Origin of the sequence: Nocardioides sp., from assembly GCF_050246775.1 — a bacterium.
Taxonomy (GTDB): domain Bacteria; phylum Actinomycetota; class Actinomycetes; order Propionibacteriales; family Nocardioidaceae; genus Nocardioides.
This window is the reverse complement of sequence record NZ_JBFWVK010000004.1, coordinates 283,284-367,620: the sequence shown is the minus strand read 5'-3', so window position 1 is coordinate 367,620 and position 84,337 is coordinate 283,284. Positions and strand designations below refer to the sequence as shown.

74 protein-coding genes (1 of these 74 running past the window's edge) are annotated in these 84,337 nt (G+C 68.5%); 39 read left to right on the top strand and 35 right to left on the bottom strand.

Features of this window, described 5'->3' with window-relative positions:
- The 9 genes from AB7I40_RS18595 to AB7I40_RS18555 all read right to left on the bottom strand — a co-directional run.
- The coding region (locus AB7I40_RS18595) for a pilus assembly protein (protein ID WP_428348120.1) at positions 1-305 on the bottom strand (305 nt) is incomplete at its 3' end.
- Between the two features lie 73 nt (positions 306-378).
- Complete coding sequence (locus AB7I40_RS18590; RefSeq protein ID WP_428344630.1) at positions 379-567, bottom strand: hypothetical protein; 189 nt, start codon at positions 565-567, stop codon at positions 379-381.
- Positions 568-600: 33 nt separating this feature from the next.
- Positions 601-1,506 carry a type II secretion system F family protein gene (locus AB7I40_RS18585; protein WP_428344629.1) on the bottom strand — a complete coding sequence of 302 codons (906 nt, stop codon included), beginning with the start codon at positions 1,504-1,506 and terminating at the stop codon, positions 601-603.
- A complete protein-coding gene (locus AB7I40_RS18580; protein ID WP_428344628.1) occupies positions 1,503-2,357 on the bottom strand; it encodes a type II secretion system F family protein in 855 nt (284 codons plus the stop codon). The genes AB7I40_RS18585 and AB7I40_RS18580 overlap by 4 nt, the downstream gene beginning before the upstream one ends.
- Positions 2,354-3,826, bottom strand: coding sequence for a CpaF family protein (locus AB7I40_RS18575; RefSeq protein WP_428344627.1), 1,473 nt, complete (start codon positions 3,824-3,826; stop codon positions 2,354-2,356). The genes AB7I40_RS18580 and AB7I40_RS18575 overlap by 4 nt, the downstream gene beginning before the upstream one ends.
- Positions 3,823-4,590 (bottom strand): hypothetical protein, encoded by a 768-nt coding sequence (locus tag AB7I40_RS18570; RefSeq protein ID WP_428344626.1) that lies wholly within the window; start codon positions 4,588-4,590, stop codon positions 3,823-3,825. The genes AB7I40_RS18575 and AB7I40_RS18570 overlap by 4 nt, the downstream gene beginning before the upstream one ends.
- Positions 4,590-5,264 (bottom strand): SAF domain-containing protein, encoded by a 675-nt coding sequence (locus AB7I40_RS18565; protein WP_428344625.1) that lies wholly within the window; start codon positions 5,262-5,264, stop codon positions 4,590-4,592. Before AB7I40_RS18565 ends, AB7I40_RS18570 begins: the two co-directional genes overlap by 1 nt.
- Positions 5,265-5,287: 23 nt before the next feature.
- A complete protein-coding gene (locus AB7I40_RS18560; protein WP_428344624.1) occupies positions 5,288-6,247 on the bottom strand; it encodes a hypothetical protein in 960 nt (319 codons plus the stop codon).
- Complete coding sequence (locus tag AB7I40_RS18555) at positions 6,232-6,831, bottom strand: hypothetical protein (protein WP_428344623.1); 600 nt, start codon at positions 6,829-6,831, stop codon at positions 6,232-6,234. The genes AB7I40_RS18560 and AB7I40_RS18555 overlap by 16 nt, the downstream gene beginning before the upstream one ends.
- 340 nt (positions 6,832-7,171) lie before the next feature.
- Here AB7I40_RS18555 and mobF point away from each other — a divergent pair, with 340 nt between their 5' ends.
- The 4 genes from mobF to AB7I40_RS18535 all read left to right on the top strand — a co-directional run bounded on the left by mobF (position 7,172) and on the right by AB7I40_RS18535 (position 15,057).
- On the top strand, positions 7,172-10,729 hold the full coding sequence (mobF, locus tag AB7I40_RS18550; RefSeq protein WP_428344622.1) for a MobF family relaxase: 3,558 nt from the start codon (positions 7,172-7,174) through the stop codon (positions 10,727-10,729).
- Between the two features lie 112 nt (positions 10,730-10,841).
- Positions 10,842-11,153, top strand: a complete 312-nt coding sequence (locus tag AB7I40_RS18545) for a hypothetical protein (protein ID WP_428344621.1) — start codon at positions 10,842-10,844, stop codon at positions 11,151-11,153.
- Positions 11,154-11,284: 131 nt separating this feature from the next.
- On the top strand, positions 11,285-14,695 hold the full coding sequence (locus AB7I40_RS18540; protein WP_428344620.1) for a helicase-related protein: 3,411 nt from the start codon (positions 11,285-11,287) through the stop codon (positions 14,693-14,695).
- The gene (locus AB7I40_RS18535) at positions 14,695-15,057 is read left to right on the top strand and encodes a hypothetical protein (RefSeq protein ID WP_428344619.1); all 363 of its coding nucleotides are present in this window, start codon (positions 14,695-14,697) and stop codon (positions 15,055-15,057) included. The genes AB7I40_RS18540 and AB7I40_RS18535 overlap by 1 nt, the downstream gene beginning before the upstream one ends.
- Here the strand turns inward: AB7I40_RS18535 and AB7I40_RS18530 are convergent.
- Positions 15,045-16,283, bottom strand: coding sequence for a hypothetical protein (locus AB7I40_RS18530; protein ID WP_428348119.1), 1,239 nt, complete (start codon positions 16,281-16,283; stop codon positions 15,045-15,047). The two genes, AB7I40_RS18535 and AB7I40_RS18530, sit on opposite strands and share 13 nt — an antisense overlap.
- A gap of 192 nt (positions 16,284-16,475) precedes the next feature.
- Between AB7I40_RS18530 and AB7I40_RS18525 the strand changes: the two genes are divergently transcribed.
- The 4 genes from AB7I40_RS18525 to AB7I40_RS18510 all read left to right on the top strand — a co-directional run bounded on the left by AB7I40_RS18525 (position 16,476) and on the right by AB7I40_RS18510 (position 26,365).
- On the top strand, positions 16,476-19,235 hold the full coding sequence (locus tag AB7I40_RS18525; RefSeq protein WP_428344617.1) for a DUF1156 domain-containing protein: 2,760 nt from the start codon (positions 16,476-16,478) through the stop codon (positions 19,233-19,235).
- 1 nt (position 19,236) lies between these two features.
- Complete coding sequence (locus AB7I40_RS18520) at positions 19,237-22,602, top strand: DUF499 domain-containing protein (protein WP_428344616.1); 3,366 nt, start codon at positions 19,237-19,239, stop codon at positions 22,600-22,602.
- A gap of 72 nt (positions 22,603-22,674) precedes the next feature.
- Complete coding sequence (locus tag AB7I40_RS18515) at positions 22,675-25,512, top strand: TrlF family AAA-like ATPase (protein ID WP_428344615.1); 2,838 nt, start codon at positions 22,675-22,677, stop codon at positions 25,510-25,512.
- Positions 25,513-25,522: 10 nt separating this feature from the next.
- A complete protein-coding gene (locus tag AB7I40_RS18510; protein WP_428348118.1) occupies positions 25,523-26,365 on the top strand; it encodes a nuclease-related domain-containing protein in 843 nt (280 codons plus the stop codon).
- A 33-nt stretch (positions 26,366-26,398) separates the two neighbouring features.
- On the opposite strand, the gene AB7I40_RS18505 is transcribed toward AB7I40_RS18510, so the two are convergent.
- The 7 genes from AB7I40_RS18505 to AB7I40_RS18475 form a co-directional block, all read right to left on the bottom strand.
- On the bottom strand, positions 26,399-26,797 hold the full coding sequence (locus tag AB7I40_RS18505) for an ASCH domain-containing protein (protein ID WP_428348117.1): 399 nt from the start codon (positions 26,795-26,797) through the stop codon (positions 26,399-26,401).
- A 152-nt stretch (positions 26,798-26,949) separates the two neighbouring features.
- Positions 26,950-29,064, bottom strand: coding sequence for a GNAT family N-acetyltransferase (locus AB7I40_RS18500; RefSeq protein WP_428344612.1), 2,115 nt, complete (start codon positions 29,062-29,064; stop codon positions 26,950-26,952).
- 214 nt (positions 29,065-29,278) lie between these two features.
- Positions 29,279-30,289 carry a DUF4192 domain-containing protein gene (locus tag AB7I40_RS18495; protein WP_428344611.1) on the bottom strand — a complete coding sequence of 337 codons (1,011 nt, stop codon included), beginning with the start codon at positions 30,287-30,289 and terminating at the stop codon, positions 29,279-29,281.
- A gap of 40 nt (positions 30,290-30,329) precedes the next feature.
- Positions 30,330-30,992, bottom strand: coding sequence for a hypothetical protein (locus tag AB7I40_RS18490; protein ID WP_428344610.1), 663 nt, complete (start codon positions 30,990-30,992; stop codon positions 30,330-30,332).
- The gene (locus tag AB7I40_RS18485) at positions 30,985-31,317 is read right to left on the bottom strand and encodes an excisionase family DNA-binding protein (protein WP_428344609.1); all 333 of its coding nucleotides are present in this window, start codon (positions 31,315-31,317) and stop codon (positions 30,985-30,987) included. Before AB7I40_RS18485 ends, AB7I40_RS18490 begins: the two co-directional genes overlap by 8 nt.
- A 451-nt stretch (positions 31,318-31,768) precedes the next feature.
- Entirely contained in the window at positions 31,769-32,770 is a 1,002-nt protein-coding gene (locus AB7I40_RS18480) for an NAD(P)-dependent alcohol dehydrogenase (RefSeq protein WP_428344608.1), read from the bottom strand.
- A 41-nt stretch (positions 32,771-32,811) separates the two neighbouring features.
- Positions 32,812-33,456, bottom strand: coding sequence for a DJ-1/PfpI family protein (locus AB7I40_RS18475; protein WP_428344607.1), 645 nt, complete (start codon positions 33,454-33,456; stop codon positions 32,812-32,814).
- A gap of 124 nt (positions 33,457-33,580) precedes the next feature.
- Here AB7I40_RS18475 and AB7I40_RS18470 point away from each other — a divergent pair, with 124 nt between their 5' ends.
- The 6 genes from AB7I40_RS18470 (at position 33,581) to AB7I40_RS18445 (ending at position 43,090) form a co-directional block, all read left to right on the top strand.
- Entirely contained in the window at positions 33,581-36,319 is a 2,739-nt protein-coding gene (locus tag AB7I40_RS18470) for an AAA family ATPase (protein WP_428344606.1), read from the top strand.
- A 45-nt stretch (positions 36,320-36,364) separates the two neighbouring features.
- Entirely contained in the window at positions 36,365-37,786 is a 1,422-nt protein-coding gene (locus tag AB7I40_RS18465; RefSeq protein ID WP_428344605.1) for an alpha/beta fold hydrolase, read from the top strand.
- A 197-nt stretch (positions 37,787-37,983) separates the two neighbouring features.
- Positions 37,984-39,396, top strand: coding sequence for an MFS transporter (locus tag AB7I40_RS18460; protein ID WP_428344604.1), 1,413 nt, complete (start codon positions 37,984-37,986; stop codon positions 39,394-39,396).
- A 123-nt stretch (positions 39,397-39,519) separates the two neighbouring features.
- Positions 39,520-40,959 carry an MFS transporter gene (locus tag AB7I40_RS18455; RefSeq protein WP_428344603.1) on the top strand — a complete coding sequence of 480 codons (1,440 nt, stop codon included), beginning with the start codon at positions 39,520-39,522 and terminating at the stop codon, positions 40,957-40,959.
- A 678-nt stretch (positions 40,960-41,637) separates the two neighbouring features.
- Entirely contained in the window at positions 41,638-42,360 is a 723-nt protein-coding gene (locus tag AB7I40_RS18450) for a helix-turn-helix domain-containing protein (RefSeq protein ID WP_428344602.1), read from the top strand.
- A 391-nt stretch (positions 42,361-42,751) separates the two neighbouring features.
- On the top strand, positions 42,752-43,090 hold the full coding sequence (locus AB7I40_RS18445; protein WP_428344601.1) for a hypothetical protein: 339 nt from the start codon (positions 42,752-42,754) through the stop codon (positions 43,088-43,090).
- 384 nt (positions 43,091-43,474) lie between these two features.
- Here the strand turns inward: AB7I40_RS18445 and AB7I40_RS18440 are convergent, their stop codons facing one another.
- From AB7I40_RS18440 to AB7I40_RS18420, 5 genes are all read right to left on the bottom strand, one after another.
- A complete protein-coding gene (locus AB7I40_RS18440; RefSeq protein WP_428344600.1) occupies positions 43,475-44,074 on the bottom strand; it encodes a cysteine hydrolase family protein in 600 nt (199 codons plus the stop codon).
- 175 nt (positions 44,075-44,249) lie between these two features.
- The gene (locus tag AB7I40_RS18435) at positions 44,250-44,837 is read right to left on the bottom strand and encodes a DUF4865 family protein (protein WP_428344599.1); all 588 of its coding nucleotides are present in this window, start codon (positions 44,835-44,837) and stop codon (positions 44,250-44,252) included.
- Between the two features lie 26 nt (positions 44,838-44,863).
- The gene (locus tag AB7I40_RS18430) at positions 44,864-45,277 is read right to left on the bottom strand and encodes a VOC family protein (protein ID WP_428348116.1); all 414 of its coding nucleotides are present in this window, start codon (positions 45,275-45,277) and stop codon (positions 44,864-44,866) included.
- Positions 45,278-45,338: 61 nt separating this feature from the next.
- Complete coding sequence (locus AB7I40_RS18425) at positions 45,339-46,568, bottom strand: alpha/beta fold hydrolase (RefSeq protein ID WP_428344597.1); 1,230 nt, start codon at positions 46,566-46,568, stop codon at positions 45,339-45,341.
- Positions 46,565-46,975 (bottom strand): YciI family protein, encoded by a 411-nt coding sequence (locus AB7I40_RS18420; RefSeq protein ID WP_428344596.1) that lies wholly within the window; start codon positions 46,973-46,975, stop codon positions 46,565-46,567. The genes AB7I40_RS18425 and AB7I40_RS18420 overlap by 4 nt, the downstream gene beginning before the upstream one ends.
- A 73-nt stretch (positions 46,976-47,048) precedes the next feature.
- Here AB7I40_RS18420 and AB7I40_RS18415 point away from each other — a divergent pair, with 73 nt between their 5' ends.
- Positions 47,049-47,939, top strand: a complete 891-nt coding sequence (locus AB7I40_RS18415; RefSeq protein WP_428344595.1) for a LysR family transcriptional regulator — start codon at positions 47,049-47,051, stop codon at positions 47,937-47,939.
- A gap of 23 nt (positions 47,940-47,962) precedes the next feature.
- Here AB7I40_RS18415 and AB7I40_RS18410 read toward each other — a convergent pair whose 3' ends face one another.
- The 5 genes from AB7I40_RS18410 to AB7I40_RS18390 form a co-directional block, all read right to left on the bottom strand.
- Entirely contained in the window at positions 47,963-49,168 is a 1,206-nt protein-coding gene (locus AB7I40_RS18410) for a CPBP family glutamic-type intramembrane protease (RefSeq protein ID WP_428344594.1), read from the bottom strand.
- Positions 49,165-49,689, bottom strand: coding sequence for a hypothetical protein (locus tag AB7I40_RS18405; RefSeq protein WP_428344593.1), 525 nt, complete (start codon positions 49,687-49,689; stop codon positions 49,165-49,167). The genes AB7I40_RS18410 and AB7I40_RS18405 overlap by 4 nt, the downstream gene beginning before the upstream one ends.
- 13 nt (positions 49,690-49,702) lie before the next feature.
- The gene (locus AB7I40_RS18400; RefSeq protein ID WP_428344592.1) at positions 49,703-49,843 is read right to left on the bottom strand and encodes a hypothetical protein; all 141 of its coding nucleotides are present in this window, start codon (positions 49,841-49,843) and stop codon (positions 49,703-49,705) included.
- 143 nt (positions 49,844-49,986) lie between these two features.
- Positions 49,987-51,609, bottom strand: coding sequence for a histidine kinase (locus tag AB7I40_RS18395; RefSeq protein WP_428344591.1), 1,623 nt, complete (start codon positions 51,607-51,609; stop codon positions 49,987-49,989).
- Positions 51,606-52,274, bottom strand: a complete 669-nt coding sequence (locus AB7I40_RS18390) for a response regulator (RefSeq protein WP_428344590.1) — start codon at positions 52,272-52,274, stop codon at positions 51,606-51,608. Before AB7I40_RS18390 ends, AB7I40_RS18395 begins: the two co-directional genes overlap by 4 nt.
- Positions 52,275-52,610: 336 nt before the next feature.
- On the opposite strand from AB7I40_RS18390, the gene AB7I40_RS18385 reads away from it, so the two are divergent.
- The 5 genes from AB7I40_RS18385 (at position 52,611) to AB7I40_RS18365 (ending at position 57,903) form a co-directional block, all read left to right on the top strand.
- Positions 52,611-53,093 carry a hypothetical protein gene (locus AB7I40_RS18385; protein ID WP_428348115.1) on the top strand — a complete coding sequence of 161 codons (483 nt, stop codon included), beginning with the start codon at positions 52,611-52,613 and terminating at the stop codon, positions 53,091-53,093.
- 158 nt (positions 53,094-53,251) lie between these two features.
- The gene (acnA, locus tag AB7I40_RS18380; RefSeq protein WP_428344588.1) at positions 53,252-55,939 is read left to right on the top strand and encodes an aconitate hydratase AcnA; all 2,688 of its coding nucleotides are present in this window, start codon (positions 53,252-53,254) and stop codon (positions 55,937-55,939) included.
- A 188-nt stretch (positions 55,940-56,127) separates the two neighbouring features.
- Positions 56,128-56,709 carry a TerD family protein gene (locus tag AB7I40_RS18375; protein ID WP_428344587.1) on the top strand — a complete coding sequence of 194 codons (582 nt, stop codon included), beginning with the start codon at positions 56,128-56,130 and terminating at the stop codon, positions 56,707-56,709.
- The gene (locus AB7I40_RS18370; protein ID WP_428344586.1) at positions 56,709-57,389 is read left to right on the top strand and encodes a TerD family protein; all 681 of its coding nucleotides are present in this window, start codon (positions 56,709-56,711) and stop codon (positions 57,387-57,389) included. The genes AB7I40_RS18375 and AB7I40_RS18370 overlap by 1 nt, the downstream gene beginning before the upstream one ends.
- Before the next feature lie 124 nt (positions 57,390-57,513).
- Positions 57,514-57,903 (top strand): hypothetical protein, encoded by a 390-nt coding sequence (locus AB7I40_RS18365; protein WP_428344585.1) that lies wholly within the window; start codon positions 57,514-57,516, stop codon positions 57,901-57,903.
- 3 nt (positions 57,904-57,906) lie between these two features.
- On the opposite strand, the gene AB7I40_RS18360 is transcribed toward AB7I40_RS18365, so the two are convergent.
- Positions 57,907-58,944 (bottom strand): S66 family peptidase, encoded by a 1,038-nt coding sequence (locus AB7I40_RS18360; RefSeq protein ID WP_428344584.1) that lies wholly within the window; start codon positions 58,942-58,944, stop codon positions 57,907-57,909.
- A gap of 62 nt (positions 58,945-59,006) precedes the next feature.
- Between AB7I40_RS18360 and AB7I40_RS18355 the strand changes: the two genes are divergently transcribed.
- From AB7I40_RS18355 to AB7I40_RS18345, 3 genes are read left to right on the top strand one after another with little or no spacing between them, the layout of a single operon-like run.
- Positions 59,007-59,306, top strand: a complete 300-nt coding sequence (locus AB7I40_RS18355; RefSeq protein WP_428344583.1) for a thiamine-binding protein — start codon at positions 59,007-59,009, stop codon at positions 59,304-59,306.
- Complete coding sequence (locus AB7I40_RS18350) at positions 59,303-59,914, top strand: DUF3105 domain-containing protein (protein ID WP_428344582.1); 612 nt, start codon at positions 59,303-59,305, stop codon at positions 59,912-59,914. Before AB7I40_RS18355 ends, AB7I40_RS18350 begins: the two co-directional genes overlap by 4 nt.
- A 54-nt stretch (positions 59,915-59,968) precedes the next feature.
- Positions 59,969-60,772: an alpha/beta hydrolase gene (locus AB7I40_RS18345; RefSeq protein WP_428344581.1), complete on the top strand. Its 804-nt coding sequence runs from the start codon at positions 59,969-59,971 to the stop codon at positions 60,770-60,772.
- 4 nt (positions 60,773-60,776) lie between these two features.
- Here the strand turns inward: AB7I40_RS18345 and AB7I40_RS18340 are convergent, their stop codons facing one another.
- From AB7I40_RS18340 to AB7I40_RS18330, 3 genes are read right to left on the bottom strand one after another with little or no spacing between them, the layout of a single operon-like run.
- The gene (locus AB7I40_RS18340) at positions 60,777-61,787 is read right to left on the bottom strand and encodes a 1-aminocyclopropane-1-carboxylate deaminase (RefSeq protein ID WP_428344580.1); all 1,011 of its coding nucleotides are present in this window, start codon (positions 61,785-61,787) and stop codon (positions 60,777-60,779) included.
- An 18-nt stretch (positions 61,788-61,805) separates the two neighbouring features.
- A complete protein-coding gene (locus AB7I40_RS18335) occupies positions 61,806-62,501 on the bottom strand; it encodes a GntR family transcriptional regulator (RefSeq protein WP_428344579.1) in 696 nt (231 codons plus the stop codon).
- 52 nt (positions 62,502-62,553) lie between these two features.
- Positions 62,554-63,363 carry a GNAT family N-acetyltransferase gene (locus AB7I40_RS18330; RefSeq protein ID WP_428344578.1) on the bottom strand — a complete coding sequence of 270 codons (810 nt, stop codon included), beginning with the start codon at positions 63,361-63,363 and terminating at the stop codon, positions 62,554-62,556.
- A gap of 38 nt (positions 63,364-63,401) precedes the next feature.
- Between AB7I40_RS18330 and AB7I40_RS18325 the strand changes: the two genes are divergently transcribed.
- The 3 genes from AB7I40_RS18325 to AB7I40_RS18315 all read left to right on the top strand — a co-directional run bounded on the left by AB7I40_RS18325 (position 63,402) and on the right by AB7I40_RS18315 (position 65,489).
- Positions 63,402-63,806, top strand: a complete 405-nt coding sequence (locus tag AB7I40_RS18325; RefSeq protein WP_428344577.1) for a secondary thiamine-phosphate synthase enzyme YjbQ — start codon at positions 63,402-63,404, stop codon at positions 63,804-63,806.
- Positions 63,807-63,873: 67 nt separating this feature from the next.
- The gene (locus AB7I40_RS18320) at positions 63,874-64,242 is read left to right on the top strand and encodes a hypothetical protein (protein WP_428344576.1); all 369 of its coding nucleotides are present in this window, start codon (positions 63,874-63,876) and stop codon (positions 64,240-64,242) included.
- A 41-nt stretch (positions 64,243-64,283) separates the two neighbouring features.
- Positions 64,284-65,489, top strand: a complete 1,206-nt coding sequence (locus AB7I40_RS18315) for an NAD(P)/FAD-dependent oxidoreductase (RefSeq protein WP_428344575.1) — start codon at positions 64,284-64,286, stop codon at positions 65,487-65,489.
- An 86-nt stretch (positions 65,490-65,575) separates the two neighbouring features.
- Here the strand turns inward: AB7I40_RS18315 and AB7I40_RS18310 are convergent, their stop codons facing one another.
- Complete coding sequence (locus AB7I40_RS18310) at positions 65,576-67,708, bottom strand: prolyl oligopeptidase family serine peptidase (RefSeq protein WP_428344574.1); 2,133 nt, start codon at positions 67,706-67,708, stop codon at positions 65,576-65,578.
- Positions 67,709-67,744: 36 nt separating this feature from the next.
- Between AB7I40_RS18310 and AB7I40_RS18305 the strand changes: the two genes are divergently transcribed.
- The 9 genes from AB7I40_RS18305 to AB7I40_RS18265 are packed head-to-tail and all read left to right on the top strand — an operon-like array spanning position 67,745 to position 78,145.
- Positions 67,745-69,574 (top strand): ABC transporter substrate-binding protein, encoded by a 1,830-nt coding sequence (locus AB7I40_RS18305; protein WP_428344573.1) that lies wholly within the window; start codon positions 67,745-67,747, stop codon positions 69,572-69,574.
- Complete coding sequence (locus AB7I40_RS18300) at positions 69,571-70,605, top strand: ABC transporter permease (protein WP_428344572.1); 1,035 nt, start codon at positions 69,571-69,573, stop codon at positions 70,603-70,605. The genes AB7I40_RS18305 and AB7I40_RS18300 overlap by 4 nt, the downstream gene beginning before the upstream one ends.
- Positions 70,602-71,522 (top strand): ABC transporter permease, encoded by a 921-nt coding sequence (locus AB7I40_RS18295; RefSeq protein ID WP_428344571.1) that lies wholly within the window; start codon positions 70,602-70,604, stop codon positions 71,520-71,522. Before AB7I40_RS18300 ends, AB7I40_RS18295 begins: the two co-directional genes overlap by 4 nt.
- Entirely contained in the window at positions 71,522-72,490 is a 969-nt protein-coding gene (locus AB7I40_RS18290) for an ABC transporter ATP-binding protein (RefSeq protein ID WP_428344570.1), read from the top strand. Before AB7I40_RS18295 ends, AB7I40_RS18290 begins: the two co-directional genes overlap by 1 nt.
- Positions 72,487-73,509, top strand: coding sequence for an ABC transporter ATP-binding protein (locus AB7I40_RS18285; RefSeq protein ID WP_428344569.1), 1,023 nt, complete (start codon positions 72,487-72,489; stop codon positions 73,507-73,509). Before AB7I40_RS18290 ends, AB7I40_RS18285 begins: the two co-directional genes overlap by 4 nt.
- Positions 73,506-74,606, top strand: coding sequence for an aromatic ring-hydroxylating oxygenase subunit alpha (locus tag AB7I40_RS18280; protein WP_428344568.1), 1,101 nt, complete (start codon positions 73,506-73,508; stop codon positions 74,604-74,606). The genes AB7I40_RS18285 and AB7I40_RS18280 overlap by 4 nt, the downstream gene beginning before the upstream one ends.
- Positions 74,603-75,769: an N-methyl-L-tryptophan oxidase gene (solA, locus tag AB7I40_RS18275; protein ID WP_428344567.1), complete on the top strand. Its 1,167-nt coding sequence runs from the start codon at positions 74,603-74,605 to the stop codon at positions 75,767-75,769. Before AB7I40_RS18280 ends, solA begins: the two co-directional genes overlap by 4 nt.
- Positions 75,770-75,828: 59 nt before the next feature.
- Complete coding sequence (locus AB7I40_RS18270) at positions 75,829-76,818, top strand: phosphatase PAP2 family protein (RefSeq protein WP_428344566.1); 990 nt, start codon at positions 75,829-75,831, stop codon at positions 76,816-76,818.
- A gap of 22 nt (positions 76,819-76,840) precedes the next feature.
- Positions 76,841-78,145 (top strand): serine/threonine-protein kinase, encoded by a 1,305-nt coding sequence (locus tag AB7I40_RS18265; protein WP_428344565.1) that lies wholly within the window; start codon positions 76,841-76,843, stop codon positions 78,143-78,145.
- Positions 78,146-78,161: 16 nt separating this feature from the next.
- Here AB7I40_RS18265 and AB7I40_RS18260 read toward each other — a convergent pair whose 3' ends face one another.
- A complete protein-coding gene (locus AB7I40_RS18260) occupies positions 78,162-80,072 on the bottom strand; it encodes a CocE/NonD family hydrolase (RefSeq protein ID WP_428344564.1) in 1,911 nt (636 codons plus the stop codon).
- Positions 80,073-80,098: 26 nt separating this feature from the next.
- On the opposite strand from AB7I40_RS18260, the gene AB7I40_RS18255 reads away from it, so the two are divergent.
- On the top strand, positions 80,099-81,001 hold the full coding sequence (locus AB7I40_RS18255) for a phosphotriesterase family protein (RefSeq protein WP_428344563.1): 903 nt from the start codon (positions 80,099-80,101) through the stop codon (positions 80,999-81,001).
- Here AB7I40_RS18255 and AB7I40_RS18250 read toward each other — a convergent pair.
- The gene (locus AB7I40_RS18250; protein ID WP_428344562.1) at positions 80,988-82,070 is read right to left on the bottom strand and encodes a P1 family peptidase; all 1,083 of its coding nucleotides are present in this window, start codon (positions 82,068-82,070) and stop codon (positions 80,988-80,990) included. The genes AB7I40_RS18255 and AB7I40_RS18250 overlap by 14 nt on opposite strands.
- A complete protein-coding gene (locus AB7I40_RS18245; RefSeq protein WP_428344561.1) occupies positions 82,067-83,398 on the bottom strand; it encodes a M20/M25/M40 family metallo-hydrolase in 1,332 nt (443 codons plus the stop codon). The genes AB7I40_RS18250 and AB7I40_RS18245 overlap by 4 nt, the downstream gene beginning before the upstream one ends.
- 42 nt (positions 83,399-83,440) lie before the next feature.
- Here AB7I40_RS18245 and AB7I40_RS18240 point away from each other — a divergent pair, with 42 nt between their 5' ends.
- From AB7I40_RS18240 to AB7I40_RS18230, 3 genes are all read left to right on the top strand, one after another.
- A complete protein-coding gene (locus tag AB7I40_RS18240; RefSeq protein WP_428344560.1) occupies positions 83,441-83,869 on the top strand; it encodes an NUDIX domain-containing protein in 429 nt (142 codons plus the stop codon).
- 9 nt (positions 83,870-83,878) lie between these two features.
- Positions 83,879-84,097 carry a hypothetical protein gene (locus AB7I40_RS18235; protein WP_428344559.1) on the top strand — a complete coding sequence of 73 codons (219 nt, stop codon included), beginning with the start codon at positions 83,879-83,881 and terminating at the stop codon, positions 84,095-84,097.
- Between the two features lie 146 nt (positions 84,098-84,243).
- On the top strand, positions 84,244-84,337 hold the 5' portion of the coding sequence (locus tag AB7I40_RS18230; protein ID WP_428344558.1) for an alkaline phosphatase family protein. Its footprint extends 1,631 nt past the window's final position; the window shows 94 of its 1,725 coding nt (coding positions 1-94); it begins with the start codon at positions 84,244-84,246; the stop codon falls past the right edge of the window.

The window sequence follows — 84,337 nt, the reverse complement described above, 5'->3', positions numbered from 1 at the left end:
GGTGTCGTCAGCCTTTCCACGGGCACGGTCGCCTCCTGCCGGACCACGGGCGACCAGCCCGGGATCACGCTCAGCGAGTGCCCTCGGACGACGACCGTCGCCGTGGTCGCGGTGCGGTCGGCCGAGGCGGTGGCTCCGGTCAGTACGTCGTCGCCGCCGGCGTCCTCGACGAATGCGTTGGCTGCCTGGAGGCCGGCTGCCTCGCTGCCCTGCTCGCCACCGGCGGCACGGGCACCCTCCTGCGCGGCCGCGATCGCGACCGTTCGGGCGTGGTAGAAGAGCGCCGCCTGCATCCCGACAAACATCACGGCGAAGAGTGCGGGCAGGAGGATGAGGAGCTCGATCGTTGCCGAGCCCCGGTCGTCCCGCTGCCGGCGGCTACTTGATCTTGCCGGCCTGGGTCTCGACATACACCTTCACCGCGGCGACCACGATTCCGACGATGGCGATGACCGCGACTGCCCAGAGCACGTGCTCGGTGGTCACCGAGCCCCGCTCATCTTGGCGGTGCAGCCGCGATTCCAGTCCGTAGGTGAGCGCCAGGAGCGCTCCGATGAGTCTGTCCATTGTTGGTGTCCTTCCAGGGTTCCTCTCACGTGATCAGGTGTTGCCGAACATCCGCAGCAAGGACGGCGCGACGAGCAGCGCCATGAAGATGACGCCGAGCAGTGAGCCGGGGATGGTCATGCGTTCGCCGACGGCGTTGGCCTCGGTGATCTCGTCGTTGAGCATCGCCGTACGCATCGCGGCGGATCGGGCGCGCAGGGTCGTGTAGACGGAGGCGCCTTCCTCGCCAGAGAGCCGCATGATGTCGGCGAAGTCGTCGAGTTCGGGTAGGCCCAGCTCATCGGCCAAGGTGTGCAGCGCGTCCCACGGCGGGAGCCCGGACCAGCGAGACCGGGTCAGCTCTTCGGAGAGCCGGGTGAAGACCCACGAGTCGCCGACCTCGGCTGCCAGTTCCATCGCCTGTCGTACGCCGGCGCCGTTGTGGCGTTCCAGGGCGACGAGGTCGATGTACGCCCCGAGCGCACGGCTGAACTCGAGGCGCGCCTTACGGGCGTCGTCGATGGCGTTGTAGTTCGGCAGGAAGAACATCACGGCCGCCAGCCCGAGGGACGCCACCGCGGGGATCGCGACGGGGAACCCCAGTCCGAGGATGCCGAAGAACCACGCCAGCAGCGGCGGGATCACCAGACCGAGCAGTGCGAAGTTCAGCTTGTCGCCGTAGAACCGCGCCAACGGGATACGCAGGATCGCCAGCTCGCGGGTCGGCGTCTTCGCCCAGACCGCGGGAGGGAGCGCCTTCATCGCCCACACGCCGAGGCGCTCCTTGCCCGTCGAGGCTGAGGCGTTGACGGACGCGTTGGCTCGCCCACGGGCGGGTGTCAGCCGACTCAGCGCCTCGGCCAGGTCCGGCTCTGCGGGCATCAGCCGCGCCACGAGGAGCACGACGCCGAGTGCCAGCAGCGATCCAGCCGCAAGCGCGAGTTGGAGTCCGGTGGTCATGCGGCACCGCCTCGGGCGTCGAGAAAGCGGGGCAGGTCGCGCCCGATCGCCATCCGCTTCATCCAGATGAGCGTCGCGACGTACGCCGTCAGCAGCGCGACGAGGATGACCTGGCCAAGCGGGCTCCTGTACGGCGCGACGTACGTGCCCGACAGGGACAGGAACACGAGCACGCCGGCGCTGATCAGAGTGACCCAGCGCGCCGTGGCGCGCGGCTTGGCTCGGTCGGCTTCGACCTGGCGCCGAGCACGTACGTCGGCCGCGACCGACTCGGCGAGCCCTTCGAGCACGCTAGACAGCCCGGCGCCGCGACGCCGGGAGCCGAGGATCAGGTTGGCAGCGATCAGGTCCCCGGTGGAGTCGTCGAGTTCGTCGGCGAAGGCTCGCAGTGCGTCCTCGGTGACCCAACGGGCACGCAGCCGCGCGACCAGCCGGGTGACCTCTGGTGCGATCGGAGCAGGGGTGGAGCGCAGCGTGGCGACCAGCGCTTGCTCCAGCCCGACGCCGACCGTCAGGACGCCTGCGAGTGAGCGGGTCCATTCCTCCATCGCTTCGAGTCGCTGGATGCGCGAGGCTGCAGATCCCGAGGACAGCAGCATCGGCAGCCCCACCGCGGCGACCGGGACGATGACGATCGCGAGCGCCCACCCGGTGACCAGCCAAGCGATCACGCCGAGGCCGAGTCCGCCGAGCAGGAGCAGCCGGGAGGTCCGGTCGAACTTGGCGAGCCGGCGTACCTTCCGATTCACGGGACGCTTCTCTCGCACGGCAGCCGGGCGCAGACCCACGATGACGCCGATGATCCCTGCCACCATGAGAGCGCCAGCGAGCGCCGGGACGAGCGCGATCACGACCGCACCTCCTGCTGCATCACGTAGCCCGGCAGGTCGAAGCCGTACGCCGTGAGCACGCGATACTCGTCGGGCAGCACCGTCGGGACGGCGTTGCCGTCGAGGTCGGGAGCGAAGACGTGGGTCGTCGCGTAGCCAGTCTCGCGCTCGCCCGGGTCGAGGGCGATGATCTCGGCGACGCGGCGGTGGCGGTGTGAGACGCCGTTGCTGGTCGTGGTGCGCAGGTCGAGCTGGACGATCAGGTCGATGGTCGCCGCGAGCTTGCTGGTGGCCAGCTCGTGAGTGACGTGCGGGCCGGCCTCCATCGCGCACGTCACGAGCTTGCGGACAGCAGCGATGGCGTCCGAGGCGTGGGTGGTGGAGATGGACCCGGTGCCGGACTCCATCGCCTTGATCATCGCCCAGATCTCCTTGCCGCGGACCTCGCCGACGATTTGGCGGGAGAGGTTGAAGCGGAAGGAGTCGACGAGGGCGTCGTCGAGGGTGAACTCGCCGGCCATCCGTCCATCCGGGCCGCGCTCGCCGGACCCGGGGCGGGCCTCCCAGGGGTGGACGATCTTGTGCCGGTTCAGTTCGTGGAGGTGGAGCTCGTATTCGGTCTCGAAGGTGCCGATCGCCTCCATCGGATCGATCTCGGCACACAACGCGCGTACTAGGGTGGTCTTGCCGGCGCCCTGGGCGCCGGCCACCACGATGCTCTTGCGTGCCCGGACCGCGGCCCGCAGGAACGACGCCGCCACGGGCGAGAGCATCTGCCGGTCGACCAGGTCGTCGAGGGTGACGTGCATCAGCCGGTGCCTCCGGATCACGACCGACGGGCGAGGTGTCACCCAGGCGGCAGCAGCGAGCCGGGAGCCGCCGTCGAGTCGCAGGTGCAGCCGCGGCTGTGCCTCGGAGAAGCCACGCGCGTTCACCTCTGACCGGGACGCGAGGAAGACCAGGAAGTCGATCAACTCTTCGTCGGAGTCTGCAACCGGCGGACCGTCCACGAGCGAGCCGTCGATGAGTTCGAGCATCACATGGTCGTAGCCGGCGATGATGATGTTCTCGACGTCGTCGTTGTCGACCAGAGGTTGGAGCCGACCGAGCCGGAAGAGCGAGTCGAAGGCGGCACGGGCGAGTGCGTTCTGCTGGGGGAGCGACCACGCAGCGTCGCCGGTGTTCACCCGGTCGGCCATCGTCGCCTCGATCAGGTCGAGCACGATCGAGCGCCCGAGCTCCTCCTGGGCTGCCTTGTCGAGCCGGGTCCTGTCCGCTGCGATCGCCTGGCTCAGCTGCTCGGACGCCTGCGCCCGCAGGGCGGCGACCAGAGACCAGTCGACCCCGACCACGGGCGAGTCACCGACTGCCTGGAGCGGACTCACCAACCGCGGCGGCGAACTCGCCCGTGGTGTCGCGGTCGGCAGAGGCTGGGCGAACAGTGGCAGGGCCGTCAGGTCGCTCCCGTCGTTCACGCTCTCGCTGGTCACGGGCGAGCTCCTTCCAGCAGGTCGCTGCGGCGCCGCGAGACGGTCGAGTGGATCGCCGCGATCGCGGCCTGGAGCCCACGGGCGAGTGGCCCGGTCTCGAACCGCTTCGGTAGGTGTGCCCCGCGCGAGAACACCGCGGCAGACTCCGGGTCGTCGGGGAGCGTGGCGACCACGGGCGAGTTGAGCGCCTGAGATACCTCCCTGGCGCTGTACGGCTCGCCCTCGCCGACGACAAGCACTCCGGACTGCTGCCAGTCGAACGTGCCCCGTTGGATGGAGTCCGCCCACGAGCGGACCGCCGAGATGGCCGGCAGGGTCGTGCGGGTCACGATGAGGGTGAGGTCGGCGTTGGCGAGCAGAGGCTCGGGGGAGCCGACCAGTCCCAGCCTCCCGGCGTCGACGATCACGTCCTGCCCGGTCGACTCCAGGTCCGCGAGCTCCTCGTACAACGGCTGCCAGAGATCTCGGAGCGCGGGCGCCTGGGTATGCGATCGTGTGCCCGCAACGTAGGACACCTCGCTGCCCTCGATGCGCTGGGACACCTCGGCGAGCCCGTCGTGGATGCTGCTCGACGTCAGTGCCAGCTCGATCAGCCCGCCGACGTACTCCCGCGTGCCTCGGAAGTAGCCGGCCAGAAGCCCGGATCCGCCCGTGGGGTCGGCCTCGACGAGCAGGACCGGGCGCGGCCACGTCAGCGCCAGCCCGAGCGCTGTGGTGGTGACCCCGGGCGAGCCGGAGGCGGAGGTGAATGCGACGACAGCCATCAGCGCTCCCGGGAGTCGAGAACGAGGGAGATGTTGCCGGTGGCAGCACGCGCAGCGAGTACAGCGGCGTCCGCATGCGGCACCAGCAGATCGACGATCAACTGCCCGGTCTCGGGGGAGGTGTGTACGCCGGCCACGGTCGCCTCGGAGAACTGAGGCACGCCCGTGGGCATCGCCTCGCCCTGAGCAGGCGTGACCACGACGCGCACGCGGTCGCCCGTGGTGAGGTCCATCCCGGGCGCCTGCGCCGGTGTCAGGGCGACACCGACGATCGAGTCGGCGCCGCTCGGCACGACGGTCGAGGTGAACGAGTCCGGCGTGAGCATCGCGCCGGCCGCGACGTCGTACGCCGCCCGCTGCCCGACTACCGCGTCGAGCTGGCTCCCCGCCACAGGCCTGAGCGCAGGGTCCGCGCTCACTCGCACCCGGGCGAGATCGTCCGCCTCGATGACCGAGCCGCGCTCGATCGTCTGCCGCGCCACGAGGACCTCTTGCGTGTTTGTGGTCGCCATCCACGCCCAGGCGGCGAGGAGGCCGCCAAGGCAGATCGCGACGAGCGCGGCAGCGAGCAGGGCGGGTCGCCGCCGGAGCTTCGGCGGCGGCACGAGCGGACTCGCGGCGGGACTCGACTCCTGGTCGAGCTTCCTGTCGTCTCGGGTGGCTGTCTTGCTCATCTGGTTGCCTTCCTCAAGCGCCGCTATTGCACGAGCACCTGCGCTTCCCCTACTGCGATCTGGGCCTCCCGGACGAGTCCGTTGAGGCGGATGGTCCCGGTCTGCCCGGCGCCCTCCCACTCGATGACCCAGTCCGACGTCGCGGTGACGGTGAACCGGTCCTCGGGCTCGGAGGCGCTGGACGTCGTGTAGACGTGGCCGCAGTCCGGAGACTTGGCGTTGCCGAACGCCGCCTTGTACGGCGTGCCGGCGCTCGTGCAGGTGACGGTGGTGCCGTCACCCATGTCCCAGGTGATCTGGTGGACCCGAGCAGTCGCCGTGACGGTGATCCCGCCCGCGGAGGCCGAGGCGGTGTTCGGACCCCAGGTGTGCGAGTCGGGATCGGCCGCCCACATCCAGACCGGCATCCCGACCAGGCCGATGCTGCCGTCCTCGGCGCGCGGAGCGATGCCGATGTTGATCGCCGTGAGCTCCATGTCCTCGACCGCCAACTGCGCCACCTCCCTCGGCGTCGGACCTGACCCGGAGTTCGGTGGAGGATCGGCCGACCAGATGTGGATAAGCAGCTCTGACTGCGGCTGGTAGCACTGGTAGACGGCTCCGTCGCCCGGTTCGTGGCCCTGCCACGCAGGATCGTCGGCTGCCGGCTGTGGATCGAGCAGCTGGATGTAGCAGTGGTAGCTGTTCGACCAGTAGCCGTACTCGCTCGTGCACGGGACCGGGCCCGGCGGAGGATCGGTGATCCCCTGCGAGGTGCCGTCCCAGTAGCAAGCCTGGCCGCTGCCGGTGTCCTTCGGCCCGTCGTCGCCGGGGTCTCCGGGTTCGCCGGGCGTGCCGGGCACCTCGACCCAGATCAGACAGAGCCCGGTAGCCGGGTCGGTTCTGGAACACACGGTGTCGGCGTACGCCGGAGACGCCATGAAGGCGACCAGCCCGCTTGCGAGGGCTGCAATCGTGACCGCCAGGGTCAGGAGCCGGCGCACGGCTCTTTCTCCAGATCCCGGCCGCCGGACACCCGCCAGCCATCGGTCGGTGCTGCATCCCACTGCTGGTTCGTGACGGTGAACCGCGTCCAACCCACGTTCTTGCGCTCCGGAGTCACAACCGAGTTGCCACTGGCATCGAGGATGTCGACCCCACTCACGTCCCAGCAGACGTCGACGATGGCGGTGACCGGTTGGTCGAGGCTGACTGACTCCACCGTCAACTCGACGATCGTGGTGTCGCCCACCTGGTGAAGGCCTCCCTGTCGCTGGATCTTCAGCAGGTTCTTCTGGGCTACGAGCTCGGAACTGGAGGCCACCGCGTCGAGCTTGCGTGCCGGCTGCTTGGAGTCCTGACGCACGAGGTCGATCGTGGCGAAGTACGTCCGCAGAAGCGCCGACGCCGCCTCGGAGGCGGTCTCACTCTCGGAAGGCGGCGTGGTGGTGCTGGTGGACGGGGCCGGCGAACTCGGGGAAGCACTCGGGCTCGCCGACGGTTCACCGCCGTCATCGGCACACGCCGTCATCCCGGCCAGCAGCAGTGCCGCGGTCGCTACAAGCGTTGCTCCTCGTGCGTACGTCATATCCGAGTCTCCTTGCCCGCCACGGGGGTGGTGGTGAGCGCGGACGACGCCTTGCCGACGGACCGGCGAGGTCGCCGTGTTCCGCATCCTACGGCACAACTTGGACTCCCAACGTTGCTGCCATTCACACCTACGTACCTCCTTCGTCTCCTGCGGCCGAGAGGACCGCCTCGATCCGCAGGTGCTCGCCGCTTCCCACCACCGCGGGCGAGTACCCCTTTGAGCCTTCACACATCTGGCACCGTGAGGTGGGTTCCGTAGCCCGGCCTGTGGACAAACCGGCCGGTTCTCGGGGTTGTGGAACGACTTGAGCACCTTCACGCCGAGGAGGTGCGCAGGCGTGACCGTGTCCATGCGCAAGATGTCGGCAGGCCGGGGCTACGAATACCTGCTCCGCAGCGTCGTCTCCGGCGACGGCAACCGCAGCCTTTCCACGCCGCTCACGCGCTACTACGTTGAAGCAGGTACGCCGCCCGGCGTCTGGATGGGCTCGGGCGTACGCCAACTCGGCGGCGGAGCCATCGAGGAAGGCGCCACCGTCTTGGAGCCGCAGCTCGTGCTCCTCATCGGGCAGGGCCGCGACCCGGTCACCGGCGAGCAGCTCGGGTCGGCGTTCCAGAAGTTCACCACTCACCAGGAACGCGTCGACGAACGAGCCGCCAGCCTCAACCCGCACCTGAGCGACGAGGAGCGGGCTCAGCTCGTCGACGAGATCGAGGGCGAGGAGCTGGCGAAGGGCGCGCACACCGCGACCGCCGGCTTCGACTACACCTTCAGCGTCCCGAAGTCCGTCTCGGTCCTGTGGGGAGTCGCCGACGCGGGAACCCAGGCCCTGATCGTCGACGCCCACCACCAGGCGGTGCGCGAGGTGATCGCACTGCTGGAGCGCGAGGTCGGCGTCACCCGCGCCGGCGCCAACGCCCGAGACGGCGCCTCGGCACACCACGAGGTGTACGGCGTCGCGGCCACCGCCTACGACCACTGGGACTCCCGCGCCGAAGACCCGCAACTGCACACTCACGTCGTCGTCTCCAACAAGGTTCGCACCCAGTTGGATGGCCGCTGGCGCTCCCTTGACAGCCGACCCATGTTCGCCTCGGTCGTCGCTCTGTCGGAGCACTACAACGCCGTTCTCGCCGACATCCTGCGCCGCTCGTTCGGGCTGGAGTGGGAGATGCGCAACCGCGGCGAGAAGCGCAACCCGGCCTTCGAGATCGTCGGCGTCAGCGACGAGCTGGTTGGGGAGTTCTCCAACCGCGCCCGCGCCATCGAGATCGAGACCGCCCGCATGATCGAGGACTACCTCCACGACCACGGACGAGACCCCGACGCCGCCACAGTGATCAAGATGCGCGCCACCGCCACCCTGCGGACCCGACCTGAGAAGCAAGTCCACTCGCTCGCCGACCTCACCACGAATTGGCGCACCCGAGCGAGCCGAATCCTCGGCAGCGACGCGACGACATGGGCCCGCCGACTACTCGCGCGTGGTGCCCGCGGCGACTCCCTGCAACTCGTCCGTGGTCTCCTGCGCGCCGACGACGTCACGCCCGCCCAGGTCACCGAAGCCGCTCAAGCCACCATCGGGGCCGTCAGCCAGAAGCGCTCGACGTGGAAGCACTGGAACCTCTGGGCCGAGGCATCCCGCCAGACGATGGAGTGGCGATTCGCCAACGCGAACGAGCGCGAGACTGCGGTCGGGACGATCGTCGAGGAGGCCAAGCGCCTCTCGATCGCACTCACGCCACCAGAGCTCGCCTACAGCCCAGGCGTCTTCCGACGTAGCGACGGCACCAGCCGCTTCCGCCCGAAGCACTCGGTCGTTTTCACGTCGGAGCAGATCCTCGCCGCCGAGGACCGGCTACTCGCCCGTGGCGAGGACCGCAGCTCGCCCGTGGTCGAACTGGAAGTGATCGAGGCTGCCGCGGAGCACGAGTACGACGGCCACCGACTCAGCGACGAACAGGTCGCCACCCTGACCGCGATCGCGGCGTCCGGGCGACAGGTCGACCTCCTCATCGGCCCAGCCGGCTCCGGCAAGACCACCACCATGAGCGGTCTCCACAAGGCCTGGACGAGCGTCCACGGAAAGGACAGCGTCGTCGGCCTCGCCCCGTCCGCTGCGGCGGCCGATGTACTTGCCCAGGACCTCGGCATCGCCTGCGATAACACCGCCAAGTGGCTCACCGAGCACGACCTCGGACGAGCCGAGTTCCGCAAGGGCCAACTCGTCATCATCGACGAAGCCACCCTCGCCGGCACGCTCACCCTGGACCGCCTCGCCGGCCTCGCGGCCGACGCCGGAGCCAAGGTCTTACTGGTCGGGGACTGGGCACAGCTTCAGTCCGTCGACGCTGGCGGAGCCTTCCCGCTGCTCGCCGAAGCCCGCGACGACACCCCCGAGCTGGCCGAGGTCCACCGCTTCGAGAACGACTGGGAGAAACTCGCCTCCGTCGACCTCCGCCTCGGGAACGCGAAAGTCATCAGCACCTACTTCCGCAACGACCGCATCAAGGACGGCACCCACGCCGCCATGGTCGACGCCGCCTACCTCGCCTGGCGCGCCGACCTCCGAAGCGGCCGTAGCAGCGTCCTCGTCACCGAGTCGACCGAAGCGATGGTCGCCCTTAACGAACGCGCCCGCGCCGAGCGAGTCGTCGACGGTGAAACCGAACCCAGCCGCGAGGTGGGGCTCCACGACAGCACTCGGGCGTCGGTCGGCGACCTCATCATCACGAGGCGCAACCACCGCGGCATCCGTGCGCTGCGAGGCGGCTGGGTCAAGAACGGCGACCGCTGGCGCGTCAGGGGAGTCAACGCCGACGGCTCCGTCGAGGCTGAGCGCCTCGGCATGAGGCTCGGCGCCACCGTCGTGCTCCCAGCGGATTACGTCGCCGAGCACGTCGACCTCGGCTACGCCATCACCGCCCACCGCGCCCAGGGCATCACCGTTGACACCGCCCACGTCGTCGTCACCGGCTCGACCACTCGCGAGAACCTCTACGTCTCCATGACGAGAGGCCGCCAGTTCAACATCGCGTACGTCGCCCTCGACAACCCCGACGACTCCCACGCCGCACCGATCCCGGAGGAGGTCACCGCCAAGACGGTCCTGTACGGCGTCCTCCAGCACTCCGGTGTGGAACTGTCCGCCCACCAGGCGGTTGTGGAGGAGCAGGGGCGCTGGTCGGCGTTCGACCAGATCGTTGCCGAGTACCTCACCATCGCCGCTGTTGCCCAGCGCGACCGCTGGATCACCGAACTCACCTCGGCCGGGCTGGCAGAGGAGCAGATCGACGAGGTTGTCGCCTCCGACTCCTTCGGCCCGCTCGCCGCCGAACTCCGGCGCGCCGAGTCGAGTGGACACGACATCTCCGTGCTGCTGCCCAAGATCGTCGGTCAGCGCGACCTGGGCGACGCCGAAGACATCGGCGCCGTCCTCATCAGTCGATTGCGGCACGTGGCCTCCGGACGGTGGGGGAGAGCGCGGCATGCTCCGAACCTCATCGGCGGCCTCGTCCCGGTCGCCGACGGACCGATGCGAGATGACATGCGCAGGGCACTGGAGGAGCGGGCCGAGCTGCTGGAGTCCCGAGCGACCGCCCTCGCCGAGGCAGCCGTCGATCGGGAGTCGACGTGGCTCCGCAAGCTTGGCCCTACACCCGACGACGTGCACGAGCGCGAGCTGTGGATGCAGCAGGTCCGAGTCGTGGCCGCTTACCGCGACCTCTGGCGAATCGACAGCGACACCCCGGTTGGCCCACCCGGCGGCAGCGACCGCCAACGCATCGACGAGGCAAGATCCCGGAAGGCGGCCCGCCGGGCAGCCGACATCGCCGCGAAGGACCGCGATCGAGGACCGCGAGGTCTAGCCGCGCAGCGTCCCTCTCTCGGGTGAGCGATTCACAGACCGACTTGGCGCACGGTTATCCCCAACGCGCAGATGGTGGCCAGCGGAGTGTCGGAACGTGGGCGTAGAGGTGGCGTGAGCCGACCCGAAGGAGATCATCATGCTCACCGCCTGCATTCGCCTCGCCGCAGCCATCCACGGCTACTGCGCCTTCTACATGCCCACCAACCGTGCCGTCTGGTGGCTCCGGTCGCCGCGTGGCCTCAAGTGGGCGATACCCGTCGCGCTCGTCGCGACCCTGTCCTACCTGTCCGCCATGAGCGTCTGCATGGCGATCATCGAGCGCGGCGGCCCCGGCTACCTCAACGTGCTGGTGATGTTGTTCGCGTGGAACGCGATCAAGTTCACCGTGGCCGGCGTTCTGACGCCGTTCCGCTGGCTCGGCAGCCTTCGACGGCCTGCTGCCACTTGACCGATCCTCGCCAGACTTCCCCTCGTGAGGGCCTGTCGCCTGCCAAGATTGGAGCGTGGGCGAGGGCACTTGCCCGATTTGTCGGACCGCTCCCGTAACGTTGGCCGACTGCCGATCAGGAGGTCATAAGAGTGCAGTTGGAGGAACTCAAGCCCGGGTTGAGGGTGGACGGGCTCATCCCCGCCGAGGTCATCACGGTCATCGCCACCCAGTGGCACGGCACCGACGCGCTGGAGCTGACCTACAAGAACACCAAGGGTGCGCTCGGGCAGCAGGTCGTGTACCGCAAGGACGAGGGCACCCTCTCCGTTGCGCAAACCGGAAGTCGCGCCTTCGACGCCGAGGCATCCGCCTTCAAGCTGGTGGCCGAGGCCCAGCGCATCACCCTGGCCGGCCTGTTCGATCCAATGCTTGCGGTTGCCACGAGCGACGTTCAGCCGCTCCCGCATCAGATCCGCGCTGTCTACGGCGAACTCCTCCCAAGGACCCCGCTCCGGTTCCTGCTGGCCGATGACCCCGGCGCGGGCAAAACGATCATGGCCGGCCTCTACATCAAGGAGTTGCTGCTGCGCGACGACGTGAAGCAGTGCCTCATCGTCGCCCCCGGTGGACTGGTGGAGCAGTGGCAGGACGAGTTGTTCTTCAAGTTCGGGCTGCGGTTCGACCTGCTGACCAACCAGTTGATCGACGCCAACATCAACCTCAACGTCTTCGAGACCAACCCATTGTTGATCGCGCGGATGGATCAGCTCTCTCGCAACGAGCACCTTCAGGCCCAGCTCAAAGAGACTGAGTGGGATCTGATCATCGTCGATGAGGCGCACCGCATGGGCGCGCACTACTTCGGCGGCAAGCTGGAGAAGACCAAGCGGTTCCTGCTCGGTGAGCTGCTCGGCCAGGTCACGCGTCACCTGCTGCTGATGACCGCGACCCCACACTCGGGCAAGGAGGAGGACTTCCAGCTCTTCCTCACCCTGCTCGACCGCGACCGCTTCGAGGGCAAGCAGAAGAAGAGCGTGGACGTCAGCGGGATCATGCGCCGCATGGTCAAGGAAGACCTCCTGACCTTCGAGGGCAAGAAGCTCTTCCCCGAGCGCATCGCCGAGACCGTCCCGTATGAGCTGACCGCGTTGGAGCAAGACCTCTACGAGGACGTCACCCATTACGTCCGCGAGGGGATGAACCGCGCCGAGAAGCTCGGCGGCAAGCGCAAGAACACCGTTGGCTTCGCCCTCACCGTCCTCCAGCGGAGGCTCGCGTCCTCGCCGGAGGCGATCTACAAGAGTCTCGTCCGACGCTCTGAGCGTCTGGAACGCAAGAAGACCGAGATCCTCAACGGCACCTACCGCGAGACCGAGCCCACCGTCGACCTGTCCGAGTTCGATGAGGACGAGTACAACGCCGAGGAACTGGAACAGCTCGAAGAGGACGTCATGGACGCGGCCACTGCCGCACAGACCGTCGAGGAGCTCAACGCCGAACTCATCGAGCTGGCCGCGCTCATCGAGACCGCGAAGAAGGTCCGCGAGGCCGGCACCGACCGGAAGTGGACCGAACTCTCGACTATCCTCCAGGACAACGCCCTTACCACCGACGGCAACGGCTGGCCGCGCAAGTTCATCATCTTCACCGAGCACCGCGACACGCTCGACTACCTCCAGGGGAAGATCGGCTCCCTGCTCGGACGCCCCGATGCGGTCAAGGCCATCCACGGCGGCGTACGTCGTGGTGAGCGCCGGTTGATCACCGAGGAGTTCACCAAGAACCGCGACGTCCAGATCCTGCTGGCCACGGACGCCGCCGGTGAGGGCCTGAACCTCCAGGCCGCGCACCTGATGGTCAACTACGACCTGCCGTGGAACCCCAACCGCATCGAGCAGCGATTCGGCCGCATCCACCGCATCGGCCAGGAGGAGGTCTGCCGACTGTGGAACCTCGTCGCGGCCAACACCCGCGAGGGTGAGGTCTTCACCCGACTGCTGGAGAAGCTGGAGCAGATGCGCCAGACCTACGGCGGCAAGGTCTTCGACGTCCTCGGTGAAGCGTTCACCGAGACGCCTCTGCGCAACCTCCTTCTGGAGGCAATTCAGTACGGCGAGCGCCACGACGTGCGAGCCAAGATGCACGAGGTCATCGACGCATCGGTCGGCGACGGCCTCAAGGACCTGCTCGATGAGCGCGCTCTGGCCTCCGAGCACCTGGCCGAGGCCGACCTCCACGCACTCCGGGCAGCGATGGACGAGGCCCGCGCCCGCAGGCTCCAGCCGCACTACATCGAGTTGGCGTTCAAGGCCGCGTTCACCAAGCTCGGCGGCCGCATCGTCAAGCGCGAGCAGGGCCGCTACGAGATCGCCAACGTCCCCCAACAGGTCCGGGCAGCGGGCAAGGGGCCGATCGCCACCAAGTACGACCGGGTGACCTTCGAGCTGGGCAAGGTGCACGCGGAGGAACTGTCCCGCGCCGACCTCCTCGCGCCGGGACACCCGCTCCACGACGCGGTCATGGATGAGGCCGTCCGTCAGTACGGCGGAGCGCTCAACAGGGGCACCGTCCTCGTCTCATCGACGCTCGACGAGCCCCAGTTGCTCGTCGGGGTGATCGAGGAGGTCGCCGACGCCAGCGGCGAATCCGTCGCCCGCCGCTTCGGCTACGCCTACGTCGACTCCTACGGCACCGTCAGCCCCGCCGGTCCCGCGCCCTACCTGGACTGCGTCGCCGCCCCGGAGAACGCGATCACCGAGGCCGCTCGGAAACTGCCGTGGCTGGCCGATGCGGAGGACAAGGCCACGAGCTGGATCATCGCCAACCAGCTGCCCGAGTACCTCGCCGAGGTCAAGCCCCGCCGCCTCTCAGAGCTGAGCAAGGCCCGCGATCTGGTCACCAAGCGACTGGAAGGCGAACGAGACCGCCTCCTGCTCGACGCAGCCATCGCCAGTGAGAAGGAGCAGGCCGGCGACAAGCCCAAGGAATCCTCAGAGAGCCTGAACCGCAAGGCCGTCGAACTCGACGTCCGCCTCCGCAAGCGCCTGGAGCTTCTCGATCAGCAGAGCCTCATGTCGACCAAGCCACCCCGCATCGTGACCGCCGCACTCGTGCTCCCGATCGGGATGATCGAAGGCGACCTGCCCGCCAACGCGCCCATGCACGCCAAGGAGACCAAGGAGGTTGAGCGCCGAGGCGTCGACCTGGTCATGGCGCGCGAACGCGAACTGGGCCGCAAGCCCGTCGAGCAGGCGTTCAACAACAAGGGCTTCGACATCCTCTCCACAGACGCGGCCGGCGACACCTACCGGATCGAGGTCAAAGCCCGCATTGAAGGCGCGACCGACTTCTTCGTCACCCACAACGAGGTGATGACCGGCAAGAACGCCGTCCCGCGCTACCGCCTGGCGCTCGTCAAGGTCGATCCCCGCGGAGCGCAGTACGACGAGGTCCGCTACCTCGACGACCCCTTCGCCACCACCGACCTCGGCGACTTCGACGCCACCGGCATCCGTGGCGACTGGGCGAAGCAGTGGGTCAAGGGGAAGCAGCCGTTCTGATGACCGTTCCTGACTTTGAGCTTGTGACGAGCGAGAAGGGCTCATGGGTCCACGGCTGGATCGACGGTGTCGAGGTGACTCGGGCCAGTTTCAAGGAGTGCAGCGACCCATTTCGGCGTGAGCTTGTCCAGGTGGACACCCCACCGGAGTATCAGCGCAAGGGCTACGCATTGTCGCTGCTTAGCTACCTGGCGAGTGTTGAGCCTAGAGGCCCACTCATCGACAGTCCGGTCGGCATGAACTCCGACGAGGGCATCGCGACGGTCGAGGCTGCACGACGGAGCGGCATCGCGATCCATGAGTTCGGTTGCTATCGCGACGGACTTGGCTGCACGTGCCCCTTGAAGGCTCAGATGTCCTGATCGAGGTCGATGCGCCTCGTCGAGTGTGCCGCGATCACTGCGATGCGGCCATCCTGAAGGTTGGCAGTCACGAAGTCGCGGACATCCTGGGCGGAGATGCCGCTGCTGCCCACCCAACCCTTCTTGACCAGTTCTGCGAACTGATCATTGCTGAGCCAGCGGCGGAGGTTGTCGTGGGTAACTGCCTCGCCGCCACGAGGCCCCTTGAGCTGGCCGTCGTCGTGGAGCCGCTTCAGGAGATCGGAGGGCACGTAGAGGCCGCGCGTGAGATCGGCCTCTCGAAGTGGCGCGACGACTGGGTAGGCGAATTTGGTGAAGGTGGAACCGCGTCCGAGTCTGTACGCGATTGGGTCCGCCCCGTTGGCTAACGCCCCTCCGAAGACGTCGAATGAAACCATGCGCTTCAACTGGTCCGGAAGCCGGGCGTCGATGCCAGCGATGCGGAGGCGTCCGTCAGCTTCCATTCGCTTGTACTGCACCAGCACGAAGGAGTCGTAGTCGTGGCTGTAGTAGATGAGGTCGACGCCGGTCGCGGACTCGATGCCGGTGGCGTTTACGTTCATGACGTCGAGGGTGTGCTGTCCATCCGTGAACCGAACGATGTCCTCGCGCTGCGGCTGGGCATCCATCCCTGGAAAGTTCCTCAGGTCGTTGTCGATGAGGCTCGCCTCTGATGGGGCGAGCCGTAGCTCGGCCAGCGGGCTCTCGTCCGGCAGCGGTGCTGTACGCAGTGGTGCGAGATCCATGTCGCTGAACATCAACGCGGTCCCGACTGCGTTGGTGTGGTCTTGACGCAGCTCACCGTCGAGGCGTGGCAGCATCCACTCGGGCCGTCCGTCATCCGACGGCCACTCGCCCGCGCCGCTCCGTGACTGGATGGCGGACCGGAGAGCATTCGACGCTGCGGGCGGCAGTGAGCCTCCGCGCCGTTGTGAGACGACCTGCTGCACGGCCTCGGCCGCGCGTCCGAGCTCGGCCGTGAGTTCGGTTAGCCGGATCGGGGTTCCGAGTTCTCGTACCGCGCTGAGGACCCAGGTCGCGTCGAGGTTGGTTCGCGCGCTTCCAGACTTGATGAGCCCGAGGTGCGAGATGACGAACTCGCCCCCGAAGGTTTGGGTGACGACGACCGCGACACGACCCAGTCCGGGGCTGTCAACTCCACGGTCTACGGCGAAACTGATGGCCTCACGTCCACGGGCGAGCTGCTCCTCCAGTTCCTCCGCCATGAGCACGACGACGTGCAGGCGATGGGCAGCGGCGGACATACCGTGCATTGTCCCATTGGGTGAGACCAGCGGGGGGTGGCACGTGTCCGGTTCCTGCCGATTCTGTCGTACGTCACCGATAGGTTTGGACCATGCAAGTCGCGGCGCTCCGGCGCCGCTTGGTCTTGCCCAGGGACGGGCAGAGGGGTCGATGTGGTTCAGAAGCGCAAGCTGATCGAGGTGGCACTGCCGCTGGAGGCGATCAACGCCGAGTCAGGTCGGGAGAAGTCCATCCGGCAAGGACACCCCTCAACGCTGCACCTTTGGTGGTCCCGAAAGCCCTTGGCGACCGCTCGCGCTGTCCTCTTCGCCCAGCTCGTAGACGACCCAAGCAGCCATCCCGACCTGTTTCCGACGGAGGAGGCGCAGCGTGCTGAGCGAGAACGGCTGCACGATCTCATCGCGCGCTTGGTGGTGTGGGAGAACATCCGTGATGAAGCGCTGCTTGCCGAGGCGCGCCACGAGATCGTGAAGTCCACAGGGGGTGTCCTCCCTGCGGTCCTCGATCCGTTCGCAGGTGGAGGGGCAATCCCACTTGAGGCGCAGCGCTTGGGGTTGGAATCGCATTCTTCTGACTTGAACCCCGTGGCAGTGCTGATCAACAAGGCTCTCATCGAGTTGCCCCCTCGGTTCGGCGGCAACAAGCCTGTGTATCCGGGTTTGGCGGACTCTGAGATTCGCGTCTGGAGAGGCGCCGAAGGGCTGGCCGCTGATGTCCGGGCCTACGGGAAGTGGATGCGTGACGAGGCGGAGCGGCGCATCGGCCATCTCTACCCGGATGCACAACTTCAAGACGGCACCAAAGCAAAGGTGATTGCCTGGATTTGGGCGCGTACGGTCGCCTGCCCCAACCCTGCTTGCGGTATCGAGACTCCGCTGTCCAGCAAGTGGTGGCTAGGGAAGAAGAAGGGCAAAGAGGCCTTTGTCATCCCGACGGTAGTCGGGGATCCGAAGCATCCTTCGGGCAAACGAGTGCGGTATGAGATCGGTCATGGTTCCGCCGGGCCCGCAGTGGACGGCACGATGCCCGGCCGCCAAGGTGCGATCTGTGTCTCGTGCGATACGGCAATCAGCAAGGACTACATCAAGGCTGAAGGCGTTGCTGGTCGGATGGGGAGTGCGCTGACCGCGATCGCCGCCGAGGGTTCGCGCCAGCGGATCTACCTGGCGCCGACCGACACTGATACGGCTACGGCTGATGTTCCGCGCCCTGACGATGTACCAGAGCAGTTGATCGGTAACGACCCCCGGGCCCTGTGGACCCCGCTCTACGGATTTACGAAGTTCGCTGATCTGTTCACAAACCGTCAGCTCACGATGCTCACGACAATTAGCGATCTTGTTGGTGAAGCACGCGAGCGCGTCGCCGCTGACAGTGGAGACCAACTGTACGCGGACGCGATCGCCACCTACCTCGCACTGATCGTCAGTCGTCTGACCGACTATCAGTCGGCGATTACGACATGGGCGAACAACCCTCAGATGGAGATCCTTCGGAATACTTTCGCCCGTCAAGCGATACCGCTGTCGTGGGATTTCGGTGAGGGGAACCCGTTTGCCGACAGTTCGGGCAGCCTCAACAAGATGATTGCGGCGGTATCGGCCGCACTTGAGCGCGTGCCTGCGACCGGCGTCGGCCGATCAAGCCAAGTCGACGCCACCGTGGCGATCGCAGTCAATGACGTTGTAAGTACCGATCCGCCGTACTACGACAACATTGGATACGCCGACCTATCGGACTTCTTCTATGTGTGGCTCCGGCGCATGCTTCGAGGAATATATCCTGACTTGTTTGCCACGTTGCTCGTGCCGAAGGCCGAGGAACTTTTCGCTAGCCCCTACCGCCATGACGGCAAGACGGGAGCGAAGAAGTTCTTTGAGGACGGCTTTAGGAAGGTCTTTGCGCGCGGGCGCGAACACGCTAACTCCGATGTCCCGATCACGGTCTATTACGCCTTCAAGCAGAGTGAGTCCGATGAAGGAGGTGAGGCATCGACCGGCTGGGAGACCTTGCTGGAAGGAATGATCCGCGCGGGGTGGGAGATCACTTCGACATGGCCCGTTCGGAGTGAGCGGAGCGGCAGGATGATCAGTGTCGGGACGAATGCGCTCGCCTCGTCGATCGTTCTATCTCTCCGACCCCGGCCGGAGGGAGGGGCAACCACCGACCGTCGAGGCTTCATCGCCGCGCTTGAAGCTGAGCTTCCTGACGCCCTCCGCAAGCTTCAGCAGGGTCAGATCGCCCCAGTCGACCTTCCGCAGGCGGCCATCGGGCCCGGAATGGCTGTCTTTAGCAGGTACAGCGCCGTCCTAGAGCCAGATGGCAAGAAGATGACAGTCCGTGCAGCGCTTAGCAGAATTAACGAGATCCTTGACCAAGTGCTGAACGAACAAGAGGGTGACTTCGACTCAACCTCTCGTTTCGCCATCGCTTGGTATCGCCAGCATGGTTACGGAGTGGGCAAGTTCGGCGACGCTGACAACCTCGCGCGAGCGAGGAACACGAGTGTCGATCTCATGGACCGCGACGGCATCCTGGTGAGCCGTGCCGGCAGTGTTCAGTTGACGAAGCCTGCTGACCTCGCCTGGGACTATGACCCTGTCGCTGACTTGCACACCAGCAACTGGGAGGCGCTGCACCACCTGATCAAGGTGCTGGAGCGAGACGGCATCGCACCTGCGGGCGACTTCCTCCACGCCGCGTTGAGCCGCCCAGACGGTGCGGTCGACGCAGACCTCGTGAAGGAGTTGGCGCACCTTCTCTTCCGCATTGCGGAGGGCAACGGATGGACGAAGGACGCGCTCTCCTTCAACAATCTGGTGACGAGCTGGCCCGAGATTCTTGAGGTCGCCCGTTCCGCGAGGAAGCCCACACAGACACAGGGCGCGTTCGACTTCGACGAGGACGACTGACATGGCTTTGAGCAACCGCGACCGCGTCGGGAAGATGTTCGAGATCATCGCCCCGGCGCTCGACGACTACATCTCCGAGGTCATTGGCGCTGTCGATCCTGCGGTGGGCGCGAAGTGGGTGCAGCTCGTCGCCGCGAAGGACGGTCATGCGGGCAAGGTCTACGACCCGCTCGATCCGCAGGTTCAGCTCCGCATCCTGACTGAGACGTCGATTACGACCAATGTGAAGCCGCGGTGGTATCCGTTCTCGGACACGCTTGGTCGGGCTGGTGAGGCGTTCGCGACCGAACTGCGGACCGCGCGGAACACGTGGGCTCACAACGGGTCTTTCACCGACGACGACGCCTACCGTGCGCTCGACACCGCCGAGCGACTCATGCGACTCCTCGCCAAGCCCAGCGAGGCTGACCTGGTCAAGGAGGTGCGGCTCAACCTCCGCCGTGTCACCGCTGACCGTGACGACAAGAAGGTCTTGAAGGCTGCGGTAGACAACCCCGAGGCCATCGGCGGACTCAAGCCGTGGCGCGAGGTGCTCCAGCCCCATGACGACGTCGCGACGGGCAACTTCCATGCCTCTGAGTTCGCGGCCGACCTCTACAAGGTCGCGACCGGCGGTGAGGCTGACTCCGACTATGCCGACCCGGTCGAGTTCTTCAAGCGGACCTACCTCACCGAAGGGTTGAGCGACCTCATCGGCCGCGCGGTGCGTCGGCTGTCCGGCGATGACAACGCTTCGCCGGTCATCAACCTGCAGACGAACTTCGGTGGCGGCAAGACGCACTCGATGCTGTCCCTGTGGCACATCGCCGCTGGTCTTCCGGTGGGGGAGTACCCGCAGGCGACCCAGGAGCTTCTGCTCGCCAGCGGCTACACGGGCGACAAGGTCAACCGAGTAGCCATCGTCGGCAACCACTTCAGCCCGTCGGGCGTGGTGAAGAACGACGGGACCCAGGTCAACACGATCTGGGGCGAGCTTGCGTGGCAGCTCGGGGGGAAGGATGCGTACGACCTGATCGCGCAGTCCGACGCTGACCGCACGCACCCAGGCGAGAAGCTCCACGAACTCCTCAGCAAGTACGCACCCGCTGTGATCTTGATCGACGAGTGGGTCGCCTACGCCCGCTCGCTTGTCGGCCGTGACGACCTCGCGGGCGGCACCTTCGATGACCAGTTCACCTTCGCCCAGTCACTGACCGAGGCAACGAAGGGCACCTCCGGCGTCCTGCTCGCCATCTCGATCCCGGCCTCGGAGTCGGGCGACAGCGGCGACAAGATCGTCGCCGGCAACGCTGAGGAAGTCGGCGGAGCCAACGGCCTCGAAGCGCTCAAGCGACTCCAGAACGTCGTGCGCCGTGTCGCCGACCAGTGGCGTCCGGCCTCGTCCGACGAGGCGTATCACATCGTCAAGCAGCGCCTCTTCAAGGACGCCGACGCCGCGGCACTCGCGTCCATCGGTGCGACCGCGCGCGCCTACGTGGAGATGTACCGCAAGTACACCGACGACTTCCCCCGCGAGGCACGCGACGCGGCATACGAGGACCGGATCAAGCGGACCTATCCGATCCACCCGGAGATGTTCGACACCCTCTACGAGGAATGGTCCTCGCTGGAGCGGTTCCAGCGCACCCGTGGCGTGCTGCGCCTGATGAGCACGGTCATCCACGCGCTGTGGACCGGCGAGGATGCCTCGCCGCTGATCATGCCCGGCTCGATTCCCCTCGCCACGGCGAACGTGAATGCCGAGCTGACGCAGTACCTCCAGGACTCGTGGAAGACGATCATCGACGCCGACGTCGACGGTCCGAACTCGGAGCCTGGTCGTATCGACAAGGAGAAGCCGCTCTTCGGGCAGCGAGCGCTCACCAAGCGCCTGGCCCGCACAGTGTTCTTCGGCGCGGCGCCGACGATCGCGCCGGGCTCGACGCACAAGGGCATCGGCACCCAGCGGGTCTTCCTCGGCACCGCCGTTCCCGGGGACGTCCCGGGCAACTTCCACGCCGCGCTGACCCAGCTCGGTGACCGGGCGACGTACTTCTACTCCGGGTCGGGCAAATACTGGTACGACCTCCAACCCAACATCACCCGCACCGCCAAGGACCAGGCCGAGCGCCTCCACAAGGAGGACGTGTGGGCCGAGATCGTCCGCCGACTCCAAGGCCAGGGCCGCACGCGCGGCGACTTCGCCGGTGTCCACGTTTGCCCCGAGTCCAACGCCGACATCCCCGACACCGACGAGGCCCGACTGGTAATCCTTCACCCGAAGGTCGCGCACAAGGGCAAGACCGAGTCTGCGGCCAAGGCGTTCGCGCAGAAGGCCACCGAGCAGCGAGGTAGCGCCAACCGCACCCACCGCAACACGGTTGTCTACCTCGCTGCCGACGAGGCCCGGCTCGAAGAGCTCAACGCTGCGACCCGTGACTACCTCGGGTGGAAGCACGTCCTGGACAACGAGGCCGACCTCGACCTCACCCAAAACCAGAAGAACCAGGCCGCGCAGCGCCGCGACCAGGCCGACCAGACGGTCACTGCCCGGCTGTTGCAGACCTTCACCTGGGCGCTAGTACCGACCCAGCCCGATCCGAGTTCGCCGTTCCTGATCCGCGAGACCAAAGTCGAGGGCCAGTCCGAGTCGCTCGCCGAGCGGGTCTCGCGTCGGCTCGGCAACGACGGCGACCTCTCCACCCGGCAGGCCGCCGCCACCATCCGGCTGGCGATCAGCAAGGTGCCGCAGATCTGGAAGGACGGCCACGTCTCCCTCGGTGCGCTGTGGGGTCTGTACTCGCAGTACCCGTACATGCCGCGGCTGCGGGACCGCAAGGTCCTCAACGAGGGCATCGTCGACATGCCGATGATCTGGCAGACCGACGCCTTCGCGCTCGCCACCGGCTACGACGAGTCCACCGGCCGCTACATCGGGCTCTGGGCGCCGACGACCGATGGCAAGTCACTCCCGCCAGCCACCACCGACACGCTCCTGCTCGTGAAGCCCGAGGTCGCGTCCAAGCAGATCGAGGAAGAGGCGGCTCCCAAGGCGAGTGCTGAGGAGCAACTCACCGCACTGGTCGTGCAGCACGGTGGCCCGAAGGAGCACGACCCGAACGCCCCGAAGGTCGACATCGTTTTCTCGAAGCCGAAGACCCGCTTCTACGGCGTGAAGACCCTCAACTCCGACAAGATCGCGATGGACTTCAAGAACATCGCCGACGAGGTCATCGCCAACCTCCGCGCCGACGACGGCACCGAGCTGACCGTCCGGATCGAGATCGAAGCCACGAACCAGACGGGCTTCGGTGACGGCAAAGTCCGCACCGTCTCGGAGAACGCCAGGACCCTCAAGTTCGACCAGTCGGGCTTCGAGGAGAGCTGAGTCCATGTATCCCGATACTCCCGTCGCGACACACAACGCGCCTGGCTCTACCTCGTCAGATTGGCGGGTGTGATGGCGAACCGGTTCCCTCGCGGTTCCGAGTGGCGCAAGTGGGATCTGCATGTCCATGCACCTGGCACCAAGCTCAACAATGCCTACACCTCGAAGGAGGGCGAACCTGATCTGCAGCAGTTCTGCCAGGTCGTCCACGATTCAGACGTCGCCGCAGTGGCCGTGACCGACTATTTCTCGCTCGACGGCTACTTCGCCGCGAAGGCGAAGTACGACGAGTTGTACCCGGGCGACCCGAAGCTCTGGCTCCCGAACTTGGAGTTGCGGCTTCCCGTCTCCGTGAACAGGCAGGAGCAGAACGTCAATCTGCACCTCATCTTCCGGCCGACGTTGACCAAGGACGAGGCTAATAAGTTCATGGGCCATCTGAAGACCGAAGGCACAACAGGTACGACGCGCAACAGAGTGACCTGCAAGGACCTGTCCTCGAAACAGGACTACGAGAGTGCGACAGTCTCCATCGAGAGCATCGAGCACGCGATCAAGGAGACGTTCGGCGAGCACGCAATTCATCGCAGCGAGCGTTCGCAACACCTGCTGGTTGTGGCCTCCGCCAAAGGTGACGGCATCCGGGCGGGCGGTACGAGTGGCCGTCAGCGCAAGAATCTGCTCAGCGACGAGATCGACAAGTACTCTGACGGGTTCTACGCAAACGCCACGGGCGGCTCTCGCGAGTACTTCCTCGACACCACCCGTCTTGAAGGCGATGACCCGGTCGCGCCGAAGCCGGTCTATGACGGCTGCGACGCTCACAACTTCGACGATCTGCGGAAAGGCTTGGGCAAGCACGTTGCCGACGGCGACGCGCACCGAAACATCACCTGGATCAAGGCCGACCCTACCTATGCAGGACTCCTTCAGACGCTGATCGAACCCGCCGAGAGGGTTGCCATCCAGGCGGCGGAGCCCGACCAGAAGGAGCCTTACAAGGTCATCAACAAGGTGACCTTCAGTGGGGCAAGGGACTTCCCGCCTGAGGTTCTCCTCAATCGGAATCTCAACTCGATCATCGGCAGTCGATCGTCGGGCAAGTCAGCGCTCCTTGCGTTCATCGCCCATGCGGTCGACCCCGCCGAGACGGTCCGCATCCAGGCAGAGACAGCAGGGTTGCGCGACGAGAGCGACGCCGGGCCAGCAGCCGGCTTCACTTGGAGTGACGTTGCTGGTGTCGCCTGCGAGGTTGAGTGGGCGTCCGGTGGGAGCACCTCCGGCAAGGTCATCTACATCCCACAGAACTCGCTATACACACTCAGCGAGCAGCCCGACGAGATCACGAAGAAGATCGCCCCCGCACTCTTCCGCACGTACCCGACGGTCAAGACCGCCTACGACAGCGCCAAGAGCAAGGTCGACGCTGCCAACATCGAGATCAAGGCTTCGGTCGACGAATGGTTCAGCCTCGACGAACGCATCGCCGAGCGGACCAAGGAGATTCAGGACCTCGGCGACAAGACGGCAATCATCGCTGAGCGAGACCGGCTCCAACTTGAAGTTGACGCCATCAAGACGGCCGCGAAGCTGACCGACGAAGAGGTCGCCAAGTACCAGGAGATCGCGGGTGACCTCGATGCCAAGCAGGCGCGGCTCAGGGAGATCTCCGTTGAGTTGGACCAGTTGTCGTCGTACGTCACGCTTTCTGATGGCGCGACGGCTCCCGCGATCATCCCTCAGACCGTCCAGGCGACCGTGACTGTTCGACCGTCTTCGGTGGAGGTTCCCGACGCGACCGCGACGCGAGTGGAGACTCTCAAGGGTGAGGCGGTCAACGACCTTGTTGCGAAGATCGAAACTGCGCTCGTTGAGTCCGTTCGCGTGCTCGAAGACGAGAAGGCGGTGCTCGAAGGGCAGATCCAGTGGGTCAAGACCCACAACGCCGAACTCATCGCGAAGCACGAGGCCAACGAGGAGTTGTCGAGCGTCGTCGCGGACCACAAGAAGCAGGTCGCCAACCTCGACGAGATCGCCCGGCGGGAGAAGTCGCGGGACAAGCTGATTGCTGACCAGAAGGCAGCCGTAGGGAAGGTCGAGAAGGGGATTAAGGACCGTGACGCGGCGTGGGTGACCCTCGAAGCGAACTTCAACGCTGAAGAGCGCGTCCTCACCGACCTCACGTTCGGGATCGAGGCAGCCGTGACGGCTGAGGCGGTCACCCACGCCTCCAACGGCTTCAGCCAGCGAAGTGTGAGTGATTACGTCAAGAACAAGGGTGACGAGGTCTCCTACCAAGACGCGCAAGCAGACCCGGCGAAGTTCTTGAAGGCTCTCCGTGAGGAGAAAGTGAAGCTGAACAAGGGCTTCGAGCAAAGCGCGGTCGCCGCCGACGTTCTGACGATCTCCAAGGAGATTCGGTTCTCAGCGGAGCTCGACACCGACAGAATCGGCGGATTCTCCCGTTCCTCGATGACACCGGGCAAGCAGGCTCTGTTCGCACTCACGCTCATTCTCAACGAGTCCCAGGAGCCTTGGCCCCTCCTCATCGACCAGCCTGAGGACGACCTCGACAGCCGGTCGATCTACGAGACGATCGTGCCCTACCTGATGAAGCGCAAGAAGGAGCGCCAGATCATCATGGTGAGCCACAACGCAAACCTCGTGATCGGTGCCGACTCGGAGCTGGTCATTGTCGCCAACAGGCACGGTGTCGACCGCAAGAACGATGGTGGGCGCACCTTCGAGTACTTCACTGGCTCGCTTGAGCACTCCCAGCCGCTCAACCCAGCGAGCCCGACCACCTTGGGACGATTCGGGATCCGCGAGCACGCTTGCGAGATCCTCGACGGAGGTGAGGAGGCGTTCCAGAAGCGGCAGGAGAAGTACAAGATCCGCGCGGCTGGCTGAGCCTCGGCTATTGGGTGACGACCTGGCAGACGACAAGCGGATGAAGCTCCGCTACGCCGGCGTGTGCCGACTCTGCGGCGTAGCCCTACCGGCACGGGAGGAAGCGGTCTACGAGCGGATCACCAAGACCGTCCGATGCGTCGAGTGCCCGGCTGAGGCTGCGGAAGTCCTCGTCGAGTCGGAAACTCAGCCTTCGCCAGTCGGGGACGTAAGCGGTGACAGTGGTGTCGCGGGTTCGTCGGCGCGGCGAGAGTATGAGCGGCGCAAGGCCAAGGACGAGGAGCGTCTCCGTCGGAAGTGGGGCAAGCTCGGAGGCATCGCCGTCGCGCTGTCCGACGAGAAGCAGAGCACGAAGGCGTGGGGCACCGGCGCGGTCGGGGAGGAGCGCCTGGGTGCACGGCTCGACTCCCTCGCCTCGGTGTCGATCGCGGTCCTGCACGACCGACGCATCCCCGGCTCGAAGGCCAACATCGACCACATCGCCATCACGGCCTCAGGTGTCTGGGTGATCGACGCCAAGCGATACAAGGGTCGCCCCGAGTTGAAGATCGAGGGCGGCATTCTCCGGCCCCGCGTCGAGAAAGTTCTCGTCGGCCGCCGCGACTGCACCAAGTTGGTCGACGGCGTGCTGAAGCAGATCGACCTCGTCCGTGAGGTCGTCGGCGACATCCCTGTCACGGGTGCACTCTGCTTCGTCGAAGCTGACTGGCCGCTCATCGGCAGTGCCTTCACGACCAGGGGCGTCCATGCGCTTTGGCCGAAACGGCTCGCGAAGCTGCTTGTTGAGGCTGAAGGACCAGTCGACGTACCCGTGACGCGGGAGGCGTTGGCGTCCCACTTCAGACCCGCCTGAACGGCCAGCGGAGAACGGCGAGGAGAACGCGCTTCAGCCCAACGCTGTGGCCTGTATTTGGTGGCTGACGTCGCGTGGCAGGTAGCGCCAGCTCTGTGGCGGTTGAACGCCGATGGACCGGATCACGCTGAGCGGAACGGGCTGTGTGGCTTCAACGACCTCGTCCAGCTCCAGGGCGTACGCGGCCTCGGCGCCGTGGAAATAGGCATCGAAAGTCGTTTGGTCGATCGCAGCGGCGTCCCCGATGGCTTGCCAAATGTCCTCGGGGCTGCCCTCCTGTACCCGCATGAGCTGGGCCCATCCGACGACAGCACGGGTGGGTGTTGAGGAGTAGAGCAGGACCAGGGAGCCGTCAGGTAGTGAGGGCCGGGTGCGCCGGAGTTCGACTGTCTTGGTCCCGTCCAGAATCGCCTCGGCGTATCGTGGCTTCACGGAGATGAGTAGGACGCGTTCGTCGCTGACATCTACTTCCTCTGGGAACGCGAGCTGAGGGGTGGCGGGTTCTCGGTCCCTGGCGCTCCGCTTCGAGGGCCGCACGCTCGATTCGATCGCCTTGACTGCGACATCGGCGATGTGGGGAAGTCTCACGAACGGAAGCCCTCCTCATAGAGACGTGCGAACTGCTGGCCGTCAATCTGGACGGGCGACTGAATCGTCAACTTAGCAGTGTGCCCCGTGAGCTCTCGCACCCGCCCGAGCGCGATCGGACGTACGAAGAGTTCGGTGTCGGCGAAGCGAAGAGCGTTCACTCGGCCCCGCTTGTCGGCGCTGGCGCGTACCTGTGTGAGGCTCCAAACGCCGAGGTGAGCAAACGCTCTGTGGAGTGCCTCGGGTGAGCCGACGATGCTCTCCACGAGGCGGGAACATGCGACCAGTTCCTGGTCCCTCGTGCTGGAGTACCAGAGGATGCGCCCAGGACCATCCAGGCGGTTGCGACCGCTCCGGTAGTAGACGTGCTCGCGCGACAGGCCGAGGCCAGCATCCCGAGAAACCAGGGTCGGCATATGGCCCAGCAGGTCGTCAGCAAACACTCCACGGATGGGCACGATGAAGGTGGGCAGGTCGGCGTCCGTGACCTTCGCGGGCCACCAAACCCGCTCGTACTCGGCAGCCTCAGCGCGCAACGGCGTCGTGTCGGCCCAACTGGTTGAAGGGTCGGTAGCCCCCGCGGTCTTTGCCGTGTTCTGCACATCCGACCAAGCGGCGACGACCCTAAGGGCGGTTGCCCGGAGCTGGCCGCTCGCACCAGCACTCTTGAATCCGTCTCGGCGAAGCACATCGGCGACGTCCTTGGACGCATGGTCGTCCCGCATCAGGATCGTGTCCAGGTTATCGCTGGCAGCGAGACGTCGTAGTGAGAGGACGATCTGACGCGTGATGGTCGGTAGGAGATCACTCTTGTTGACGCGCAGGAGGGGCACCTCCAGGGTGCGGCCAGTCTTGCGGGTCGCCCAGATGGCCAAGATCTCTCCGGTGGGGGTCAGCATCGCCTGTCGCGCGGTCCCGTCGGCCATGGATACCTCCGCCGCAATCTCTTTGATGAGCTTCCCGAAATCCGTCTTGCGCTCGCCTCCGTCGTTGTCGAGAAGGTGAACCAGTCGGTGCGCATGCCACGCGGCTGCGTCGCCCTTGGTCACCTGGTAGTCGGTCTGTTGCAGTTGAACCGGGAGGTAGTTGGCAGCGTCGGCTCGCTGCTCGATGTGGCCGGGGAGCTCGACGGGGTCGATGACGACGACATTGTGATCCTCGAAGGCAGGAGGCCCGAGATAGGTGACTGCATTTCCGTCGCGAGTGACAAACACTTCCGCCCCACCAGCGATCGACTCCGCAAGGAGTTGAGCATCGTCCGGGAGGCTCTCGTCCTTGGTAAGTGCAGCCTCGGGAATCGCTGCGATTAGGGCGTCCCGGATGGCCTTGACCTTCGACCTGTCACCGTTCAGGACCGTCATGGTGTTCACGGCAGCCGCCTGTAGCAGGAGGCCACGCTCCCGATCGTCTGGCGTGTTGTTGAGCTCGGTAGTGAGAGAGAACGGCCGTGCCAGACGGATCTGCTGGCTACCCGCCAACACGGCGACGCTCGCGGAGAATCGTTGCCGTCGGGCTGTGGACGTTCCGTAGAGGTCGCAGAAGACATTGCTATCCACCGAAACCAGGACCTGGTCGGGGTCATCGGCTGGAAGTGAGAAGAGATGCGTCGTCTCGTTGGGGCTCCACCATTCGGTGAGCAGACTGCCCTTCTTGCTCCGTCCGACAAGCTGTCGCACGGGCTCGAACCCCAGGGACGGCCAAACCTTGCTGGCCTCCCAGTCGTCCCTGCACCTGAGTCGCAGCCCAAGGCGATCGGCACATCTCTCCCGCACGAGCGCGATCAGGGCGTGAGCGACCCCCTTACCTTGGTGCTCATCGGCAACGCAGAGATGGACGATCCGCGCGTACCGATCCGCTCGCGCGGTGGGGTCGTAGAGGCAGTAGCCAGCCAGCGGCGGAGCCTTGGGATCAGACGCGATGTCTAGCGCAACGACGATGTGCGCGCGTCGCGCGGAGTCCTTGTATCCCGCGAAGGGCAGGTGACCCAAGGTGTTCCGATGCTTGTCGCCGAGGGCAATCACGTCCTCGACCCGCGATGCAGGAACGTCCTCGATCCCGACTACACGCAGCGCTCCAGAATCGCTGGTGGCAGAGAGATCGGTTGCACTCACACCTCAAGTGTGACCGAGCAGGCCGTCAGCCGGAGGGAACTCCGCTGTCCTCGTCGCTCGCAAGCTCGACGATCCTGGCAATTTCGGATCGAATGAAGTCCACACGAGACACGTCATGTTCGCATTCGGGGATTCTGCTCACAACTCGCTTGAGACGTTGCTCCAGCATCCTGAAGGACTGTCGGCGGCGGTAGATGTTGTTCATCGGGTTCACTCAGATTCCGTGTGCGGGCCGGACGGGGCCGACCTGTCCGCTCTGCCGGAAGGGGGCGAAGTCGGAAGCCCGGTCGATGCCTCGCCGCTCGGCGGGCAGAGAATTGGCTGCCTCCCACTCGCGCGGGTGCATCCCGCCCTGAACAGCGGCGGCGACGAGGTTGGCCAAGGCGTACGGCCTGTCGCGGGGCACTTGATCGAGGGCGCACCACGCCATCGCGCCGTGGCCGCTGAGCCAGCTCCCGAAGGCGAGAAGCGATGCCGGGGCAGCGCGTACCTCGTCGGGAGCTCTTCGGGTCATGTCGGTCCAGAGCGCGACGTGCGACGCTGCGTTGCCTCGGGCCATGTCGAGCCAGAGTCGGTCTCGGATCGGGATGGATTCGACGGCGACGAGGAGTCTCGCCGCATCGGCGTCGGAGAGTTTGACCCGGTCGCGGTGGAAGCGCTGGACGCGACTGTTCGCCCAGCGGCCCTCAAGCTTCGCCGTGTTCTCGCGCCCCGATGCCCGAGCCTCGGGCAGCAGCCTCGCCACCGGCTCCCGGTCGCCGACCAGCGACTCCGCGAGGGAAGTGCGACTGGCGGCCGGCTGGGTGCGCCCGCCCAGGACGGTCATGGCGGCGACACGCTCCCGAGCGGCGTCGGTCTGGAGGCCCATGTCGCCGGTGACAAGGTCGGCCCACCGGGTCTTGTCAGCCCACAACAGCAGGTGGGTGTCGATCCCGATGGTGTCGAGGCGCTCGGCGAACTCGCGGCCGACCAGATCGGCTTGCTGGCGGTCGGCGGTGAAGCACACGATGCCAACGGCCGCGCCGGGCTGGGCGTAACGGGTGAGGCCCTCGCGAATGGACCGCCAGACCAGCTCTTGCTCTCTGGGAGTGGTCGGGATGTCGACGCGGGCGACGGGGAGGTCCGAGCGCATCGGCACGAAGACGAGGGATTCTTGGGGCCTGAAGCGGAGCATGTGCGGGATGACCGCCACGAGCTCGTCGGGGGAGTGGATGGAGAGTGTCATACCTCTCAGGTGTGCGCCCCGAGCCGCTACACCACGGGGGTTACGCCCCTCGGTGCTGAGTGCATAGCCCGAGTCGGCGACCGTCCTCGTCATCCAAGTGCGACTCGCATCGCACGCATGCGACGCCGCGGAACAGCACGGCGGGCTGGTCGGAGTCTGCGGGCAGGGGAGTGGAGTCGTAGAGGTCGGCGAATCGTGTTGTCAGGTGGGGGTGGCGCCGGCCCAGCATGCGATGCACGTCTGCTGGGGTGCGTGGCGGGTTCTTCGCGACGTCCGCAAGCAGACCCACGCCGCCGCGGTACGCGAACTCGCTGAACCGGATCGCCATGAAGTAGTCCGGGTTGACTGCGCTCATCTCGTGCCCGGCCAGGTCCTCGAAGGCGAAGTCGTCCACATCGGTGGTGATCAGATAGCGAGCTCCGGCGCGGATCGCGTCGGCCGCGACCTGACGATCCTCTACCGAGGTCGTCACCAGACCCTTGGTGCTCTTCGCTGACGGCGACAGTTCCATGGCCAAGATGTCGGTACGCAGCGTTGAGACTCGCGTCGAGGTGCCCCGGGTATGCCGGTCGGCCTCGGCTTCGACATGGGGTGACCAAACAGCGCGTAGTTCGTCGACCCGGGCACCGGCGATGACCAGCGTTCGAGTGACGGGGGAGGCGAGGGTGTTCGCGTCCAGGAACAGGACAGCGGACTCACTCACCGAACAGCTCGGCCTCGATGTCGGCGGCGCTGGCTTCGGCCATCCGCCGCATCAGCTCGTGGCTGTAACGCTCGAACTCGGCCAGAGGAATGCGGTGATGGGTGCCGACCTTCGTTGCCTTCAGGTCGCCGTCGGCGATCCGGCGCAGCACGGTCGTCCGCGACATGCCCAGCCGCTTGGCTACCTCAGCGGGGGACAGCAGCTCCACCCGTGCGGAGACATCGACGACCTCGCCGCGCGCCTTGGCCGACTCCAGGAACGCGCGAAGCGTCGCCCAGTCGTCGTCGGACAGATGCGCCGGGTTGATCGTCAGCGACTCACTCATAGACACCACTCTACCTCGCCGATGGTCACTTGCAACAGGATAAGTGACCATCACTGCGTTGACCTGTGGACGTTTGCGAGCGACTGCGCCGGTGCCATGGTTGGGCGCGGTTTGGGCGCGCTTTGATTCGCAAAGCCCCTCAATGGCTCGCTGTCGCCAGCAGGGGCCGAAACCGGCATCGTTGCAGGTCAGCGGCTACTTTCAGCCATCCGCCGCAGTCGAGCGCAAAGGTGCGCAGTCCCGCGTAACGTCACCTGTGTCTTCCCGATGACGCATCATGTCGAATGCGTCGCACTGCTGGAGAAGCGCCGCTGACCTGCGAAACGCAGCTCAGCGAGCCACACGTAGGTCATCCACGACACGCGATACCCGACCCTGGCTGCGAAGGCGACCCACACCCGAGTGCGCATCGGCCGGTCCGGGCGCTCGACCCCAGCACACGCAGGTGCCGTCACATCGTGATGGCGACCTTCCCGCGGATGGCCCCGTCCTCAAGGCGCCGCACCGCGTAGGCCGCACGCTCGAGCGGGTAGCAGCGGTCCAAGGCGGGAGTCAGCTGGCCGGACTCGACGAGCCGGGCGAGCCGCTCGTAGTCGGTGGAGCGTTCACGGGCCAGCAGCAGGACGAGGCGTTGGCCGATGAAGGGGGAGAGAAGCGCTCCGCCGACCTGTCGACGCATCCCCGTGATGACGCCGCTGCTCTCACCGCCGACGAAGACCGCCGTCCCCCGCGGCGTCAGGGCACGACGAAGCCGGCTGACGGGCGGGTTGCCGGCAATGTCGAGGATCAGGTCGTAGCGGCGTGTGCCGTCGGCCCAGTCATCGCGGCTGTAGTCGATGACGTGGTGGGCGCCGAGAGCGGCGACGTGGTCGAGCTTGGCGCTGCTGCACACGCCGGTCACCTCAGCGCCCAAGCTGGCGGCCAGCTGCACCGCGTAGCTGCCGACGCCGCCCGAGGCACCGGTGATCAGCACGGACTGGCCGGGCTGGACCTTGCCTGCGTCGGTGAGAGCCTGAAGGGCGGTGCCCGCCGAGATCGGGATGACGGAGGCCTCCGCGAAGGACACGTTCGCCGGTTTGTGCGCCAACCGGTTCTCGCCGGTCACCGCGAACTCCGCGAAGGACCCGGGCGCGACTCCGTAGACCTCGTCGCCGGGGGAGAAGCGTGTCACCTTCGCACCGACCTCCACGACGGTCCCCGCGAGGTCGCGGCCGGGCACGGGGTTCTTCGGTCGGCGGATGCCGGAGGCGAGGCGTACGGCGTACGGCTTGCCGGTCATCAGGTGCTCGGTGCCACGGTCCAGCCCGGCGGCGTGCACGCGGATCAGCACCTTGTCATCCTGGACGCCGGGGCGAGGCACCCGCGCGAGTCGCAGCACCTCGGAGTTGCCGTAGCGGGTCTGGGTGATGCCCCGCATCGTGTCGGTCGACGTGGCGGTGGCTTCGTGATTCATGGGGAGTGTCCTTCTTGTGGGGAGTGTGACGGGGTGTGGGATCAGATCGGGGGCATGGGGTCGTACTGGATGTAGCGACGGGCCTCGCGGGCGCGCTCGACGTCGGTGAGCCGCGCCACGAGGTGCAGGGCCATGTCGATGCCGGCGCTGACGCCGGCGCTGGTGATGACGTCACCGTCGTCGACGAAGCGTGCTGCGACGTCGGTGATGATCGTGGGGTCGAGCTCGGAGAGCAGGTTCAGGGACGCCCAGTGGGTGGTGGCCCGACGGCCCGTCAGCAGGCCGGCGGCCGCGTAGACCAGGCTCCCGGTGCAGACCGAGGTCATCAGCGGCACCGAGTCCCGGAGGCTGCGGACCCATCCGAGGTGGTCGGGGTCCAGGAGCATGGGCCTGGTGCCGGGCCCGCCCGGGTGGATGAGTACGTCGAGTGGCGGAGCGTCGTCGAACGAGTGGTGCGCTCCCAGCACGAGGGACTTCGCACCGACGACGGGCTGCCCGTCCGCCGACAGGCAGAAGGCGTCCCAGCCGTCCACGGGACGGGTCTGGGTCCAGTGGGAGAGGACCTCCCACGGGCCTACGGCGTCCAGCTCCTCCACTCCGTCGAAGACGAGGATCCCGATCTGCCGACGCCGCGGCACCCGCGTGGGCCTGCCGTGGGCGGGGTCAGTGGGGGATGGGGGGTGCATGGGGGGCCTCCTCGTGGTCGATCGTCAGGTGGGGCGCGATCACGCCCGACGTGACCGATCCTGCGGGCTGGACCGGTGGGGTCGCCCCGGTCAAAATGCCGGGTTGCACGGAATACTCGGGCTCGTGAGCGTGGTTGTTCGGCACGTGCTGGTCGGCCGGGGCCCCGAGCGGGCGGTCCTGGCGGCGCTGGTCGACGGTGCCCGCCACGGGACGGCCGGAACCGTCGTCGTACGAGGCGAGCCGGGCGTCGGCAAGTCAGCGTTGCTCGACGCGATGGTCGCCGACGGTGACGAAGCCACCGTGCTGCGCACCCAGGGCCTCGAGGTCGAGGCGCCGCTCGCCTTCGCGGCACTGCACCGCCTGCTGAGGCCACTGGCCCGGTTGCGCGAGCAGCTTCCGCCGCCCCAGGCGCGTGCCCTCCGGGTGGCGCTCGGTGAGGAAGACGGCCCCTCGGTCGAGCCCTTCCTGGTGGGGGTGGCCGCGTTGTCGCTGCTGACGGCTGCGGCTGAGGAGAGCCTCGTGCTGTGCGTCGTCGACGACGCACACTGGTTGGACCCGGCCAGCGCGGAAGCGCTGTTGTTCTGTGCGCGGCGGCTCGGGGCGGACCGGGTGGCAATGGTGTTCGCGGCGCGCGACGATGCGGCGGCGGTCTTCGAGGCGCCCGGACTGGCCGAGCTGGTCCTCACTGGTCTCGACGCCGAGGAATCCCGCGCCCTCTTGACCGCCAGGCTGGGCGCTGACCCGCCAGACGTCGTTGCCCAACGGCTCATCGCGGAGACGGGCGGCAACCCGCTGGCCCTCCTCGAGCTGCCCGGAGAGCTCACGGCAGCCCAGCTCGAGGGCTCGGCCGCCCTCCCTGCGACGCTCCACCTCACCGCCCGGGTCGAGCAGGCCCTGCTGGACCGCAGCCGCCGACTGCCGGCTTCGGTGCAGCGCCTGCTGCTGCTCGCGGCCGCCGACGACACCGGCCAGCCCGACGTGCTGCGTCGTGCGGGCATGCACTGGGGACTGGGCGATGGCGCGCTGGAGCGCGCGATCGACTCCGGACTGCTGGTGGATGCGGGCGGCTCGGTCACCGTGCGGCACCCCCTGGTCCGCTCGGCGATCTACCAGGCCGCGGCCGGGGCGGACCGCCGGGCAGCTCACCGGGCGTTGGCCGCGGCGTTGGCCGGATCAGGGCACCAGGACCGCGAGGTCTGGCACCGCGCCTGCGCCGCCGAGGGACCGAACCCCGACCTGGTCGACGCTCTCGAGGTCGTGGGTGACCGCTCCCAACGACGCGGTGGCCACGTCGCGGCTCTGGCCGCCTACGAGCGGGCGGCGGAGCTGTCCACCGACGCCGTACGACGCGCCCACCTGAGCTTCGCGGCGGCGCGCAGCGCGTGGGCCTGCGGGCAGGCGGCGCGCGCACAGGAGCTGCTGCGGGCCTCCCGGGAAGGCACGGAAGACCCCCTCCTGCTGTGTGACGTGGCACGGTTGCGCGGGCACATCGAGGTGAACATCGGCTCGGCCCCGGAGGCGCACCGCACGTTCGTGGACGCAGCGCACGCGGTCCTCCCGGCCGACCCGGTCCGCGCCCTCGACATCGGTGTCGCCGCGGCCGTGATGCGCACCTTCGGCGCCGACAGTGGCACGCCGCTACACACCGATGAGCTCCTGACGGCCACGACCGCGGACTCGTCTGCGCGGACACGGTGCCTGCGCCAGATGCTGGTGGCGATGACCCTGGTCGCGGACGCGGAATGGGGAGCCGCAGCGGATGCGCTCGACGTCGCCCTCGAGATCGGTGAGGACGTCGACGACCGCGATGTTCTGTGGAACCTCGGCAACGCCGCCCTCCAACTCGGTGCCGACGGCCCTCAGCAGCGCTTCTACTCCTATGCCCTGGCGAGGGCGCGCGAGGCGGGCGCCGCGACCGCGGTGACGTACTGCCTACAGCGGCTGTGCTTCGGTCACTGGACGACGGGCGACCACGTCAGCCTGCGCGTCAGTGCCGAAGAAGCCATGGCGCTGGGGCTGAGCATCGGGCAACCAGCCGTGACCGCGCTTCCGGTGGCCTGGCTGCTGCTGCTGGCGGCCGTGCAGGGGCACGACGACTACGACGAGCTCCGGATGCGGCTGGAGGACCTCGTGGCGACCCATCCGCTCGGGATCATGACCGACCCGGTGCACGACCTGAGGAGGTGGGCCACGGGCATCCGGTCGGCGAGCACCGGAGACACGTCCGGCGCCTTCCACCAGCTCGGTCACCTGCGCCTCCCCGTCCTCCAGCGCCTGTCTGCCATTGAGCGGATCGAGGCCGCCGTCCGTGCCGGCGAGGTCGTGACAGCACAGGCCTGGACCGAGGACCTCGCGTCGTTCGCCGAGGCCACGCGGCGGCCGTGGGCGCTCTGCGCCGTAGCGTTCGGCAGGGCGCTGACGACCGATGCCGATCCCGAGATGCTGTTCCAGCGGGCGCTGTCGGACGGTGCCGTCGGCGGACGTCCCCACGACGTGGCGCGCGTCGAGCTGGCCTACGGCGAGTGGCTCCGCCGCAGCCAACGGCGCGTGGACGCCCGGCTGCACCTGCGCCGAGCCCTCGAGACCTTCCAAGACGTGCGGGCCGAGTCGCTGGCGCTGCGCGCGGAGTCGGAGCTGCGGGCCTCGGGCGAGACCGCACGCAAGCGTGACCCCTCGACCTTGCTGCAGCTCACGCCGACCGAGCTCAAGATCGCCCAGCTCGTGAGCTCGGGCATGTCCAACAAGGAGGTGGCCGCGCAGTGCTGGATCTCCCCGCGCACGGTGGCCTTCCACCTGCGCAACGTCTTCGCCAAGGCCGGGGTCACCTCCCGGGGCGAGCTGGCCCGGCTCGACCTCGGCTGATCCGCTCGCTGCCCCGACCGACGACATCCAGGCCATCTGACCGGGGTGACCATCCCTCCGAACGACGACGCTCGAGCGCAGTGCGACGCCCACCACTGCGAGAGCGAGAAGTCCATGAGCATCGACGTCCACCACCACGTCCGACCGACCGGCCACAGCGTCCGGGGGAGAACCCCCACCGGGGTCGTCCTCGGCTCTCTGACCGCCGGCGCTACCGCTACCGCCCTGCTGATCCTGGTGGTTCTCCCGGGCGCCACCGAAGGCGTGACTACCGGAGCAGCGCTCCTGGGTTTCGCCCTCGGCTGGGCGATGCTGCACGTCCTCGCCGGACGACGGGGTCAGCCCCAGCGCTGGGCCGCCGTCCCCGCCGTGGCGATGGCGTCCACCGGTGCTGCGCTGGTGGCCAGCGCACCGTCGGAGCACACGATGGCGACGCTCACGTGGGTGTGGCCGCCCCTCGCGCTGGCCGTGAGCGTCTCGACGTACGTCCGGATGCGACGCACCCTGAAGGGGGCAGGCCGCTGGGCGGTGACGACCGTGCTGGTGTTGCTCGCCGCTGCCTCGGTGGGAGCCGGCATCAGGAACCTCACCACCGACTCCTTCGCCAGCACCTATCCGGCGCCGGGCGAGATCCACTCCGTGGGCGACCACGACCTCCAGATCGACTGCCGCGGCCAGGGCCACCCGACCGTCGTGCTCGTCAGCGGCCTCGGTGAGTTCTCCGCGTCGTGGGCGCGCATCGCCGACGGCGTCGCCCCCACCACCCGTGTCTGCGCGTACGACCGAGCGGGTCAGGGATGGAGCGACGACGTCGAGCACCCGCAGGACGGCATCGCGGCCGCCGCGGACCTCCACGCACTGCTGGCGGCAGCGGGAGAGACCGGCCCGTTCGTGCTCGCGGGCCATTCAATTGGCGGCCCCTACGCCATGACGTACGCCGACCTGTACGCCCACGAGGTGGCGGGCATGGTGCTGATCGACAGCACCAGCCCCCACCAGTTCGACGCGATCCCGGGCTACCCCATCCAGTTCGCGATGATGCGGCGCGCGTACGGCGTCATGCCCACGCTGGCACGGCTCGGGCTTGGGGCAGCGCTGGCCGGTTCGCGCCTTCCCACCGAGGATGCGGCCCAGGTCGACGCCATGTCGGCAACTCCCCGCGCAGGCCGCAACGCCCGTGACGAGCTCTCGATGCTCCCCGTGGTTTTCCGCCAGGCCCAGGCGCTCACCACTCTCGGAGACCGGCCCCTCGTCGTGCTGACCAGTGCCGAGAACGCCCGTGACACCGACGGCTGGACCGCGGCCCAGTCGGCCATGGCAGAGCTGTCCCGCAACGCCGTCCACGGCGAGGCTTCGGCCAGCCACGCCGGCATGCTCGAGGATCCGCTGGGCGCGGCCGCCTCGGTGCAGGCCATCGCGTCCGTCGTCCGTGCGGTCCGCTCCGGGGCGCCCCTCACGACGCCCTGAAATCGCGACGACCGGGTGGAACCCGGCCATTCGGCCGGTTCGACCGAGGCGGTGCAGCAGCAGCGTGAAGACATCAGCCAACAACGGCAATCCAGGCGGTGAGGACGATGAACAGGATCTCGACGATCTCGGACACGACGCAGGCGGCGCACGTCGACGCGCACCTGCCCCGACTGGCCGCGTGAGGAGTGGGATCCATGAACACGACAGCCACAGCTCGCTCAGCTCAGTCGGTGGCCGCCAAGGCACGGCGCGATCGGATCGCGCTCGGCCTGCTGGTGTCCGCGCAGTTCCTCGTCATGCTGGACACCTCGATCGTGAACGTCGCGCTGCCCTCGATCCAGACCGAGCTCGGCTTCGGTCCGGCGGCCGTGACCTGGGTCGTGAATGCCTACGTCCTGGCCTTTGCGGGGCTGCTGCTGCTGTCGGGCCGGGCCGCAGACCTGTTCGGTCGCCGCCGCGTCTTCGTCGTCGGGGCGTCCCTCTTCACAGTCGGAACCCTCCTCGCGACAGTGGCGGTGACCAAGGAGCTGTTGATCCTGGGCCGCGTCGTCCAAGGGATCGGTGCCGCCGGCCTGAGTCCGGCGGCCATGTCCCTGCTGCTGGTCACGTTCCCCGCCGCGCAACGCGCGCGGGCGATGGGAGCGTGGGGTGCCGCCTCGACACTGGGTGGAGCCACCGGCGTCGTGAGCGGGGGAGTGCTCGCCGGCACCGCGGGTTGGCGGGCCGTGTTCCTGGTGACCGTTCCGGTGTCCCTGGCTGCCATCGCCCTGGCCCGGCGAGTGCTGGTGGAGGATGCGCCGGGTGTCCGACGTACCGTCGACTGGGCGGGCGCCGTCGCTGTGACGGGGGCGGTGATCACCCTCGTGCACGGTGCTGTCGACGCCGTCGACCACGCCTGGACCTCCCCGCGGGTCCTCGGACTGTTCGCCGTCTCGATGGTCCTGATGGCGGCCTTCGTCGTCATCGAGCGACGGGCCGTGGACCCGCTGCTCCCGCTCGAGCTCTTCGGGTCCCGGCTGCTGCGCAGGGGCACGGCTGTTGCGTTGCTCGGGGGAGCGACCCGGGGGTCGACCTTCGTCCTGGTGGCGCTGTACTTCCAGCAGGTCCTGGCTATGTCTCCGGAGCAGGCGGGCTTCGCCATGGTCCCTACGTCCCTGACGGGTTTCGCCGTCTCGTTGGCCGTGCTGCCACGAGTGTTGCGCGCGATCGGGCCGGTGCACAGCATGGTCCTGGGGCTCGTCGTCCTCGCCGCAGGGCACCTCTGGCTGGCGAACGCGCCAACCGGATCCGCGTACGCCGTCGCTGTCCTCCCGGCCCTGCTCCTGGTCGCGACGGGCGTCGCCCTCAGCTTCACCCCCACGACGATGGTCCTCGCCTCGGCGGTGCCCGCCAGTCACACCGGTCTGGCGTCCGGGCTCGCCGGCGCCTCGATGCAGGTGGGTGGCGCGCTCGGGACGGCCGCCTTCATCGTCATCGGCATCTCCTGGGGTCGTCCGGGTGGGGGAGCCCTCGACGCCGCGGGCTTCTCCGCAGCATTCACCGCGGCCGCAGTCGTCGCGCTGCTCACCGCTGCACTGGGAGCGACGCTCGCGCGGCGTCGCTCCTGACCCCTCAACCCCGGACATGTGACCGGGGCGACCAGGTCGCATCTCTTGCAGTCTCGACCTCACCGGACCAGCACCACCCCATCCGCACCGCTCAGCACTCACCACTCACCACCGGAGGCACTCATGCACGGACACCACGGCCCCGCCGTCGAGGCGGACGCCCACACCGACACACGACCCTGGGGACCGATGATCGTCGCGCTCGTCGCGCAGGTCCTCGTCGTCATCGACATCTCCGTCGTCAACACGGCGATGCCGACCATCGGCCACGAGTTGGGGCTTGCCAGCAGCGACCTGCAGTGGGTCGTCACCGCGTATCTCCTCCTCTCCGGCGGCTGCCTGCTGCTCGGGGGGAGGATCGCGGATCTGATCTCGCGTCGTACGGTGTTCCTCACCGGCCTGACGTTGTTCACCACGGCCTCGTTGTTCACTGGTTTCGCCAGCGGCGCGGCCGAGCTCGTCGCCGGCCGCGCGGCCCAGGGAGGTGCGGCAGCCCTCATGACACCGGCGGCCCTGTCGATCATCAGCACCACCTACACGGGCACGCAGAAGGCGCGGGGCCTTGCGCTCTGGGGAGCCATCGGTGGCCTGGGCATCGCGGTCGGAGTCGCCCTGGGCGGCGTCCTCACCACGTGGGCCAGCTGGGAGGCGATCTTCTGGATCAACGTGCCGATCGGCGCGCTCGCCATCGCCGCCACCTTCCACCTCGTCGCGAAGGACCCGAAGAGTCCTGCCGGCCTGGCCGAGTTCGACGTCCCCGGAGCCCTGGTGGGCGTCGGCTCGCTGGCCACCTTGACGTTCACCCTGGCCCGCGTGGAGTCCCAGGGTTGGGCCTCGGGCCAGACCGCTGCAGGCCTGGGCGTCGCTGGGATCCTGATGCTCGCGTTCGTGTTCATCGAGGGCCGCGCCGCGCAGCCGCTGGTGCACCCGCACACCTGGAGGATCTCGACCCTGGTGTCGAGTACGACCGTGATGCTCGGCATCACCGGCCTGCTCATGGCGGTGGTGTTCCTGACGTCGATCTTCGGGCAGACGGCCCTCGGCTACTCCGCCCTGGAGTCGGGACTCGCGTTTCTCCCGCTCGCGGTGACCCTCGTCGTCGGCACCCACCTCGCCGCCCACGCCAGTGCGCACCTCCCGGTGCGGACCATCGCCGCCATCGGGCTGGGCATCGTCTCCGGCGGAGGCCTGCTGCTGTCCCGTGCCGACTCGATGTCCTCCTACGTCGGCGGAATCCTGCCCGGGCTGTGCCTCGTCGGGCTGGGTGCGGGCCTCGTATTCGCCGCCGTGGCGGGCACCGCGATGAACGGCATCCCGGCCGAGCACGCCGGCATGGCGTCGGGGTTCCTGATGACCGGGCATGAGGTCGGAGCAGCACTGGGCGTGGCCGTCCTGTCCGCGGTCGCCGGTACGGCGGGCAACCTCACCGCCGCCTCCGGAGTGGTCGAGGCCTACTCCCGCGGCTCGCTGGCCATCACCGCGATCGCTGTGGTCTTCGCCGCAGTGGCCGCCGTGTGGATGCCTACCGGGAAGGCCGACGCTGCCCACATGCACCTGCACTGAGTGCTCATGGCCGAAGGACAAGAGAACGTCCCCAGACAAACGCGGTTGTCTGGGGACGTTTCCTGGCCTGCGCCGAGCGTGGCTCAGATGTCGTAGGTCAGCTCGAGATGGCTCCCCGCAGTCCGGGTAGCCCGGTGCTGCGCGCGGGCAGGCAGCACGCGGACCGCGGCCGAGAGCGTCGATCGACCGGACCGCCCCAGGCCGCTGGGATGGCGCCAGGCGCTCGGTGGCCGCCCCGTAGTCCGGCACCACCGGCTTGCGGTTGATGTAGTAGCGCTCGGTCACGTCGTGGAGGTGCGGCCCAGCTGATTCTTGGCAGCCTCGGCGTTGTACACCGCGTCGATCTCGGTCGCCACCGTTCGGCGGAAGCAGTGCGGAGTCACGTCCTGCAGCACGGAGAGCCATAGTCATCGAGCAGGCGGATGTGGCGCAGCCGGCCTCGGATGTTGGTGGGTTAGTGCCAGAGTGGCGTCGCGGGTGACGAAGACCGCGTCGGTTCATGGTGCGTCTGGGCGACCTTGCGCCGGCGCAGCAGTGCCGCGGCCCAGTCCCACGGCACGGCGTCCCGATCGCGCGCATCGCTGCTAGCCCGGCACAAGGACCTCTCAGTCGGGTCCGCCAGAGCCTTTCGTGAAATCTACCGTTTCCGGTATGGTTGTCGAAAGGAGGAGGGGCCGGATGGAGATCGACGTCAGGGAGGCAGCGCGCCGTCTCGGTGTCAACGACTCCCGGGTCCGGCAACTGCTCCGTGCGGGCGTCCTGCGCGGCCGCCGTCTGGGCAACTTCTGGCTCATCCGGGCCGAGGACGTAGCGCGTCTCCAACGCAATGGTCGCCGCCCGGGCCGACCGCTGGCGCCCAAGCGGGCCTGGGCGGCCCTCGACCTCCTCGATGGCGGACGCGCGGCGTGGCTGTCGGATTCCGCGCGCTCGCAGGTGCGCCGCTATCTCGCCGACCTGATCGCTCCGGGCCCGGACGACTGGAGGGCGGCTCTGCGAGGACGCAGTCTTGTGCTCGACGTCGTAGCCCATCCGGCAGCCATTGATCGCCTGCGCCGCGTCGACGGCGTCCTCTCAGGCGAACCGAGCGCAGCGGTCGGCCGCGGGTTCGACCTCATCGTGCTTTCGGAGCCGATCGCAGAGTTCTACATCGCCGAGGACGTGTGGCCTGATCTGTCCCGCTCCCTCGCGCTGCGCGAGGGAGCGGAGTCGAATCTCAGGGTCCGTCTTCCGAACGAGGTCTGGCCGTTCGCCGACGCGGGCCCCTCGGGACAAGGCGGGGTTGGCGACGCCGTGCTGGCGGCAGACCTGCTTGAGGCAGCAGAGCCTCGTGCCGTCGCTGCGGGTGTCGCGCGTCTGGGTGAACTGCTGGCCGGTTGGCAACGCGAACGGTCCCGCGGATGACCCTGGTGATCGAACTGCCGGTCTTGCCGCCACCGGTCGACCAGTTGTGGCACACCCTCCTCGACCTGGGTGACCAGTTGCATGTGCCTTGGGCTCTCATCGGCGGGCAGATGGTGCTGCTACATGCGATCGAGCACGGACAGATCCCGCCGCAGGTCAGTCAGGACGGCGACGTGATCGCGGATATTCGCGCTGTCCCGAGTGCTTTGACTCAGGTCGTGTCCGGCCTGGAACGACTGGGATTCGCGTTGCAGTCGATCAGCGCCAATGGACTTGCGCACCGCTACACCCGGACCGCCGAACCCCGGCCCGTCGTCATCGACGTACTTGCGCCCGAAGGGCTGGGGGAGCGGGCCGACCTCACCACCACCCCGCCGGGCGAACCGTCGAGGTGCCCGGCGGCACTCAGGCGCTCAGCCGGACCGAGAAGATCACCGTCGTGCACGAAGGGCGCAGTGGCAGGATCCCCAGGCCCACGCTGCTGGCTGCGATCGTCGGCAAGGCGGCAGCGACAGCGCTGCCCGGCCCGGACCGTCACTACCGAGACCTCGCGCTGCTCTGCGCACTCGTCGGGGACCCGTTCGAGTTCGTCGAGCAGATGACCCCCAAGGACCGGCAACGACTGCGTCTGGCAGACAAGCTCCTCGACTACTCACACCCAGCCTGGGCTCTCCTGCCTTCCGCGATCAGGAGTGAAGGTCAGATCGCCTACGGGATCCTCCACGGCTGAGCCGCCGCTCTCGTGAGGACGTGCCGGAGGACTTCGTGATCGCCCGCAACGCCGAAATCGAGTCGACGCTGCCGCCCCTCCTCCGGATCCCGCTCGGGGTCGGCATCATCCTCAAGGCGAAGGAAACCTGGCCGCGCACCGGAGCGCAAGTCCCTGGCGGACCTCGTCTCCTCGCTGACCACGGGCAGACTGACAGCGTCCGGCCCAGCGTCGTGGCTGATGCGATCGCCGAATGCCACGTCCGGTTCCCGACCGATCCTGTCGTCTTCTGCGACACCCAGAACCTCGCCCAGGAGTGGACCTACCCTTCCTCGCCGCCGCTCGCGCCCGAGGCGAGACCTGAGACTGTGGGCGGTTGTTGCACGTCGCACCAACACGTCAGCGTTAGTGCCTCAGGTCGCTCCCGACAGCGGCGAGGAGCAGATCGGTCGAAGTCACGGTCGCGAACTCGGTGTGGAGGTTCACCGCGGTGGCGTGAACAAGTTCGTCGGCGGTCATGACCGTGCCATCGGGGCCGCCCCTGTCGAAGGTGTGAGTGGCGTCAAGGGCGAACCACACCTGGTAGCCGAGGTTGCCCCCGATGCGCGCCGTGGTCTCACAGCAGTGATTCGTGGTGATGCCCGCGATCACGATCCCCGCGATTTCGTGGGCCTGTAGCCACGCGTGCAGGTCAGGGGTCCCGTGGAAGCTGGAATTGACGTTCTTGCTCACCACGAGCGCCGGCTCGGCCCTGAGGTACGACTTCAGTGCATTCCCTGGCTGGCTGGGGTGTAAGGGGCTGTCGTGATCGTCGGAGTCGTGACGGACATACACAATCGGGAGCCCTGCTCGTGCGAAGCCTTCGATGAGGGCCGCGATGTTGCTGTCTGCCTGAGGGTTGTTGCGTGGCCCCCATCGCGGGTCCTCGAAGCCCATCTGAACGTCAACGACCACCAACGCAACGAGCGGGCCGAGACCTGAGAGTCTGGCGTCCGATTCGTCCATATCTGTCCTTCACCTGCGCTCGTGATCCATGACGACTATGACGGTAGCGCTGCTGAACTGCCCGCGCTCACGTCCGACCGGTCGCGGGACCGGCACCTCGACGTGGACCGGGGCATCATCTGCCATCATCCGGACCTTGACGATCGGTGGATGGGGCTGGCCCACAGCTCGGCGCTCACCACGCCCTCCCGGAGGGGAGGCTCCGCCGGTGGGGTTGGGAAAGGTGCAGGACCGTGTAGCGGTCCCCGGGCGCGGTCGCGGGAGGCTGCGTGTTCCACAGGGTGAACCGCACCAGTTGCCACGTGGACGGGTCGATGCCAGCGACGATGCCGTTGACGTCCGTTTCTTGCGCAGCGTCCACCGTCTCGTGGACGATCCGGTCGATGAGGTCGGGAAGCGCGTTGGCCGGGTCGACAGGGTCGACCTCGCGTGTGGCCGCGACGGGTGGCTCACCGGGTGCGGGTCCATCGATGTGGGCCACCGTCTGCCACGTCCGGACTGCCGGACGCCCGAAGTCGGTGCGGATGCCGTCGAAGCCGGCCCCGAAGAGGAAGTGGTTCATGCCGGTGTCGCCCGCCCACATGTAGAAGGGCGCGTACTGGTTGACCGGCGAACCGTGCTGACCGCGCTCGCGTATGAGGTAGGCCTTGGCTCCGAGGTCGGTGAAGTGGTCGGTCCGTGACCCGCGGGTCCCGACACGTCGCCGGATGATGCCCATGTCGTAGTCCGCGGGCAAGGTGATCTCGTACTGCATGAGCTGCATGAGCGGTCCTGTTCATAGTGGTTTGGTCATGAGTGCGGCGACTTCTTCCCCCAGCCGGTGACGGCACAGAACACATTGCCCTCCGGGTCTGCGTACACCCGCCAGCGCCCCCCGGGGTCGTGCCACCGTGCCTCTGCCCCGAGCCGAGCGAGCCGATCCAGATCCGCCGGGCCATCCAGGACCACGTCGAGGTGGACACGGCCGCCGGAAGGAGCGAGCTCCTCGGCGGGGCTCACCCACACGTGCAGTACGTCGCGACGGCCGAGCAGCACCGCCTCGCTCTCGCCGAGCGTCCCCTGCTCGATCGCGCGTGCGTCGGACGGGTCGATCGGGAGGTCCAGCAGTTCCGACCAGAACCGCGCGAGCTCGCTCGGTCGTCGGCTGTGGATCGTGATCGCGTCGAGATGTGGCACGGATACCTCCTGGGATTTGATGGGCATGACTGAAGTGGGCGGAGTCTGGCGACCGACCCCGAACAGAGATCGTGCGAGCGGCGGTGACCTACTGCGTTGTGGCAGGGTCTCGCGGCAGGAACTCGTCGAGAGCCTTCACGACCAGGGATGGTTGCTCGAGGGTCGGCATGTGCGGGGTTCCAGGCATCTCCGCGTAGCGGGCGCCGGGGATGTCGCTCGCGATTCGGGACATGACCTCCGGCGTGGTGGACACGTCCCGCTCGCCGGCCAGCACGAGGGTGGGGGCGCCGAATCCGGTGAACCTCCCCTCGACGTCGAGGGTCTGGAACGCCCGCCAGGCCGCGGCTGAGTGCTCGGGGTCGCCGCGCAGCACGCAACCTCGGGCGTAACGCACTCCCCAGGCGTTGACGGCCAGTGCATCGGAGGTGAACCACCGTGCGAGCGAGGGCGCCACCTGAGCGGTCATGCCGTCCTGCTCGATCGATCGAGCCCGGCCCTCGAAGGTCTCGAAGGCCACATTGGTCGTGGCCATGAGCGTCATGGAGGCGACGCGTTCGGGCGCGAGCGTCGCCGCGGTCTGCACGATGCCGCCACCATAGGAGAGGCCGACGACGTGCGCGCGATCGAGGTCGAGGGCGTCCATGACGTCGAACAGATCGGTGGCGAGGTCCTTCATGGACGACGGCAGCGGCGCCTCGGTGGCCGAGCCGTGTCCGCGCACGTCGTACGCGAAGACTCTGCGTCCGACCGCCAGCCGGTCGATGACCGGCTCCCACATCCGCCAGTCCAGGCCCAGGGCGTGCACCAGTACGACTGGAGGCCCGGTGATGCCGGCGTGGGCCACGGTGGTGCCGTGGTCGCCGAGGAGCACACGATGCAGGAAGGACGGGTCCGTGCTACCTGTCTGGCTGAGGACCCGGTCGATCACGGTGAGCGCGTTGAGAGCTCGCGGGAGCCCGGCGTAGACCGAGACATGCAGGGGGATGCCCCGCAACTCGGTGGCAGTGATGCCGTGACTCAACGCCGCGGCGGCGTGGGCGGCGAGCTGCCGTTCGCTGTCGCCGAGAGCGACCAGAACAGCGACGGTGGCGAGCTCACGCTGTCCCATCGTCAGCTCCGAGCCCGACAGCGGACCTGCGAACGGCCCGTTCACCAGCCAGTCGTACATCTGGGGCGATGCCGCTCGGACACCACTCAGTGCTTCATCGGGTCGGCGCGCCATCAGCCGGGCGAAATGCGCCGCTCCGCGGGTCTCGGGGACCGCGGCACGTTCCGTTCGAACGTCCTGGTCCCGATCGTGGAGCTCGATGTGGTTCATATGGTTGTTTCCTTCTGGAGAGCCAGGTGTCCTGACTGGGGTGTGTCTGCGGTCGGGAGGTGGGGTTGAGCCCGGACGGGCGCGGTGCTGTCGCGGAGCGGCAGGGCGAACGGGCCGCGGGTCGGCAGGAAGGCGTGGACGTCGTACGTCGCCAGGCCGTCGCGGGTGAACGGGTCCGCCGCGATCAGTGCCCAGATGGCGTCACGGTCCGCCGCGCGCGCGATGATCACGCCGCCGGTGCGCGGGGCCCTGGGGCCGGAGGCGAGGAACTCGCCGGCTGCGAAGTGCTCGTCGAGGAACCGCCGGTGCGCCGGCATCATGGCGTCGATGGCGGACAGGGGAGCGGTGTAGGTGACGACGAGAACGAAGACCAGACCGTCGTTGAGGTCGTGCTGGATGGATGTCATGTCCGCCAAGTCTGGGCCCGCAGCAGTCATCGAGTCCAAGACTTGTTGAGGCTGACAGTCATACACTGTACTTATGGTTGACAGCAGGCAGTTGCGGTACTTCGCTGCGGTCGCGCACCGCTTGAACTTCACACGCGCCGCGGAGGACCTCCTCATCGCGCAGCCGGCGTTGAGCCAGGCGATCCGGCAGCTCGAACGAGAACTCGGCGTGATGTTGTTCGAGCGCAACACCCGGGGGGCCGTCCTGACGCCTCCGGGCGAGGTCCTGCTCCGCGGCGCCCAACGCACGCTGCGGGAGCTGGAGGTCACAGTCGACGACGTTCGCAGCTTTGCCGGGCAGGTCACCGGGCGGGTCCGTCTCGGTGCCTGGCAGTCCATGGAGGTGCGGCTCCCGGACCTGCTCGCCGCCTTTCGTCACGAGTATCCGGCGGTCGACGTGGCGGTGAACGAACTGGTTTCCGACGCGATGCTGGACGCCGTCCGGGCCGGCACGCTGGACGCAGCCATGGTGGTGCAGCGCGAGCACGTCCCGATGACAGGCCTGGCCAGCCAGCCGTTCATCACCGAGCCCTACGACCTCGCGGTCGCCGAGTCACACGCACTCGCGCAGCGCACGGAAGTCCGCCTCGACGAACTCGCCGAGGAGCCGTTCGTCCTGCACCGGCCGGGATCAGCGGTCCGCGACCAGATCCTGAACGCGTGTGCAGACGCGGGATTCCGACCGCGTATCGCCCTCGAGACGGGCGAGATGAGCGCCGCGAGGGCCTTCGTGGCCGCCGGTCTGGGCATCACCGTGCTGCCGCGATCATCGCTGGCGAGCGCCGGTCCAGCGGTCCGCATCGTGTCCTTGCGGCCAACGATCCACCGCACCTCGATCCTGGTGTGGCCCCAGAAGGGCCCGCGCTCTGCGGCCGCACGGTCCTTCCTGGAGTTCGCACGAGAGAACGACGAACTCTTGCACTGAGGCCGCACACGCGCTCGCGGTGGTCATTCGACATCACGCTCAGCGGACGTGAGGAAGAGACGCCCACGGGTGCGGACCGCGAGGGCGATCGCGGCCAGCGCGGTGGTCGCGGCGGCGACCCAGATCATGGAGTGTTCGGACCCGACCACACCGAGGTAGGAGTAGCTGGCGTCGAAGGATGCGTGGAACAGCGCGGCGACCACGACGCTTCCGTTTGCGGCATTGACCAGGCCGGAGATCAGCACGCTGGTGGCGACCACCAGGAGCAGGAACGGCGTTACCGGCAGTCCTTGGTCGCCGGCGTCGGGGGTGGCCAGCAACGGCAGGTGCCACCCGGCCCAGATCACGCCGAGGACCAGGGCCGCCTGCCAGGGCTTCATCCGGTGCTGCAGCCGTGGCTGGAGGGCCCCGCGCCAGCCAGCCTCCTCGGTGAGCAGGAACAGCCCGGTGCCGTAGGCGAGGTAGAGCAGCGCGCCGGGCAGGCCCAGCACCTCGCCGACCGGGACGTCGCGCCCCAGGGCGGTCGTCACGGCGCCGGCGAGGACGGCCACGAGCACGGGTGCCAGCAGTGCCGTGGCCCACGTCCAGCCGGGGACCCGGACGCGAGTGATCCGCCGACCCAGGTCGGTCACGGCGCGACGTCCCCCGGTGACGGCCAGGGCGGCCACCAGCAGCGGCAGCATGGTCCAGAGCGCGAGGCCTTGGGGGAGGTGCCAGCCGATCACGCCGTGGTCCTCGGCGATCCGGCTGAACCACCAGGCCCACGGTCCGGCGAACAACGCCAGGGTCACCAGGACGATGGCGCTCGTGCCTGCGTGGGGTCGGTGTCCCGTCGCACGCATGGCACCCCGGTCGGCGGCGACCAGGACCGCATCGAACAACTGGTCGGCGACCTCGGCCTTGTCGAGGTACCACGCACCGGCGGCCCTCGCGATGTCGGCGGTGCGCTGGTCATTGCCGAGCGCGACGGTCCGCAGACCGGCGGGCAGTCCGCGGAGCTGCTCGAGGTGGCTCTCGGACGTGGCCGGTCCAAGGTCCAGGACGACCACGTCGGTGTCGCGGCCGACCACGGAGGAGGTGGTCGCCGGGCGCGGGCCTGCGGCGTACGACTCCACCACCACGGTGCCGCCACCGGACGTCAGCAGGTGCCGCAGGCTGGTCCGCACCCGTTCGTCGTCGGCGACGACGGCGACCCTGATCGGACGGGTGGAGGTGTCCAGCGACGTCACGCGGCACCTGGCTCGGCCATCGCGGCGGACGGGGACCGGTGCGCCGAAACCTGGACGGCGGTCACCACGAGCCGGACGGTCACCATGGTCAGCGCCATCAGGACGAAAGCGGCGGTCCACGCGTCGGCGCCGGTGATCTGGTGGCGCATCGAGAACTCGCCGATCGTGCGGGCGCCGGAGTGCGTGGCCCACTGGGCGAACAGCATGCGTCCTGCGATGGTGGCGATCCAGACGGCTGCGAACGCCGTTCCAGCGCTGATGACGAGGTGGCCGTGACGGCGGTGCATCCGGGTCAGCAAGGCGGCCAGCGTGCCGAGCACGAGTCCCGTCGCGGTGCCGATCAGTTCGAGACCGAGGTCGTGGCCGGCCGTCGGCAGGTCCCGGAGGAACCACGCGCCGGCGGCGGCCACGACTGCGAGCGGGACGAGGAACGTGGAACGCGTGACGCGGTGGGTGCCGAGGTTGCGGGTCAGTACCCAGCCGAGGAGGGCCAGGTTGAGGATCCATTGGGCGGTGGACATGGTGGTCTGCCTTTCAGAACTTGGCGACGCGGTTGATGAGAGCGGTGACGAGCGAGCGGGCGGTGCGGCAGGAGCGGGCCCGACGCCGCTGCTCGGCGTCGGCGACCCGACGCCTGATCTCGGCTCGCGCGACGATGAGGTTGAGGTCGTTCATGTCGTCTTCCTTGCTTCCAGGTGCTCCGGGCCGGGGCACAACAGAAGCGTCGCGTCAGCGCGGGGTCCGTCGCTTCGGCACAGTTGCCGGACCGGCCTCGGTGCTGTGGCCGGGCCCGACCTCGGCGGAATGACGTAGCGGGGTCAGCGGCGGAGCGGAACGGTGACGGTGACCGTGCTGCCGCGTCCCGGGGCTGAGTCGATGCAGCAGGTGGCGCCGATGGCGTCCGCGCGCTCCCGCATCGTGCGCAGGCCGAGGTGCCCGGGCCGATCCAGCCGCGGGTCGAAACCGCCGCCGTCGTCGCTCACTCGCAGTTCGAGGGTGACCTCGCGTCGCTCGAGGTGTACATCGACCCGTTCGGCCGCGGCGTGCTTCACGGTGTTGTGCAGCGCCTCCAGAGCGATCCGGTACAGGTGCTCCTCGACCGTCGGATCGAGCCGGATCCAGTCGTCCGGTCCGTGCACCTCGACGACGAGCTGCTCGCGGGCGGCCACCGCGGCGGCCTGCTTGGTGAGGGCCGCGACCAAGCCCTCCGCTTCGAGCGCCCCCGGCCGGAGCTCGAAGATCAGCGCGCGCATCTCGGCCAGTGCGGCCCGGGTGAGACCGTGCAACTGCTCGATCTCGATCGCGACGGGATGGTCCGCGGCCAGGCCGGCGGTCTCGAGGTGCCGTTGGGCGGTGCGGGCGTGCAGGGTCATCGAGAAGAGTGCCTGACTCACCGAGTCGTGCAGCTCGCGGGCGAGCCGGTGCCGCTCCTCGAGTGCGGCGGTCTGCTCGGCGGCGCGGTAGAGCGTGCTGTTGCGGACGGCGACGGCGGCCTGGTCGGCGAGCGCAGCGAGGTAGCCACGGTCATCGTCGCCAAGGTTCTGCCCGGCGGCGAGGTAGACCGCGACCTCCCCGACCACGACGCCGGAGGCCACCAGGGGGAACAGCACCATGTCCTCCCAGGGCGCGTCTTGGACCAGCAACCGATGCACCGGTGCGAGCGACTGGTCCGCCAGGGCGTCGGTGCGGAACCCTCTTCTGATGGTGCCGTCATATTCGGATAGGTCGATCGGGCGCATCCCGCGGATCCGCCACACCTCCTCGAGCGCTTCGGCGAACCCGGCGCCGAGCACGTCGTCGGCGTAGGCGGTGGCCGGGCGGCTCCAGTCCTCCTCCCAGCACACGATGCTGCACGCGACTGCGTCGCTGGTGCTGTGCACGGCCTCGACGACTTGCGAGACCGTGGTGGACAGCGGCTGGTCCACGCTCATTCCGGCGGCGACCTGGGAGAACATCGCGATCCGCGCCTCGAGGCGCTGGAACGACAGCACCCGGTCGGTGGCGTCGGTGACGATGTCGACGACCCCGACGACCCGGCCGTCACCGAACAGCGGCGCGAACACCACGTCCCAGTACGTCTCGGTGCCGGGGATCGCGATTCGGTGGGCGGCCTGACGGATCACCCGTCCGGAGAGCGCGGTGTCGACCAGCAGCTGCACGGCGTCCTCGTTGCCGGGGATGAGCTCGTTGAGGTGCCTCCCGGGGGCGGTGTACTCCGCCGGCACGCCCAAGTAATGCTCGTAGAAGGCCGTCCAGGTCTTGTTGCAGCGCTGCAGGCGCATGTCGGTGTCGAAGACTGCCACCCCCATCGGCACCCGGTCGAAGAACAGCTCGAGGAGCTGGGTGTCGAGTGGCGAGCTGCTCGGCGCCACGTCGTCGATCAGCGGTTGCGTCGGCATCGAGGTGCTCCGCAGGAAGTCGCGGACCGGGTCGGAGCTCATCGCGTCGGGGGCTCGGGTTCGTCGACGAGTCCCTCGCGGACCGCCCACATCGCAGCCTGGGTGCGGCTGGTCAGGCCGAGCTTGGCGAGGATGTTGGACACGTGCGTACGCGCCGTACGCTCGCTGACGCCCAACTCCCGGGCGATCTGGCGGTTCGTGGCGCCGGAGGCGATCGCCGCGATGACCTCGCGCTCGCGTGGAGTGAGTGGCGCCTGGGCCTGCTTGGGGGCACGCAGCGACGCGGTCAGCGTACGGGCGGCGGCCGGGTCGAGGTGTACGTCGCCGGCGATCGCGGCCCGGATCGCGGCGGCGACGTCGGGGGCGTCGGCATCTTTGAGCAGGTAGCCCGCAGCGCCCGCCTCCAGGGCAGCGCGGATCTGCTCCTCCTCGATGAAGCTCGTCACCGCGACCACCTCGGTTTCCGGCCAACGCCGCTTCACCTCGGCAGTGGTCGCGATCCCGTCCATCCGCGGCATCTTCAGATCCATCAAGATGATGTCGGGCAACTCGCCGGCACGGTCCAGCACGGCGATCTCGTCCAGGGCCGCCCGGCCGTCCGAAGCCTGGCCGACCACTCGCATGCCAGGCTCGATTCCCAGGTAGGCGGCCAGCCCGGTCCGCACCACGCGGTGATCGTCGACCAGGAACACGCGGATCTCGTCCACTCTCAGCCCTTCCGGCTCGCCGTGTGCGGGGTCATCTTCCTCGCCCACTCCGCAGGCGCGCAAGCACTGCCGAACCGGGACGGTGCTGCGGCGGGCGGCCGGTCAGCGGCCCGCCGGGTGTGACGGTGGTCTGCGCACTTTGCATCGCCGGGGGTCACCGGCAGATACCGGCGCATCGAGAGTCTCCGACCGCAGACCCGCAGTTCAGCGGCTAGGTTTCTCTCATGGACGCAGTTGTCGGCGGATTTTCGTGCTCACGCTCAGTGGCGCCGGCGTCTTCGCGATGACGTATCACGTGGAGTGCGTCGCCCTGCTCGAGCGGGGGTAGCGGGGGTCATGGTGGACTGGGAGAAGCGCGACCCGATGGACGACACGGCCCCGCTGGCCGGAGTCGTGCCGCCTGGGCCGCCCCCTGTGCTCGGGCCGCCCGTGCCGGCCCCCGTGACGCAGCCGCTGCCGGTGCAGCCGGGGCCCGTCCTGGTGCACATCGGGGAGATCCAGGTCTCGGCCGACACCGTCTACACGCCCAGTGGCGTGTTCCCGGTCGCGGGCACCACCTGGTATGCCCAGGACCAGTGGACGATGACCCAGAAGATCCCGACCTGGGCGATCGTGTGCGCCGTGGTCGGGTTCTGCGTCCTGACGGTGTTCAGCCTGCTGTTCCTGCTCGCCAAGGAGAGCGTCGTGACCGGCGCGGTCGCCGTGACCGTCACGAACGGCACCCAGAGCCACACCACCTACCTGCCGGTCGGGCACCAGCTGCACGCGGTCGACGTGCACAACCGGGTCAACTACGCGCGAGGGCTGGCCGCGCGCTGACATGCCCCTCGGCAGGCTTTCCCGGAGCCTTGATGTCGTGTATCTTGATATCAAGAGACTTAGAACGACACCAAGTAAGGCAAGCCTCACTTTTCGCTGTCCACCACACATGGGCAAGATGGACGTGAGCGCCCACCACGAAGTCAAGGAGATGGCTGATGCCGAGTCAGGACAGCTTCGGTGCCAAGAGCACCCTGGATGTGGACGGAAAGTCCTACGAGATCTTCCGGCTGGACGCAGTCACCGGTGAGGGGTTGGACGTCGCCTCACTGCCGTTCTCCCTGAAGGTCCTGCTGGAGAACCTGTTGCGCACCGAGGACGGGGCGGACATCACCGCCGACGACATCCGTGCGATCGCGGGTTGGGACGCCGATGCGGACCCCAGCAAGGAGATCCAGTTCACCCCCGCCCGCGTGATCATGCAGGACTTCACCGGGGTCCCGTGCGTGGTCGACCTCGCCACGATGCGCGAGGCCATGGCCGACCTCGGTGGCGACCCCACCAAGATCAACCCGCTCGCGCCCGCCGAGATGGTGATCGACCACTCCGTGATCGCCGACGTGTTCGGCACCCCTGAGGCCTTCGAGAAGAACGTCGAGATCGAGTACGAGCGCAACCGGGAGCGCTACCAGTTCCTGCGCTGGGGCCAGGGCGCCTTCGACGACTTCAAGGTGGTGCCGCCGGGCACCGGCATCGTCCACCAGGTCAACATCGAGCACCTCGCCCGCACCATCTTCACGCGGGTCTCGACGAGCTCGACCGGTGAAGAGGTGCTCCAGGCCTATCCCGACACCTGTGTGGGCACCGACTCCCACACCACCATGGTCAACGGCATCGGGGTCGTCGGCTGGGGCGTGGGCGGCATCGAGGCAGAGGCAGCGATGCTGGGCCAGCCCGTGTCGATGCTCATCCCGCGGGTCGTGGGTTTCAAGCTCAACGGCGACCTCCCCGAGGGTGCCACCGCCACCGACCTGGTGCTCACCATCACCGAGATGCTGCGCAAGCACGGCGTCGTGGGCAAGTTCGTGGAGTTCTACGGACCGGGCGTCACCGTGCTGCCCCTGGCCAACCGGGCCACCATCGGCAACATGAGCCCCGAGTTCGGCTCCACGATCGCGGTGTTCCCGATCGACGAGGAGACCACGAAGTACCTCCGCCTCACCGGTCGCAGCGAGGAGCAGCTGGCGCTGGTCGAGACCTACGCCAAGGAGCAGGGCCTCTGGCACGACCCGGACGCCGAGCCGCGCTACTCCGAGAAGCTCGAACTGGATCTGTCGACCGTCGTACCGTCCCTGGCCGGACCCAAGCGTCCGCAGGACCGGGTCGCCCTCTCCGATGCGGCGGCTGCGTTCGCCGGGGAGCTGCCCACCTACACCTCGAACCCCACGGCGAAGGTCCCGGTCACCCTGGCCGACGGCACCTCGTTCGAGCTGGAGAACGGCGCCGTGACGATCGCGGCCATCACCTCCTGCACGAACACCTCCAACCCGTCGGTGATGATCGGCGCCGGCCTCCTGGCCAAGAAGGCCGTGGAGAAGGGGCTCTCGCGCAAGCCGTGGGTCAAGACGACCCTGGCTCCCGGCTCGAAGGTGGTCTCGGACTACTACGAGAAGTCGGGCCTGACGCCCTACCTCGACAAGTTGGGCTTCAACCTGGTCGGCTACGGCTGCACCACATGCATCGGCAACTCCGGCCCCCTGATCCCCGAGGTCTCGGCTGCGGTGCAGGACAACGACCTCGCCGCGGTGTCGGTGCTCTCGGGCAACCGCAACTTCGAGGGTCGGATCAACCCCGACGTGAAGATGAACTACCTGGCCTCGCCGCCGCTGGTGGTCGCCTACGCACTGGCCGGCTCCATGACCGTCGACCTGTTCAAGGACCCGCTGGGCCAGGACACCGACGGCAACGACGTCTACATGCGCGACATCTGGCCCAGCGCCGCCGAGGTGGAGGACGTGATCGCCCAGGCGATCAACTCCGACATGTTCGACGACAGCTACGAGGACGTCTTCGCAGGCGACGCGACCTGGCAGTCACTGCCCACCCCGGAGGGCAAGACCTTCGACTGGGACCCCCAGTCGACCTACGTCCGCAAGCCGCCGTACTTCGACGGCATGCCCGACACACCGGAGCCGGTGGCCGACATCGCCGGCGCGCGGGTGCTGCTCAAGCTGGGCGACTCGGTGACCACCGACCACATCAGCCCGGCCGGCGCCATCAAGAAGGACTCCCCGGCGGGCAAGTACCTCGCCGAGCACGGCGTCGGGCAGCGGGACTTCAACTCCTACGGCTCGCGCCGTGGCAACCACGAGGTCATGATCCGGGGCACCTTCGCCAACATCCGGCTGCGCAACCAGCTCGCCCCCGGCACCGAGGGCGGCTTCACCCGTGACCTGGCCGGCGACGGCTCGGTGACCACGGTCTACGAGGCCTCGGAGAAGTACATCGCCGCCGGCACCCCGCTGGTCGTCCTGTCGGGCAAGGAGTACGGCTCCGGCTCGTCGCGTGACTGGGCCGCCAAGGGCACCGCGCTGCTCGGTGTCAAGGCAGTGATCGCGGAGTCCTACGAGCGCATCCACCGCTCCAACCTCATCGGGATGGGTGTGCTGCCGCTGCAGTACCCCGCCGGAGAGAACGCGGAGTCCCTCGGACTGACCGGTGAGGAGACGTTCTCCATCACCGGGGTCACCGCGCTCAACGACGGCACCACGCCCCGGACGGTGAAGGTCAAGGCCGACGACATCGAGTTCGACGCCGTCGTACGCATCGACACCCCCGGTGAGGCGAACTACTACCGCAACGGCGGGATCATGCAGTACGTCCTGCGCAACCTGCGCAAGGCCTGACGCGCGGGGGGTTTCCCCGGTCGGCCGGGGAAACTCGCGGTTGTCAGCCGTTGCGCCCACTGACAACCGAGAGAACAGCCTGACCGGTGTGACCGTTGTGGCGCCTGGGACCGGGTGTGTGACCGACTGCTAGCCTCACCACGCTGCTGCCACACGGGTGGCGGCGTATGCGGACGGGGGAGTTCCTCATGGCCATCAGCCTGAGCAAGGGCGGCAATGTGTCGCTGACCAAGGAAGCCGGCAGCGCGGGACTCAGCGCCGTGACAGTGGGACTCGGCTGGGATGCCCGGACCACGGACGGCGCAGCCTTCGACCTCGACGCGAGCGCGATCGGCGCGAAGGCCGACGGCAAGGCCTACTCCGACAAGCACTTCGTGTTCTTCAGCAACCTGACCAGCCCCGAGGGAGCGATCGCGCACACCGGCGACAACCTCACCGGACAGGGTGACGGCGACGACGAGAAGATCAAGGTCGACCTCGCCGCGCTGCCCGCCGAGGTGGACAAGGTCGCGTTCTCGGTGTCCATCTACGAGGCCGACCAGCGCGGACAGTCGTTCGGCCAGGTGCGCAACGCGTTCATCCGGGTGGTCAACCAGGCCGACAACACCGAGCTCGCCCGCTACGACCTCACCGAGGATGCCTCCACCGAGACCGCCATGGTCTTCGGTGAGCTCTACCGCCATGGGGGCGACTGGAAGTTCCGCGCCGTGGGCCAGGGCTACGCCTCCGGCCTGTTCGGCATCGCCAGCGACTACGGGATCAACGTCTGATGGCCATCGACTACACGAAACGTACGCCGGCCGCCACCCCGACGCCCCCCGCCGCGAGCCCGGTCTCCTTGAGCAAGGTCACCTTGACCAAGTCGGCGCCGTCGGTGTCGCTGAGCAAGCAGGGCTCGGCCGGCGGGACCCTGCGGGTCAACCTGAACTGGAACGCTCGTCCCGAGGGTGCGGGCGGCGGTTTCCTGAAGCGCAAGAGCGGGGGGATCGACCTCGACCTCGCCTGCCTCTACGAATACCACGACGGCTCCAAGGGCGTCGTCCAGGCGCTCGGCAACTCGTTCCGCGATCGCCACACCTACGGCCCGGACCCGATCTGCTGGCTCGACGGTGACGATCGCAGCGGCACCAACAGCGGTGGCGAGAACCTGTTCGTCAACCTGGCGAATGTCGCGGGGATCAAGCGCATCCTGGTGTTCGCCTTCATCTACGAGGGCGTCGCGAACTGGGCGGCCGCCGATGGGGTCGTCACCCTCTACCCGGCCTCCGGTCCCGAGATCGAGGTCCGGCTCGACGAGCACAACCCGCGCTCGCCCATGTGCGGCATCGCGATGCTCGAGAACGTCGGGGGAGAGCTGACCGTGCGCCGCGAGATCACCTACGTCAAGGGACACCCCGACCTCGACAAGGCGTTCGGCTGGGGACTGCGGTGGGCTGCCGGCCGGAAGTGAGCGGTACGGCGCCTCAGCGACCGCCCGTGTGAAACTCATGTGACAAGCATGTGAAATCGCCCCGGGCAGGCGAAGGTCGCGCCCAGGCTGGAGGGACCACCACCCACCCGGGAGTCCTCGCGCCATGGTCCACCGTCCGTCTCGCCGAGCCGTCAGCCTACGACGCCTCCTGGCCCTCGCCCTGCTGCAGACCGCTCTGTTCACGATGATCCCGGCCTTGGCCTGGGGTGGTGCGCTGCTGCTGAGCGATCGGATCTTGCTGCCGTCCGCAGCCCCGCAACCGCCGGCGGCCCCCGGTGTTGCGCCCGCTGCCGCGCCGGAGCCCCGACAGCGCGCACTCGCCCGGCTGTCGCGCACCTGGGAGTGCTCGGCGAGCGGGCTGCCGCCAGGAGTGATCCCCGCGCATGCCCTGGTCCGGGTTGCCGGGAACCTCGAGGTGACCACGTTCGACATCGGCTGGGCGATCCACCTGGGCGAGCGACCGGGCCGGCTGCTGGCCGTGTGTGCCCGCTGAGGCTCAGTAGCGCACGCTGACGCTGCCCACACTCGGGTCGATCCGGCATTCCCCTCCGTTGGGCACCACCAGTTGCGGGTCGGTGTGCCCCAGGTCCACGTCGAAGACCAGGGGAATGTCCGGGTTGTACTCCGTGAAGGCTGCCAGCACCGCCTCCCGCTGCGCGGTGACGTAGTCGGCCCGCTGCGCCGGACTGTTCGGGGACTCGAACGACCAGGCCTTCGCCCGGCCCATCAGCAACCCGGCGAACCTACCCAGCATCCCCCGCTCACCCATGCACATCAGCAGCCGTGCAACGTACCCCGCACTCGGCAGCTCCTCGGACGTCTCCAGGTACAGCACACACCCGTCGTACGCCGAGTCGTCCGGCAGGTGGGTGCCGACGCGCAGGTTGATGTCGACGATCTCCAGGCAGCCGCCCCAGAGTCGGCCTTCGACGACTCCGGAGCGCTGGCCGTGCCACTGCCAGCCGGTGCCGGGGGACATCTCAGGCTCGATGGCGAGACTGGCCGGGTCGGCCCAGTCGAGGTGGACATCGGTGTAGCTCGCTGCGGGCCGCAGGTCGTACCAACCCTGGGTGAACAGGGCCGCCTGGAACGACTCGGCGCTGTGCGGATTCATCGAACCGTGCCGTCCGAGCAGGGTCATCACGGTGCCGCCGTAGTAGGACACGTGGCCCAGGCTGAACAGGTAGAGGTGGAGGTTGGAGTTGTCGCTGAGCCCGAAGAACGGCTTGGGGTTGGCCCGGATCACGTCAGCGTCGAGGTGGGGCAGGATCCTGACCTGGTCGTCACCGCCGATGCTGGTCAGGATGGCCTTCACCTCAGGATCCGCGAACGCCGCGTTGACGTCACGGGCGCGTTCGGCCGGCGAGGACCACACCCGGGTGCTCGGGTACTCGACCGGCACCAGGCCGTAGACCGTCTCGAGGCGGCGCAGGCCGAGCTCGTACGGCGCCGGGAACGTGGCAGGAAGTGCTGCGCCGGGAGAGAGGATCGCGACCCTGTCACCAGGCACCGGCTTGTCGGGGTAGGTCACCATCCTCAGCACTGTAGAACCCGTGAGGAGCCGTGACGAACCGGTTGCCCAGTAGCGTTGCCAGCATGATCGTCGCCTTCAGCCTCTCCCCGATGTCCACCGACGACACCGGGTCGGTGACCGAGGCGGTCGCCGCCGCGGTCCGGGTGGTGCGTGAGTCCGGACTGCCACACGAGACCAATGCGATGTTCACCAACCTGGAGGGGGACTGGGACGAGGTCATGGCCGTGGTCAAACGTGCGGTGGACGTGGTCGCGGAGGTGTCGCCGCGGGTGGGGCTCGTGCTCAAGGCCGACATCCGGCCGGGCTTCGACGGTCAGCTCACTGCGAAGGTTGAGCGCATCGAGCGGGCCCTGGAGTCATGAACGGGGACCTGTTCGAGTTCGGACCGAGTCCCGAGCAGCGTCGCCGTACCGCCCAGATCGTCTTCGCCGTGCTCACCGCCATGACGGTCGTCGGACTCACCGTGGCTGTGCCGCTCGCGGTCGAGCAGGATCGCGACGACGCGCACGTGGCCGGCGCCGCCACCTTGGATGAGGTCAAGGTGTTCAGCAACATCCCGCGCTACCACACCGAAGGCAAGGTCGACTACGGCCAGGTCCCGCCGGTGGGTGGGCCGCACAACCCCGTGTGGCTGGCCTGCGGGTCGTTCGACGCTCCCGTGCCCGATGAGAACGCGGTGCACGATCTCGAGCACGGCACCGTATGGATCACCTACCGACCGGGCCTCTCGCCCCTCCAGGTCGATGCCCTCACCAGGATGCTGCCCGACGACGGCATCATCAGTCCCTACGAGGGGCTGCCCGCACCGGTCGTCGTCACCGTCTGGGGCCGCCAGCTCGCGCTCACCGGCGCTGACGACCCGCGGCTGCCGCTGTTCCTGGAGGAGTTCGGCGGAGGACAGACGGCGCCTGAGCCGTTGGCGACCTGCGGTGGTGGCCTGAGCGAGGACGACCTCACTCTCGCCGTCTGACGAGTGGTACCTGAGGCGGATGTCCCCGGCCCGGCGGGGAGCGAGAATGGGCCCATGATCAGTCGACGTGGGGTGTTGGCCGGGGGTGCAGGGATCATCGGACTCGGGGTCGTCGGCGCGGCTGGCTGGGAGCTCGCGCCGTACCGCGTGAAGGAGAGCCTCGGGCTCACGCCGGACCCCTTCATCCCGGACGCCCCCGAGGGACAGGTGCGGCTCGAGACCGTGAGCTCGGCAGCGATGGGCGCGGACGTCGACCTGTTCACCGCCGTGCCGGAGGGGTACGGCGACGGGGCCGGCCTGCCGGTGGTGGTGATCCTGCACGGGTCCAGCGCCAGCGCGGCCGAGTTCCGGGACTTCGGCTTCGGTCACTTCCTGACGGCGGCCGTGCAGGCAGGAGCGGCGCCGTTCGTGCTGGCCGGCACCGACGACGGCCCCGCCGGATGGGTGCCGGACGGCAGTGGAGCCGATCCCCAGGCGATGCTCACCGAGGAGATGCCCCGGTGGCTGGGCGAGCGCGGCTTCGACGCCGACCGTCGGGTCCTGTGGGGCTGGTCGCGCGGCGGGTACGGCGTACTCCGGCTCGCCGAGGCTCAGCCGGACTTCGCTCGGGCAGCCGCCCTGTTCTCCCCGGCGGTGGTCGACCCCGACCCGGTGTTCGACGACCTCGGGGCCCTGGCGAGGCTGCCCCTGGGGATCTGGTGCGGTGACGACGACCCGTTCGTCGACGGGGTCCGCCAACTCGTCGACGGCCTCGACGTCCCGCCCGACGTCCTCACCTACGCTCCCGGCGCCCACACCCGGGCGTTCTGGAACGACCACACGCTCGACGCCTTCGCCTGGATGGCGGCCCTGCTCTGACCCGTCAGCTCGCGAACACTCCGGCGTAGGCGTTCAGGGCCGGCTGTCCGCCGAGGTGGGCATAGAGCACGGTCGAGTCCGGGCCGATGGTGCCGTCGGAGACCAGGTCGATCAGCCCGGCCATCGACTTGCCCTCGTACACGGGGTCGATGATCATCCCCTCCAGCTCTCCGGACAGTCGGATGGCCTCGATCGTCGACTGCACGGGGATGCCGTACTCCTCACCGGCCCAGCCTTCGAGCACCACGATCTCGTCGTCGCGAAGCTCCCGCCCCAGCCCGATCAGGTCGGCGGTGTGCCGGGCGATCCGGGCCACCTGCGCCCGGGTCTTGTCCAGGGTGGCCGAGGCGTCGATACCGATCACGCGACGTGGCCGGTCCTGGCCGGCGAAGCCGGCGATCATCCCGGCGTGGGTCGAGCCGGTCACGGTGCACACGATGATCGTGTCGAAGAAGACGCCGAGGTCCTCCTCCTGCCGTTGGACCTCGTAGGCCCAGTTGGCGAAGCCGAGGCCGCCGTACTTGTGCTCCGAGGCCCCGGCAGGGATCGCGTAGGGCTTGCCACCGGCAGCCTCCACCTCGGCCAGGGCGTCCTCCCAGGACCGCCGGATGCCGATGTCGAACCCGGCGGGGTCGAGCCTCACGTCGGCACCCATGATCCGCGACAGCAGGATGTTGCCGACCGTCTCGTTGCCCGGGTCGTCCCAGTCCACCCACTTCTCCTGGACCAGACGACACTTGAGCCCGAGCTTCGCGGCGACGGCGGCCACCTGTCGGGTGTGGTTGGACTGGTAGCCACCGATCGAGACCAGCGTGTCAGCGCCCTGGGCCAAGGCATCGGGGACGATGTACTCCAGCTTGCGGGTCTTGTTGCCGCCGTAGGCCAGGCCGGAGTTGCAGTCCTCGCGCTTCGCCCAGATGTCGGCGCCGCCCAGGTGGGCGGTCAGGCGGTCGAGGCGGTGGACGGGGCTGGGTCCGAAGGTGAGTGGATAGCGCTCGAAGTCGTCGATGGACATGGTTCTCCCTGCTCGTGGTCAGCCGGCCCGGGTGAGTCCGTGGCCGCTTGAGATGTGATGGTCTGCCCGGTCGAGGTCGGCCAGGGTCGTCCAGGTGGTCAGGGCTGCGGTTGCAGCGCGCTCGACGTCGTTGACGGCGCACGCCTCGATCATCTCGTCGTGCAGCGCCACCGAGTCGCGGCCCGCCTCTGATGAGAACCGCAGTCGTTCGACCCGGCGCAGGAGGGGGGAGTACTGCTCGAGGATGTCGCTGATGGCCGTGTTGCCGGCCGCGTCCACGCACACCTGGTGCAACCGGTCGTCCGCGGCCAGGGCGGCGGTGGCGTCACCGGCGTCAAGCGCCGTTGCGAAGGCGAGGTTGGCATCACGCATGGCTGCGAGGGCGGCGTCGTCGAGCGACGGTACGGCGAGGCGGACGGCGAGCTCGTGCATCGCGGCCACGACCGGCTGGGCGGCGTGGACGGCGGCGTCGTCCAGCGGGGCGACGACGGTCGAGTGGCCTGGCCGCGTGCGCACCAGCCCGGATCGCTGCAGACGCATGAGGGCCTCGCGGATGGGTGTGCGACTCACGCCGAGCCAGGTCTCCAGCTCGCCCTCGCGCAACTGCTCACCCGGCTCCAGGATGCCGTCCACGATCGCGTCGCGCAGCTCGGCGTACACCCGGTCGCGCAGCAGGGTGCGCGCGGCGACACGAGAACGGTCCGGCACGGGCATATGCAATATATTGGAGCGTGCGGATGACAGAAGTCAATGTCCTGTCCGCGGCTCAGGGAGTTGGAGGAGCGGTTCGCTGACGCTGGGCCAGCTGCGTCTGCTCCTCGGAGTCAGTGAAGCCGACCGAGCGGTAGACCCGGATGGCCAGGTAGTCCGGGTCGGCGACCATCACCAGCGTCCTGGACGCGAGCTCGTCGAAGCCGAAGCGGCTCACGGCGTGCACCAGACTGCCCGCCAGCCCGCGGCCCCGGAAGTCGGGGTGGGTCTCGACCGACTGGAAGCGGGCCAGTCCCGGGCTCGCGGCGTACAGGCCCATGCCGGAGACCATGCGACCCTCGAGGAAGGCGCCCCACCAGGCGCCGTGGCCCGCCTCAGCCCGGGCCCGCTCGCTCGCGGCCTTGCGGGTCGCGAACACCAGATACCCACCCGGTTCGTGGTCGTCGTTGCAGGCCGCCGCGAGGTCGACGCGCTGAGCCCAGTCGTCGTCGGAGGAGAGCCGACGGTACGTCGCCTCGCGGTTGGGGCGGGGAGGCTCGTGGACGGTGGAGGCCGTCATCACGGTGCCCAGGTCCAGCTCCAGGCCCGCTGCGACCAACGGTGCGACGGCCGCGCGCTGGTCCTCGGTGCCGTCGACCCCGAAGGCTCGATGGTGTGAGTCGGGGAAGGTGGCGTCGTACTCCTCGATCAGGTCCTGGACCGCATCGGGGTGTGGCGGGCGTGCGAGCAGCACGAAGTTGCCCCAGTAGAAGTCCGGATTGGCCCGAGTGCGGACGACCACGTGGTCCCCACGGTCCTCGATCTCGGAGCCGGCAAGTTCCAGCAGGGCCAGGTCGGTGCGAAAACCCAGGGAGCGTACGTCCATGAGCACCGAACCTAGTGGCCGGTGGCACGATCGGTCACATGGATTTCGAGACGAGGACCTACCGCACCGGCGACCGCGAAGCGGTGCTCGACCTGACCCGCGACTGCGCGGACTTCGTGGCGCGCCGAGGGGACGGTCTGTTCCATGTCTTCGTGCCGCATGCGACCGCGGGCATCGCGATCCTGGAGACCGGCGCAGGCAGTGACCACGACCTGCTCGCCGCCCTGCGTGATCTGCTGCCCGCCGATGACCGATGGCAGCACCGCCACGGCAGCCCCGGACACGGCCGGTCCCACGTGATGCCGGCCCTGATCCCGCCGTACGCCACGGTCCCGGTGCGCGAGGGACGGCTGACCCTCGGCACGTGGCAGAGCATCTGCCTGGTGGATCTCAACGTGGACAACGCGGTCCGTGAGGTCCAGTTCGCTCTGCTCTCGGGCTGAGCGTCGCCGGTAGGCACCACTCAACGAGTGGTCGAACAGGTGTTCGAATACGATGTAGTCTAGGGGGATGGTCGCCTACGCCCCACCCGGATGGCCCGCCCAGGTCAGGCCGCCCGATGCTCCCGACTGGGAGCGCACGGCGAGCAGCTGGCTCCTGGACATCTGTCCGCCGGACTTCCGGGGCTACCGCACGCTGCGCCACCACCCGGTGGTGCTGGCGAGATTCGCCGCGCTGCACATCGAGGCCTGCCAGCTCGCCGCGCGTCGCGGGCTGAGTGAGGCTCGCTCCGAGCTGCGCGACGTCGCCGACGGCGACACTGTCGAGGCGGCGGTCCAGACCTGGCACACCGAGTCCGCGCGGCTGATCGCCATCCGACGCGCCGTCGGACTGGTCGAGGAGGCCCTGCGCGGCGGGCGCTTCCGGGCACGCCTCTGACTCCCTTCGACCGGTCGAACGGGGGTCGTACAGTCGGGAGCATGAGCACTGAACGCATCGTCGTCATCGGCGGGGGACTGGCCGCCGCCACCGCCGTCGCCGAACTCCGCAACAACGGCTTCGCCGGCTCGATCACCCTCCTGACCGCGGAGCAGCACCTGCCCTACGAGCGGCCGCCGCTCTCCAAAGCCGTCCTGCTCGGCGACAAGGAGCCGGAGTCGGCCATCGTCCACGACCGCGCCTGGTACGACGAGCACCAGGTCGACGTGCGACTCGGCGCGAGGGTCGAGTCGATCAACCGCGACGCGCACCAGGTGCTCACCGGTGCGGAGTCGTTCACCTACGACCGCCTGCTGATCGCCACCGGAGCGCGCGTGCGCACCTTCGCCCTCGCCGACGACAGTGGTGCCCCCGTGAGCTATCTGCGGACCATCGACGATGCGGTGGAGTTGCGATCGCACTTCCGGCCGGGCCTGCGCCTGGGTGTGGTCGGCGGCGGCTGGATCGGGCTCGAAGTGGCCTCGGCAGCCCGCAACTCCGGCGCGGAGGTCACCGTCATCGAGATGGCCGACCTGCCGCTGCTGGGCGTGCTCGGCCCCGAGGTGGCAGCAGTCTTCGCGGACCTGCACCGCGAGCATGGCGTCACGCTGCTCACCGGTGCCGAGATCAGCGCCATCACCGCCGACGGCGAGGAGGTTCGCGTGACCCTGGCTGACGGCGAGCACACCTTCGATCGCCTGATGGTCGGCGTCGGGGTCCAGCCGGACACCGACCTGGCCCAGGCGGCCGGCCTGGAGATCGACAACGGCATCCGCACCGATGACCACCTGCGCACCAGTGACCCGCTGATCTTCGCCGCCGGCGACGTCGCCAACGCCGACCACCCGGTGCTGGGGCGACCCCTGCGCGTCGAACACTGGGACACCGCGATCCAGCACGGCAAGGTGGCTGCCGCCAACCTGGCAGGTGGTGACGTCGCGGCCAGCGCCCTGCCGTACTTCTTCACCGACCAGTACGACTTCGGCATGGAGTACGTCGGCAACACCGCCAACGGGTACGACCGGGTCATCCTGCGCGGAGACGTGGCGGGCAGGAACTTCACCGCGTGGTGGTTGCAGGGCTCCGAGGTGGTCGCCGGCATGCACGCCAACGACTGGGACGCGATCGACGACGTACGCCGCATCGTGGGCAGCACGGTCGACCCCGACCGGCTCGCCGACGAGAAGGTCGCGCTCTCCGACGTCTGAGCACGTGTACATCTGCGACAGGTCGGCGTGAGTCACGTGTACATCTGCGACAGGTCGGCGTGAGTCAGGTGTACATCTGCGACAGGTCAGCGCAGGTGGTCGAGGATCCAGGCATGCACCTCGGCCTCGTAGTCCAGGTGCCCGAAACGTCCGGACGGCCCCACATGGGAGCCGGCGCCGAGCTCACAGCGGAAGGCACACCGCGGCGACCACGCGGGGTCACTGGCCCGCAACGCCGCCACCCACTTCGCCGGTTCCTGCACCATGACGCGAGGGTCGTGCACCGCGCCGGTGACGAGCAGGTCCGGGCGTGACCCTGCCGGCGGGAGGTTGTCGTAGGGGGAGTAGGCCAGCATCCAGTCGAAGTCGGCCCGGCGCCGCGGATCACCCCACTCGTCCCACTCGTTGACCGTCAGCGGGATCGTGGCGTCGAACATCGTGGTCACCACGTCGACGAACGGCACCTCGGCCACGATCGCCTTCCAGCGATCCGGGCGCTGGCTGAACGCGACACCCTGGAGGAGACCGCCAGCACTGAGTCCCCGCCCCACGATCCGGTCCCCATCGACCAGGCCTGCCGCGGCCAGCCCGTCGGCGACGGCGGCGAAGTCGGTGAAGGTGTTCTGCTTGGCACCCAGGCGCCCGTCGAGCCACCAACGCCGCCCTCCCTCACCGCCGCCCCGGACGTGGGCGTGGACGAACACGACCCCCCGGTCGAGCAGGCACGGCAGCGAGGGGTCCCAGTCCGGCTCGAAGGTGTACTCGTAGGCGCCGTAGCCGTAGAGCAGGGCCGGCGCCGAGCCGTCCAGGGCCGTGTCCTGGTGGCGGATGACGGTGGCGGGGACCAGCGTCCCGTCCGGAGAGGGGAAGTGCCGGGTCTCGCAGACGTAGTCCGTGGACAGGTGCCCCGGAGCCTCCTCCCGGTGCTGCTCAACAGGGGTGCCGGAGACCAGGTCGACGTCGCTCCACACCCGGGGCTCCACGTAGGACTGGTCACACACCGTCACCGCGGTGGCGTCGTACCAGGTGTTGCGGGCCAACCGGACGGCGCCGGTGGGGAACCGGCTGACGAGGTCGCGGCCGGAGCCACCGAGGTCGTCCAGGGGCAGGATCCGCAGCGTGTGCACGCCGCCGGTGCGCAGGCTCAGGACGGCGTACCCGTCGAAGGCGTCCGCACGTTCGAGCCGCTCGGCCGGGTCCTCGGCACGGACCTCGCTCCAGTGTGAGGCGTCCTGGTCGCCGGTCGGCACAGCGGTCTGCATCAGCCGGAACTCCACGGCGTCGTCGTTCGTGACCAGCAACAGCGGGCCGGAGCGCACGTGCTCCGCGCGGTAGACGACCCCCGGGCGACGTCCGCCGATCGAGACCGGGGCGGACAGGGGTGCGCGCGCGTCGAGGTACCAGCTCTCGCCGGTGTCGCGGCTCTCGCTCAGCAGCACGATGGCCTCGCCGCTGCGGGTCAGGCGCACGTTGAGGTCGAAGCGCTCGTCGGGCTCCTCGAGCACCATGACGTCGTCGCCGACCGGCGTGCCGAGGCGGTGTCGCCAGATCTCGCAGGGCCGGTAGGCCTGGTCGTGAACGGTGTAGAAGAAGTACGCCGAGTCCGCACTCCAGGCGCCGCCGTAGTAGCTGCGCGGGATCGACTCGGGCAGGTCCACACCCGTGGTCAGGTCGCGGAACCTCAGCTCGAACACCTCGTCCCCGGCGCGGTCCACGGAGTAGGCCAGCAGGTTCTCGTCGGGGCTGACCAAGGTGAGGCCGAGATCCAGGTAGCCGCTGTCGTCCGCGAGGCTGCCCACGTCGAGAAGCACCTCCTCAGCACTGCTGTTTTCGTTGTGATCTGAGCCTGCGCCTTCGAAAACTGCTGTCGGGGCTTCTAAATCGTTACGTATTTCCCGGGACAACCGGGCGTAGTCACTTCCGGTGGGGTGGCTTGTGTAGTAGTAAAAACGGTGACGGGCCCATCTGGCCGACCGGGCGGTGGCTGGCACCCGCAATTTGCTTTCGGACCGCAGTGTCGAAACGAGGGATTCCAGATGCGCGCAGGACGACTCATACCAGGCACGCTCCGCGGCAAGGTGCGCCAGCAGTTCGGGCGTCTCCTCCCGCATCCAGAACCACGGGTCGTCGCGGACGACCCCGTGCTGGGTGTGCGTGTGGGGCGATCGCGGTGCGAGCGGCGGGCCGGAAGGACGACTGGCGGGGGGAGTGGACGTCACGGCGGTCAAGGTACTCCCACCAGGCTCGCAGCGGCAGTGGCTCTGTTCGCGACCGTGCTGATCCCGGGCCTGGCGCTGCAGCCGGCCGCCCAGGCAACCGCACCCGCGGACGGTGACGTGACCTTCACCGTCGCCCTGCTCAACAGCCCCGACTCGCTCAACCCGTTCCTCGGGTTCGAGGCCGAGTCCTACGAGATGTGGGCGCTGACCTACGACTACATGATCACCTACTCGATGCAGGACATCTCCCCGCAGCCCGGGTTGGCCACGAAGTGGACGACCTCGGACGACGGGCTGACCTGGACCTTCGACATCCGCTCCGGGGTGAGCTTCTCCGACGGCGAGCCGCTCACGGCCAAGGACATCGCCTACACCTACAACCGGGTGATGAGCGGGAGCGCGGAGGGTTACACCTGGGGCTCCTATCTCAAGGGCGTGACCGAGGTCAGCGCCCCGGACGACACCCACGTGGTGCTGACCCTGAAGAGGCCCAACGCGGTGCTCCCGCTGTTGCCGATCCCGATCATCCCCGAGCACGTGTGGAAGAACATCAGTGAGAAGGCCGTCAAGGCCTACGCGGCGGAGCCCAAGAACGGCGAGCCCGTGGTCGGGTCCGGCCCCTTCCGGATGGTGGAGGGCACGGCCGGCGGCTCGACGTTCAAGTTCGAGGCCAACCCCGACTACTGGGGCGGGACGCCGCACATCGACCACCTGGTCTTCCGGGTGTTCCAGAGCGAGGACCCCGCGGTCCAGGCGCTGATCAAGGGTGAGGTCGACTTCGTCGAGGGCATCTCGGCGGTGCAGGTCAAGGCACTCCAGGGCAGGGACGGCATCACCGCCATCAACGGCGACTCACCCGGCTTCGACCAGATCGCCTTCAACACCGGCTCGGTGGACACCAAGACCGGCAAGCCGATCGGCGACCCGAACCCGGCCGTGCTGGACCCCAAGTTCCGCCATGCCCTCGGCTACACGCTCGATCTCGACCAGCTGATCAGCAAGGTCTACCAGGGCGCCGGCCAGGCCGGCACCACGGTCATCCCGCCGGCCTACAGCGACTGGCGCTGGGACCCGCCCTCCGACGTGGCGTTCAGCTACGACCCCGACAAGGCCGGCCAGCTCCTCGATGAGGCGGGCTACAAGATGGGAGCCGACGGGTTCCGGACCATGCCCGACGGGAGCCCGATCGGCACGATCCGGCTGGCGGCCCGCAGCGAGTCGCCGACGTCACTGGACACGATGGACTTCGTGAAGGAGTGGTTCGGCGACGTCGGCATCAAGGCCAAGGTCGAGAACTTCGAGTCGAGCAAGCTGAGCGGGGTCATCCTCGACGGGGACTACGACATCTTCCAGTGGGGGTGGTACGTCGAACCCGACCCCGACTCGATCCTCAGCTACTTCACCACCGGCCAGCACGGCGGGCTGTCGGACTCCTGGTACACCAATCCCGAGTACGACACGCTCTATGAGCAGCAGCACGTCGAGATGGACCACGACAAGCGCGTGGACATCGTGAAGCAGATGCAGGAGATCCTCTACGAGGACTCGCCCTACCTGGTCACCGCCTACAACACCATCGGTGAGGCCGTGCGCAGCGACCGGTTCGCCTGCCTGCAGCCGCAGCCGGACCCGGGCGGGATCTGGCTCATCCAGTACGGCATCCACAACTACCTCAGCGTGCGTCCCGCAGCCGATGCGGGCGACTGCGACAACGTCGAGAGCTCCTCCCAGGCCACCGACGCTGCGGATGACAAGGGGATCAGCAGCGGCTTCCTCATCGGCGCCGGGGTCGTGGCCGTCCTCGCGGTCGTCGGTGGAGGCATCGTGATGATGCGGCGACGCTCGAGCGTGGGCGACCGCGAATGACCCTGCAGGCAGCCACGGAGGCCGCCGCCGCACCCAAGTCCAGATCGAAGGGGTACGGCGGCTACCTGCTGCGCAAGCTCGGAGGTGCGCTGGGCAGCTTGGTCTTCATGTTGATCGTCAACTTCTTCCTGTTCCGGATCCTGCCCGGTGACCCGGCGAAGACGTTGGGTCGCGGGCGGCTCACGACGCCCGAACAGGTCGAGGCGTTCAACAAGACCTACGGGTTGGAGCAGCCACTGCCGCAGCAGTTCCTGACGTTCCTGCACAACACGTTCACCGGCAAGCTGGGCATCTCCATCACCTACCCCGGCCACGAGGTGTCCCAGCTGATCGCCGACCGGATGTGGCCGACCCTGCTGCTGGTGGGCACCTCGACGATCCTGGCGGCGGTCATCGGCGTGTGGCTCGGCGTGCGGGGGGCCTGGAACCGGGGGAGCACGTTCGACAAGACCTCCACCGGCTTCTCGCTCACCCTTTACGCCATGCCCGAGTGGTGGTTGGGCATGCTGCTGATCGTGGCGCTGGCCGTGGGGATCGGGCCGATGCCGGGGCTGTTCCCCACCGGGGGCCTGCACTCCACGGATGTGGATCCCAGCTCGCTGAAGGGGGTGCTGGACACGGCCTGGCACCTGACCCTGCCGGTGCTCACCCTGACCCTGGCCTACCTGGCCGAATACGCGCTGATCATGCGCAGCTCCCTGCTCGACGAGCTCGGTGAGGACTACCTGATGACGGCACGGGCCAAGGGACTGCGCGACATCTCGGTGCGCAACCGGCACGCCGTTCGCAACGCCCTGCTGCCGACCACGACCGTGGCGGCGCTCAGCCTCGGCTTCGTGGTGTCGGGGGCGGTCACGATCGAGACCGTCTTCTCGATCCCGGGCCTCGGGCTGCTGGGTGTCGAGGCCCTCAAGGGTCCGGACTTCTGGCTGCTGCAGGGCACCTTCCTGGTGGCCTCGATCGGTGTCATCGTGGCCAACCTCGGGGCCAACCTGCTCTACGGCTGGCTCGATCCGCGGGTGCGCACATGAGTGCCGGGGAGCTGGACCGCACCCGGACGGTGACGCCGGGCCAGCTGGCTCGTCAGCGGCGCCGGGAGTCCTGGGCGCGCGGCTGGCGACTGTTCCGGGCCAATCGGTCCGGACTGGTGGGGCTGGTCGTCCTCGGGATCTTCGTGCTGCTCGCGCTCTTCGCCCCGTTGCTGGCCAGTGCCGACGGGCTCGAGGTCACCAAGGCCACCGGCGGGGTGCTGGAGCCGCCGTCCTCGCAGTACTGGCTCGGCACCGACGACAACGGCCGCTCGGTGCTGACCCTGCTCATCTGGGGTTCGCGGATCTCGTTGTTCGTGGGCCTGTCCGCCACGCTGATCTCGATGGTGATCGGGACCCTGATCGGGCTGACCTCCGGGTTCTTCAGCGGCTGGGCCGGAGCGCTGCTGTTCCGCCTGACCGAGTGGTTCCTGATCATCCCGTTCCTGCCGCTGGCGATCGTGCTGGCCAGTGTGCTGGGGCCCTCGCTGTGGAACATCTCGTTCGTCATCGGAGTCACCTCCTGGCCGGGCACGGCACTGCTGATCCGCAGCCAGACGCTGTCCATCCGCGAGCGCGCCTACCTCGAACGAGCCAAGGTCCTGGGGGCCGGGCGCTGGCACCAGATCCGCAAGCACATCCTGCCCAACGTGATGCCGATGATCTTCGCGAACACCACGCTGACCGTGGCGATCGCCATCCTGTCGGAGACCACGCTCAGCTTCCTCGGCCTCGGCGACCCGAGCCGCATCTCGTGGGGCACGATGCTCGACGACGCCTACACCGTCGGAGCCATCACCACCGGCTCCTGGTGGTTCCTCATCCCGCCAGGGGTGTGCGTGGTCCTCGTGGTGCTGGCGTTCACGATGATCGGCCAAGCCCTCGAAGAGGTCCTCAACCCGCGGCTGAAGGGGCGATGATGACCGAGCTCCTACGCCTGGACGACCTGTCGGTCACCTACGCGACCGAGGGCGGTGCGGTGCCCGCCGTCCGCGAGATCGACCTGGTGGTCGACCGCGGCGAGATCGTCGGGCTCGCCGGTGAGTCCGGCTGTGGCAAGTCGACGCTGGCCAGCACGATCCTGCGGCTCCAGCCCGCCTCGGCGACCGTCACCGGTCAGGTGCTGTTCGAGGGCAACGACGTACAGACGATGCGGTGGGGCGACCTGCGGGCACTGCGGTGGGCAGGGGCCTCCATCGTGTTCCAAGGGGCGCTGCACTCGCTCAACCCGGTGCAGCGCATCGGTGCGCAGATCGCAGAACCGATCCGGGTGCACAGCTCGGAGGTCTCCGAGCGCCAGATCGAGACCCGGGTGGGCGACCTGCTGGAACAGGTGGGCCTGCCTGCGGCACGCGCGAAGGCCTACCCGCACCAGCTCTCCGGTGGGATGCGCCAGCGCGTGATGATCGCGATGGCGCTGGCCTGCGAACCGCGGCTGGTGATCGCCGACGAGCCGACCACGGCCCTGGACGTCATGGTCCAGGCCCAGGTGCTCGGCGTCCTGTCCGATCTCGTGCACGACCTCGGGGTCGGGATGCTCCTGATCAGTCACGACCTGTCGGTGCTTGCCGACCTGTGCGACCGGATCGTGGTGATGTACGGCGGCCGCGTGGTGGAGCAGGGGCCCTCGAAGCACGTGTTCGCCGCCGCCCTGCACCCCTACGCGGCGGCCCTGTCGGCGTCGTTCCCCCGGGTGGGTGACCCGGCTGCCCGCTACGCCCCCTCCGGCTTGGCCGGTGACCCTCCAGATCCGGCCAGGCTGCCGCCAGGGTGTGCCTTCGCTCCGCGATGTTCGCGGGTCAAGGACGAGTGCACCACGGCCGTGCCGGAGCTGCGCAGCTTTCCCGACTACCGCGAGGCCGCCTGCATCCGGGTGGGACGACCATGACCCGCACATCGGGGGTGCTCGAGACCAAGGGGCTGGCCGTCCAGTTCACCACCCGCTCCGGCCAGGTGGCACGAGCCCTGGACGGCGCCGACCTGAGGGTCGGTGCCGGCGAGGTGGTCGCTCTGGTGGGGGAGTCGGGGTCGGGCAAGACCACCCTGGCCCGCACGCTGATGGGGCTCGAACGCCCCACCAGTGGCGAGGTCTGGTACGGCGGGGAACCGCTGGACTACTCCGGGGCCGGGCTCAAGGCCTTCCGCCGTCGGGTGCAGATGGTGCTCCAGGACCCTGCTGGCGCGCTCAACCCACGCCACACCGTCTACGAGTCGGTGGCCGAGGGCCTGCGGCTGCACGGGGTCAGCGGCTCGGAGACCGAGCTTGTGGCGGCAGCCCTGTCGTCGGCCGGTCTCAGGCCTCCCGAGGCCCTGTTCCTGCGCTATCCCCACGAGCTCTCCGGCGGTCAGCGCCAACGGGTGCTGATCGCGGGCGCGCTCGCCCTCGAACCCGACCTGCTCATCGCCGACGAGCCCGTCTCCAGCCTGGACGCCTCGATCCGCGGCGAGATCCTGGCCCTGCTGCTGCGCCTGCGCCAGGAGTTGGGCCTGGGTGTCCTGGTGGTGACCCACGACCTCGGCCTGGCCTGGAACATCGCCGACCGGATCGCGGTGATGTACCTGGGCCGGATCGTCGAGGCCGGACCCACCGAGCAGGTGCTGATGGACCCGCGCCACCCTTACACGCAGGCCCTGCTCTCGGTGGTCCCCGAGATCGAACGGCTCACGCCGGTGGTCCTGCACGGTGAGATCCCCGACCCGACCAAGATCCCGTCAGGCTGTCGTTTCCACCCCCGCTGCCCGGCCCTGGCCGACGGCTCGGCCGCAGCCGACGGGGTGGCGGACGCCTGCCTCAACGTCGGTCTGGAGATCCTTCCGGCCGACCCGCACGGACACCATGTCGCCTGCCACCTCGCCGCCCTCCGGATGCCGGGGGCGAGCGCCATTCCACGGACGGGGTCACTGTGAGCGACCTGCAGGCGGCCCTGCCGCGGGAGATGTACGTCGACGACGCGGCCTGGGAGCGGGAGCGCGACCGGGTCCTGATGCACGAGTGGACCTGCGTGGGCAGGCGCGACGACCTCGGGCTGAACGCGCCCGGCCGCGTGGCGGTCGTCGAGGTGCTCGGGGAGTCGGTGATCCTGACCAGCGACGAGTCCGGGCTGCTGCACGCGGCGTACAACGTCTGCCGCCACCGCGGGTCCCAGCTGTTCCCGACCGAGCCGGGCGCGGCGCCGTACTGCGGGCCTGCCGGTGCCCTGCGCTGTCCCTATCACTCGTGGACCTACTCCCTGGCCGGCAAGTTGCTCAAGGCGCCCCACACCGGCGGCGTGGACCCGGACGCGTTCTCCCTGCACCCGGTGGGCGCCGACACCTGGGCGGGCTTCGTGTTCGTCCACCTGAGCCCGGCGTCGGCCGGGCCGCTTGCCGACGCGGTGGCCAGGCCGGCCGTCACGCTGGCCAACTACGCGATGGGGGACCTGGTCACCGGGCAGGTGCTCACCTATGACGTGGCGGCCAACTACAAGGTGATCGCGGAGAACTACAACGAGTGCTACCACTGCGGCCCCGTGCACCCGGAGCTCGTGCGCCTGGTGCCCGCATTCGGCGGCGGTGGCACCGGCATCGACTGGGAGGGCGGCGTCCCGCACCGCGAGGGGGCGTGGACGTTCACCATGTCGGGCACCACGTCGCGGGCACCACTGCCCGGCCTCGACGAGACCGAGCGCACCCGCCACAAGGGCGAGCTGCTCTATCCCAACCTCATGCTGTCGGCGGCAGCCGACCACGTCGCGGCCTTCGTCCTGGAGCCCCGCGGGGTGGCGAGCACCCGCATCCACTGTCTGCTGCTCTTCGCCGCCGACGAGGTGGCCGCCGCCGACTTCGACCCCTCGGACGCAGGGGACTTCTGGGACCTGGTCAACAAGCAGGACTGGGCGATCTGCGAGTCGGTCCAACGGGGGATGAGCTCGCGTGCCTACACCCATGGATGGTTCGCACCCATGGAGGACGACAGTGCCGACATCCGGCGCTGGCTGCTGCCGCGACTCGAGGAGCGCTCGTGACCCAGGACTTCGACGTCATCGTGATCGGGCTGGGCGCCCTGGGCAGTGCCACCGCCTGGGAGCTGGCCGGCCGCGGCAAGCGGGTGCTCGGCCTCGAGCGGTTCGAGCTGGGCCACAGCAACGGTGCCAGCCACGACACCAGCCGGATCCTGCGGCACAGCTATCACACTCCCGCCTACGTGCGTCTGACCCAGCAGGCCTACGACGACTGGGCGCGACTCGAGGCGGCCAGCAGGCAGGACCTGGTCACCGTCGTGGGCGGCCTCGACCTGTTCCCCCGGGACGCGGCGATCCCGATGATCGACTACACCACCAGTCTCGATGACGTGGGCATCGACTACGAGGTGCTCGACGCGGCTGCGATCGGCAGGCGCTGGCCCCAGTTCGCCCTCGACTCCGACACCGTCGGTCTCTTCCAGGGGCGCAGTGCGATCGTGCCGGCCGCCCGCGGGACCAGGGCCATGCAGGACCTGGCACGAGGGCACGGCGCGACCCTGCTGGAGCGCCACCAGGTCACCGCGCTGGAGTCCCTTGGCGACACAGGGGTGCGCGTCTCCTGCGCGACCGACTCCTGGGTCGTGCCCCAGGTAGTGGTCTGCGCCGATGCCTGGACCAACCAGGTGCTGGCCGGCGTGGGCGTGCAGCTGCCCCTCGAGGTGACGCTGGAGCAGGCGACGTACTTCCGACCGGTCTCCCCCGAGCGGTTCGCCCCGGCAGTCCTACCGCTGTGGATCTGGATGGACGACCCGTCGTTCTACGGCTTCCCGACCTATGGGGAGGACACCATCAAGGCGGCCCAGGACTGCGGTGGGCCGGTGGTCGACCCTGACCGGCGTACCGCTGAGGTGGACGCCGACCGGCTGGCGCTCCTTGCCGGGCACGTCAACGCGATGCTCCCAGGTTCCGGCGACCCGGTCCGCTCGCTGCGCTGCCAGTACACCCTCACCCCGGACCGCGACTTCGTGCTCGACACGGTGCCCGGCTTCGAGGGCTCCCTGTTCGTCGGCCTCGGTGCCGGGCACGGCTTCAAGTTCGCGCCGACCTTCGGCCGGCTGTTGGCTGATCTGGTGCTCACGGGGGAGGCCGGAGCCGACGTCTCCGCGTTCGGGATGGACCGGCCCGGGCTGACCGATCCCGACTACGACGCGCACTGGCTGGTCTGAGCGGCGCGGCCACCCTCGAATCTGCGCAGGTGGGGTGGGGGAGATATCTTCTCGGTGACATGAGTGACATGAGCAACGTGGACGCCGCCGCGACCACTGCCGACGGCGAGAACAGCCGCTGGCTGATCCGCCTGTGGCTCCTGGCGGTCACCTTCCTCCTGGTGGCGCTGGCGGTGTCCGATCAGGTGGGGGTGCCGCTCAGGGACCCCGCCGGGGTCGTGTTCCGCAACCGGGTGGCGATCTCGGTGCTGCTCTTCGCTGGCCTGTGCCTGGTCGACTGGCTGGTGCGCCGGCGCACCCGCACCGGCCGCGAGATCGCCCTGGCCCTGGGTGGCCTCCTGGCCTACCACGTGGTCTACGCCGCCTACCGCAACCTGAAGAGCTGGACCGCGTTCAGGACCGATCGCGACGACTTCCTGGCACGGGTGGACGACCGGCTGTTCTTCGGCCACGACCCCGCCGCACTCCTGCACGACCTGCTGCACACCTTCATCGGCGAGCAGGTCGTGGCGCAGGGGTTGGCCTACCTCTACGAGTCCTTCGCCAGCCTGGTCGCCGTCGCCGTGGTCGCCTCGGTGGTGTTCGCGCCGCGCGTGCGTGACGGCTTCGTGTTCATCGCCTCGGCCATGTGGCTGTGGGTGCTGGGCATCTGCTCCTACTACCTGATCCCGTCCCTCGGCCCGTTCGCCACCGCGCCGGCGCAGTTCGCACTGCTGCCGCACACCATCATCACCGCCAAGCAGGACACCCTGCTCGCGGACCGGGCCGCGCTGCTGGCCGATCCGGGCGCGGCGGACGGCTTCGCGGCCATCTCGGCCTTCGCCAGCCTGCACGTTGCCTTCACCTTCCTGATCCTCATGACCGTGCGTCGGCACGGCCGCCGTTGGGCGACGGCTCTGATGTCGGTGGTCTTCGCGGGCACCGTGCTGGCCACCATCTACTTCGGGTGGCACTTCGTGATCGACGACGTCGTGGGCATCGTGCTGGCCCTGGCAGCGCTGAAGCTCGGTGAGAAGACGATCCATCCGCGCACTCTGCGGATCGATTGATCCGGGCGGGCGAGGGGCACCGGTGATCGCAGGCAGGTACGACCTCCAGCACGAGATCGGTCGCGGTGGCATGGGCGTGGTCTGGCTCGCCCGCGACGAGCTCCTGGGCCGGTCAGTGGCCATCAAGAGGATCGCCACGGGTGCGGCCAGCGACCCCTCCACCCGACGCGCCCAGCGGGAGGCCCGTCTCGCCGCCACCCTCAACCATCCCCATGTGGTCTCGGTCCTGGACCTGGTGATCGAGGGTGACGAGCAGTGGCTGGTCATGGAGTACGTCGACGGGGTCACCCTGACCGAGCTGGTGCGCCGACACGGACCGCTGAGCCCCGACGGTGCGGCGGCGATCTTCGCCCGGGTCGCCGATGCCTTGGCCGCAGCCCACGCGCAGCAGATCGTGCACCGGGACGTGAAGCCCTCCAACATCCTGGTCGGTGCCGACGGACTGGTGAAGCTCAGTGACTTCGGCATCGCCCGCTCGACCGGTGACGAGTCCCTGACACAGACCGGGATGCTGATCGGCTCGCCGGCGTACCTCGCGCCCGAGGTGGCCACGGGATCGGTCGCGACCGCGGCCAGCGACGTCTGGTCGCTCGGGGCCGCGCTGTACCTGGCCCTGACAGGTTCCCCTGCCTACGAGTCCGACGGACACGTGCTGGCCACCCTGCACCGGATCGTCAACGACCCGCCCCCACGCCCACCGCAGGCCGGGTGGCTGGCTCCGCTGCTCGAAGGCGCGATGACGGTCGATCCGACGGCCCGCTGGCCGATGTCACGGGTCCGCGAGTTCCTGGCGACCGGGCCGGCCGGTGCGCTCCCCGAGACGACCCAAGAACTCCCCGCGCCTGTTGAACCGCCCCGGCGTCGCACGCCTCTGCTGGCCCTGGCGGGCACCCTCGCGGTGCTCCTGGCCGCGCTGGGGGTGTGGGCACTGGTGGGCGACGGAGATGGCAGCGACCCCGGGGTGAACAGCCCCTCGGGCTCCTCGTCGTCCTCGACCTCCGCCACGCCGGGCGCCCGGGCCACCGCCGCGGGCATGCAGGACTTCGTGAGGACGTACGTGGCCACGGCGACCACCGACCAGCAGGCCTCGTGGCAGATGCTGACGCCCTCGTTCCAGGACGAGAGCGGCAACTTCGGGCAGTACCAGAAGGGCTGGCGGAGCCGACCGGTCGCCGAGGTCAGCAACATCGTCGCCGATCCGGAGACCCTCACCGTGCGCTACGACGTCACCTACCGCGACGCCCAGGGCAACAAGCTCTTCGACGACAGCCCGACGCTCCAACTGGTGCTGCGCGACGGCACCTACCTGATCGACGGCGAAGTGTGACGCCTCGGCCTCCGGCTCACCGGGCGATGGTCTCGGTCCAGCTGCGCCGGCTGATCTCCGTGCCGTCCCGGGTGGCGAGCACCTCGATCGACACCTCGTAGCCGTCCACGGTGATGGCCAGGTCCATCACTGACCGCACCTGCAGCACCACGCCGGGCCAGGTCAGGTCGAAGGTCGTGTCCGCGTGCAGCCCCTGCTCGTGCGAGCGGCGCTCCACCCACACCGATCCCTGGTAGTCCTCGCGGGCGGTCCCGCCATAGGGCGTGTCGTAGGCCGACACCGATCCGGTGCGGGCGGTGGTCCGACGCGAGAGCACGTCGTGACGGATCTCCCACACGGCACCCTCGGGATTCTCCGACGAGGCCGCCGCTCCGGCTCCGAAACTCGGCGCAGGGAAGTCGCCGTGCAGCATCGGAAGCTCCAGCCTGGCCTCGTGAACGGTCAGGTTGACCGGTGCCGGCGGGGCGATCGTGTTCGGCCAGTCCGATCCGGCGACGCTCACGCGCAGCACCTGACCGGCGTCGTAGGCGTAGGCGCACGCGTCCAGGTCGAGGTCCACGTCGTAGACGGTGCCAGGGGTCAACGGCTGCGCCGCCGCGTGGACGTCGTCGCGGAAGGCCAGGTCGACCGTGCCGCGGCTGACCAGCGCCGAGGTGCCGTCCGCGTAGACATCCGAGAGCTTCACCGACAGCGAGGCCACCGGTGCGTCCACGCTCACCTTCAGGTGGGCGCGTGGGTGCCCGACGAACGCGCCCACCGGCGGCACCAGGTCCCAGGTCAGGGAGCGCGCCTCGTCCAGGCGCTGATCCCCCGACTGCCCCCACGGCAGGTGGCCCGCACAGTCGATCCAGGCCGCGGTGCCGACATCGGGCTCGACGTCCAGCGAGCGAGGCCCGGCCAGGTCGAGGGCGAGCGCGCCGGTGGGAGGCATCGAGGGCAGGCGCACCCAGTAGCCCTCATGCATCTCCAGGTCCGGCTCGGGCCGGGTGGAGGTGCGCACGAACACGTCGCACCCGTCCTCGTGCTCGCCGACGCCCCGCAACCAGTGGTCGAACCAGGCGGCCATCTCGGCGTCGAAGTCGATCCGCGGACCCGGCATCGCAGTGGACGGGTCCGCGTGGGCCCACGGACCGGCCAGGAGCCGGTGCGCGACGCCGTTCGCGGCCAGCTGCTCGATGGTCCGGAAGCTGTTGTTGCGATAGCCGTCCGCCCAGCCGGCCACCAGCAGGACGGGGATCTGGATCCGTTCGTAGCCGGCGCCTCCGGGTCCTTGACGCACCGACCCCGATCGCCAGTAGGCCGAGTCCCGGTTCTCGCGCAGCCAGGTCAGCACCCACGGTTCGAAGCTGTCGAGCCGGCGCTGCCACTCGGTGTCCCAGCCCTCGCCCCAGACAGCCGGCACCGGGGGCAGCACGCACATCGGCGTCATGTAGTGGTTGTAGTCGACCAGGTCGACCAGCTTCAGTGCCGCGCCCCTCCAGTGCACGTCGTCGGTCCAGCGGTCGTCACTGGAGTAGATCGCACAGACGGCCTTGAGGGCGGGGGGCTGTTCGCACGCGATCTGCAGTGAGTTGAAGCCTGAGTACGACGTCCCCCACATGCCCACCTGGCCGTCGCACCAGGGCTGGTCGGCCAGCCAGGAGATCACCTCGACGAGGTCACGTTGCTCCTCGGGCGGGTACTCGTCGGTCGCGTCGCCGGACGAGGAACCCGTGCCGCGCACGTCCAGCCGGCACACGGCGTACCCATAGGTGTCACGCAGGACCTCGTAGCCCTCGGCGTACGACGACGTCAGGTCGTCCTTGCGGTAGGGCAGGGCCTCCAGGAGGCACGGCTGGGGCTCGCTCGTGTCCGGGAGGTAGAGGGTGGCGGCGAGCTCCACCCCATCCGACATCGCGATCCTGGTCTCAACGGTGCTGCCACTCATGAGGGAAGTGTTGCAGTATTCGACCTGTGGCGAGTGTGATGACGGTCCTGGGTCCGATCGATGCTGGTGATCTCGGGGTGACGCTGCCGCACGAGCATGTGTTCCTCGACCTGACGCGGGAGTATCGGGGGGACGGCCTGCTCAACGATCCGGCGCTGGCCGCCCACGAGCTGACGCTGTACGCCGAGGCCGGCGGCCGGAGTGTCGTGGACGTCACCAGCGTGGGCCTCCGGCGCGATCCCGCGGCACTGCGCAGCATGGCCACCCGCACCGGCCTCAACATCGTGATGGGGTGCGGTTTCTACCGGCGCGCCTACTTCCCGCCGGAGGTCGACGAGTGGTCCACCGATGCCGTGGCCGACCGGATCGTGCGCGACATCGAGGAGGGCGTGGACGGGGTGCGGGCCGGGATCATCGGCGAGATCGGCTGCGACCGGGTGATGACGGCGCTCGAGGAGCGCTCCTTCCGGGCCGCAGCCCGAGCCCACCACCGCACCGGGTTGACCATCACCACCCACGCGGCCCGCTGGCCGGTCGGGCTGCCCCAGCTCGACCTGCTCATGGAGGAGGGCGTCGACCCTCGCCGGGTCGTCGTCGGGCACTGCGACATGGTGCCGGACCACGACTACCACCTGGCCCTGGCCAGGCGGGGTGCCTTCGTGCAGTTCGACACCGTGCAGGGGGAGAGCGAGTACGACACCCGCTGTCGCCTGGACTGGATCAAGAGCATGGCCGACGAGGGGTTCCTGGACCGCCTGTTGCTCAGCCAGGACGTCTGCCTGCGCTCCAACTACGCAACGTTCGGGGGGCCTGGCTATGCCTACGTGGTCACCACGTTCGCCGACCGGCTGCGCGCCGAAGGCTTCGAGGACTCCGACCTCGAGCAGCTCCTGGTCACGAACCCGCGTCGGATGCTCACCGGGGACTAGCGGGGCGGCCGTACTTCGCCAGGGCGGCCAGCAACAGGCCGTGCTCGAGTGCGTACGCCGTGGTGCCGCCCCGTCCGGTCATGGTGTCGGCAGCGAGGATCGAGTTGAGGATCGCCTCCTCGGTGGCCTCGATGACGGCATCGAACAGCGGTGTCATCGCGGAGTTGCTCATCGTCTGCACGCTGGCCACGTCAGGGGCGTGTGCTACGAGCAGGCCCATGCCCCGGTTGGCCGTCGAGAAGGCCAGGAACAGGTCACCGCTGCTGTTCTCCCCGACGCCACCCATCCGGGCGATCCCGAGGGAGGATCGCTGTGCCAGGCGACGGCACTGCAAGGGCAGCAGTGGGGCATCGGTGGCGACGATCCCGATGATGGAGCCGGCCCCAGGGGCGGCCCGGGGCGCGGGTCCGACCCCTGGGATGACGTCGGTGCCGATCTCGAGACCGACCGGGACCCCGTTGACGCTGAACCGCTCCCGACGTCCGTAGTTGGCCTGCACCAGCACTCCGACCGTCCACCGACCCACCGTGCGTGAGGAGGTGCCGATCCCTGCCTTGAACTCGTGGCAGGTCATCCCGGTGCCGCCACCGACGGCGCCCTCCTCGACGCGGCCACCTCGGGCCGAGGTGTAGGCGGCCCGGGCGTGCTCGCCCGTGACGTGGAAGCCGTCGACGTCGTTGAGCTCACCGTCCCAGGTCTCCGCGACCACCGGCAGCGCCCAGGTCTCGACGCCGGGCGAGATCTCGGCGAGCTCCAGGGCCACCAGGGCATCGCGCACGACGCCGACGCTGTGGGTGTTGGTCAGGCCGATGGGGGAGTGCAGCAGGCCCGCTTCCTCGAGCCACGGCAGGCCGGTCATCTCGCCGTTGCCGTTGAGGCGGTGGTGGGCCGCATAGACCGGGTCGGCGGCCACGTGGTCGGCCGGCACCACCACCGTGACCCCGGTCCGGATGTCGTCGCCCTCGACCAGGGTGGTGTGGCCGACCCGCACCCCGGCCACGTCGGTGATGGCGTTGTGCTCCCCGGTGGGCAGAGTGCCGATCGTGATCCCGAGCTCTCGTGCCCTCATCGGAGGATCCTTCGTGCCAGGTCGAGGTGGAACCGCACCGACAGCAGCAGGTCATCGATGTGCACCCGCTCGTTGGCGTTGTGGAAACCCGCCGCGATGACGTCGCTCGGCGTACTCAGGAAGGGTGAGAAGCCGTACGCCGCGGTGCCGGCGGCGGCGCGCAGGTAGACCGAGTCGGTGAAGCCGGTCCCGAGGCTGGGCAGCACCTCGGCGTCGACCTGCTCGGCTTCGAGGAAGGCGGAGATGGCGTCGAGGATCGGTCCCTGCGCCGGTGAGGAGCTTCCGGCGATGAGGTGTTCGGGCCAGGTGAGCTCGTAGTCGATGCCCTCGCCGAGGCGCTCGCGCACCGCGCGCTCGACGTCGGCCTCGGTGGTGCCCGGCAGCAGTCGGCAGTCGAGCTCGACCCAGGCCCGGCTCGGCATCACGTTGCGCTTGCTGGAGCCGCCGACCATGGTCGGCGCCATCGTGATGCCGACGAGCGCGGGCAGGTAGTGACGCAGTTCGGGGTGGAGGCTTCCGGCCTGGTCGAGGGCCGCCTGGAGATCGTCGCCAGGGCCGCCGATCAGGACGGTCAGCATGTGGTCGACGAGCTCGGATCGCTGCGGCTTCGGCATGCCCTTGCCGATGCGTCGCAGCACCTCGCCGAGCAGCGGGACGGCGTTGTTGCCGACGCTCGGGGTGGATCCGTGCCCGGCCTCACCGGTGGCGGTCACCCGGGCCGGGTAGGTGCCCTTCTCACCCACGCCCACGCTGATCATCGATCGGCCGTCGACGAGATCGAGCTTCTCGCCGCCGCCCTCGTTGATGCTGAGGTCAGGGCGGATGTCGGGGCGCACCTCGAGCAGCCAGCGCATGCCGACGTCGGCCATCCCGTCCTCCTCGTCGGCCACGGCGAGGAACCAGAGGTCACCCTCGGGCTGCCAACCCGAACGCGCCAGCTCCTTGAGGGCGACCGCGCGGGCGGCGACCTCGTTCTTCATGTCGATGGCACCGCGACCGTGCAACCAGCCACCGTCGTCGATGACGGCACCGAAGGGCGGGTGCGTCCAGTCACGGGCGTCGACCGGAACCACGTCGGTGTGCCCGACGAAGGCCAGGCTCGGGGCGTCTCCCGTGCCGGGGATCCGGGCCACGAGATTGGCCCGGTGGGGTTCACGGGCCACCAGTTCGCAGTCGATCCCGGCGTCCTCGAGGTAGTCGCGCAGATGAACGGCCACGGAGGTCTCGTCGCCCCGGTGCTCGCTGCCGCGACCGCCGTCGGCATTGGAGGTGTCCAGTCGGATCAGGTCCTGGGTGAGCTCGACGACTTCGCGGTGCAGTCCATCCATGGGGCGACGCTATCGCTTCCAGCGTCGGGCTACGGTCGAGCCATGGGTAACTTCGCCGGTGTCATCCTCGTCGACGCACGCGGTCGCCTGCTGCTGCAGGAACGCGATGAGCACCCGGCGATCGATCCGGACAGGTGGGGGCTGGTCGGCGGCCATGTCGACCCGGGGGAGGACTTCGAGCCGGCCGCCTATCGCGAGCTGGCCGAGGAGACCGAGATCGTCGCCCCACCAGGATCCTTGGAGTTCTGGAAGGAGTTCCCGGTCTGGCACGAGGTCTACGCGAGCCTGGACCGGATGGCGGTGTACGCGGCCGCCACTGATGTCCCCCAGGACCAGGTGGTCTGCCACGAGGGCCGCCAGATCGTGTTCGTCGCGCCGGACGTGGCGCGGGGCCTCGACCTGACCACGGCGGCGGCGGCGATCGTCCCGGAGTTCCTCGACTCCGAGCTGTACCGGCGGCTGGCGCATTAGGGTCATCTCGTGCCCGCCCACGGCTTCGACTACGAGATCGCCCCGAGTGGTGAGGTCGTCATCACCCACCATGGACGCCGGGCCACCACCCTGCGCGGGGAGCGGGCGGCCGAGTTCCTCGCCGAGGTCGAGGACGACCCCCAGGGCGTGATGGCGCGTTGGACCGGCAACTACAAGCGCGGCAACGAACGCACGGCCCGGCAACATCCGCGCAACCAGGGTCGCTGAGCAGCGCCGAGCGCCGTACTGGGGGGCCTTGACCGGCCGACCGGTGCTCGCTACGTTGCGCACGAGACGCAACAGCGTTGCGCGATGCGGAACGGTCGGGTTCGCGCGATCTCTCGGTGCTGTGCCACAACGAGGTGGAGGTTCACATGCCCAGGAATCTGTCAACACGTCTGCGGTGGCTCGTGGCCGCCGCCGTGATCCCGCTCGGAGTCAGCGCGGCCCTGCTGCCGGCGCAGGGTT

What these genes read in the sequence shown, in the direction of transcription:
- AB7I40_RS18590 (WP_428344630.1), bottom strand. Translation starts at nt 567, where the DNA reads ATGGACAGACTCATCGGAGCGCTCCTGGCGCTCACCTACGGACTGGAA.
- AB7I40_RS18585 (WP_428344629.1), bottom strand. Translation starts at nt 1,506, where the DNA reads ATGACCACCGGACTCCAACTCGCGCTTGCGGCTGGATCGCTGCTGGCA.
- AB7I40_RS18570 (WP_428344626.1), bottom strand. Translation starts at nt 4,590, where the DNA reads ATGGCTGTCGTCGCATTCACCTCCGCCTCCGGCTCGCCCGGGGTCACC.
- AB7I40_RS18565 (WP_428344625.1), bottom strand. Translation starts at nt 5,264, where the DNA reads ATGAGCAAGACAGCCACCCGAGACGACAGGAAGCTCGACCAGGAGTCG.
- AB7I40_RS18555 (WP_428344623.1), bottom strand. Translation starts at nt 6,831, where the DNA reads ATGACGTACGCACGAGGAGCAACGCTTGTAGCGACCGCGGCACTGCTG.
- AB7I40_RS18545 (WP_428344621.1), top strand. Translation starts at nt 10,842, where the DNA reads ATGCTCACCGCCTGCATTCGCCTCGCCGCAGCCATCCACGGCTACTGC.
- AB7I40_RS18535 (WP_428344619.1), top strand. Translation starts at nt 14,695, where the DNA reads ATGACCGTTCCTGACTTTGAGCTTGTGACGAGCGAGAAGGGCTCATGG.
- AB7I40_RS18530 (WP_428348119.1), bottom strand. Translation starts at nt 16,283, where the DNA reads ATGGCGGAGGAACTGGAGGAGCAGCTCGCCCGTGGACGTGAGGCCATC.
- AB7I40_RS18520 (WP_428344616.1), top strand. Translation starts at nt 19,237, where the DNA reads ATGGCTTTGAGCAACCGCGACCGCGTCGGGAAGATGTTCGAGATCATC.
- AB7I40_RS18515 (WP_428344615.1), top strand. Translation starts at nt 22,675, where the DNA reads ATGGCGAACCGGTTCCCTCGCGGTTCCGAGTGGCGCAAGTGGGATCTG.
- AB7I40_RS18495 (WP_428344611.1), bottom strand. Translation starts at nt 30,289, where the DNA reads ATGACACTCTCCATCCACTCCCCCGACGAGCTCGTGGCGGTCATCCCG.
- AB7I40_RS18485 (WP_428344609.1), bottom strand. Translation starts at nt 31,317, where the DNA reads ATGAGTGAGTCGCTGACGATCAACCCGGCGCATCTGTCCGACGACGAC.
- AB7I40_RS18480 (WP_428344608.1), bottom strand. Translation starts at nt 32,770, where the DNA reads ATGAATCACGAAGCCACCGCCACGTCGACCGACACGATGCGGGGCATC.
- AB7I40_RS18475 (WP_428344607.1), bottom strand. Translation starts at nt 33,456, where the DNA reads ATGCACCCCCCATCCCCCACTGACCCCGCCCACGGCAGGCCCACGCGG.
- AB7I40_RS18460 (WP_428344604.1), top strand. Translation starts at nt 37,984, where the DNA reads ATGAACACGACAGCCACAGCTCGCTCAGCTCAGTCGGTGGCCGCCAAG.
- AB7I40_RS18455 (WP_428344603.1), top strand. Translation starts at nt 39,520, where the DNA reads ATGCACGGACACCACGGCCCCGCCGTCGAGGCGGACGCCCACACCGAC.
- AB7I40_RS18450 (WP_428344602.1), top strand. Translation starts at nt 41,638, where the DNA reads ATGGAGATCGACGTCAGGGAGGCAGCGCGCCGTCTCGGTGTCAACGAC.
- AB7I40_RS18440 (WP_428344600.1), bottom strand. Translation starts at nt 44,074, where the DNA reads ATGGACGAATCGGACGCCAGACTCTCAGGTCTCGGCCCGCTCGTTGCG.
- AB7I40_RS18435 (WP_428344599.1), bottom strand. Translation starts at nt 44,837, where the DNA reads ATGCAGCTCATGCAGTACGAGATCACCTTGCCCGCGGACTACGACATG.
- AB7I40_RS18430 (WP_428348116.1), bottom strand. Translation starts at nt 45,277, where the DNA reads ATGCCCATCAAATCCCAGGAGGTATCCGTGCCACATCTCGACGCGATC.
- AB7I40_RS18425 (WP_428344597.1), bottom strand. Translation starts at nt 46,568, where the DNA reads ATGAACCACATCGAGCTCCACGATCGGGACCAGGACGTTCGAACGGAA.
- AB7I40_RS18420 (WP_428344596.1), bottom strand. Translation starts at nt 46,975, where the DNA reads ATGACATCCATCCAGCACGACCTCAACGACGGTCTGGTCTTCGTTCTC.
- AB7I40_RS18415 (WP_428344595.1), top strand. Translation starts at nt 47,049, where the DNA reads ATGGTTGACAGCAGGCAGTTGCGGTACTTCGCTGCGGTCGCGCACCGC.
- AB7I40_RS18405 (WP_428344593.1), bottom strand. Translation starts at nt 49,689, where the DNA reads ATGTCCACCGCCCAATGGATCCTCAACCTGGCCCTCCTCGGCTGGGTA.
- AB7I40_RS18400 (WP_428344592.1), bottom strand. Translation starts at nt 49,843, where the DNA reads ATGAACGACCTCAACCTCATCGTCGCGCGAGCCGAGATCAGGCGTCGG.
- AB7I40_RS18395 (WP_428344591.1), bottom strand. Translation starts at nt 51,609, where the DNA reads ATGAGCTCCGACCCGGTCCGCGACTTCCTGCGGAGCACCTCGATGCCG.
- AB7I40_RS18385 (WP_428348115.1), top strand. Translation starts at nt 52,611, where the DNA reads ATGGTGGACTGGGAGAAGCGCGACCCGATGGACGACACGGCCCCGCTG.
- acnA (WP_428344588.1), top strand. Translation starts at nt 53,252, where the DNA reads ATGCCGAGTCAGGACAGCTTCGGTGCCAAGAGCACCCTGGATGTGGAC.
- AB7I40_RS18375 (WP_428344587.1), top strand. Translation starts at nt 56,128, where the DNA reads ATGGCCATCAGCCTGAGCAAGGGCGGCAATGTGTCGCTGACCAAGGAA.
- AB7I40_RS18370 (WP_428344586.1), top strand. Translation starts at nt 56,709, where the DNA reads ATGGCCATCGACTACACGAAACGTACGCCGGCCGCCACCCCGACGCCC.
- AB7I40_RS18365 (WP_428344585.1), top strand. Translation starts at nt 57,514, where the DNA reads ATGGTCCACCGTCCGTCTCGCCGAGCCGTCAGCCTACGACGCCTCCTG.
- AB7I40_RS18360 (WP_428344584.1), bottom strand. Translation starts at nt 58,944, where the DNA reads ATGGTGACCTACCCCGACAAGCCGGTGCCTGGTGACAGGGTCGCGATC.
- AB7I40_RS18355 (WP_428344583.1), top strand. Translation starts at nt 59,007, where the DNA reads ATGATCGTCGCCTTCAGCCTCTCCCCGATGTCCACCGACGACACCGGG.
- AB7I40_RS18350 (WP_428344582.1), top strand. Translation starts at nt 59,303, where the DNA reads ATGAACGGGGACCTGTTCGAGTTCGGACCGAGTCCCGAGCAGCGTCGC.
- AB7I40_RS18345 (WP_428344581.1), top strand. Translation starts at nt 59,969, where the DNA reads ATGATCAGTCGACGTGGGGTGTTGGCCGGGGGTGCAGGGATCATCGGA.
- AB7I40_RS18340 (WP_428344580.1), bottom strand. Translation starts at nt 61,787, where the DNA reads ATGTCCATCGACGACTTCGAGCGCTATCCACTCACCTTCGGACCCAGC.
- AB7I40_RS18335 (WP_428344579.1), bottom strand. Translation starts at nt 62,501, where the DNA reads ATGCCCGTGCCGGACCGTTCTCGTGTCGCCGCGCGCACCCTGCTGCGC.
- AB7I40_RS18330 (WP_428344578.1), bottom strand. Translation starts at nt 63,363, where the DNA reads ATGGACGTACGCTCCCTGGGTTTTCGCACCGACCTGGCCCTGCTGGAA.
- AB7I40_RS18325 (WP_428344577.1), top strand. Translation starts at nt 63,402, where the DNA reads ATGGATTTCGAGACGAGGACCTACCGCACCGGCGACCGCGAAGCGGTG.
- AB7I40_RS18320 (WP_428344576.1), top strand. Translation starts at nt 63,874, where the DNA reads ATGGTCGCCTACGCCCCACCCGGATGGCCCGCCCAGGTCAGGCCGCCC.
- AB7I40_RS18315 (WP_428344575.1), top strand. Translation starts at nt 64,284, where the DNA reads ATGAGCACTGAACGCATCGTCGTCATCGGCGGGGGACTGGCCGCCGCC.
- AB7I40_RS18300 (WP_428344572.1), top strand. Translation starts at nt 69,571, where the DNA reads ATGACCCTGCAGGCAGCCACGGAGGCCGCCGCCGCACCCAAGTCCAGA.
- AB7I40_RS18295 (WP_428344571.1), top strand. Translation starts at nt 70,602, where the DNA reads ATGAGTGCCGGGGAGCTGGACCGCACCCGGACGGTGACGCCGGGCCAG.
- AB7I40_RS18290 (WP_428344570.1), top strand. Translation starts at nt 71,522, where the DNA reads ATGACCGAGCTCCTACGCCTGGACGACCTGTCGGTCACCTACGCGACC.
- AB7I40_RS18285 (WP_428344569.1), top strand. Translation starts at nt 72,487, where the DNA reads ATGACCCGCACATCGGGGGTGCTCGAGACCAAGGGGCTGGCCGTCCAG.
- AB7I40_RS18270 (WP_428344566.1), top strand. Translation starts at nt 75,829, where the DNA reads ATGAGTGACATGAGCAACGTGGACGCCGCCGCGACCACTGCCGACGGC.
- AB7I40_RS18260 (WP_428344564.1), bottom strand. Translation starts at nt 80,072, where the DNA reads ATGAGTGGCAGCACCGTTGAGACCAGGATCGCGATGTCGGATGGGGTG.
- AB7I40_RS18250 (WP_428344562.1), bottom strand. Translation starts at nt 82,070, where the DNA reads ATGAGGGCACGAGAGCTCGGGATCACGATCGGCACTCTGCCCACCGGG.
- AB7I40_RS18245 (WP_428344561.1), bottom strand. Translation starts at nt 83,398, where the DNA reads ATGGATGGACTGCACCGCGAAGTCGTCGAGCTCACCCAGGACCTGATC.
- AB7I40_RS18240 (WP_428344560.1), top strand. Translation starts at nt 83,441, where the DNA reads ATGGGTAACTTCGCCGGTGTCATCCTCGTCGACGCACGCGGTCGCCTG.